The following is a 115,343-nucleotide window of genomic DNA, read 5'->3' on the forward strand; positions in this document are numbered from 1 at the left end:
GCTGAACACCGGAGAGAACCTCGCCATCGTTGTAACGCCTGGTCGTACCGTCAGTCATATGCCTCACTCTTATCTAAGAGCGGGGCCCTGTCAGGTCCTTTAGGGGGCCACCTCAGTGGGCGGCAGCTACGACAACGCTTTGGCGGAGACGATCAACGGTCTGTACAAAGCCGACGTGGTCCACAGGCGTGGGCCATGGCGCAGCTTCGGAGCCGTCGAATATTTGACACTCGAATAGGTCGACTGGTTCGATTATCGTCGGCTGCTGGAGCTTAACGGCAACATCCCGCCTGCCGAAGCCGACAACGGAAGGCACACCGCTATTGATCTAATGTTGGACCGGCCGATCCGGTCCAGACGGTTTGGGAGTTGGTCAGTGCGGCGGGCGGGAGCCGATGAGGCCATCGCCCAAGGGACCAATTTCATGTTCGGTTTGGTGATGGGCCAACGAACGGTCTCAGCCAACGATTGTACCAGATCGTCATGGCAAGAAGGCCACGGCGTATAGAGTCGACACTTGCTGACCCAGGTTCCGTCAGTGCAAACGCCAGTCTAATAGAAGACGCCCTGACGTATTTATGCGGCGACCATCGGAAAGCTTTGTAGCGCGACCCGTATCAGCGTAGTTAGCGACCACGGGATCAGGCTTGCGCCGCGCGTTTCCCAGAAAAACTCTTACAACAAGCAGCAGTATTAACGCAAGGATGAAGCAGCGGCGTATTTCAAAAGCGCCATTTGAGCGTTGCAACCGCAGCGGGTGTTGCAACCATAGGGTTTCGGCTTTGAGTGACATGCAGCTTTGTTTCCGCGTTTAACGGTCCGGCGAACTCTCCGCGCAGTGGTCTCGGTGCGTAATTTGCCTTATCCTCGTCAGAAATCCAGATATTCATGTTTTTGGGAGCGCAAACAATTATTTCATCCGACGTGCTGCGGTCTGCGCAAGTCGCTTCTTTAGTGTGAACCGTTTCAAGATCGAATTCGGCCATTCGCGGAGTGACGGTAGTCTGACCATCAGATGATACAAAAAAGGCAGCCACGGTTGCGGCGATCACGTTAATGACCATGAAGCATTCCCCTAGCAATTATTCGGCCGGCTAGCGAAGGTCGAGTTTCAGAATTTATCAAGCTGCGCTTCTATCGCCGCGTTGTCGACCACGGACCAGACGATCGCAGCCTCCATTGGCGGGAAGGCAAGCCCCGTGATAGAGCTTGCGCATCATCTTAGCGGTCCCGCCGCCTTAAAGACCGCGTCGGCGAAGCGCTGACCGATGAGCCTATGCGTGTCATCATCTGGATGCAGCCGGTCCGGCAGCGGCCGTTGCAAGTGGTCGTCTTCCCCGTACAAGGTCCGCCCGTCCAGATAGTGGATGTTGAGGTCTGCTCTTCGCCGCTGTGCCACGACCGCCTGCAACGCATCGCGAATGACGCTGAGCGTCAGGCGCCCTGCGGCGACTTCTGCCGGGTCACCCGTCGCCCTGAACTTCATCTCGCCGTCTGCGAAGTCGGGGGCGCTCGGTCCCGGCACATGTTCGTGCATGGGGCACAGGATTGGCGACACGATCAGCAGGGGCGTGTCCGCATGGCCTTCGCGGATAGTGTCGAGAAAGCCGTGGACGGCCGGACCGAAGCCACGCAGGCGCATCAGGTCCATGTTGACGATGTTGATGCCGAGCTTGAGGCTGATGCGATCCGCTGAAATGTCCCTGATGGTTCGAGCGACGAACGGATCCAGCAGCGCGCTGCCACCGAAGCTCAGGTTCAGCAGGTCGACATCGGCGATGGTGGCGGCCACTGAGGGCCAGATGCTCGTTGGGCTAGCCGCGTTCGATCCCTGACTGATCGAGCTCCCGTGATGAAGCCACACAAGGCGATCCGAACGCTTGGCCGGAAACACTGGGGCGTCGCTGTACAATGCGACCAGCCGGGTCGCCTCGTTGTGGGGCAACCATATCTCAATTTGCTTGTCACTGGCAGCAAGTCCAGCGAAGCGCACGCTGCCAGGCGCGCCGGGTATGATCTCCACACCCGAACCAGACGACGCTCCGCCGGAAAGATCGATTCGAATGACATCGCCGGTCGGGATGCTCGCTTGTTGCGAAGGAACGCCATCGATCACCAGAGCGTACACTCCCTCTGGACGAGGGGGCATACCGGCGTAAACACGCTTCGTCGGCAGTGCTTCGACCTCCACGATCGTCGCCGCCGTGCGGAGACGGATGCAAACGCCAGAGGGCTGGCTTTCGGACATCGCCAGCTGTTGGTCCGGCCACTGCCTGCGCGCCCAGCTTGGAAGCCGATGCGGGATGATGCCCGACTCGGTCTCCTCCAGATCAACCCAGCCGTGCAGCAGCGAGGCGGTGATCGGCGTCCTCATCAGGCGTGATGGAATATAGCTCATGGTCGGCTGCCTATGGGGATGGATGGAACCGCGTTCCGGAGCGGTGGGTATTGGATCGCTCAGAACATGCCGTTCGGATTGGCCGCCTCAGGCGGGATCGCCTGCAGCACGTCCCAATGCTCGACAATCTGTCCAGCCGTATCGAGGCGAAAGATGTCGATGCCGGCATAGTCGTCGCTTCCTGGCCAGTGCTGAAAGCAATGCAGGACGACCAGATCGCCTTCCGCGACCGCGCGCTTCACCTCGACCCTCTTGCCGGGGAACTCGCGCGCCATCCGTTCGAAATAGTCGACGAAGCCGCGCTTCCCTGTCGGGACACTTGGATTGTGCTGGATGTAGTCGTCGCCTACGTAGCGCTCCACCGCTTCGCGAGGTCTGCCGGCGTTGAACATCAACTCGTAGAACGCGATCACGTTCGCTTTGTTAATCTCGAGATCGTATGTCAACTTGGTATCCTGTATCATCCGATCCGCCGTCGCTGGCCTAGTCCGAGCGCCACCCGTTCCACGTCGTCCCGGGCGCCGAGAAAGAACGCAGAGCGGCCGTTAACGATCTAGTATTAGCCGCAAGCAATCGTTGCCATTCTTAACGACGGCACTCGCGCCGGTCCGGATTCCGGTCGCAACGTTGACGACGGGCGCGTTCTGCCATGATCTGGCCGTCCTTGGCAATCTGCGACGTCAGCGCCATCTTCTCCAGTGTATCCTGCTCTTTCAGATCGCGTCGGCGTTGCTGTTCCATCATGCAATTGCTGAAAGCGGGCGTACCGTAGCTCGCTCCGAAGCTTTTGCAGGTCCGTGCGTCCTTGCGTTGCTTGCTGCCTTGGGCGTTGACCGGCGTTGTGACTGCGGCAAGGGCGAAGACGGCGATAAGGCCCAGCGACAATTGCGCTCGAACCAAGTGAGCGAGACGGTTGGTTAGCATATCGGCGTTCCTTTCATGGCTCCGGGAGGCGACCGTCCGCGAAGCGAGCGGTCGCCGGGGAAATGACCCGCATCAACAAGCACCCGTAGGTTGCGCGAACATGGCCTGGTGGCGAAGGCGATCGTCTTCGCATCGAAATCCTTGACCGCTTCTCCGGCTCGGGAAGCGCCCGTGAGCACCATCACCGGACCGTCGGAGGATTACAAAATCATGTGAACGATGGCCGCGGGCCAGAGCGATCGAGCACGGCGATACAACCAGCCCGCACCCAATCCCTGCAGCACCGCTACGGGAAAGCCGATGCTGATCCCAGGAAGCGCTGCGAACAGCAACGCGCCGCCCCCAACGCCGACGGCCGCGCAGTAGCGGAGGAGGACGATCGTAACGAAGCCGCCGAAAAGCGATTCCTCGCCGATCGGGGCCAAGACGCCGTCAGCAGTGATGAGGCGACCAGCGACTGGACGCCGCCGCCGCTGCCCATCCCATAGATGCCCTGCGGACTGTCACCGATCCCGGTCAGAGCGGTGAAGCCGATGACGACGATCCCCTTGGCGGCAAAGATCGCGACGCCGGCGCCGAGCCCGATGAGCAGCCAACATTGGGACGTCGCCCGTACGACGAATGCGGCGATCGGTGTCGGCAAAGCCGATCAGACATGCGATGCCGGACCATGCTGCCAGCGTGAGACCGTAGAGCATCGGCTCAAGTCCCAGACACTGTATCTGCGATCCGGCGCGGGCTCTCGGCAACCGCTTCACGGCCCTAGCCGATCGGCTCGCGGGATTGCAGCCGCTAGGCTATCCTATAGCCTATGAGGCTGGAAAAGTGCTTCCCCCGGCTGCGAAATCCGCGGACGAATACCGTTTTGGTGCGCAATAGGCAGGACAGGGCGCGCCGCTTAACCGGTCGATGTCTGCGAGCGCGCAAGTCCGGACGCTCGAACACGAATACCTGAACCTATTTAAGGTACTTACCGAAGCGTAAGTACTGGACCTTTGATCACACATTCCCATTGTTGGCGAAGTCAAAGGATGAGGTGTCGAATGAACAGCAAGCCCCTGCGCGGCATCAACCACGTGGGCGTCACCGTGCCCGATATAGAAGCGGCGACAGCGTTTCTAATTGGTGGGCTCGGCGCGCAGGTAATCTACGAGTCTCATTCGCCCGCCCAGCCACCCGCTGGCAGTCCCGAGCTGGATCAGGCTCTCAACCTCGCGCCCGGGACCCGGTTGATCGCCGCGCGTATGATCCAGATTGGTACCGGTCCGGAGATCGAGCTGTTCGAGCTAAAGGCCGATGCGCAGCGCGAGGCGTCGCGTCCGAGCGACTTCGGCCTGCAGCACCTCGCGTTCTATGTCGATGACATCGAGGCGGCGATCGAGCGCTTCGAGGCGGCTGGAGGAAAGATGTTCTCGCGACCCAACGAGATCCTGTTTCCCGAAGAGCAGGGGGAAGGGAATCTTTACTGCTACGGCCAGACGCCGTGGGGGATGATGATCGAATTCATCACGTTCCCGTCCGCCATGCCATACGAGCGCGGAACGCCGCTTCGCCGCTGGCACGCGAACAGCTGATCCAGTCACAATTGGAGTTGAAGACGATGCCGACCAACGAAGACATCATCCGACAGGTATATGCTACGGCAGAGGGAAAAGATCTTGATCCCGACCGGTTCGCATCGTTCTTCGCCGACGACGGCTACTTTCTGGACATGGCGTCCGGGGCCAAATGGGTCGGCAAGGAGCTTGCAGAGCCAATCCAGGGTTTCGCCACGATCTTCCCGGACATGCATCGCGAGCTTTTGCGTTTCTACTCGACCTATGATGGCGTCGTGGTCGTTGAGTTGAAGTTGCAGGGCACCCACAAGGGCGACCTTCCAATGCCAGGCGGCGTGCTGCCGGCAACCGGTAGGACGTTCGATGTGCCTTGCTGCGACGTATTTCACCTTTCGAACGGTGAGGTGAGATCCTTCCACTGCTACAACATGAAGTCGATCTGGTTGGACCAGCTCGGTGCCCTCGATAAACTAAGCGCAGCGCTCGAGAAGTAAAAAAGCCGATGGCATTCGATCTCCTGGAAGTTCGGCTTATTCTCGTGGCGATCGCCACGCAACGAAGCGCTAGGGTCCACGCGAGCAAGCGCTTATGGATTCACTAGCTTACCTATACGGGCAGCCCGTGCGTCGGCGATCGCAATGATATCATCCATATTCACCGATCCCCAGTCGCATACTGCCTTCAGCGTACTACACAGTTCACGTCCAAAGGCTGTATCTTCATATTCCACATGCGGCGGCACAGTCTGAAAGTCGATTCTTCGGAGAAGCCCGTCTGCGACCATCTCTTTCAACTGCTGGCTGAGCATTTTCTCGCTGATCTTACCCACCATCCTACGCAGATCACTAAACCTCATTCGCGTTCCGTGGAGATGATAAAGGATCAAAATCTTCCACTTGCCCCCTAGCAGTTCGAGGACAGCTTCCATGCCACACCGATAGCGAGGCTCAGACATATTTCAACTCCAACTGACGCTTACCAAACGGTAGGTACTGGTAAGATTCCGTGGTTCATATCATGTTCGCCCTAGCTAACAATATTGGTGATCAAGGCGAGGCATGGAGATTGGGATCATAGGCGCCGGCACCGTCGCCCAGGCGTTTGCCGGCAAAGCAATCGATGCAGGGCATTTGGTCGCCTTCAGCAACAGTCGCGGACCGCAAAGCCTAACGTCGATCGTAGGCAAGTTCGGACCGAGTGCCTCTGCGGTGACAAGGGCCAAGGCTGCAGAACGGTTGGTGGTCCTGCTCGCGGTCCCATGGCCGCGGCTGCATGCGGCCTTGGAGGATCTACCGGCTTGGAACGGGCGTATCCTGATCGATGCCACCAACGCATTCATCGATGGCACGCCCAAACAGGGCATCGCAGATTTCGCTGACGGTACGTCGAGTGAGTATGTGGCGTCGCTAGCGCCCGGCGCCCGGGTGGTTAAGGCAATGAACTCGCTCTTCATGACCAACTTCGTTTCAGAAGCGTCTACTAGTAGCTATCGCCGAGTAGCCTTTGTTTCGGCCGATGATCGCGTTGCCCGAAGAACCGTCGCCGATCTTTTCGAAAGCCTCGGCTTCGCGCCGGTGGATCTCGGTGGCCTGGCGACCGGGGGGCGCATTCAGGCGGTTGGCGGTCCGATCGCCGGCCACGACTTCTTTTTGCCGTGGCCAGCGGCACGTACCTTCCCGGCCTTCAACGGGCAAGTTGCGGACTCCTCCGCGCGACCCGGCACAACGACTGATATAACAGGAGCAATCCGGTAGATGGCCATGCAATCGAACGTGGATTTGGCGCGCAAGCTGTTGAACCATATGTCCACGCGGGACGATCCGGAAGCGATCGCCAGACTGTTTTCGGAAAATGTGTCATTGGAGATACCGGGCGACGAGGGTGCCCTGCCGTGGATCGGTCGCGCATTTGGGCACCAGGCGATAGCCCGCTGGATGGACGACCTCGGCGCGCTGCTTGAGCCGCAGGCGTTCGATGTCGAAGACATTCTGGCGAGCGAAAGCCGCGCGGCGGCAATTGGATCCTTGCAGGCGCGAATCAAGGCAACAGGTAAAATGACGACCACACCGTTTGTCTTGATCCTGACCGTTACCGACGGTCTCATCAGTCGCCTTCAGATGCTTGAGGACAGCTTCGACGTGTCCAAGGCTGCGCGTCTGTAAAACTAGCACTGCCCGACGAAATTGACCCATCGATCAACAACGAGCATCGGAGGTGCAAATGAGCGTAGTCAGGTTCGAGCAGGTAGGTCTGGTCGGTCACATCGTCCTCTGCGATTCCCCCGAAAACGAGCTCGGCCGCCGATGGGTCGATGATCTGCGCCGCGCGTTGCATCAGGCCAGCGAAGCGCCGATCCGCGCGCTCGTCGTGCGCGCGGACGGTCCGAACTTCGGCACGGGCGGCGCAGTCGCCGAATGGCCGGGCCAAGACGTGCGCTGGTTCCACACCTTCATCGACGAGGTGAACCAAGCATATCGCGCGATCGAAGCGCTTCGCATTCCATCTGTGGCGGCGGTCCGCGGCAAGGCGATCGGCGGCCATTTCGAACTGGTGCTTCACTGCGACCTTATCGTCACGGCCGATGATGCCCTTTTTCACGCGATCGAGAGCCAGACTGGGATGATTCCGCTTGCAGGGGGTCTCCAGCGCCTAGCCGAACGGATTGGCCGCGGGCGTGCGGCGGAGCTGTACCTTCTGTCCGTGCCCCTCCGGGGAAAGCGGGCAGGTGAGATCGGTCTGGCGACCCGCGTGGTCGCGAACGAAGCGGTAGACGCCGAGGCGATCGAACTGGCCGAACGACTGGCGGCCGGTCCAACGCTTGCGTTCGGTGCCGCGCGTGCGCTGTTAAAGGTGTGGTCGTCAGGCGGCGTGGCCGGTGCCGACGAGGTGCACCTCGATCTGAGCATGCGATTGTTCGAGACGCGCGACGCACAGCAGGCATTTGCAGCGCTGAAGAAGGCGCAGGAAGCGGGCGACGACAAGTCGGAGAGCGAAGCCGCCGGCAACGTACGCTTCGCCGGTACCTAAGATGGGCGCGGATTTCTTGATGAAGCTGACGGGCAGTGCCCGAAAGGCATCATCCATTGGAGAGCGGCTGCTGCAACCCGGCGATGATCGTGCGCACAAGGCGCTTGGCGCGATCGGGCCAGTCCGAGGACGGCGATATCGTCGCGATCCCGGCAATGGCGCGTAGGACATCAAATGGGTCGATCGGAACGCAGGAATCATCCGATGTGATGGTCCGATCGAACAGCGCCAGCAAGGCCGCCCGGACATCGGCACCGTCCGTTCCGCCGCTATCTGGGGCAGACGCGGTCAGCACGCTCACCGACTCGATCACGATGTTGCGTTCGGCCACATGGTCGATGAAGGCGTCCAGCCAGTATAGCAGGGCATCGATCGGTTGGTGGTCCTTTCCGAGTTGCGCCGCCGCCTCGATCAGCCCTCGCGCATCGTCATGGCAGACGGCATCGACAAGAGCGTCGCGAGACGGGAAGTGACGATAAAGCGTGCCATTGCCAACCCCGGCCGCACGCGCGATTTCTTCGAGACTGGCGGCAGATCCCTTTTCTCTGAAGATCAGCCGTGCCGTGGTCAGGATGGCCGTACGATTGCGCTGTCCATCGGCGCGAACCTTTTTGGGCTGAGACTGTCGTCCGGGCTTCTGCATCTTCGGCCCTTGCTAAACGGAGTGGAACTCCGCATATAAGCGGAGCGATGCTCTCATATGCGCATGCAATAGCCGCCAGGCAATGGGCCGGCTCCTTCTGACGGAGACAAAAATGACCAAGCAATTCGACGCAACGTCGACGACCAACGAAGTCCTCGATGGGATCGACCTTACCGGACGACGGGTCCTCGTGACCGGCGTATCGGCGGGTCTCGGTATCGAGTCGGCTCGCGTGCTCGCCGCCCACGGCGCACAGGTCGTCGGTACGGCCCGCGACGTGGCGAAGGCGGAGCGCGCGCTGGCCCCCGTTACCGCGGACCTCGACGGGGAAGGCCGCGTCGAAGTTGTCGAACTCGATCTGGCGTCCTTGCGGAGCGTGCGGGCCTGCGCCGACACGCTCCTTGCTGATGGGCGGTCGTTCGATGTCGTCGTCAACAATGCCGGCGTCGCGAGTACGCCGTTCTCCCGAACCGAGGATGGCTTCGAGATCCAGTTCGGCACCAATCACCTTGGCCATTTCGCCTTCACCAACCGGATCGCGCCGCTGATCGCGCCGGGTGGGCGGCTGGTCGTCCTCGGATCGTCCGCGCACCGCTTTGCCGACATCGATCTGAACGATCCGAATTACGATCACACGCCCTACGATACCGGGCTTGCCTATGGCCGCTCCAAGACCGCAACGATCCTGTTCGCGATCGAGTTCGACCGTCGGAATCGGGACCGGGGCGTGCGGGCGGTCGCGGTCAATCCCGGTGTCATTCCGACCGAACTCGACCGCCATATGGACGCCGCGGTCCTCGCCGCAATGTTCGACGATCTGAACAAGGCGCGCGCGGAGAAGGGCGAAGCTTCTTTCGCGTACAAGACGGTCCCGCAGGGCGCGGCAACCACAGTCTGGGCGGGGTTCGTCGCCGATGCCGACGAGGTTGGCGGCCGCTATTGCGAGAACTGTCACGTCGCCCGGCTGATCGAAGAGCCCGTCGATGCCGTCGCTGAGGGGCTTTACGCTTACGCTGTGGATCCCGCACGCGCAAAGGCGCTGTGGGAAAAGAGCCTAGAGCTCGTGAAGGAACGCTGAGAGGGGAGCCGCGCATACAGGCTTGGCTGCTTGCCACTTAAGAATGCCGTTTTCTCGACCCGATAAGACCAGTACGTCGTGCGCATAGCGCCGGCGACCGTTCCAACGGCGACCGTTCCAACGGCGGACGTTCACATCGTGAGAAGCATGCTTTCTCGCGTCGAGCGCCCGCCGTGCGGCCGGACGCGCAATAACCTGTCCATCATCGCGGCCAAGTTGGTCAGTTCGGCGATGGGCAGACCCAGCGCATAGGGATTCGAACCGCCCTGGGTTCGTCGGAGGCTCCAACTCCTGAGAAGGTGAAGCCATGACCAGCAAGATGACTAACAAGTTTGCGCGCGAGGTCGGCGAGCGAGCGGTACGGATGGTTTTCGATCATGAACGGGATTATCGATCGCGATGGGCGACGGCGGTGTCGATCGCGGAGAAAATCGGCTGCGTTCCGCAGATGCTGCCTGAATGGGTCGAGAAGGCCGCCGTCGTGCTCGCTGCCACCGTCATCTTCTGGCTATGACCAATGCGTCCTGACCCTAGGAATGCCATTCCAGTCGTCGCAGAATCTGGCCGCGCGAGAGCTTGCGGCTGAAATAAAAATCGCAGAAATAGGCGGCAATCGCACCATGATGGGTCTCGAGTGCGAAATGATCTATGTTCAGGGGAAGAATCTCCGCGTCGGGCAGGTCCTGCTGGTAAGCCTTCGCTCCGACGAGAGTGAACGCCGGATCGTGACGCCCTCGGGCCGCGAGAAGCTGGGGGCGGTGGCTCTCATGGCCTTAAATGGCGAGGTCAAAGCCCAGCTTGAGCGGCGCAAAGCGCCTCGCTCGCGCAGCTTAAGCAGGGGGCGCCCCCAGGACCCTCTTGGCTCAACCTACCCAGGCGGGGCCGACGCGCTCTGATCGAAGTCAAACGCGGGTTCCGTCCGCTTGCGCCCCGCCTGACCGCCGAGGCTCCAAGTGAGCCCGAAGTGCAGGATCGGCCCCGCCCCCTGCTGGCGAATGCGGTCACGCAGCAACGGGGTGTCGATCACCGTCTCCTGCCGCATGGTATCGAAAATGTTTTGACCCGTGAAGGTCAGGCTCAGACGCTCATCGATCTTGCGGCGATAGCCAACGTTAATCTGTCCGCCGGACCTGCGATATCCCTGCGCGATCAACTGCGGGCCTGAAAAGTTGCCATTCAGCTGCACTAGGTTCTCGGCCGACGGCTGCCATGTCAGGCTTGCCCGCGCCGTGCCTGTCGTGCCCGAACGTCGCTGTGACACGCCCGCCTGGCGCGGATCGATTTGGTTCCACAGGAAGCCGCCGGAGGCATTATAGGTCAGCTTCTTCGCCATCCGCCCGCCCGCTACCACTTCCACTCCGACCCGCTCGCCGTTCGCCAGGTTGGCGCGAGTGTTCAGAAACACGTTATTGCCAATGTCCTGCACTACGTCGGTGACGCCGTCGCGCGATGTACGGAAGAAAGCGGAGAGCGAATAGAAGGTCCCGCCCTTGCGCCGCTGCCACGAGGCCTCAAACGAATCGGTTACTTCGGGCCGCAGGAAGGGGTTGCCGCGGCGCAGATTCAGCGGGTCGTTGTAGATGGTGTAGGGGTTCAGGTCCTGCGCCGAAGGCCGTTGGATGCGTCGGCTGTAGCTCGTCCGAAGCTTATCGGCTGCACTCAGCTCGTAGTCGAGGTGCACGGTCGGATAGGCCCGAAAGTAGTTGCGCTGGATTCGTACCGCGTCGGTTTGCTGATCGATGTCGAGCTCCACCTGCTCGGCGCGCAGCCCAATCTGCGCCTCCCATCTGCCCAGGTCTATTTGGTAGGTGGCGTAAACGGCGTGCACGGTCTGACCAAAGTCGAAGCGGTTGGTAAGCGAGGGCACGGGGGCGAGCGCGTCGAGGCTAGGACCGCGCACGGCCCGAAAGTCGAAGTCGCTCATCGCAAGGTCCCGATCGTAGCCGAGATTGAGCGACCCATCTTTTCCGAACGGGCGCTTGTAGTCGACGCGACCGTGAACGCTGGTTCGCTCAACGTCCGTCGCGATCTCCTCGAAGCTGGCCTGCGCCGGCGCAAACTCGGTCAAGCCGTCGATCCGGCGCCGCTGGCGAGTCTCATCGACGTCCAAGTCCACCGCCAGCTCGTGACCTCGCCCCGGGAGCGTTCGTCGCCAAGAGGTTCGCCCGCCGAGGCTGTGCAGGCTGATGTTCGTCTTGGCCATCCGGTCGAAAGTCGCACCGGGCAGGTTGCTTATCGATCGGACGACGGGCTCGGTACCCTGACTGCCACCACGGTAGCTAAAGTCGCCCGTCAGCTTGCTCTTCGGGCTAATATAGTACTCGGTGCCCAACCGAGCGCTGCGCATCTTCATGGATGTTTCGTCGTCGGTTACTTGGCGCGCGCGGACGGCGGTGCCGGTCGCGAGATCAGTGCGCTCGCGCTCTGTGGTCGCGTCCGCCTCGCCGCGGAAGCGGCGGTAGGAGAGGTCGCCGGTAAGTGTCAGCTTCTTTCCCGAGAGGGAGCCATTGGCCGCCCCGGTGCGGCGGCCGACCTGCCCGGCAGCGGCTTTGACGGTGCCGTAGCGCGCGCCCTGGCGAACCGGCTTGGTGACCAGATTGATGACGCCGCCCGACCCTTCCGGGCTCATCGCGGCGGAGGGGTTGGTGATGATCTCTAACCTCTTGATCTGGCCCGCCGACATCGACTGAAGCGCGTCGCCACGAGCCTCGCCGTTCAGCGCCGCAGAGGGGCGTCCGTCGATCATGATCGTGACGCCGGGGTCCCCGCGCAGGCTGACCCGGCCCTCCATGTCCACGTCGACGCCTGGCGCAGCACGCAGCGCATCGGCGAGCGTCCCGTTCTGCACATTGAGATCGTCCGCGACGTTGAAACTCAGCCGGTCGGTGGAGGCGACCACGTCAGACCGAGCACCGGTCACGACGATCTCGTCCCGCTGCGCCGCTGGGCGTTCATCCGCGGACGGCGGGGTGGGTTGCGGCCGTTGCTGTGGAGCCGACTGAAGTGTTAGCGCCAACGCCGAAGCGGTGGTCGCCAGGATGACGGTCATGATCTATCTTTTCGGCTGTTCTCGCGTCGGCTGACGCGAATTCGACGTGATTGATGGAATGCGGGATACGCTTCGACGTTGCTGCGGTAGTCGACGATCAGATCGAGTTGGATTTCCTCTGTGCAGGTCGCGCCATGTAAGCAAGTCGAGTTCGTGCCCATCTGGCGAAAGCAGGATCAAGTCGGTACCGGCGCAGTATTTGCCACGACAGGATCGTCAAGGAGGACAGCGAGGGGCGGCATGCCTCGCGGTAGGCCGGGCTCGGGTCGCGGCAATAGGTTCGCCACGGGCCCATTCATCGCTGAGCCCCTCCAGATAGGCGTTGCCGTTCTGCGAGATGATGGTGGTGATCCGCTCTGGATGCTTCATGGCAAGGCGCAGTCCGACAGGAGCGCGATAATTGAAGCGGTAAATGGCAAATCGGTCCAACCCGATCCCGTTGACGGAGCCGTCGATCACACCGGCCAGTGCATTGAAGCTCTACGTAAAGTCGCCCCGTGCCGGCGAACGGGTGTGGCCAACGTCGGGCAAGTCGGGTGCGATCACCTGATAACCGTCCGCCAGCGCTGGGATCAGATTGCGGAACATGCGGCTGGCGGACGGGAAGCCATGAAGCAGAATGGTTGGCGCGTCAGGCTGTCTAGTCTTGCGGTAAAAGACATCGACGTTGCTAACCGGCTGACGCTCGTAACGGACGGTGATGACGGATCCTTTCACTCCGCGACCCACGCATCGCTGGCGGTGCTGATTGAACGCGCCAGATTGCGGCAACATGGCGTGCGACCGCACGCGGTTGCTCAATTAGCCCCGGGAATCCTTGCAATCACTTTGGTTTCGAGATTGAAGCCGGCTAACCAATAGACGCCCAGTGCGGTCCAGTTCGGATGAGAGGTTTCCGGGAGATCTCGGCCTGGATGTTCATAGCCGTGCCGAACTGGTTCCCGGGATCGGTACTGAAGGTGGTGACGTCGATAGTAGCGTCGAAACCGCACCCTCTCGCTTCCAGCGTCGCTTTGAGGTTGGCGAACGCCAGCCGGACGTTATCCTCAAACTCGGGTTCGAGTGAACCATCGCTGCGGCTGCCGACCGGTCCGGAGACGAACAAGAGACCGCCGGACCTGATCGCTGTCGAGTATGTCTGGGAGGCGTAGAGATCGTGCTGTCCAGCCGGAGAAACGCCCTCGCGATCCGCCATGACAGTCTTCTTTTGAAGCCGCTTCCGGCTGATGGTTTAAAGGCGCTAACGGCTGAGGGCGAATACATAGGAGGCGTTTGTCAACGGAGGGAAGGGTGCCTGAGTAGGTCCCGCGAAACGCGCTGACGCTAACGAGGCGACCCAAAAAAATTCGCGTGGCTGGACGCAAGGCGTTCGCACGCGACGGCGATCATGCGGCAATGATGGACCAGTTGACGGCCGATGGCGAGCTGACCCGCGGCGGTTTGTATCATCATTTCGACAGCAAACGCGGGCTGATGGAGGCGGTAGTTGAGCAGATCGATACCGAAATGGTTGCGCGGCTTCGCAACGACCTGAAACGCGCAACCGCTGGGCGCCAAGCTCTGCCTGACGAAGGAGTTGCGTACCTGAGGCTTGCGCTCGAGCCTCAATTTCAGCGGATCGTGCTGCTCGACGGGCCAGCGGTGTCCGGTCCACCAATGTACTGGCCAAGCCCGAACACGTGCTTTGCAGGGACGATTGAACGAATCCAACAGGGAACCGTCAGGCAATCCGCGCGAGTGATCGGCATGCGATCGTACCGGCGCACCGCCATCTTGATTGATCCGCCCGCTGGCGAGAATGTCGCGAACTGGCCCATGGTCTGCGACGTGGATGAAGCCTTCTACCTCACACCTGACGCGGGTATGTTGCTGCTGTCGCCTGCCGACGAGGAGGACAGCGAGCCGGGCGACGCGCAGCCTAGAGATCTCGACATCGCGATCGCCGTCGATACGGTCGAGCGGGTGACCACGCTGAAAGTCAAGCGCATCGTCCACCGTTGGGCTGGCCTCAGCTCCTTCGTCCCAGATCGGTCTCCCATCGTCAGATGTGACGGCAACGTGTCGAACTTCTTTTGGGTGGCGGCGCTTGGCGGCTACGGTATTCAGACAGCTCCGGAGCACAGCCGGTTAGCGGCGGCACCTGCACGACCCATAAAGCCCGGCGTCACCGGCTTCGATCTGCAGCACTTGTCACCGGCACGCAATTTTGATCGAGCATTGACGAGACCAGAAGCTCAGACGATTGACGATGACGGGAGCCGCCGGTTCTGGCGCTTTGCCATGATCGGCGAGATTACATGACTGGAGAGTTCGAATATGCGCTGGGAGCATCTGGTGGTCGAAGAGACCCTGAACACGGTGGGGCTAAACGAGCTTGGAGAGATGGGCTGGGAACTTGTGGCCGTGGTCTCGCCCGGTCACTTCGTTCTGCACTACTTCTTCAAACGTGAACTGGCGGATTAATGACGGCAAAGTGCGGGCAGCGGCACATCGCTCGCATTCAGAATGCAGGTCCATCGTGATGGCGAGACTATCCAACATACGACGCAGGCCCTCGTCCTATATCTCCGCGGTTACGGCCTGGCGGGGCATGCGCCATAGGCGCATCGCCTCAATCTCCCCGATACGATCTGTTTCGCGCTGCACCACATCATTGGGAGGAGGGACGGGCCGGGGCCAACGCGGAAGGAAATGAGCGAGTCGGTTGGGAAAACTCATACTACAGACGTTGGACGTTTGTGCGTTGCGGACCTTCGGCCGCTCTCGTGGGGGGGGGCGATCGGCGCGCACCAGCGATGCGTGTCGAGTGAGGTCATTCTGGCGAGGATCGACAGCCCGCGCCCGACGCTCTGGTGCGCGGGAGGCGAGTGTGCTGCTCGATCACGCGGACCGCTGCAGGCGTAATCAGTGTGACGAGCCGTTCGTCTTCGGTGAGCTGTATTATCTGCTTCGCGCCCGATGCAAAGGCCTTCGCCTGTGCGGTCTGGAAGGCGTTCGGCACGTGCCCAGTTTTTCGTATCTGGCCGAAGGCCGGGCTGGAGAGGCCGATCGTCGCCGAGTTCGCTGATCGGTCACGTAGTAGATGTAGGCGTCTAGCCCTCATCGCAGCGCGTCGATCGGTTTGTGGTCCGCCCCGAGTTGCGCCGCCGCCTCGATGAGCGACCGATAATGCGCACGGACCAGAACGTTGACGCCATCGACCTGTAAGCCCCGGGCGTGGGCTCGTCTGCCGCAGCCGCGCGGCATCGATGCTGCGGTCGCGATCACGGCCGTTGAAGCCATGCACCGTGAGCGTGATGCGACACATCTGCGCCTGAGGTATCTCAATCAGGGACGACTGCCGCCGACGTCGCAACGAACGCTCGCAAATCAGCGAGCATATTTCAGGCTGCTCCAGCGCCGCGAAGTGACCCCCGGCCGGCATCTCACTGTAATGGGTCACATTATATGTCTTTTGGGCAAACGAGCGCGGGGTCAAAAGGAACACAGGATCGGGGAACGCAGCAATCCCCATTGGTGTCTTCACGCGCCTGCCTGCCAGGAAGCGATCCGATCCTTCCTCGCGCTGGCCTTGGTATATCTAGGTCGCGGTCACGGCGGCCGACGGCGCGAGATGCAGCATGATGTTCGTCAGCAGCGTTTCCTCGGTGGAATGGGCCCATAGGTCCGGGCTGCCGTCGGTACGCCGAGGCAGGTCCGCCCAGTTGCCGAATTTCTCCAGAATCAGGCTGCTACACCGACCGGACTGTCAGCCATCGCCACGTCCAAAGTCTGCGGTCGCGTCCTTTGCTCGTGGCTATAGCCTGATTCAGTATCCAGAATGGAATCACGGCGCGCAATCGGCTTCTTCTCCTCAGCTGTCGTGGATTCGGCATTCTCGGCGAAGATGCTCACCATGTGGAAACCCATAAAGGCGTCAGGCCGCTCGTAGGCCAACCAGCTCGCGATATGCGCGCCCCAGTCACCGCCTTGGACGATGTAGCGTTCATCCTCGAGCTTTCGCATCAGCCCATGGAGGAGTGTGCCGGCGCGGCGCGGGCCGATGATGCCGGTGATCGGATTGGAGAAGGCAAAACTCGGCAGCGACGGTACGATCACTTCGTGCCGTCAGCCGCTAGTGGGGCGACCAACGCCTCGAACTCGATGAATGACCCCGGCCAGCGGCGGTTCTCGTCCTCCAGCGTCCGCAACCGCGCCGCCTCCGACACGGTCTTACCGCCATATTTCGTCTTCTAGTTGTCGAACGCCGAGTCGTCGATCCCGTGCTTCTGACACAGCTCGCCGGTCTTCACGCCAGCCTCATGCTCGTGCAGCACGCCAATGATCCGATCCTCGGTAAATCGGCCTCGCCGCATCACTCATCTTCATCTGACAAGCTAACTTACCAATGGCATGAAATCTGGTGAGCACGTTAGTTAATCCGCAATCGATGTGCTTAAGCCGCTATCCAGTATTGGCTAGGAGCCGACTCCTTCGCTCAGCATGTCATCGGGATCAGATAGGCATGAACTCAAACGGCACGGTGCAGGGTTTGGGCGAGCAAGCGTTCAGTTCTATAAAAGTTCGACCCGCACGATCGTCCCCCCGCCGTCCGCGCCGACGATCGACACGCGGCCGCCGTGCCGGTCCACAACCTGCTGGACCAAGTTCAAGCCAAGGCCGCTTCCGGTCGAGCGCGGGCGCAATCGGTGGAACGGCTCGAACACGCGTTCGCGCTCTTCAAGTGGTATGCCGGGGCCATTGTCCTGCACCTCGAATGCGGACCCGACCACCCGGACCATGACATGACGTCCGCCGTGCTCGATCGCGTTCTGGATGAGGTTCGTCAGCACACGCTCAATGGCCGCTGCATCTCCGCGACACGGCATCGTGTTTTCGATCTGGACCTCGATGGTCCGCTCAGACGCAATGAGCAAGGGTGCCAGGTCTCCAACGACCTGGCGAACCAAAGCGGTAAGGTTCAACTCCTCATCGTGCCGATCGGTGTCGAGCCGCTGGAGGTCGAGCAGCTGTTCGGCAAGGGTGCCCAGTCGTTGGACATCCCTCCCCAAGCTGCGCGTTACCGGATCAGACGCAGCGTCCACCTTCGCGCGCAGAATGGCGATTGGCGTTCGCAGCTCGTGAGCCGCGGATGCGATGAACCGCCGCTGCCTTTCATAGCCCTCGTCCAAGCGTCGCAGCGCGTCATTCATCGCGCGGACTAGCGGCGCGATCTCCGATGGGACGTGCTCCTCGCTCAGCCGTCGACCTCGTCGATCCGTGTCGATCTCTTCGGCCTCCTTGGCGATGCGCGCGATGCCGATGAGCGACCGCCTGACGATCCATGGCGTGACGATCAGGGAGGTGAGCACGAGCAGCAGGAACATTGGCGCGAGAATGATGTTAGACGCCACTGCAACGAGAAAGCCCGGCTCGGTGAGCCTGCCATGTCCGAGGATCGTCAGCGTGCCCGCCGGCGCGGCCTCCTTCCGGATTACGGCGGCCAAGTCATAAGGTGCCCGGCGATCTCGGAACTGGGCGTAGGAGAAGTCGGGTAGTCTGCCGACGAGCGATGCGAAGTGGCCGGGTATCCGTCCAAGCGAGACGCTTCGACCCGCATCATTTTCGGCGATGAACCAGAAGTCAGGGCTCGCCGCGCGCAGCTTCCCGAGCTCCGGGGTCAGGCGTACGACGAGGCTGCCATCGTCTCGACGAACGATGGCTCTAGCAATAACCGGGGTGATTTGCTCATCGGTATAAGGCCCGCCGCTGTCCACGCGGAGCGCTACCGCCAGCAGGATCGCGAGCGATACCAGCAGCGCCAGGAAGTTGAAGGCGAGCGGAAGAATGATCAACGGCCTCTTGAGAGAGGTTTGCTTGGTCACGACGCTTCGCGCAGCAGGTAGCCAACGCCCCGGATCGCGTGGATCTCGACGCCGGCCTCGGCGTCGGCGAGCTTTCGGCGAAGGCGAGAGACGTGCGAATCCAATGCGTTCGACTGAACCTCGTCGTCAAAACCATAGACCGCCTGCTCGAGCGTCTCTCGCATCATAGTTCTCCCACGACGCTTCAACAACGCCGCGAGGACGCGGAGCTCACGACGGGGAAGCTCCAGTCGCACGCCGCCAACCGCCACCTCGTCGTTCGACAGGTCGTAGACCAGCATGCCCGCACGGATCTCTTCGCCTGCCAGATCGGCAGGTCGCCTCCGCACGGCACGGATGCGCGCGAACATTTCGTCGAGCGCGAACGGCTTGATAAGGTAGTCGTCGGCACCCTCGTCCAAGCCGGCAATGCGATCGGCGACTTCTCCGCGTGCGCTCAGCACGATGATGGCAAGTCCGGGGTTGCTCGCGCGAAGAGCCGGGACGAGCGTCAGTCCGTCCCCGTCCGGGAGGGTTCGGTCCAGCAGGACCAGGTCGAAGGGCGCCTGCAGCGCCGCTTCCCGGGCGACCTCCAGACGGTCGGCATGGTCGACAACGAAGCGCTCGCGCTCCATCGCGCCGCGTAGCGTTTCCGCGAGCTCAGGCTCGTCTTCGATCAGCAGAACTCTCATCGATCCACCTTAAATCAGTAGCGTTAGCGCATCATGTCCAGACCGATCGGATCGGCGAAGGCGTATTTTGGCAACTTGGATCGCGTTTATAACGGTGCCATATTGTGGGAACATTGCGCAGAAGGAAACTAGAAACCCATTGCGGTATCGCGACGAGGCAGTGAAGAACCGAAAGTCCGTTGAGACATGGCCGAGTCGTCCGTAACCTCTGACGCGCCGAACTCAGCTGCCGTTCCGCTGTAACGAAAGGTTATCTTGCAATATATGTTGCAAGTTAAAGAACCATAGTTGCTAGAAGAAATACGCAATCTTTTTATGGATTGGTATTGTCTCGATGAGATGACAAGCGTCGTCCGCGAGATTTGACGATACAGCAACATGAGAAAGCTATTTTGCTAGCCGTCCTTCATGTCACATATCCTCCGCGATAATTCGTATTATTACCAGCGCGAGGACCATTACTACGTACGAATGATGATTTACGCTGACTTTAAGGGATAATGATTTCGTTGGGGTGATGCTTGGCTAACGCTGTGCCGACCGCCTTGAAAAGCGCGTCCATCGCAACAGGCTTAAATATCACATCGTCCGCACCAGCTGCCAAACATCGCTCCCGTAAAGTCGGCGCGAAGTCCGCCGTAACGACGATGATCGGGACGGCCGCCTTAGCGTCACAACGAGCGCGAATGAACTTTATTGCTGTTAAGCCGTCCACGCCAGGCATTCGCAAACCAATAAGGAGAATTGCGAAATCTTGGTGATCAAGAATGGTAAGGCCTTGCTCAGCGCCTTCCGCTTCTACCATAGTTGCACCTGCGACATTGAGCAGGTCCTTGACAACCCGCCTGTTCATTGCGTCGTCTTCGATAAACAGGACGTTCACTCCGGCTTGCCCGACAGCTGGATAGACGGATGGTTTGAGGCGACGGCATGATTTTCATCGAACATTATCTGACGTCCTCGGATGCTTAAATAGCGGTGCATCATTGGTCCGCACCACTCGATCCAACTTGACGATGCGCCCTGATCGTAGACGTAACCATGTGGGCGTAGCCTTACGTTCAGCCGAGAAGATCACCCGACCTATCAATGAATTCGCAGAAATCGCTGATCGTCAATCTGACACTCGTTTCTGGACTGCGCGTACGTACCCCCGGCAATGCCAGACCGGGCCCCATCGATATTGCGACCATCTGGCGACGTGAACGGCCTCCCACAGCATTGCAGATGCGCCTTGTCATAATGGACAATGGAGCATGGCGATTGTTCATAACCGGTCTAGGATGACATGCTCCCCGTTTTCAGGCCGCTAATAATCTGGCTTCGGTGTCTGTATGCGCCTAGCGGCGGCGGTTCGTAAACTCGACAGGTGCCAACCCGCCAAGGCTGCGGTGCGGGCGAACGGTGTTGCAGTCCGTCCACCATGCCTTAATGATCCGTCTTGCTGCGGCCCGCGTTGGGAACAGGTGTTCGTTCAGACTCGCGTCGCGCAAGCTACCGCTGAAGCTTTCGACGAAACCGTTCTGTTGCGGCCCGCCCAGCGCGATGCGATGCCACTCAATCCCAGTGTCCTTGCACCACGCGAGCACGGCGTGAGTGTTCAGCGCGGCGCCATTGTCGCTGACCACCATGCGCTGCAGCCTGCGACGTTTGGTGATGGCGCTCAGCTCAAGAACGACCCGCCGACACACAGCAAGATATCGACTATGCGCCTCAGACAATTCGGCTCCAGTAGTAGATAACGTCCGGCATACGAAACGACGGCAGCAGGCAAATCAGGCCGATACGAAATAGAGTGACTAACGCTGGTTGAGTTCCTGCGGGATCGCCATCGGCGCCCTTGTCCCTAGCGCTTGCGCCCTTTGCGTTCGCTCACCGTCAGTTTTGCCTCGCGATACGGCCGGTACACCTTCGTCAGGTTTATGCCCTTGCCCCCACGTCCGCACCAGGATCCCCAGCCGCCGGTAGCCGACGCGGGCGCACGGCGCACCCGATCAACGTGTCAGGCCTGGGGTGGTCTCAGGGCTGCGTCGGCATCGCGGCCGACGAGCGTGGCACCGTCGAAGGACACCAGCGTTGAGCCGGCCGGGCCGGCCGGGCCGGTCGGGCCGGTCGTGCCGGACACCGAGTCGGTGTCGGGCGCACCCATGTGGTGGGCGTGGCAACTGCCATGGTAGTGCCGATAGCCCTTGTCGGCGTCGGCAGCGACCTGATCGCCGTCGCCGTCGCCGTCGCCATCGAACTGCGACGCGGCTTCGTACTGGCTCGTCTCGATGCACCCACCGATTTCAGCCGGATGCGCTACCCCGACCCAAACGGTCAGGACGAGCATCAGACAGGCAAGGAAGGCAAGAGCCTACGCATCGACCGATCCGGTAGCAGAGAATGGGATTGCAGTAGCCGGGTATGGCGGCGCGAGCCGCTCACGTCGGGTTTGAGAATTAACGAGAGACCGGAGTTGGGGAGCAAAGAGGGCCCTCTCAGCGTCCGATTATGGACGTCTTGTAAGCCCCGCGCTGCCGGCCAAGTCTTGCCCACGCCCGGACATTCAGGCTGGCGATCCGTGCCCCGATAACATCAATTCGCTAAGCGCGATCTTTCCCGTTTCTCCGTTTCCAACACGCCATTCGGGAACGAGCAATCGGCAACAGGTTGTCAGAAAGGGGGTGCCCGGACGGCTATCGGCGCGATCGCCCGGCGACTGTCCCGCTATGGGTTCGTTTATCGGAAAGTCGGTGTGGCAGGCGTACTCATTCGCCATCATTCAAGCAACGCCATCCCTCTCGTGAGACTCGCCGCTCATTATTTGAGAGCTTGTCTGAAAGCGATATGTCACGCGCGTACCGTATAGCTCAGCTTCGCCTTGGCCGTCCGACGTCGTCCAAAGCCTCGCGGAGTTCTCGAGCGCGCTCGTTTGAAATCTGGCACGCGGTCTCGATCTGTTGAGGAACGGCGGAGACGCTATCCCTCAGGACTTCCCCAGCAGGCGTCAAAGTCACGAACACCTTGCGCTCGTCGTGTGTGTCGCGCTGTCTCGCGACAAGACCGGCCTGATCCAGACGTTTGATCAACGGGGTGATCGTCCCGGTATCCATGCCGAGCCTGGCTCCTAGCTCGCCGACTGAACGCGGCGCATGCCCTAACAATTCTAACACGACCAGATATTGCGGGAATGTCAGCCCCAACGGATCGAGGAACGGCTTGTGCATACGAACCAGCCGGTTCGCCGCTCCATAGAGCGCGAACGACAGCAACGTGTTGACCTCAAGTGAACTCATTTCCAAATCTCTCTTGCGCGCATACATCTTGCGAACTAGATATATGCCGCACTGGCTTTCGTTAGTGGTCTCATGACCATGTTGCCATAACCGGAGTTCCACAAGGTGCCTGAATCTCGCTCGTTTCACGAGGTCGTCCGCAATCGTCGGTCGGTCCGTAGTTTCCTTCCCACAGCGTTAAATGCAAATCTGCTCCGAGCGGTGGCCGACGATGCCCGACATACTCCGTCCAATGCCAACATTCAGCCATGGCAGGTCCATATCGTCTCTGGCGAAACCCGAAACAGGCTCAGCAGGGCAATGCTGGAAGCGGAGGCAAAGGGCAGAATGACGCCGGATTTTCCATTTTCCTATGGCGAGTTTTACGGCCCGTACCGCGAAAGGCAAAAAGCGCAGGGAGCGGCATATTATCAGGCGCTCGGTGTCGCCATCGAGGATTTCGACGAACGCCGATCCACCATGCTAAAGAACCTAGAGTTTTTTGGCGCTCCGCATGTATGTCTTCTGTTCATGCCGGCGTTTCACTCCGTGCGCATCGCCGGTGATGTCGGAATGTATGGGCAGACCTTCCTGCTGGCACTTGAAGCCCATGGACTTGGCGGTGTGCCACAAACGTTGTTGGGGTTTTTCGCGGATACGGCACGGGAGGTGCTAGGCATCGATCCGGCAATGAAGATGCTGTTCGGTATTTCTTTCGGCTATCCCGACATGACGTCCGCCGCAAGCAGGTACCGTATCGAAAAAGCGCCTGTCGACGAAACCGTTACATTTCACCACTAGGCCAGAGCCAGCCAACCGGATTCCAATTTTCGGAAACGGTCGAACCGCAATTGCGGCAATTCCGGTCGTAACAATCATGGCGATCGCTTCCTATATCCATGACCACGACGGGTTTCAGGAATGTTTGATCCCACGATTTGACGGTGCGATCCTTTCGTTCGAATGGAAGGAAGCCGTATGGGACAAGTACGACACGGGAGCGCCATGACCACGCACGCCGTCAGAGCAGCAATGCAGCGATCGCAAGCTTCGCTCTCGTCGCTGAGCCGAGAGCTCGGGATCAACCTCAAGACGGTTGCCAAGTGGCGCAAGCGGGCGACGGTCGAGGATCTGAAGACCGAGCGGAAGGCTCCTTACTCCACGACCTTGACCCAAGCCGAGGAGGCAGTCGCGCACCGCTGCCTGCAACGGCACGGCATATCTCGTCTGCCGCGGAGTGCGGGGGACAAGCAGTAGCGACAGAGATTAAAACGCTACCCGATCGGGTTCTTCCCACATGGATATCGCCGAGGTTCATACTGCCGAGGGCAAACTTTACCTGTTCGTCGGCATCGACCGCACGAGTAAGTTCGAGGTCACCCAGCTCGTCGACAACGCTGACAGGCGAACAGCCTGGGAGTTCCTTGGACACCTGCTGGAAGCGGTGCCGTACCGGATCGATACGATCCCGACCGACAACGGCATCCAGTCTGTAGAGCATCCGCTGACGTGACCCCCGTCGTTCATCCAGCGGCAACCAGAGACCGACCGTTGTTGTGAGGGTCCCCCGGTTTCTCATCCAACCTGGAGGGTGAGTTTCCGGCGTTCTGAGGGTCCCGTTGTTGCTGACGATCATCCTGGGCGCGCCACGCTCGGCGATCAGATCGGCCAGTTCACGTACCACCCGCCTGCCCGAGATCGACGTGTAGAGCACCGCTCGCACGGCGCGCTTTCGTCGCTTCCGGCGACGCACCGTCAGACCTTCCTCGCGGTAGAGCCGCTGGATCTTGTTGCGGTTGATCGCGATGCCGTCTCGGCGCAGCAGGATGTTCAACCGCCGATAGCCGAACCGCCGGCGCCGCTGCGCCAACTCGCGCAGACGGGACCGCGGGCGCGATCATCTGATCGGCACGAGCGATACCGCATGCTTTTGCGATCCGCCTCGATGCCACAGCACGTCCGCCGCTCGCTCATCCCAGCGCCCTCTGGATATGTGCGAACGCTTCCCGCTTCGTGGCGGGCGTCACCGTTTTTTTCAGAGCAGGTTCTCCAGACCTGCGTTGTCGAGCATCGCGTCTGTCAGCCGCCGCTTGACCAGGCGTTCTCCTCCTCGAGCGCCCGCAGCCGCCTTCGCATCGGACACCTCCAGGCGGCCGAACTTGGCCTTCCACGTAATAGGTCGCGCTCGACATCCCGTGACGCCGGCAAAGATCCGTCACTACCGCGCCCGCCTCAGCCTCCCTCAGGATGCCGATAATCTGCTCTTCCGAAAACTGCTTCCGCTTCATCTGTCCGTTCCCTCTTCGGGTCGGACTCTAGCTCCAACTGAAAAATGGGGGTCAGGTCAGCAGCTCAGAAGGTTTCCCGTGCCGCCTCCTGCAGAATCAGTTTGTCCGGTGTCAGGTCGAAGATCGCACGCCGCAGCCGCAGCCGCAGGTTCTCCTTCTCCAGGTTCTTCATCCGTTGAGCCTGATCGGTCTGCAGGCCACCATATTCTTTGCACCAGAGTGTAGTAGGTCTGCTCGCTGACCGCGATCCGCCGGCATGCCTTCGCGGTCGTCCAACCCCGGCCCAACACGATCTCAACGTCAGGCAGCTTCCGGATGATCTCCTTGGGCTTGTGCGTCTTCGCAGGCCTTCGTCGTCTCCTCTTTGATCCAGACTCTCATAGTCGATGCACAACTCGAAGGGGGGAGGCTCAGTTTGATTCCCACAGAAGCGCCCTTCCGGCGCTCATGCGAGAGACGGACGGGCGCCAGCTCAGATCTTGATAACGATCTTGCCAAAGTGCGAACCGCTTTCTTGATGCAGGAAGGCTTCGGCGAGCTGCTCGAGCGGGAAGCTTCGATCGATGATCGGACGGATTGCGTGCGTGCTGAGGAACGCGACGAGATCGGCCTGATCCTGCCTGCATCCGTTGAGACAGCCCTGCAGCCGGACTTGTTTGGTCAAGATGGGCACCATCGGTAGCGCGGCCTCCCAGCCACCCAGGATCCCGATCGACGCGATATGCCCGCCGATCTTCACCGCTTCCAGCGATTGGGCCAGCGTGCTCGGCCCGCCCACGTCGATAACGTGGTGCACCCCCTGATCTTCGGTCCACTCCCAAACGCGCCGACCCCATTCCGATTCGTCGCGGTAGTTGATGACATGGTCTGCGCCGAGCGCACGCAGGCGCTGCGCCTTTGCGTCGGAGGACGTCGTCGCGATCACCACTGCTCCCACCGCCTTGGCAATCTGCAGGGCGTAAATTGAAACCCCGCCTGATCCCTGAACCAGCACGGTTTCGCCTGGCTTGAGGGGGCCGTTGACCATCAGCGCGCGCCAGGCGGTCACGCCGGCGGTGGTTATGGTCGCTGATTCTGCCATGGTGTAGCTGGCGGGCGCATGGGTGAAAGCGCTGACCGATGCCGTGATTTCCTCACGCGCGACGCCATCAACGCCATCGCCCGGCGTTTGAGAAAAGTCGCTCACCTGGGGCGCGCCTTTGGACCATTGTGGAAAGATGCAGCTCACGACCGCGTCTCCCGGCGAGAAATCGACGACGTTCTTGCCGATCGCCTCGACGACGCCGGCGCCGTCCGCCAGCAGGATGCGGCCGTCCTCGGTCGGCGCCGTTCCATTGGCCACTCCATAGTCGTGGAAGTTGATACAGCTCGCGGCGAGCCGAACGCGGATTTCATTCGCGCCCGGCGCTCGCGCAGGCTCGAGTTCTGCCAGCTTGATGCGGTCTAGGCCGCCAGGGGCCTGCAATATCATTGCTCTCATGGTGACTGACTTTCGTTTGCGGGATTAGATGTTCAGGACTGGAAATCGAAGCGTTCGCCGACGAGCTCCTCGCTGAGGCACCAAAGGTGTCGCGCGCGATCCCGATCTAGGGCGTAGGACATCACGCCATCCCGGATGCCGGGCACGTCGTCGATCGCAGCAACTGCGCAGTTTTCCAGGTAACGGCCGCCGACTCTGTCTGCGTCGGCGACAAGCGCCCAGACCGACGTTGCCGCCATCTGTTGCGGCGACTTGAGCGCGAGCGGCGCAATCCCGGCGGCTGCGCGGTCGGCGGCGATCTGGCCGAACACCGCGACCACATCGTCCGGCGACAAGTGCCGCAGTAGCGGCGTCTCGCTTGTACCCGGCATCACGGCGCTCGCTCGCACGCCGCGGTCGCGATGTCGCTGGTCGAATTCGACGGCAAAAAGGATGTTCGCAGTCTTGGAACGTCCATAGGCCTGCCACCGGTCATAGGTGGTGCGCTCATAATTGGGGTCTTCGAGATCGACGTCAGCGCCGCGATGTCCGTTCGAAGAAAGGCTGATCATGCGACCCCCACTGGCGATCAGCGCTGCAAGCCGGTTAACCAGCACGAAGTGACCGAGATGATTGGTCCCGAATTGCGTTTCGAAACCTTCGCTCGTCCGGCCGAGGGGTGTAGCCATCACGCCGGCGTTGGCGATCACGGCGTCGAGCGGCAGCCCTTCGGCGAGCAGCCGGTCCGCACACGCGCGAACGCTGGTCAGCGAAGAAAGGTCGAGCTGGGCCACGGTTAGTCCTCCTCCGCCGCGCGCCGCTGCCGCGTGGATCGTCGCCAATGCCTCGCCGCTGCTGGTGAGACTGCGCACCGTTCCCAAGACCGTCACCCCGCGCGCGACGAGCGCCCGCGCGGTTTCCATGCCGACGCCCGAGGACACGCCCGTCACGAGGACGCGCAGGCCCGCCAGATCGACATCGCGCAGGATATCGTCCGCAGTCTTATGGGCGCCGGCGAGCACGGACGGACCTTCCTGCCCGGGATTCGCGGCGATCATGCGGCTTCCCCCACGATGCTCTTCATTAACAGGAAGTCGGCCAGGCCGTATTTCCCGCCTTCATAGCCGTTGCCGGACATTTTGTAGCCGCCGAAGGAACCCCGCGTGCTGCCAAGCCAGCCATTGATCGCGACGAGCCCCGCCCGGTTTCGCGGAACGATCCTGGCAGCCTCGGCCGGATCGCCGGAAATGGTCGCCGAGAGACCGAAGTCACTGTCGTTCGCCAGCGTGATTGCCTCTTCCAGATCGTCGTAGACCGTGAGCGTCGCAACCGGACCGAAGATCTCCTCGCGAAAGATCCGCATCTCAGGCGTGACCCCCGTCAGAATGGTCGGCCGAACGAAATACCCGATTGGTCGACCGTCAGGCCGCCCTGGCCCGCCCGCGACGAGGGTTGCACCCTCATCGATGGCCGATTGGATAAGGCTCTGGATCTTGTCGAACTGGCTCTCGTTGATGACCGGGCCCATATGGTCACCTGGCTTGCCGCCGGCGTCGACCTTCGTCGCGTCAAAAATGGCCTTGAGGATCGTTTCGGTTTCCTCGGTCTGACTTCGGTGGACGAGTAACCGCGTTGGCGCAATGCAGCTTTGACCGGCGTTCTCGAGCACGCCTTCGATGGTGGGAGGCAAGACAGTTGGCAGATCGGCGCCTTGCAGCACGAGGTTTGGCCCCTTGCCGCCAAGTTCCTGATGAACGCGTTTCACGGTGTCGGCCGCCGCTTTCGCGACGGCAATGCCGCCGCCGGTCGAGCCGGTGAAGCTGACCATATCAACATCGGGATGGCGGCTGAGCGCGTCGCCGATGGTGGAACCCTCGCCCTGAACGAGGTTGAATACGCCCGCGGGCACGCCTGCCTTAGCAAGGATCTCGGCGAGGATGACAGCAGCGCCGGGTGCTTGACGCGACGGCTTGAGAACGATCGTGTTACCCGCAGCCAGCGCAGGAACGATCTTCGCGCACATCTGCAGGAGGGGCCAATTCCACGGCGTGATCAAAGCCACCACGCCGATCGGCTCGTGGACAACACGCACGTCCGCCAACTGCTCAGAAAATTCGAATGTGGCGAGGGTGTCGAGCATACCAGTGAAATGCGTTCTGGCGAACGGTGCCTGGCGTTCGCGTACGAAATCGATAGGTGAGCCGACTTCCGCGCTGATTACGGCGGCCAGATCGGGGATGCGAGCCTCAAATTCTGTGATGATGCGGCGGATGAGGGCCAGCCGCTCTTCGATGCTGGTTCGAGAATAACTGGCGAAGGCGTTCCGCGCAGCGGCAACGGCCGCATTTACATCGGTTGGCGTGCCGAGCACGATTTCCGACGCGCGCTGTTCAGTGGACGGATTGATGACGTGGTCAATCGATCCGCCGTCGCTATTGACCCACTCGCCAGCGATGTACTGTTGTAGATAACTGCGCATATGATCCTCCATTTCAGTAGGTACGAGGTGAACCGGCGGGCCGGCCATCTGCTGCCCGGCCGGCCCGCGAACCGCGTTGCCTGTCCCTGAAGGTGGCGGTGAGGCGCAGTTGCTTGAATGTCGGATACGATCAGGTTTTTGCCCAATCCGATCGCAATCTTGCCGTGGGGCATCGGACTGCTCAGATAGCCCTCATGAAAGACCTGCTCGAACAGATGCGAGACCGTGCGCTGCGCCATACGGATCAGTCTCAGATGACTACGGCCGTGCCACGGCTGAGCATCGCCATTTTTCGCGGGGCGCCGGTACCGGAGAACACGATGTGTGGTGTCGGGATCTGTCTGGTCGTCCAGGGCCGGAAACAGTTGTCGCTCGGTGAGGAGTTTCTCATCCAAGGTCGCGGTCGATCATTCGCTTCGCTGGTGGAGTTGCCGGCGACACGTTGTCTCTACGAGACGAGGCTGCGCGAGCCCTATGTGGCCGTGGGTCTTACGATCGACCGGAGCCTCCTTCGGCAATTGCTGGCCGAGACCTCGGGTCCGATTGGCGTTCCCCCCACCGAGAGTTTCAGCCTCGACGACAGCTCGTCTGCGCTGCTCGAGGCTTGGAATCAGCATATGGCGCTGCTCGACGCGCCGGCCGACGTCCCTGCTCTGGCAGTGCCTCGCGAGCGTGAGCTTCTGTATAGGCTCCTTCAGAGCCGCCACGGTGGCCTATTGCGCCAATATGCGCGGGATGACGGCGTCCTTACGCAGATCAACCGGGTGATCGACTGGATGCGAGCACATTTCGATCAACCGCTACCTGCACGTACGCTCGCCGGGCTCGCCGGCATGAGCTTGCCGGCGTTCAATCGGCATTTCCGGCAGGCAACGGCGACCAGTCCGCTGCAGTATCAAAAGGCCCTAAGACTGCAGGCGGCACGACATCTTCTTTCCCGTGACAACGGCGTCTCGCAGGCAGCACGCGCAGTCGGCTACGAAAGTGCGTCTCAATTTAGTCGCGAATATTCGCGCACGTTTCATCGCTCGCCCAAGCAGGATGCCCTCTTCATGCGGGAGGGCGAGAAGGGCCTCCTGAATGTCATGATTTAAGGCTGAAGCCCACCCGCTTAGCTGAGGGGCCCCCGGTTTCTCATCCAACTTGGGACGAGTTTCCGGCATTCATTCGGCGGTTTTCGACGATCGCCCGTCTCCGAAGGCCCTTCTGCGACCGCCACGTTTACCGAAGTAAACCATTCGGTCAGCTTGGCGACAATTGCTCCGGTCGTGCAGACTACCGCAATGCCATCTTCGGAGTTAGGCCAGCGACCACTGCTTGCAAGGTCTGCACCTGGCCCTGCTCGAACAGCGGCACCTGGCTGCGCCCCGTGCCCGCGAGCGTCAACTTGACTTTCATTCCAGCCTGATCGTCTTGCCGGCGCCGTTGGCTAGGCAGTCAACTCGTTGCCGTCGCCAATCCTATTGGAATCAGCATCCGTCATTTTCGTAGCGCGTCCGAACCTCCGGCCTTCCTCACGGAGCCGGGAGGACCTCACGGCGGATGGATATTCGGTGATGATCGACTCGTCGGATGTTCGATCGCTGAAAACGCCCGACATCAACGCAATATCAGGATCACCCCGTGCTTCTCCCCGGATCGCTTTCGGTCAGGATCGCAGCTCGATTGAGATCGCAGAAAGCGAGAGCCAACCTCTATCGATGCCGGTCGTTCGGCATCCGTCGGCGCAGAGGTCCACAGCCGCTCGCTCAACTAGGCCGATCGTCACATTGGGTGATGCCGTCCGAGCCGAGAACATCGCCCGGGACTTCGGCGTCCGTATCGCGCAACGCGAACAGCGCTCGCAGGTCGGCCGGCCGGGTTGACAGGTCCGCGATCGTGTAGCAGTCGAGCGTGTTGAGGAACGCCTGAGTCGCCTCTGCCAGGACGCGGGGCAGGCCACACGCTGGGGCGATCACGCATCCACCACATTCCACCAGACTAAAGCCGCCTTCTGTATGGCGTACCAACTCGCCGACGTTGATATCCGCCGCGGGCCGCGCCAGACGCAAACCGCCGTTCCGCCCGCGGATCGTCTCCACGAAGCCCGCACGGCTTAGGCCCTGGACGACCTTCATCAGGTGGTTCTGCGAGATCAGATAGCGCGACGCGATCCGACCGATCGAGGCCAGTTCGTTCTCGTGCACGGCGAGATGGATCAGCACGCGAAGCGCATAATCGGTGTACCGGGTCAGCTTCATAAGAGTTCGCCAATACAGGTATTTGACTTGCATGTATATGGCGCCCTAATAGAGGTATCACGAATACCCCTTATTGGAGTCGTCCATGTCCGCGTCGCCGTCCCTGCAAACAATCGCCATCGTAAAGGCTACCGTTGTGGCGCTGGAAGAACATGGCGGCGCCATCACGGGCGCGATGTATCGTCGGCTCTTCGAGGACGCAGGCATCGCCGGTTTATTCAACACAGCCAATCAGAAGAACGGCGCACAGGTTCATGCCCTGGCAAGCGCTGTCCTTGCCTACGCCCGCAACATCGAGAATCTTGGCGTCCTCGGGCCTACGGTCGAACGGATCGCCCAAAAGCATATCGGCTACGCCATCAGGACCGAGCATTATCCGTACGTCGCAACGGCCCTGCTTGGCGCGATCGAGGAAGTGCTGGGCGACGCCGCCACTCCGGAGGTCCTCGCCGCATGGGGCGAGGCATATTGGTTTCTCGCCGGTATTCTGACGGGGCGCGAAGAAACGATCCGCACGGAGATCATGACGCATGAGGGCGGGTGGACCGATTGGCGCGGGTTCGTCATCGCCGAACGACGGCCAGAAAGCGAAGGCATCGTGTCCTTCGTTCTCAAGCCCGTAGATGGTCGTCCGGTGCTACGCCATCTTGCGGGTCAGTATCTCACGTTTCGCTTCGACGCTGCGGGCTTGCCCGGACTGAAGCGCAACTTTTCAATCTCGTCCGGCCCCAGCGACGATTATTATCGCATCACCGTCAAGCGGCAGGCGGACGGGGGTGCGTCGGCATTTCTGCACGATCATGGCTTCCCTGGCGCGATCGTCGAGACCACGCCGCCTGCCGGCGACTTCTTTCTCGCCGACGTGCCTGACCGCCCGATCGTACTGCTGTCCGGCGGCGTGGGACTGACGCCGATGGTCAGCATGATGGAGATGATCGCGCACGCGCATTCGTCCGCTCGCGTCTGGTACGTTCACGGCACGGCGAGCCGCGAGGCGCATGCCCTCGATGCGCACATTCGCGAACTGGCGGAGCTGCACGGCGGAACACGGGTCCATACCTTCTACGAACGGCGAGGCGAAGCGGACGATGCGGAAGCCGGGCTGGTCACGATCGAGTGGTTGAAGGCCAACACGCCGTTCGAAGAAGCCGACTTCTACCTCTGCGGTCCGCGTCCCTTTCTGCGCTCCTTCGTTCCCGGTCTGATCGAAGCGGGCATACCATCGGACCAGGTCCACTACGAACTGTTCGGTCCGACTGATGAAGCGTTTGCGGCATAGGAGGAAAGAATGCTCAACCGGCTCAACATGACGTTGCCAATCGTTCAGGCTCCTATGGCTGGCGTCTCGACACCGACACTGGCAGCAACGGTCTCGAATGCCGGCGGGCTTGGATCGATTGGGGTCGGCGCGACCGACGCCGACGGTGCCCGCGCGATGATCGAAGAAACTCGAGCGCGCATCGATCGCATCGACGGCGCCTTCAACGTCAATGTGTTCGTCCACGCCAGCCCCACGGCTGATTCGGAGCGCGAACGCGCATGGCTGGAATGGCTTGCGCCGTTGTTCGCCGAATTCGACGCCGAGCCGCCCAAGGCGCTCCGTACGATCTATAGGAGCTTTGCCGACGATGCCGACATGCTGGAGACGCTGCTCGCGTTGAAGCCTCCCGTCGTCAGCTTCCATTTTGGCTTACCGCCCGCAGATGCGCTCTCCGCCCTTCGCGCGCGCGGCATCTACCTGATGGCGACAGCCACCAGCTTGGAGGAAGCGCACGAGATCGAAGCGGCGAGGATCGACGCTATCGTGGCGCAGGGCATCGAGGCGGGCGGACACCGAGGCGTCTTCGATCCGGCAAAGCCCGACGATGCTCTCGGTACGCTGGCGCTAACGCGCCTGCTGGTGCGGAAGACGAAACTGCCTGTCATCGCTGCGGGCGGGATCATGGATGGGGCAGGCATCGCGGCGGCCCTAGACCTCGGCGCGGTCGCAGCGCAACTCGGTACTGCGTTCGTAGCCTGTCCGGAGTCCGCCGCCGATGATGCCTACCGCGCGGCATTGAACGGTCCGGGAGCGTATCGCACAACCCTGACGTCGTTGATCTCCGGACGCCCTGCGCGGGCGATCGCCAATCGTTTCACGGCGTTGATCGAACAACTGTCCGAGCGGCGGCCGCCCGACTACCCCATTGCATACGACGCCGGCAAAGCCCTGCACACTGTTGCACGAGCGCGCGATGAACACGGCTTCGGGGCGCAATGGGCGGGGCAGGGGGCACCGCTTGCGCGCGCCATGCCTGCTGCCACTCTCGTTGAAACACTTAAGGACGAGCTGTACGCCGTCCGCACTCGGAAGGACCGGTAATGCCGCTGCTCAACATCCATATCGTGAAGGGCCGTCCGGCAGAGGCCGTCGCCGAACTACAGCAGGTGATTCATGAAGCGATGATAGAAGCGTTCCAGGTGCCGGTCCGTGACCGCTATCAGATCGTCATCGAGCATGAAGCCTCCCACCTGATCATGGAGGATACTGGGCTTGGCTTCGAGCGTACCGGGCAGCGTGTTCTGATTCAGATGACGACGCGTCCGCGCTCGCAGGAGATGAAGCAGGCATTCTATGGGGCGGTGACGCGGGGCCTTGCCGAACGCTGCGACGTTGCGCCGCAGGACGTGATGTTCTCCGTGCTCGAGAACAGCGACGCGGACTGGAGCTTCGGATTCGGGAAGGCGCAGTTTCTCACTGGCGACCTGTGAATGCGGGAGGGCCCATCCTACCGATCGTGTCGATGCTGCTACTGGCGGGAAACCGTTCGGTTTCGTCGATCAACGACCACTGGCGCTGCGCGGGGGGCGTCGCTGGGAAACCTGGTTCTACACCCCGTGCGCGCTTGATCCCCATCGTGCTGTTCCGGGCCGATCCATCTCAAGCTTTGTGAGTCCTAAGCCCCCTTTCAAAGTACCAGGCTCCCTTCTTCGCAAGCCGTTGCATAGTCAGCGACGCCTTGCACACCGATCGTGTGAGCGTTGAAATCGTGATGGAAGTCGGAGAAGCACCGTTCGTAGCTTCGGGTCGATTACCGCCTGCGGAACGATGCAAAGCAATGCCATGACATCCGAAACTTCTAGCACTATGCGACCGCTTCGTAGACGGGCGGAAAACGATCTCGAACTGCTATGCCGAAGTCGATAACAGGATTGCCTCAACAAGGATTGTGGCACGGCGGCGTGGCATCGGTCACGGCGTGCGGATCTTGGATCGCGCGCTTCGGGACTTCTCCTCCGTGAAATGGCGTACACCGCCATTTCACGCCTGTGCGCAACGAACGTCACTCCTCAGACCGCTAGCGTGTTTGTCTACGCTTCTGCCGCTATCTGCTTCCTCGGAGCGAGTGCCGGCGGCGTGCTGACGATGCTCGGCCACCATCTGCTCGATGGCATCGAGGTCGGCGAGCGCTGGTGGCCCCGAACTCGTGACACCTTCCTGTCCCCGGAGAACTCGAAGTCATGAATACGATGGAGCCCGCAATGCCGGTCGTCGGACGCGATGCCGACGGCAGCCGGACCGTACGCGAGAGTGCGGGAGCGATGCTGGGACGTTTCGCCTCGACCCAAGCTGCACAGCGCTTTGCGCAAGGGGAGCGACGCGACCGTACCGCCAACGAGATCGCCACGTCCGCAGGGTTTCGGCCGCGGATCTCCGGCCGTCTGAGCCTACGCAACGCCGCGACGTTGAGAACGAGAAAGCAGCCGAGGGCTTTCAGCGCGATCGGCTTCGCGACTGTCTCCCTCGGATTCCTGATCGGGACAGCCGGAACAGCGATAGAGGACGTCGGGGCAACGTCGATCGCTCCCCGACGCGGTAATTTATTAGCGCGAGAGTAGATAGAGCTTCTTCTGACGAAAATCCCAGACTGTTTTATACTGTTTTAGGAAGGCGTAACCGAGCTCAAGTTCGGTGTTTTCGGTCACGCCAATTGATTTCGATGCTGGTGACGGCCCTTTCTGAACCTCGAGTGACTGCAGCGTAATATCTACCATGTTGGCAATCCGAACACCGGTTGTATCAAACGCATCGGGTTCTGACGTCGGCTTGAGATGGCCATTCGCAAGTAGGCCGGTTCTATCCGCGTTCGAAATGTAAAGCGCCCCGTTCATGCCGGTATCGAGACTGACAATTGCATCCAACCCGCCGATTTGGGCCATTAATAGTGGATGATTGGGTAGCTTGCGTGTCTGGAAAGGCAGAACGACAACGACCTTTTCTCCGCGAAGATACTGCTGCGGCCCCTTTTTATAGAACGTCGCCCTTGATCGCCTGTAATCCAATTTCAAGGCATGATCCCTGAAAAAGTTGTAACCGATCCAGCCAAGGAAGTCTGGCGTGATCCCTTCCAGCATCCGCGCATCTTGGCTTCTCACGCTGGTCACGCGGGGAAAGCGCATGTTGGCAATACGAATATCGTCTACGGCTGCATGCAGGCGGATGTCGAAGGTCTGTCCACTACCGAAGAAGCCGCTGCCGATCCGGGTTCCGCCGCTCAGCTGCACCCGATGATCATTGATAACAAGGGCGTCTCGCATGCCCGTGTCGAGCATGAACTTGCCCTTGATACCGGCGATTTCCCCCTGCACGAACGGAAATTCTCGCACCATAACGATCGGCAGGGTCACGGTAGCGCTGGTAAGCTGCGCCTCTGGCGCTCGGTTCGATACTGAAGGTGTGACCTGGCCCGAAGCAGCAGATATCGGCGAGTTGAGGTTCACAACGAAAGTGGCCGAGGTAAGCGCGGCAGCTGCACAAGCCAACCTGCTTCCCGCAGTCACGCCGCCCGCTAACTTTATTTTGCTCATATGGCTCTGTTGCAAGATCGATGGCTCCAAGGCGAATAGCCTACGCGTCACCGCGCCGAATGCATACCTATTCTCATCGCGCTGTATTTGATGGCGGTTTTTCGTCAACGTCGGCCATTCTTGAAATGGTGTCTTTTTGCCGGAATGCTTGGCATGTATCGTGGACACCTCGCTGTTAGGGCGCCGGGTCATCCGCGAACTGAGCACCTGCGTCGAACGGCACGGGCTACCCATGGTGGCATGGACGTGTCGCAGTCGCGCAAGCTAAAGGTCCGTGAACGCGAGCGCACGACTGAAGGGGCATTTGACTAATGCTATGCTCGGCAATGCAGTGCGGAACGAGGTTGCGTAAATAAAAGGTGAGGCCCGCTTGCCGAAGGGCTGTCGAAAATGTTCGGCAGACCTTCTGCATTAGCGAAGGTCGGGCCTGCGCCATTCCTGGCGTGGATCGATCGTCGATGCGCTATGCGCATCGGCGCGGTGATGACCGCGACCTGCGATCGTGTATTCGAGAGATCGCGCTTGAGCGGTCCCGGTTCAATTGTTGGCAGCTGCGATCATGGCGGCGCCCGAGGGCAGCCCGATGGACCTTCGAGAAGCAGGCTGGATGTAGCCTGACTTGGGTTCCATGGGCCCGGCAGCAGCTAAGGTCGCCGCAATCTCCACGCAATGAAACTCGTTTAAACGCGTTGTTCTAATTGGAGAAAAAACATGGGTTATCAGGGCAGCTGTCATTGCGGCGCCATTGTGTTCGAGGTCGATGCGGAACAGCCGACCGAGGCTTTGGCCTGCAACTGTTCGTATTGCCGTCGCAAAGGCTTTATACTTGCTCTCGTGCCGGCCGATGCGGTCACGATCGTCAAAGGCGAAAGCTCATTGACAAAATATCACTTTAATAAACATATCATCGAGCATCCGTTCTGTTCGGTATGCGGATGCCAACCTTTTGGAAAGCGTCTCGCACCGGGGCCGGGTGGCAACACCATGACAGTCGTCAATTTGCGTCTGGTCGCTTCGATTGATCTTGATGCCTTGAACGTTACGACGATGGATGGGGCGAGCCAGTAAGGAACGCGGCAGAACAATCCGAGCCGACTAAAGTCTAGCAGTTCAGACCGAGTTCCGGGTTCGTCACGGAGCTCGGAAGCAGCATCGACGTTTATTTCATCTTAGTGCGCTAATTGAAGAGCTCCTCGACGAGGAAGCTCCGGACCCCGCCGGCTCACGACCGGCGCGTAAGCATGGCGCTAGTCAACGCGGATTGCCTATGCACCGGCCGAGCCCGTTCGATCGCGGGCTGTTAAGTGGGAGGGGGCAGCAGGTGGTGTCTCCCCCGTGCAACTTCCCACGTCATTCGAGCGAACGGAATTGGATTGGGATCAGGCAGGCAGCACCACGCTCTTCCCGCCGTCAGCCATTGCGATCGATCCAACCATGAAGCTCGCTTGGTCGGATGCCAGGAAGGCAATCACGTTTGCGATCTCCTCGGGTTGAGCCGCCCGTCCGATCGGGGCGCTTCTGCCGTAGTCAGCAAGTGCAGAAGGACCGTTCTCGTGGATGTGATTCAGGATATTGGTCACGGTATCCCCCGAGCCGACCGCATTCACGCGGATGCCATGCTCGATCGCTTCCACGGCGAGCGTCCGCGTGAACTGTGCAAGCGCACCCTTCGACGATGCATAGGCTGCGATCGAGGGAAACGTCTGAAAGCAGGCATAGGACCCCACGTTGACGATAGCGCCGCGCCGGTTGGGGATCATCGCGCGTATTGCCTCGCGCGAGTGAAGGAACACACCGCGGATGTTGACCGCGAAGATGCGGTCCCAGTCGTCGAGCGTCATGTCGACTACCAGCTTGTTGATGATGATGCCTGCGTTGTTGACGAGCACGTCCAACTGCCCGAACTGCTCGATCGCGGCCGCCACGGCCGTTCGAGCGGAACTTTCCTCCGCCACATCCGCAACGAGCGGAAAGATGCCTGGTTGGGCGAGGCCGTTGACTTCGGGATCGCTGTCCTCGGCGATGATCGATGCACCGCGCGCGTGAAGCACATCGACCGTCGCGCGACCGATGCCGCTTGCGGCTCCAGTAACGATCGCGACCCTGCCTGCGAAAACCCCCGGAATGTTGTTCATATGCATCGTCGGCGTCCTAATGATGTTGAGGACACCATCTGGAGTTACCGCTTGACGATCTTAATACCGTGTTTTCCGTAAGGGTCATCCGGCCTTACGTGCACAATCTCTCACGGCGTCCACTTGCCACGCACCGCATCGATGAACGTCGTGGCCGCCGTCGAGCGATACCTATGAGGAGGATAAAAGATCGAAAAGCCTGGAAAGGATGCGGAATAGCGCGTCAGCATGGGTATGAGACGTCCGTTCGCGACCAGTGGCTGAACCTCGCTCTCGATCCAGAATGCGATGCCCGCCCCGGCCACCGCGGCGTCGAGTGCGGCTCGCTGATCGTTGAAGGTCAGCGGACCGGAAACGGGCACGGAGAACCAAACGCCATCCTCGCAAAACTCCCAATTGTACAAGGCCGCATGGCCGGGCCAACGGAAGCCGATACACAGGTGGTCTTTGAGTTCACGAGGATGAAGCGGCATGCCATGGCGATCGAGATAGGCCGGAGCGGCAACAGCGACCTGTCGCACCGGCCGATGAAGCGTAAATGCGATCACGTCCTGATCAAGAAGCTCACCGAGCCGTATTCCTACATCAAACCGTTCCGAGACGATGTCGACGCCGGCATCGTCGATCTCGACCTCTACGCTGATCCGCGGATAACGGCGAACGAACTTTGGCAGAAGAGAACGTAGGAAGAGGTCATATCCAAGGCGTTGTGCATGGACCCGCACCGTTCCGGCGACTTCGCCGCTGGTCGCCGTGGCTTCGCGCAGGGCAGCTTGAATCTCCTCGAACGCCGAACCGAAACGCAAGGCAAGCCGCTCACCCGCGGGCGTGGGGCTCACGCTTCGCGTGGTCCGATTCAGCAGCTGGACGCCGACGTCGCCTTCGAGGCGCCGGATCGTCTCGCTGAGCGAAGAACGCGACATGCGCAACTCTCTGGCAGCTGCCACGAAACTGCCTCTGTCGATGATGCAGCGTAGCGCGCGGAGATAGGAATAATAGCGGTCGGACATAGCCTTAGCTAAGCATCGCACGGCTGAAGCCGTTCGACGGCTCACGACGTTCCAGCGGGCGCTCGTCGGAAATGCGGCACGCATTTCCGATCTCTCGCGGAACAACGAAGACGTCGACACTCAAGACATGTCCTTCGGTTTTCGAAGTCGCGAAGACCATGTGCTCGCAGCGTGTGTCTCGCAGCCACACGCGTCTGATGCGGCCGCGCCTCCTATGCCGCCCATACGGAGCCAGATCGGAGCCACCAGCGCTCCGACATGAAACAACAACACGCCGCAGCCCTACCGCGTCATCCGTTGGCGCAACTTCCACCGCTTGCTCCTCGTCTCTGCTGTACGCCGTCATCTGGCCGAGTGACAGGTAAGTTCCCGTTTCATCGCATGCGCCTGCAAGACGACGGTCTCAGGCGAGCCTAGCACTCTGGTTCTCCTACTGTCTGTACGTATTCGTGGTCCCGATAGCTCCTGACCTATCGACGACGGCTAGGTCCGCGCCATCGAACCGCCGCTTAAAGCCCCCTTCCACGCGTTGTCATGGATCTGGCTTGTGGATCAGAGCATGCCGTTCGGATTGACCGACTTCCTAGGTATCGGCTGAAGTACGTCCCAATGTTCAACGATCTTCCCGGCTTCATCAAGCCAGAATATGTCTATTCAAGTATAGTCCTAACTGCGCAGTCAATGTTGACTGCAGTGGATAACTACCCAAATAATTTAGGAGATTACCTTAAGTGCTTTCACCTCTTTAATAAGGGGTTCCTCAGCCATCCGTTCGAGATATTCAAAGAATGCGTCCTTTCCCGTCGCCGCCCCCAAATTACGCTGTATATATTCAGATCCCATGTATAGAGCGACCGCCCGACGCGGATGGCATGCATTGCACATCGTCTCGTAGAAGGAGGCCACGTTCGTCTTGTTGCTTTCTGAATGTTGCACCGACCGTATCTCCCAATCGAAAACGGACGAGGACAGTTCAAACGCTTCTTTGACAAGAATGCTAAATACCCAGTGGACTACGACTGGACTCAGAATCTAACCTGCGATCAAACCCTTCGCCAAACGAACGAACGCAACAGTCGCTCTTTCCGCCACCGCCGACGGATCATCCGAGGCCGCGATCCACATGGCGGCGTCCAGCACCGCGCCGTCGAGAAGCCTAGCGGCCGCTTCCACGTCGAGCGGCGCGATCTGCCCGTCGTCCACCAGGAACTGAATCCTCTCCATAGTGCCCGCAAGGCACGCGTTCTGGCTCGGCCAGTGCATCGGCGCCCCCAGAACCGCAGGCCCGTCGCGCAGAACTATTCGCTGGAAGTCATGATCCAACGCGAGTTGGATATAGGCGATTCCCTCGTCCAACAACGCCTGCTTCCGATCGGTCGAATGCTCCAGGGTTTCACGCAGGCGTTCTGCCATCTCCGTGTCGATCTGCTCGACCACGGCCTCGAAGAGGCCCCTCTTGCTACCGAAATGATGGTAGAGGGCCCCACGCGTCAGGCCCGCGTCCGCCGTCAGTTGGTCCATCGACGCGGAGTGATAGCCGTACCGCGCGAACGCCTTGCGTCCAGCGTTCAACAACCTTTCCCGCGTTTGCTCAATTATCTCTGCTCGCTTCATTGGACCCATATAATGCCTGAGCCAAGCATTGACATACGGCTCGTATGGCATATTTACATACGAGCCGTATGTATCACGTGTCTGTGAGTGGGACGGCGTTTCTATCAGAGGATTACAACATGGCTAAGCGCACCGCCGTCTTTCCAGCTGGTCGACAGGACCTCTACACATCCCAAACCTATTCGGCCGCGATCCGGTCAGGAGATCTGCTGTTCGTGTCGGGTCAGGTCGGCAGTCGCAGCGATGGTACGCCCGAACCGGACTTCGAGGCGCAGGTCCGTCTGGCGTTCGCCAATCTGGAAGCGACGCTGAAGGCCGGCGGGTGCGGCTTTGACGACATCGTCGACGTGACCACGTTCAATACCGATCCCGAAAACCAGTTCGCTACCGTGATGACCGTGAAGGCGGAGACCTTTCCGGAAGCGCCATATCCGAACTGGACGGCTGTCGGTGTAAACTGGCTGGGTGGGTACGAATTCGAGATCAAGGTCATCGCTCGTATTCCGACGGTGAACTGAAAGTCGGTTGGCGGCGATGTCATGTCGCCGCCACTTACCCCCCGACCTGGAATCCCGGACGATGCTTAGGCCGCTGAGGCTGAAGGAGAAGTCGTGATCCGCATTCGGTACCGCACGCAGCAAGCCGCAGGCCTGATCGAAGCAAAGGACATAACGGATGCAGCGCGGACCGAGCGGCTGCGACCGGCAGTGGCGATCTACGCAGGAGATGCAGATGCGCTCGCCTCATCGGTCGCCGAGCATGCCTTGATCGAGAAGCAAGTACCTAGGAAAACCAGTCCCGACTACGACTAACGCCTCGTGGCCTCGCCTCGCGCAACGGACGTGCCGATCTCGTCCGGTCGTTGCTCGACGCCTGGGCCGATCTCCGTCGCACAGTCGGACTGTTGAGGGGCATGTCGCTCCATCAGCAGGCTACCACGGCCACGCCGACATGATCCGGGTGCTACTGGGGCGACGCGACGGTGAGGGCCCGCTGGAGGTCGAGCTTGATTTCCAGGAGCCCTACAACTGGCTCCGGGAATACCCGCTGAGGAGCGTGAGCGCGTGTTCGAACCGTTCCACTAGCTGCGCCCGCGTGCGACAGGAAGTGCCCCTGGCTTCAACCTGGTCCAGCAGGTCGTGGAGCGGCATGACGGACGCGTCTCGATACTCGGTGAGCCCGGAGGGGGCACGATCGTGTGGGTTGAACTTCCATCGGGCTGATGCCCAAACGAGCCCATGTTCACGCAATGTTGACCTGCTCTCTAGCGGGTGCCCCGTCAGGGACGTCACGAAGGATCGATCATGCGGAGGGAATGCACACACGCAGGGTCCGCAGACCGATACTCCGGCGACCGCACGTCTATCGATCCGGCCTCCCGACGCAGACGGTCGCTCGGGCGCGCTCGGCGTGAATTCCCGGAGCCGCGTCCCGCAGGGATGGAGCAGCTTCTATGGAGCTCGGTACGTGCAGTCGTAAAACCATTCCTGAAGGTGACGGCGTATGGCGCGATGTCGCTGTTCGGGTGCGCCGACGCGGCTCGACGGTTCGACCGAAAACGCTACTGGTCCGCTGCCCTGGTCGCGTGCATGTTGATGGTCGGGGCCTACGCCATGGACTGGTTCCTGTTCGGCACCGTGCAGGTTGCAGCGCCCCACTTTTTCCCGATCGTTGTCGCTGGAGCACTTGCCTACCGACTGCCGGTTCTGGGCATTCGCCGTCTGCGGGACACGGGTCGTAGCGGCTGGCTGATGCTCGGACTGCTTGTGCCCGTCGCCGGTTGGCTGATGCTGGTGCGGTGGTGGTGCGCACCGAGCGTCGATGAATGCACTGTCGTCCGTTGCATCCGCTGCTCAACCAACCTGCCGTATCCCGCCGACGGAAACCTGCCGATGTCGTGGCCGTCATGCAAGTGCTCGCGCCGGTCGAACGTGAAAGGCTGAACAATGACGAACCAACGACCTTGCCCCGCGCGACGTGAGCCGGATGCACGACCGGAGCGAGTACCGACCCGCGTTGCCGAGTCATCACCTGAACATGCTGCCGTCCTGGCCGGAGTGGAGGCCGGAGATGCCGCGCTGGTCCGATCCAGATCATCCGGGGCTCTCCATTTGTTTGTAGGCGTCCGGCGATCGGACACGACGACACGAAGGCTGATGGCGCTTCGGACCTACGCCGAACTACGGCGCGTCCTGCTTGCCGAAGGATACGACGTCCCCGTTTCGAGCCTCGTCGCTGAAGGCTTCACCGCTACCGAAATAGCTCGTTTCGACAGGACGATCGCGACCAGCCCGTCGAGCATGAGAACAATATCTGCGGCAAACTTATGCCCCGCCCAGACGGAGATCTTCGAATGAGAACCGAGGCAGCGCAGCCGGAACCTCTCAACCCATCCTGGCGCCCTGGCTGGACCGAAGTAGCGGTTGGTTTGATCGTCACGGCGATCATCGGCTTCGGTCTAGGGTCTCAGATCCAGCGGCTAGGGTTGAACAGGGTGACATATGGCCTCGTCCTTGCCGGATGGTCTGGCCTTTCATGCCTTGTTGGATTCGCCGCTGCGTGGTGGGTCCGAAAGCGCCCCCTCGCAGAGTTCGGCGTCTGTTCTACCTCCAGGCGCTGGCTGCTCGTCGGCATCGCTGCAGGCGTAGTCGCGTTCATCCTCAAGGGCGTGGCCGTGCTGGCCTTCACAGCGCTGACCGGTATCAGCTCGAGTCCACAAGGCGTCTACGCGGCGGGTGGCAGCGGTGGAGCGATGTCGCTGCTGACGGCAACGCTACTGATCGGCATCCTCGTCCCGATTGGTGAGGAACTGCTGTTCAGAGGAGTAGTTACCACCGTGTTGCTCCGCTACGGCCCGTTCGTCGGCGTGGTTGGCGGGGCTCTCTTGTTCGCTCTGCTGCACGGCATCAGCATAGTGTTTCCAGCGGCAGTCATCGCAGGTCTCGTCGCAGGTGAGATATACCGCCGGTCGGCATCAGTCTGGCCGGCCGTGGTAGTGCACGTCGTTTACAATCTACCGACGATACCGGTAATGGTTCTCACAGGCGCCGTATGAACTCCTCCCATAGGGTTGGACGACGAGGCGGACGTGACACGCTAGAATTCACGGATCCTCGGGAACCAGCGCGTGGCTCCCGTCGGCTTGAAGGCGCATTGGGAATACCGCGTGCCGTCACTTCAAGCCGCCGTGCCTCCTACGGCCGTACCCGCAGCATTGACGACCGACTATACGGGTCATATACAGATCATATACCGCGTTTGCGAAGGCGATCCCATGGGCATTGTTAAAATCGACGACGATCTGCACGAAGAAGCCCGCAGGGTCAGTGCCGTAATGTGCAGATCCATCAATGCGCAGGCCGAATTCTGGATGAGGATCGGTATGCTAGCAGAAGCGAGCCCGACGCTGTCCTTCAACGACATCGTCAGTGCGCAGGTCTCCGCCGCATCTGAACGCCTTGTGGAAGCGGTAGCCGCCTAAGATGGTGAAGACCTCCGACGAACTGGCGCTGATGCGTATCTCCGGAAGGCTGCTGGCGTCCGTCTTCGAGATGTTGGACGAGCAGGATCTGAAGGGCATGTCGACGATGAAGGTCAACGACATGGTCGAACGCTTCATCACCCTGGATCTTGCTGCGCGTCCAGCCAGCAAAGGACAGTACGGCTTCGCATTCGTCCTGAACTGCTCGATCAATCACGTGGTATGTCATGGTGTGCCGCATGCCGACGAGATCATCGGGGACGGCGATATCATCAACCTCGACATCACACTCGAAAAGAACGGCTATATAGCCGATTCGAGCAAGACTTATCTGATCGGCGACGTCCCACCTGCCGCCAAGCGGCTGGTGCGGGTCGCCCACGACGCGATGTGGAAAGGTATAGGGCAGGTCAGGCCAGGTGCCCATACCGGCGACATCGGCTTCGCGATCGAGCGTCATGCGAAGAAGAACGGCTATTCCATCGTACGGGAATATTGTGGACACGGCATTGGTCGAGAGATGCACGAAGAGCCGCAGGTCATGAATTTCGGGCGACCAGGAACCGGCGTCCGTTTGAGCGAAGGCATGGTCTTCACAATCGAGCCGATGGTCAACCAAGGAACGCGCAGGGTCGCCACCGGCGAGGATGGATGGACGGTCTTCACGAGCGACCGGAAACTCTCGGCTCAGTTCGAGCACACGGTCGCGGTAACGGAAGATGGTGTAGAAGTTCTGACATTACGCCGCGACGAGACGCTGGCGCGTATGTCTTAGCGTTGTACCAAGCCCAGGTGTCGCCGCATGACGAATGCGAACGTAGGAACGATGCAGCCGAGTGAGATCGTATTCAACCTTCGTACTCGACCTGATCCGCTAATCGAGGACAGCTACATGAGCAAACCGCAGTTTTTCGTCTCGCCGGGCTATGGTCAACGCTTTCTGGACGAGCTTCACTTTTCGCAGGCCGTACGCATCGGCGATCGGGTGGAAATCTCCGGCCAGGGTGGCTGGACCGACGAACTGGACATTCCGAATCAGGTTGAGGAGGAGATTGCCCAGGCTTTCCGCAACGTCGAGCGAGCGCTGGCACTGGCGGGTGCGAATTGGAGCCATGTCTATCATGTCAACTCCTACCACGTCGGTGGATTCCCGCCCGAAGTGAATACGACGATGACTACGCTCTTTCGAGAGAACATGCCTGACAATGCTCCGATCTGGACACAGATCGGCGTCGACGCCCTGGGTCTGCCGAAGATGCGGGTCGAAATCAGGGTGACGGCCCACGTGGGATGAATCCGGGCGAAATGAGTACGTCCGCCTTCCACTACGCCCGGATGACCGGTGGCTTTCCCGCCGGCGTCCAAACAGATCCGGGCTGACCATTTTCGCTGCGCCCCTGGTGCCAAACCCCCCGTGGCATCATGCAGGTTGGGAGCTTCCCCTTGAGCCGGGGCTAGGTCTTTCGCAAGACAAGGCGGTTCTTAGTTAGGCTCGGATCGGGCGACGCGGAGCCGCTGCCGCAACTCTTCCAGCAACCAGCGGCCAGCCGGTCCCGGAACTTGGTCTCGCCTGTGCGCCGCGTAGATCGTGAGGCCGTCAGGCGGCGTGCTGTCGTCCGAGATTGCCAACGGTACAAGTCTAGCATCGGCGATGAGCGGTGCGACGACGTGCTCCGGCATCCGGCACCAGCCGAAGCCGGCGAGCACGAAGTCCAGGCGACGACCAAGGTCGACGAAGCGCCATAGGCGCGCGCTTGCCAGTCCATAGGCGGCACCGCAGGGATTCACGGGGTCCGAGAGCACGAGTTGGACATAAGACTCAAGGTCGCGGCGTGTCGCGGGCCGCTGAAGCGATGCCAGGGCATGGTCCGGTGCCACGACCGGCAGCATCGCGACGCGCAGCAGCGGGTAGGCCGTGATATCCTCGGGAACGTCGGGCAACAGCAGGCAGATGGCGAGCGCGGCGGAGCCGCTTCGCAGCCGTCGCAACGAGCCGCCAAGGCCTTCCGTCGAGAAACTCACCGGAAGGTCCCGGAAGGTATCGCTCAGCATGCGAAGGCTGTCGATGAACGGCGCGGTCGGCACAAGCGGATCGATGGCGATTGTCAGTTCAGGCTCCAGCCCTGCACGCGTGCCAGCAGCCACGGCCTCGAAGCGCGCGGCGCTGGCGAGCACCAGGCGAGCCTGCTCGACAAGCACGCGTCCGACCTCGGTAAGCCGGGGCCGGTGGCCGGCACGATCGAACAGCACCACGCCCTGCATAGTCTCAAGCGCCACGACAGCTTGGCTGATCGCCGACTGGGCACGGGCCAGCTTCCGCCCGGTGGCGGAGAAGCTGCCGGTTTCGGCGATCGTGACTAGCACGCGAAGGTGGTCGAGACTCAGGTTGCCAATCATATCCATCACTTTCGCAGATGGAGATGATCGTAATTTGATCGCTCCTGCTAATCGGCTGTGCGTCGTAGATCAGCGCCATGCAAGCGAGTTGCTGCTTCACTGAAAGGGGCACCGCCTGCTTTAGACACGGCCTCCGGCACGGCGGAGACCAACTTTGACGTCGATCTCGTCGTCAGACCGTCCCCGTCTCCCCGCTTCGAACGATCTACAAGGAACATGATATGCCCAAGCTTCTGATCGTAGAGACCAGCCCGCGCGGCGACCAATCCATCTCGCGTAACATGACCGACCGGTTCATCGCCCGCTGGCGGACCGCTCACCCGGACGACGGCATCGTACGCCGGGATCTGACAACGACCGATCTGCCGTTCGTGACCGCGCCCTGGCTACAAGCCTACTTCACACCGGCAGAACAGCATTCGCCCGAAATGAAGGCGGCACTCCACCTGTCGGACGAACTCGTCGACGAGATCCTCTCCGCCGATCACATCGTCATCGCAACCCCAGTCTACAACTACAACGTGCCTGCGGCGCTGAAGGCATGGGTCGATCATATCGTCCGCAAAGGCGTCACGCTCGGACTGGATGGCAAAGGTCTGGTCGTCGGTAGGAAAGCGACCGTACTGCTCGCCTCGGGAGGCGTCTACACCGAGGGGTCGCCTATCCAGGACAGGGATATAGCCACTCAGTACCTTCGCCTGATCCTCGGTGTGATCGGAATCACGGACGTCACCGTCGTCGCTGCCGGCAACGCAAAGGCGGTCGACCTGCGCGAGCAGACGATGGAGGCCTTCATCACATCGATCGAGCCCGACATCGCACGTGCCGCCGCTATTTGAACTTCGTTGGCAGCATTGAACCGGAGCGTACCGATGCCGCCTTGTCTGGTCGCCACCAGTCGCGATCGGCATAGTCGCGGCCGGTATGGCAGGCTGACAACCCGTCAGCCTGCATTCGTGCGACTCTCCGTGCCCATTCCAAGCAGCCTCTCGCGCAGGCGTTCGCTCGCTACGTCCAGAAAACGGCGGATTTTCTGAGGCAGTTGCGGCAAAGGCGCGTGGAGCAGATGGACCGGTGAGGGGACGTCCTCCAGGTGTTCGAGCACGAGCCTCAACCGACCCGCCTCGACCGCGTCGGCGACCTGATAGTGCAGAAGGCGGACGTAGCCGATGCCGGCCTCCGCTGCGTCTACCGCAGCCTCGGCACCCGAGACGACCAGACGGACCTGGCCGTGAGGCTTCACCCCGGCGCCTTGTGGCAACGGAATGTCGAGCAGAATCGACGGGATCATCGCAAGATCATCGATACGATGCGGCGTCCCGTGAAGATCGAGCAGTAGCGGACTGACGGCGATCACGGAGCGCATCTGACCCACCGTGGTCGCTATCAGGCCGCTGTCCGGCAGCGTCCCGATCCGGACAGCGACATCGGCGGCGCCCGCGGCAAGGTCGACGTTGCCATCGAAGAGCTGCAGATCGACCGTGATCCCAGGATGCTGTTCAAGAAATGCGCCGACGATGGGAAGGACGTGCAAGCGGCCGAACATCCGCGGTGCACTCACCAAAAGGCGGCCGGTCGGTTCCACGAACTCGCCCGCCGCGTCGCGTTCGATCTCATCCACCTGCGACAAGACCCGACGCGCACCCTCAACGTAGCGCCGTCCAGTGTCGGTAAGGGTCAGCCGACGTGTCGAGCGTAGCAGGAGGACGACGCCAAGATGAGCCTCCAACTGTCCGACCCGCCGCGTCAGCGTCGCCACTGGAATGTCGAGACGCCTGGCGGCGGCCGAGAAGCTTCCCGCGTCGAGAGTGTCGAGCAGCAGCGACATTGCGTCCAGTCGGTCCACCTGCCTTCTCACTTTCCGAACAGATGTTCGCCAGATACGGCTGATTGTGAACGGTGGATGGGTCCTCCATTTCGTTAATGAAGCAGATCGCGACGTCAAGCTTCAACGGAGGTGACAATGGGCTTTGGATTTCTCGACATTGCCGTGACACCGGCTGTTCGCGCTGTGCAGCAGGAGCTCGGCGTCGCCGATATGTGGGACGACTTCAAGGGCAACCGTGATTTCGGCCGTTTCACCGAGCGTGAGGCGCAATTCATCGCCGAGCGGGACAGCTTCTACATGGCGACTACATCCGAGACCGGATGGCCATACGTGCAGCATCGGGGTGGTTCGAAGGGCTTCCTCAAGATGCTCGACGATAGCACGCTGGCCTTCGCCGACTATTGGGCAACTTCCAGTATCTCAGCATCGGCAACCTGTCGGCGAGCGACAAGGCCTGCCTGTTCATCATGGACTACCCTCGACGGACTAGACTCAAGCTCTACGTCCATGCCGAGACCATGTCCCTCGACGCAGATCCGGACCTTACCGCAACGGTGATCCGAGGTGCGACGGGACGGGTCGAACGGATCATCCGGATGACGTTGCAGACCTTCGACTGGAACTGCCCGCAACACATCGTCCCCCGCTACACCGAAGACGAGCTTGCCGACACGCTTCAGCCTGTCCGAGAGCGGCTTGCCCGACTGGAGGCTGAGAACGCCGCCCTCCGGGCACGGATCGAAGCCTCGCAGCCGAAGCGTCGACCGAGCCCACGCCTCCCATTCATACTTCTGGAGATCACGAGATGATGACGCTCTACTATTCCCCGTACGCCTGCTCGATGGCGTCCCATGTCGCCTTGGAGGAAGCCGGCGCGACGTTCGAAGCGAAGAACGTCAACATCTTCCGTGGCGAACAGTTCAAGCCCAAGTATCAGGCGATCAATCCACGCGCAAAGGTGCCGGCGCTCCGCTTCCAGGACGGCCGAGTGCTTCTTGAGACGACGGCGATCCTCGGGTGGGTGGGCAACGAACATCTCGACGGCGTGCTGCTGGGCGTCGAGCCGATCGAACGTGCGCGAACGATCGCCGCCTGCGCCTGGCTCTCCGGCACCGTACACGCGACCTTCAAGCACTTCATCCATCCAGAACACCTGACGTCCGATGCGGCAGCACACGCCGCGATCAAGGCGCAGGCCAAAGAGACCTACTGGGCACATCTGCTCGAGATGGACGCCATCCTCGCGGACCGCCCGTGGCTCATGGGTGAGAGCTTCACGCTCGCCGATCCATACGCACTGGTCTTCTTTCCATGGGGACGGGAGCTGGGACTCCCGATTGCCGACCTGACCAACCTGACGGCTCTGAAGGATCGTCTGATCATGCGCCCGGCGGCACGACGTGCACTCGAGCGCGAGAAAAGCGTTCTCCTCAAGATCTGACCCCTCTGCGATACGACGACCATCAATGCCCTCGTTGCGAAGGGAAGGCGCCCTCGTCCGATAGGTCACTGGCTTGATATATGGATGCGCCGACGGCGCCCAAAGCCATGTTGGCGCAACGTTCAGGCGCTTTAACGCTGATCGGTGTCGCGACCCTGACGGCAGCGGAACGCCCGCTCGCCTCAACGACAGGGCGGTCACACCGCTGAAGAAGGAAAGCAAGATATGACCAAGGGCCATTTTTCACCATTCCGCCAAGCCCTCCTTTTGATCGGCTTCGTCGCTACTGCCACCGTCGGCATCGCCGAGAGTCCGGCAGGCGCTCAGAGCCGCAAGCAGCGTGATGACGCCCGCACCTGCGCCAATTTTGGAACGGAGTTCGGCACGCCCGCCTACAGCGACTGCATGCTCGGGCAGCAGCAGCGGCGAGACACGAAGCAGCGCGACACGCTGGAAAAGATGGCTTTGACCTCGCAGATTGCCAAGGACGGCCAGATAATGGCTGAACGAGCCCGTAGGCAACGGTGCGATCGAAACCCGGACCGCCGTGAATGCAGGCGCTAGACGTAGTGGCTCGCTATAGTCATCGCTCGGAAGCACTATAGCGGTCAATGAAGGCCTCGATGTTGTTTTTCAGCGTTGTTTGTGAGCGTCGATCTGCTCTATGCCGCCGGTGCCGATCTGCGCGATCCGTATCTGTCACCGCTCTTCGACGATCTTGCCGGCTTTCCGCCGACATTAGTGCTGACCGGCACGCGGCACCGGTTCGTCGCTATACCGGCCGTATGCACGGGAGGCTTCGAGATGCCGGCGTGAACGCGGAATTGCATGTCTTTGAGGCGTTGCGCGCATCGCGAGTTCATTGGAGAGCCCGAGGACCAGCAAGCTGCGGTTGAGGTCTCCCGGTTCGTCGAACTCCATTGGAGGCAAATATGACCGCCGGAATGAAACAATCGCTGATCGTCGCGGCAATCGGGCTCCTCTACTGGTCGGCGTTCACTATCGCGTCTGGCGCGCAGGAGCCATGGGACGGTCGCTACTACTGGTCTGCGGTCTATCCGCTTTCCATGGTACTGTCCGCGGCGCTCGGATCGATCTTTCGTAAGCACGCGTGGATTACCGGAATTTCGCTGACGCTTGCACAGTGGCCGGTCATGGCCATCAATACCGGGATTGGTCCCCTGTCGTTATTTGCTGTGGCGTTTCTCGGAGTTCTATCCCTCCCAGCAATCCTGAGTGCCTGGGTCGCCTCGTAGTGTTGACGGGTTAGTATATAAAAATCGGACGAATGCCGCGATGATCTTACACAATATTGATCGACGGGGATTTGGTGCCGCAGCGCTCGGTTGCGTGGCCGCCAGCGTATCGGTAGCGCAAGCTGCGCCTCCGGACCCAAGCCGATTGCAAACGCCCAGCGCATCGGCGGTGATCCGGGAAGTAAAAGCGTTGGAGATGCGGGGTGTTGGACGCATCGGAGTCGTGGCGATCGATACGGGAACGGGCGCGGTGGTCGCGTACCGTGCCGATGAACGCTTCCCGATGTGCAGTACGCACAAAATTCTGGTCGGAGCCGCGATCCTTTCCATGATTTCGGCAGGGCGCCTAAAGGCCGATCAGCGTATCGCCTATGGCCACGCCGACCTCCTTGAATATGCGCCTTTAACGACGAAAAACGTCGAAGCGGGCTTCATGACGGTCGAAGCCCTTGGCGAGGCCGCCGTTCGCTGGAGCGACAACACTGCCGACAACCTATTGCTGACGCTACTTGGCGGTCCCAAGGGCTGGACGCAATTTGCCCGATCGATGGGCGATAGGGTTTCAAGGCTCGATAGGTTCGAACCGGACCTGAACTCGGGGACGCCGGGCGACGTCCGCGATACGTCTAGCCCGCGTGCGATGACCGGTATGTTGGCCGCACTGCTGCTCGGTCGCGCGCTCGATGCAGGGCCTCGCTCTAAGCTGGAGAGCTGGATGTATGAGAGCCCCATCACCGGAGCACTATTCCGCAAGAGGTTGCCGGCTGGTTGGCACGTGTCCGACAAGTCTGGATCCGGATCGAACGGGACACGCAACGATGTGGGAATTATCTACCCCCCCCGATCCGCTCCGATCATCCTGACAGTATTCCATACTGGTTCGAATGGCTCGACTACTGAACGGGACGAGATCATTGCCGAATGTGCCAGTGTTGTAGCGCAGCATTTCCGGCCTGTCGAAGCGGCATCCGCCGATTGAGCGATAGGGAGGATTCGTAGATCGAGCCAACCATCTCGCTATTTCGCCGCCTGCAAGCGATCTCCCAAACCTTGCGAAAAAGGAACTCGACGGTGTCAATCAAGCCTTTCGCAGTATTCGCGGTATTTCTATCTTCCGCTTCCTATGCGTCCGCTCCCGAGGCGTGGGCGGCGCTCAACGCCAAAGTTGCCAGGGCGTGCACTGCATCCAGCGAATTAAGACAGGCTCGTAATGGAAAAGTCGTAGCATTCGACGATACGCTCGGCAAAGTCGTCACGTTGGTGACAGGTACTGACCCGCGGCCGCGACAGAGGTCGAAGATCGTGAGGAAGTTGTGCGTTTACGATCAACGCTCAGGTCGGACTTGGATTTCCGAAGCGAAAGGCTGGACCTCGCCCGGTCGGTAGCAGAATGTCAACATTGCTTACTTGCGACATATCGCGACGCATGCATTCTTTCGCCAAATTGAGCCGAGTCATACCGAGACAACCGTCCTTAGCCAGGGGAGCATCAATTTTCACATGAGCGTGGTTCTTATTGCCGCCACGCCGGTATTGGAGAGCTTTGCCAAGGGCATTTGTTGTCCGATCGTCTTTGGATCTGACAAATATACCGCCCCGTCATGATGCAGTTCTGCGGGAAATTTCGAGAAGCCTTCAACGAGCAAATCTTCTACGCAAGCAAATCGGTTTGTTCGTCGACGGTGATCCTTCGACCGGCATCCCCGGTCGCCCCCCCGGACCCCCAATACCAGTTCCACTTCACGCAAATTTTTCAAACGACATCTGAGATTTCAACAATCTTGCCAAGCGTTCGTCGTCTCGTCTTAGGCTTAGGTCTCTCATGGTAGAAGGTCCGATCCACGGACGGGCAGCTCGGCCGGCGGAAAATTTCCCCGGCCGCCATGTTCCTGCAATGCGGGCCCCTAAATACGCAAAACCGAGGTTTGGTCGAACAATTAAACTTTGGGATTAGTTATGCGACGATCTGTGTCCAATTTTTAAAAACAGGCTTATCGGAATGCGATGTCGTAACATAAACATGGGGCGTATGCTTTTCTTTCGAACCATTCGGGCGATCTTATCTTTTGTCTTCTTCGCGGCAGGCATCGCTAAGTTAGTTGGTCTTCCCTTGGCCGTGATCCCATTTGACGTCATCGGCGCAGGTCAGTGGTTTCGATATTTGACCGGTTTAATTGAATTCGGAGGGGCGTTGCTTTTATTGACGAGCCGCTTCGTCGGCGTCGGAGGATTGATGCTTGCGGTCACAATGATCGGAGCTGTAGCTGCGCATCTAACCGTGGTTCCGGGTACGCCACTGCCGGCGGCCGTGTTTCTGGTGGTCAACCTGTCCATCGTTTGGAATTACCGAACTCGGTTCTTCAAGAAGTCACGGGGCAGTCAAGTATTCGACGCTACCATATGACGCAGAACTCTATACGGTATGGGCCCGCACGATCGTGCAGACGGGCCGGTGACCTTGGTTTCGAGAAGACAGGAGACAAGGCTAATGAACAGCGTGCGGCAGCAACTGTGGCGCACACGGGATCGGCGTTGCTGCCTCTTAAAGTACTGACAGGGTCCCGCCGGTTTGCGCGACGAACTCGCGGGGTCTTCGATTGCGCAAGCGCAGTTCGGATGCACCTTGCCATGATGGTCGAACCAGCAGGCAGTTGGTCGATAACGCTCTGGCGTTCGTCTTGGGGTTCGCATGGCCATATTCGCGTTTAAGGATATGAACCAACGCTTCAGCCCTGCCATTCTATTGAGGACCGGCGACTGGGGTCGTGTGCGGGAATAACCCAATGCCCTAGCGAACGCACCCGCGGTGCAAGCGGCGTAGTAGCTGCCGTTTCGCTGAGCCACTCGATCAGTTCGGGCACGGGTTAAGCTGTCGTAGCAATGCTCGACGGTGGCGCCTGGGCGGTGATGGCGGGCGCGGCCAATTATCGGCCTACATGTTTCGAGCGTTAGCGCCGGCGGGATGAACGCCGAAGATCACGTCAAGGACACCCGCCAGCCGTCGCTCCGGCGCAGAATGTAAGCATGCTCCCACCCGGCGACGAGCTCGTTACCTTCGCCGTCCATTCGGTATGCCATGCGAGCTTGGGTGACGTTCGGGGAAAGCCCGGTTGCTGAAAGCAGCTCCACCTCGGGCCGAACCATCCCCTGCTGGCGGTAGAAATCCATCAGCGTCACGCAATGGGTCGCGAAATGCCTGCCGCTCCATGACGCAGTTCTGGGTTGGTAACGGGAGCAGTCCAACCGTCTCCCACAGTTCGCTAAGTGCGAGGTCATCATTGCGGGAACGCATCGACGTATTTGACAAAAAGGGCTACGATGTCATCGTCAAGCGGTCCTACATCCCAGTAAACGAACGTCGATCCAGGAGGCCGGCGCGTTCTAGAAAGGGTCGTGTTCGGGAAGAGGCAGCTATGCTGGTCTCGACTCGTAGTCGGCGCGCTGAACGTGCTCCTAGAGGCGTGGCCGAAGTAAGTGCGGTCTGAAGGCCGCGGGCGGCGGTCGAGCGTTACGAGAATGGCAGCGGCGCGATCTACGCCTGGCGGTGCCAAGCGATGTCGGGTGCACTTGGCGCAGTGCCCGCCCGGCTCGAGACCGCATTTTTCAAAGTCGGGATCAGCGAGCGCCCCTGACGCTGTCGGTACCGCACGTCGGGATTCTTGCGGACGCCCGGACCGCAGAGTAGATCGGCATCGAACTGCCTTCGAGTGTACGACTCACCGTCGGCGGCAAAGTCGACGCCGAGGCGTCGTCGCCCTTGATCGGCGTGCCGACCCGATGATCCTTTAGGCGTCCTGAGCCTAGCTCGAGCGTCGGCGCTCACTTGAATTGGAACATTTGACCTCTGCGATATTTCCATATAAGCAATATTTGCTGAAACAGAAAATCTGGCGGGGGGGGGGGTGGTAAGTTGACATCCAATGCGTCCATCCTCGAGGGCAACGTGGTTTCGGCACGTACCGGCACAGCACTCGGACTTGTAATCAACCCCTTCGCGGGCATGGGGGGCAGTGTTGGACTCAAGGGCACCGACGGAAAGGAGATACTCCGGCAGGCGGTTCGTCGCGGCGCAAGTCCACACGCCAACGACAAGGCGGCTGATGCCCTGAGCCTTCTATCGACAGTCCTGCCAGAAGTCGGGATTTTCACCGCGTCGGGGGTCATGGGTGAGGATGCGGCTTGCAACGCCGGCTTTAGGCCCATCGTGCTCCATCGCCCACGACGGGGTGAGTCCACCGGGGCTGACACAATAGCTGCCGCATGCGCCATGGTTCATCGGGGCGTCGATCTTCTGCTCTTTGTCGGAGGAGACGGAACTGCACGGGATGTACTGACTGCCGTTAACGACCGGATCCCCATCCTTGGGGTCCCTGCCGGCGTGAAGATGCATTCGGCTGTATTCGCTACCAATCCGAACAACGCCGGCCTTTTGGCGGCGTTTTATCTTGCCCGCGATCCAACCGTTTTAATCCGAGACGCCGAGGTGATGGATCTGGACGAGGAGGCTTTCCGAAACGACCGACTGTCCGCCCAATTGTTCGGCTATGCCAGAAGCCCATTCGAGCGGCGCTTGTCCCAGAACGCTAAGGCTGGAGGTCGCCCTGGAGAAGACGCCGCGCTCGACGCCGTCGCAAGGCAGGTCGCCGCTTCGATGCAGCCCGGCCGCCTGTATATTCTAGGTCCCGGAACAACCACACGCCGGGTCTCCAATGCCCTCGGCTTGCCATCGACCCTCCTTGGTGTGGACGCGGTGCTCGACGGCAAGGCGATCGGGCTGGACTTGGATGAACGCTCCCTCCTTAAACTCATGCGGCATCGGGAGGCGCAAATTGTCGTGGGGGTGCTCGGCGGCCAAGGCAGCCTGTTTGGCCGTGGCAATCAACAAATAAGCGCAGAAGTCATTCGCCGGACCGGTCGGGACCGGATTACCGTCATTGCGAGCATCGAGAAGCTGATCGCTCTCGGCGGTACGCCTCTCCATGTCGATACAGGCAACGAAGACGTCGACGCCCTCCTCTCAGGCCACATCCGGGTTGAAACCGCCCCGGGTCAAAGCACCCCATTCAGGGTCACAACATAGTGCCATCTTAACAGAAAGAAGGTTCCCCGATGCGACCTCCTACCGCCCATCCGTATATGGCTAATTCGGTCTCAGCCATTCAGAAGGAAATGCTGGAATCTATCGGCGTCAAGACGATTGAGGAACTGTTCGTTCAGATCCCCAAGGACCACCGCCTAACCCGTCCGCTCAACCTTCCTCCCGCCTTAAGCGAGCGAGAGCTGCGGCGCCACCTCATCGAGACGCTTTCCAAAAACAGCACCACCGAGGACAATCTAAGCTTCCTCGGCGCCGGCATTTGGCAACATCACGTTCCGGCTGCCGTGGACGAGATCGTCCGACGTAACGAATGGCTTACCTCCATCTATGGCGAACCCAGTTCCGACCATGGCCTCTATCAGGCCTGGTTCGAGTTCTGCAGTCAGCTTGGCGAGTTGCTGAACCTCGACCTGGTCGGCATGCCGGTGCGTAGTTGGGGTACCGCCGCCGGACACGCCCTTCGCATGGCGGCCCGGCTTACCGGCCGTAACGAAGTGGTCGTCGTTCGCGCGATCGATCCGGAGCGGCTTTCGATCATCCGCAACTATTGCGAACCGCCGGAGATGGCAAACCATCTCTCCATCCGCCTCGTAGACTACGATCCAGCGACGGGGTTGATCGACCTCGCAGATCTGCGGGCCGCAGTCGGCGAGCAGACAGCGGCCGTCTATTTCGAAGTGCCGTCCTACCTCGGCGTGATCGACCACCAGGCCGCCGAGATCGCCGCCATCGCCCGGGCAGCCGGCGCCGAGACCATCGTGGGTGTCGACCCCATCTCTTTGGGCGTGCTGTCCGCGCCGCCATCCTATGGCGCCGACATCGTCGTCGGCACCATTCAGCCCCTGGGCGTCCACCTCCATGCCGGCGGCGGGGTCGGCGGTTTCATCGCGACGCGCGACGAACCTCGTTACGCCGGGGAGTATCCGACGCTGTTCATCAGTATCGCCGAGACCATTAAGCCAGGCGAGTACGGGTTCGGACGCGCCCTGCTCGAGCAGTCGTCCTACGACCTACGTGAAAAAGGCAAGGACTGGATCGGTCACTCCGTCTACATGTGGTCGGTCGCCGCGACCGCCTACATGGCGATGATGGGGCCGCAGGGCTTCGTCGAGATCGGCGAGATCATCCTGCAGCGCGCCAACCATGCCGCCAGCCGCATTAGCGTTCTCGAAGGCGTCCGGATCACCTTCCCCTCGGGCTTCTTCAAGGAATTCGTCGTCAACTTCGACGACGCCGGAAAGAGCGTCTCCGAGATCAATGCAGCGCTGCGCGCCGAAGGCATTTTCGGCGGTCACGACCTTTCCTCCGACTTCCCCGAACTTGGCGAGAGCGCACTCTACTGCGTCACCGAGGTCCACACTCATTCCGATATCGAGCGCCTAGTCGGCGCCCTTAACAAGGTGATCGCACGATGAGCATCGAAATCAAAGAATACCACGCACCTGTCTGGAACGAGCCTGTTATCCTCGATATGGGGTATCCCGGCCGCCGCGGCGTGCTCTTCCCGCCGACGGAACCCGAGATCCGGCAGCATGTCGGCGACGTGTCGGACCTTATCCCCTCCGGCATGCGCAGGCGGGACAGACCGGCCCTGCCCGAGCTGTCGGAACCAGAAGTTCTCTACCACTACCTGCGACTCTCTCAGCAGACGCTCGGCATGATGGGCATAAGCCTCTTCGGCACCTGCACCATGAAGTACAACCCCCAGATCAATGAGCAGATGGCCTGGCGCCCCGAAATCACAGAGCTCCATCCGCTGCAGCATGAGGAGACCATGCAAGGCGCACTCGAGATCGTGCACAACATGGATCTGATGCTGCGCGAACTGTCGGGCATGGACCAGTTCGTGTTTCAGGCCGGGGGCGGATCCGAGGCGGCGTTCACGAACTGCGCGGTGACGCGCGCCTATCATGCTTCAAAGGGTGAGCTGGAACAGCGTGACGAGATCATCGTGACGATCCAGACCCACCCCTGCAATCCAGCCACGGCCGCAGCGGCCGGTTTCAAGGTCATTACCCTGATGCTCGACGAGAACGGCTACCCGTCGCTCGACGCGCTCAAAGCCGTGGTCTCCAACCGTACCGCTGCAATCATGGTCAACAACCCCGATGACATGGGCGTCTACAATCCGGAGATGAAGGAATGGGTGCGCATCGTTCACGAAGCGGGCGGTCTGGCCTTCTACGACGCCGCCAACTTCAACGGCACCATGTCGAAACTCCGTGCTCGCGAGATCGGCTTCGACGCCTGCATGTTCATGCTGCACAAGACGTTCGGCGCGCCAAAGAGCGGCGTCGGGGGACCTGCGACCGGCGCCTATGGGTGCTCCGCCGAACTGGCGCCGTTTCTGCCCTCGCCGTTGGTCGTGCGTGACGGCGACCGCTATCGCCTCGACGCCGACCGGCCCCAGAGCGTCGGCAAGATCCGGGAGTTCCTGGGCAACGTTCAGGTCGTCCTGAAGGCTTACGCATGGATCCGCTCCATGGGCGCCGACGGTATTTCGCAAGCCTCCGACATCTCGGTCATGTCCAACAACTACATGGAGAAGGGCCTGCTCGCGATAAGGGGCGTGACCCGCTCCCATCCTGAGGCGACGACCCCCAGAATGGAGATGACGCGTTACTCGTTCCAGACGATGAAGGAGGAGACGGGCGTCGACATCCATGACGTCCAGAACCGGATGTCGGACTTTGGCATCGACCCTTTGTGGGCAAGCCACGAACCTTGGCTCGTGCCCGAACCTTTCACGCCGGAAGCCGGCGAGATGTACGGCAAGGAGGCGCTCGATCAATGGATCGCCGTAATTGCTCGCATCTCCGACGAGGCCTACTCCGATCCGGAGCTCGTCAAAACCTCGCCCCATAACCAAGCGGTTCATCGTCTCAAGCCTGGCGTGAAGGACGATCCAAACACTCGAGCCATGACCTGGCGTGCCTTCCTGAAGAAGCGCGCAGCAGTCACCCAAACGTGAGGCTTGAACGAGCGTGGGGGTGCCAGTTTGTCCCCGCAGACTGCCGCATTCACCCGTACTCAATTCACCGGGTCGATTGGCTCTCGGCTGAAAAGATGGGTTTCTGGCGCATCTTGGACAAGGGGATCTCGGTCCCTCCAGTCCATCTCAGCAAATGCGGAGCCTTCCCGAAAGGAACTGACCATGTCAAAACCAACCTACGTCGACGACTACGCCTTGATCGCAACTACGTTGAAAAAATATACCGAGGGCTTGGTCGCGGCTTCCGGCTCGGACATGAGGCCTGCTTTCGCTAAGGAAGCTACAGTCTTTAGCGTCGAGAACGGCATCCTCTCGGGCGGGCCGGCTGAAGGCCTCTTCGCAAATATCGACGAAGACTTCGAGGCCTCGCTTGAGGCTCGAGTTGCGATCACTCGCGTCGAGATTGTCGGTAGCGCGGCCAGCGCTCGCATAGACATAAACGATGTCAATGGATTTTACTTTTCCGACTTCATTCACTTGTTGAAAGTGGAGGGTGCTTGGACCATTGTCGGCAAGATATTCTATACCCACGCCTAGCAGATCAAAGGCGCACGGAGAGCGGCGGATAGATCCCTTGTTCTCCGTGCGTGCTTTCGCTCTGTCGCTGAATTCCATTCTCAAGGTGCTAACCGCCACCGCGGCAAGTCAGCGTTCTGCGGCTCCACAAACGCGTTCATGTCCTCTAACAGTCGGTCCGTCCTTTTCGATTTACGTCTTGATAGGCCCGAGTCTGCAATGCACGACGGGGTCGAGTTCGCCTAACTGAGACAGATTATGGGAACCTGTCGGTACGTCGTAGTCGTAGACGGATGTAACGATGACGATATGGTGGGCAGCCAGGATGCCCCCTACCAGCCATCTGAAAGGCGGCGCACCTCCGTCTTTTCGGAAGATTGCTGCTCTGCCGGGGTGAAATAGGCCTGAAGCCAAGGCGCATTCACGAACTTTAGATCGGATAAGGCGGGGTCACGAACGACCGCGTTGCCGTCCGGGCGAGACTCCTACCAGGGGGCGACGAAACGGCGGGTCATGCTGCACGACTGAATGGTCGCCACCGCGCGCTTGTTCTTCTGATTAGATGGTGGACATCGGCCATCGCCTTGCTTCTCATTGAAGCCGATGGCGAGCCTCCGGCGTTCGATCGGCTTAGGCAACCACGGCAACGGCAGCGGCATATTAGATCACGTGATCCTGCCAAGCGACGTGTCAGGACGGCCCTCGTGATAGTCCTGTCGTCAAGCCTCGATCCTGATCCCGGCACCAACCAGGGAACCGGACCAAGTCTTGTCTCTCTGCCATCGTCTGCAATCGGTGAAATGCCATAGTTGGCTCTGTATTCACGGCTCAACTCCGACGGGCTGAAGTCGCCTACCGCATAGGCAGTCGCCGCGACATTGCTACCTCCGGCCATTCCTTCCCGGGTGAATCCATGCAGCTTTGCCGCTCGCGGTTGGCCGCACCGACGTTGCGTCATAGCATCTCGAGCTGGCGGCTAAGTCCGTCATTCCGCTATAATCGACAAGCGTGTTTGTAAATCACGACCCATTCTTCCCTTCGCAGCGGATTGTAGACCCGGAAACAGCTATAGCGCGTCCACGTCGCCGCCAGATCAAGGATGCGCATTACCTGCTCTGCCTGGTTCTGCTTCTGCGAGACGTAGCGCGCCAACGACCGCTCGGTGCCCAGGTCAAAGCAACTGCGCCGTTCGCTAACAGCATAGAACGCCTGCATGTGGGAGACAGTTGGCTCCGAGTTGGTCCATCCACGCTCGCAAGGCAAACGTGGACCGCGGCATCAGGAATCGAAGCTTTCCCAACCCTGTAGTACGATCTTGCCCCGTGTGGTGGAACTTTCGATCTGCCGATGCGCGTCCATCAGGGTGGCTGCGTTGATTGGTGAGAGCGTCTTGGTCAGGGTTGTGCGGATCGCACCGGAATCGACCAGCCTTGCGACCTCGTTAAGCAGGCGGCCCTGCTCCGCGACGTCGGACGTGCCGAATAGTGAGCGGGTGAACATGAGCTCCCAGTGGACGGCGACCGCCTTCCGCTTGAACGGCAGGATGTCGAGGCTCGAAGGATCGTCGATGAGTGCAAGATGGCCTTGAGGCGCGATCAACTCTGCGATGTCGGCGAGATGGCGGTGGGTGTGCGTGGTGGAGAAGACGAAACCGGGCGCTGCGACGCCCAGAGCGCCGATCTGCTGCGCGAGTGGCATCGTGTGATCGACGACGTGGTGTGCGCCAAGATCGCGAACCCAGTCATGCGTCTCCGACCTAGAGGCGGTCGCGATTACCGTCATATCGGTGAGGGCGCGGGCGAGCTGGATGGCGATCGAGCCGACACCGCCGGCACCGCCGATGATCAGGAGGATGCCGGGCGTACCTTCGCTACGATCTCGCACGCGAAGCCGGTCGAACAGCGTCTCCCAGGCGGTGATGGCGGTGAGGGGTAGGGCGGCGGCTTCGACGGTGCTGAGCGTCTTGGGCCGGTGCCCCACGATGCGCTCGTCCACGACCTGATACTGTGCGTTGCTGCCGTCGCGCGCGATGCTTCCGGCATAAAATACGGCGTCCCCGACCTTGAACAGGGTGACGTCCGGTCCGACCGCTTCCACGACGCCCGACGCGTCCCAGCCCAGGACTCGCTCTGAGCGCCCGTTGAATGGCGGCGAGGCGGCACGGACCTTCGTGTCAACGGGGTTCACGGAGACTGCCTCGACGGCGACGAGTACGTCGCGGCCGGTCGCCTTCGGACGCGGCAGCTCGACGTCGATCAATGCGTCGATCCGATCGATCGAACCGGGCTGGCGGTAGGCTATGGCTTTCATGATGTGCTCCTTCGGCGCCTGAAATGGTTGAATGGGCAGATGGCATGACACGCACAACAACCCGTCACGGTCTCGAAAAAGACACCTCCGGAGTGCAACGGTCTGTCACGTGCATCTCGACTCCAAGCCAGCGCCGCGAATGCGGCGGTTTGTCTGATTGGCGGCAAGCGTACGATTGTGTTCCGCTATTAGCTGCATCAGGGAAGCAACGTGCTGCGTATCGTCGACGCGCCCTTGGGGCTCGATCGGCTCCACCAGCCGTTCGCAATCTCGCCGGTAGATGCGCGCGTCCTAACGTCGGAGCCGACGGCGGGCTCGAACAGCTTGTCGCCATAGAGCACTAGCAGAATGCCGGCGGTGGTCAGTACGAACGTTAACATGGCGAGTGCGAATTCCGCGAGTTGCGGTGGGCCCTGTTTGGCCGCGTCGTAAGCCGCGCGATGTGCGAGGGTCGATGCTCCCGATGCCGCGACAAACGCCAAGCCGACGATATGGCGTAGTATCCTAAGCATCGGCGATTCCCGGCGCCCCGATAGGGCAGCCGAAACCCGCGAATAGAAGACACCTGTGAAAAGCGCCGCTCATGAGGCACGTCCAATGCCGAAATGCGGGATGACTTCGTGGCCGATCTCGTCGATGATATCGGCTACCGGTCTACGGCTGAGCTTGAGGTTCAAAGCGACGTGGTTGACCCCAGTCGAACGCAATGAATCCAGCAAATCGGCCAGTCGCCGTCGCCCCAGCCGGTATCCGAGATGGATGGGGCTGGGAGGCGTATCTGGATCCTCGGTCAGGTCGAGGTACAGGGATTGAGCGAACGGCTTGAACCCGGCCCCGACGCGGTCGAGCGCTTCGCGCCAGCCCGAGGCGACCTGCGCCTGCTGGAGCACATCGCGCGGGTAGGTGAGCCAGCCGTCGCCATGGTGCGCGATCCAGTCCAGCGACTGCCCGCTCTGCCCCGTGACGATGATGGGCAGTCGGGGAGAAAAGGGCTTGGGCACGAGGTCGCCGCCGCCCGCGAGCCGGCCATAGTGCGCAGACACATGGATCGGAAAAGGCGCCGTGAGCACCGCTGTCGCGTAATCGAACGCGTCGCGGAAGAGTTCGGCGCGCAGTTCCGGGTCACGGCCGTAGGCCGGGTATTCGACCGGACGGTCGCCCGAAGCGACGCCAAGCACGAAGCGCCCGCCCGACAGGCGGTCGAGCGAGGCGCCTGCCTTGGCGACATCGATCGGGTGATGGAGCGGCAGGATGACAGCACCCGTGGCAAGCGCGATGCCGGTCGTGTGCGCCGCGATCGTCGCGAGCCAGACGAACGGGTCGTAGAGCTGGCCGAGATCGCCGAAGTTGGGGTCGTTCAATGGCACGTCGCGTGCCCAGAGCGCGGCAAAGCCAAGACGCTCGGCTTTCCGGGCAAGATCGACCTGCTCGAGCATCGCCGGCTCGGGGCCATCGAAGGCCTCGATCGGAAAGTACAGACCGACGGTCAGTTTGTCGGGCGCGAACATGGACGCGTAGCCGGGGCCGAAAGGTCTGGGACTGGCGTTCTCGGGTGGCAACTGGTTGATGGCGACGGCTTTCATGACCGCTCTCCCGCCGGCACGTGCACGACGATGGGGTCGTCCGAGAGCATCGGCTCGAGCGGCGCCATGAAGCGCGCATGCGCGTCGCTCGGCTCGAAACCCTGCGTGTGCGCTGCGAGGTCACGCCAGACCACCTCGAGCAGGTAGACGTCGGGGCGGTCGAGCGTTGGCACGAGCCGGTGCCGCAGGCAGCCGTCCGCTTCCGCGAGCAGCGGTGCGACGCTGGCGAAGGCACGTTCGAAGGCTGGCGCAGAGCCAGGCAGGAGGCGCAGGAGCGCCAGTTCGGTGATCATCTGTTCTATCCTTCAAAGCGGACGGCCGGATTGGTCTTCCCGACCGTCCACGAAAGGGTCAGGCTGCTTGTTCGGCGGTCGGTAGGGCGCCCGCCTCGCCCGACACGTCGATCACGACCTTGCCGCGCAGTCCCCGTGCGGAGCCGTTCTCCAGCAGTTCGTGCGCGTCACCCATGCGGGCCAGCGGCAGTGTGGCACCGATCACGGGCTTGACGAGGCCGCGCTCGACGAGGCGCGTAAGCGCGTCGAGCTTGCCTCGGTTCTGACGGGTGAACACGAAATGGTAGGCGGCGTTCTTGCCCCAAGCCTCGACCAGGTTCTGCGGCTGGGCGATGTCGACCAGGCTGACGACTCGCCCGGCATCCGCGAGGGCAAGCGGGCTTCTCGTCAGGGTGTCGCCACCAATCGTGTCGAACACGACGTTCACGCCCTCCCCCCCGGTGATCCGGGCAACGCCCTCGACATAGTCTTCGGCGGTGTAGTCGATTGCCTCGTCGGCACCGAGCGAGCGTACGAAGTCGTGCTCGCGGCCCTGCGCCGTCGTGATGACCCGGGCGCCGATCGCCTTCGCCACTTGGATCGCGATCGTGCCGACACCGCCTGCGCCGCCGTGGATGAGGATCGTCTCACCGGCCTGCAACTGCGCGCGCTGGACAAACGCCTCCCAGACCGTGCCGCCAACGAGCGTCAAGCTCGCCGCCTCAAGGTGCGAGATATTCCGGGGCTTGCGACCGACGAGCTCGACGTCGGCGACGTGCTGCTCGGCGTAGGAACCGGCGCCGCCAAAAATCTTCGGCGTGTAATACACCTCATCGCCGACTGCGAACTCGGAAACGTGCGAGCCCAGCTCCTCGACGACGCCCGAGATGTCATGGCCGATGATTGCAGGCAACGGCACGTAGTCGGCGTAGTCGCCGCGGCGGATCTGGTAGTCGAGCGGATTGACGGCCGTGGCGTGAACCCGCACCCGCACCTGGCGCGGACCGACCTCCGGCACCGGCACGTCGCGCAGTTCGAATGCGTCCGGTCCGCCGAAACGGGTGAGCACAGCTGCCTTCATGGTTAAGGTCATTTCGATCTCCTTTAAGAGTTAGACGCACTGGCGAGCTCCGCGGCCCGCGGTCCGTTCTGGACAGCGCCTATTTGGCTTGTCCTGATTGCGCGCGGTAGCGGGCATGATTTAGGATCAGTTTCAAAGAAGTCTTGAAAGCTGTGCGATGGACGTAAATGACTTGAACCTGTTCGTGCGGATTGCTCAGCTTGGGAGCATCAGCTCCGCAGCCCGCGACTTAGGCCTAACGCCGGCGGGAGCGAGTGCCAGACTAGCGGCACTGGAAAAGAAGCTCGGGGCCAGGCTTCTCCACCGGACAACGCGGCAGGCGACGTTGACCGAAGACGGCCTCGCCTTCCTGCCGCATGCTGAGAACGTCGTAATAGCAGCAGAATCCGCTCGAGCGGCGCTTGGGCGGGAGCAGGCCGCACCGCGGGGCACCCTGCGGCTGGCAGCCCCAGCTTCGTTCGCGCGCATGCATATCGTGCCCGGTCTGCCAGACTTCTGCAGAAAGTATCCTGACTTAGCCCTCGACCTGCGCATCTCGGACAGCGTCGTCGATCTGGTGGAAGGTGCCTTCGATGTGGCGGTTCGCTATGCTGAGCTCAGTGATTCGTCCTTTGTCGCACGGCGGCTCGCTCCAGATAAGCGAATGCTGGTCGCGTCGCCCGCCTACATCGACCGGTGCGGTCGACCGAAAACGCCCGACGACCTCGCGGAACACGCGTGTTTGGTCGTCGGCACGCTCGATCTCTGGACCTTCGAAGGTAAGGGTGGAGAGCGCATCGAGCGCCGTATCACTCCAAGTCTGCGGATCAATGACGGCGGCGCCGTGTGCGACGCGGCATGTTCAGGGCTGGGCATTGCTTTGATGGCCACTTGGTGCGCCGAGCAGGAGCTTCGATCTGGCGCCCTCGTACCGGCCCTTCCCGAATACCCGCTCATCTCGACACAGACGCTGTGGGCACTTTACCCGAGTTCGCGCGAACTGGCACCGAAGGTTAGGGTCTTCGTAGACTGGCTCGTCAATCGATTTGGACCGCAGCCATACTGGGATCGAGGCTTAGACACGATCTTGGATAGCAGTCTATGACGCTCTTTTTTGCAGGCCGCCCCGCCGACAACGTTGCCGGGCTATCAACTTTGAAGGCCTTCGCGTTGTCTGAACTGGCCAGCAGACGGGGTGGGACGAAGGTTCACATTCCCTATGAGTGGCGCGACGAAGCAGACGATGCCGACGCGGGGTTTCGTGAGGATCGATTGGCTGAAGGCGAATATGCCGTTCGCGCATTTTTGACACCAGGTCTTTCAGACCCGCGTTGTTGATGACGTGTTCCCCATTTTTAGGCCGCTGACAACTTAGCTTCGGTGTCCATATGCCCTTGGCGGGGGCGGTTCGTAAACTCGGCGGGTGCCACCCCGCCAAGACTGCCGTGCGGACGCACGGTGTTGTAGTCCGTCTGCCATGCCTCGATGATCCGTCTAGCCGCGGCCAGCGAGGGGAAACGGTGTTCGTTCAGACACTCGTCGCGCAAGCGACCATTGAACGATTCCACCAAGCCATTCTGCTGCGGCTTCCCCGGGGCGATGTAGTGCCACTCGACGCCGGTGTCCTGACACCAGGCGAGGACGGCATGACTGGTCAGCTCGGTGCCGTGCTCGCTGACAATGCACGGCAGCTCGCGACGGTCGGCGATGGCGCTCAGCTCGCGAACAACCCGCGGACTCGACAGCAAGGTGTCGACGATGCATCCCAGGCTTTCCCGGCTGTAGTCGTCGATGACGTTAAGCATACGGAACCGCCGGCCGCGGGCCAACGAGTCTGATACGAAGTCGAGAGACCAGCGCTGATTGGGTTCCTGCGGGATCGCCTTCAGCGCCGCGTTCCCAGCGCGCGCTTGCGGCCACCACGCTTGCGCACCGTCAGTCGCTCCTCGCGATACAGCCGATACACCTTCTTCAGGTTCATGCCTTTCCCCTCGTGCCTGAGCAGGATCGCCAGTCGCCGGTAGCCGAACCGGCGGCGCTCGTCGGCCATCTCACGCATCCGCTCACGGACAGCATAGTCCTTCCCGCGAAGCGGCTCATATTGCGATGCGGACCGGTTGACCCCGATCAGCTTGCAGGCGCGACGCTAACCTGCTTGCGCGGTCGAGCAGGGCCGGAGCCGAATAAAGCATTGGGCGAGAGCGATATGCTCTTGTCGCAGATGTCCTAAGTTTCGAACTGAACCGCGCCGGGTTTACCGGGGGCGTTGGGTTGTGAGTCACGCCGCCATATTGATGTTGTCCGCGGCAGCGTAATATTGATCTTCGGCTTCGGCAGGCGGGATGTTGCCGATGGGCTCCAGCAGCCGGCGATGGTTGAACCAGTCGACCCATTCGAGGGTCGCGTATTTTACCGCTTCGATGGATCGCCAGGGTCCACTGCGATGGATGAACTCGGACTTGGAGAGACCGTTGATCGTCTCGGCCGAAACGTTGTCGTAGCTGTCGCCGACGCTGCCAACCGAGGGCTCGATCCCGGCCTCGGCAAGGCGCTCGGTGTACTTGATGGACACATATTGCGACCTGCGGCGCTATGATGGATGAGGCCGCCCTGATGAGCCGGTCGACGATCGTGAAGCGCCTGTTCCCAGGCATTTAGGACGAAGCTGGCATGAGCCGCCCTGCTGGCCCGTCAGCCGACGATCCGCCGATCATAGGTATCGATGAAGAATGCTAAGTAGACGAACCCCGCCCAGGTCGCGACGTAGGTGAAGTCCGAGACCCACAGCATGTCGGCGCTGACGCGTAGAACTAGCGATTGACGTGATCGAGCAGGCACGGCGCCGCCTTGCCGCTGATCGTGGTGCGCACCGGCTTGCTCCGGATCACGCCTGCCAGGCACATCTCGCGCATCAGTCGCGCGACCGTACAGCGGGCGACGGGCACGTCCTCCCGTATCATCTGCCGCCAGATCTTGCGCACGCCGTAGACCGCGAAGCTCTGGGCGAACACGCGCGCGATCTCGGGCTCAAGGGCCACGTCCTGCCGTGCCCGCGCCGACAGGCGTGTCGGATCCTATCGCTGCGCGACACGCTCGTGGTAGGTGGATGGGGCGATCGACAGGACACGGCAGATCGGCTCGACCCCATAGACATTGCGGTGATCGTCAATGAACGCGATCATCGGCGGAACGGGCGGTCGAGCCTCCGCCTGCGCAAAATATGCGGACGCCTTGCGCAGAATCGCGTTGGCCTGCCGCAGCTCACGGACCTAGCGCTCGAGCGCCTTCACCTTGTCGGCAACCTCGGTCGGGACACCGGCACGCTTGCCGCTGTTGACCTCAGCCTTCATCACCCACTCATGCAGCGTCTGCGGAACGCAGCCGATCTTCTCCGCGATCGAAACCACCGCTGCCCATCGCGAGGGGTGATCCCGCTCGTGGTCGCAAACCATCCGTACCGAGCGTTCCCGGACTTCCGGCGCAAACTTGTTCGTCGTCTTGCTCAAATCGGCTGCACCTTCTCAGGAGTTGGAGCTTCCGGCAAACCCGGCGCGGTTCAAATCCGGTACGCTTCAATGCCCTCAGTCTTCCGCTGCCTCATCGACTCCATTTCAAAGCTGAGGACGATGGGCTGTCGTGAGGATCCGGAGGAAACAGTGCCGAGCCATGTTGGTCGGTAGCTGCCTACGGCAACAAGCTGTCTCATTAGGCCGTAGCGCTTAACAATACACGAAGCCTCGTCCGCAGGAGTACATCTTCGGCTATGACGATCAACGATGTACAGTTCTACAGCCGGCCGGCGGCGGGTAGGCTTGGCCAACATCCGCGTCGACCGCAGCGCGAGGCGCGACGTTTTCGGGCGACACGCAGAAAGTGTTTCGGCCACTACCCTTCGCACAATAAAGTGCCTTGTCGGCATCGCGGAGTAGGCTTTCCGAGTCGCTTAAGACTTGAAAAATGCCAACCCCGACCGAGCCGCCCGATTGAACCGTGGCGACCGAAAGCGTCACGGGGCGCGACAGGCTTTCCAGCACATGCCTAGCCATCTGCTTCGCGTCGGCGATATCGCAGTTTTGGGCGAGGATGACGAACTCATCACCTCCAAGGCGGGCGCACAAATCGTTCGCGTCGCGACATACTGACCTGAGTCTTCGTGCCGTCTCCTGAATGAGTTCGTCACCGCATTGATGGCCATATGTATCGTTGACGAGCTTGAAGCGATCGAGGTCGATGAGGAGCAAGGCCAGATCGCAGCCACCGTATCTCGCCTTCTCGGTCGCTCGCCCCAGAGCGTCGATCAGGTAACGGCGATTAGCCAAGTCGGTCAATTGGTCGTGGAATGCGATGTAGTTTGCACGCGCCTCGCTCGCGATCAATTCGCGCTGTCCATCTGCGGCGCGCCGGTACGCAAAGATCAACAAGATGATGAACGCTATGCTGAGCGCCAGCATCGGCCAGAGAATGGTGCGGAGCAGATCAGCACCTGGACGTTCCGTTTTCCAAACGATCCACGCGACCGTTCGGCCTTGCGCATTCTTGATGGGTTGCGCGGCGGCGCTAGTAGGCCTGTTGGAAACGTCAACGCCCTCCAGGCCCATACCTGCGAGGTCGGCGTGGAGGGAAACCTTGTACGGGATCAGGGCCGCCAGAACTGGCGGAGCGGCATGTCGCATCCGTACCGCCTTTGACGCTGGCGAGAAGGGAGCCATTAAAAAGATGTAGAGCGTGCCGTCAGACCAGAAGAAATCCACCCGCGTCTTCGGTCCGGAAAAGCCCTCAGCAGGTAAATGGTTGCGCAACGCACCTATCCGCCTCGGCAGCCCTGACTCGATCCGACGCAGCGTTCGGGTTCCCGGGCGCGTCGCCGCCCCGGAAATGATCCGGTCGCTGAAATCGAATGTATAGATCCTCGTACTCATTCTTGAAGGATTTCGGAATGTCGATGCCGCCCATTCTCCGTCACGGGCGTTGTCCAGCCGGAGCACCGCTTCGTCGTCCTTCGCCCACGCTGCCAGGCTTGTCCTCATCGACTGAACGTCGGCATCAACGCGAATGGCTAGTAGCCTTCGCACGCGATCCGCTTCACGGTTGTCCATCTGCCTTGTCATGACCACGACACAGACAAGCAACGTCAGGGCTGAGAGTAGGCCCAGCAGCGCGATGAGGTTGTACGATCCGGTACGTTTCAAGCGCATGGGTGCCTAGTTACATGAGCCCAAACAGTGCCCGGAGAGTGCGAACATACGATTAAATTGTCGGGTTAAGATTCTCATTCTAGTCGATTAACGGTATCTACTTAACTGCCATCCGGCCGCTTTCGATTTCGTGATTCTCAGCCCCGAACCGAATAATCCCGCTAGGAAGCATCGCGCGGGGTCGCCAGCTTCAGCGGCGCCCCCGGTCCAACGAGCTCGAAGATGTCAACGACCCCTTGAGCCGGCCACCTGCGGGACGGCCCGAAGGCCGCTTTGGGTCAGGCCTTCGTAAAGACCGCGATCCCGCCCCTCAGGCCGATGTTCGATGATCGCGTCGATCGCAGCGATGTTCCTCGTGACGTCGGATTAGCAACCGAGTCCTGACAGACGCCCTTCGCGGATGAACGCCAGCAGACCTGCACGCGTCGGATTGGTATGTTCGATGGACGGCCGACCGGCGAACTGGCCGAGTGCTTCGGGGATTCTGATCGCGCATCGTCGTTTCTTTTCTTACTTGATCGGACATGAGCTCAGGGCCGCTGGACGCGCTAGCGGCGTACCCGTTAGAGATTGATGAAAGGCGGTTGGTTCTCGCCCACGGCGTCCGTACGGTGCGCAACTACTGCATCGCCGCTTGCCTGCTCGGCAAAAATCATCTCTCGAAGCTTTTGGGCGGACGCCAAGACCAGTGCTCGCGTCAAGTCCGCACGAGCGGGACGGTTGCGTACCGAACGTAGTGGATCGCTGCGGCGCGATACTGATCAGCCGTAAGAAGCTGCTGCCCTACGCAGTGGTGGACAGCTGTTCCGCGTCCGACTCGTTATCCATCGACGACCTTTTCGCCTGCATGGCATACACCGCTATGCGGAATGTAAGGCTAGGCAGAGGCGCAGCTACCTCGCGGGCGCAGGCCGGCCAAGACGATCGCCGCGGAAATTCGGGCGTGCAACACACGGGCTGAGGTAAGGCAACTGCAGACCTGCTAACTAATGTGTCCTCCGTTCTCAATGTCGCGGGCGAGGACTGTGCCCATCGCACCAAACAGTTCGTCCATCGCGATAGGTTTAAAGATCACGTCGTCCGCACCGGCTGCCAAACAGCGTTCTCGTAGGTCTGGCGCGATATCCGCGGTGACAATGATGATCGGAACGGTCGCCTTTGCGTCACTACGCGCGCGGATATGTCTGAGCGCGGTCATGCCGTCCATGCCTGGCATCCGCAGGTCGATAAGTAGAACCGCGAAGTCCCGTTGATCCAGCAGATCGAGACCATGCTCGGCGCTTTCAGCCTCGATCATTGTTACCCCGGCGACATTGAGCATGTCCTTGACGACCCGCCGATTCATCGGATCATCCTCGATGAACAAGACCTTCACGGCCGTCTGCGCGGTAGTTGGGCTAGCGGATGACGGGTCGACATGCCGCAGTGCCTACCGAGCATCATTTTTCCGTCCTCCGAATTCCGGCAAGATCAGGTTCACCGCGTAATACTGACCGCTCGACCTGGAATCGGGCGTTCGCAGTTTCAAAGTCAGCGCGTCTGAAACGACTGCGTTTTGTCGCTCGACCGTTTTACGTGCCTGCCTCGCTTCGTTGTCGATGCAGGACTGGGCTACGATGTAGCGACTTCGGACGATTGATAGGATCCGTTCATGGCATGCGCGTGTATGCGCGGTGCTGAGATCGCAGCCGTCACACCGGTGGGCGACGGCGTTCGGTACCGAAGTCCATCTCCCGTTGATCGGAGCATAGGCGTCCGGCTTTAGCCAAGAAACGCGTCCGGGCTTCGGCGGCGTGCCCACAGTGGAGGACGCTGGATCCGTGACCGTCGCGGTCATGGCCGCAGTGACGGCCAGCTACGGAGACCCCAACACATCGTTAACCTAACCGAATAGGGGACAGCTCATCAGTGTCGTAGCCAAGGGTCGTGACGTCCTCTTTGCGCGCCAGTGCCGCCGCCACCCGGCTGAGTTCGGGTGCAGTCTGGATGCCGTAGCCGCCGAGCGCTGCCATCCAGAAGAAATCCGGCACTTGCCCATCATAGCCGACGACAGGTGAGCGATCCTCGACGAAGGAGCGGAGGCCAGCCCAACGGTGCGGAATCCGCTTCACTTCCAGGGTGGTCGTCCGCTCGATCTTGTCCACGGCGATGGCGATGTCGAGGTCCTCGGGCTGCGCATCGCACGGATCGCTTATTCCCTCGTCTGCCGGCGACAGCAGGAGCATGCCTGCGTCCGGCTTGAGGTAGAACGCTTCGTTCACGTCGAACAGCACTGGCCACTCACCGATGGCCGAACCAGCGGGCGGGTCGATCAGCAACGCGGTTCGCCGATAGGACTGCAAGCCAATCCGTTGCGCTCCCGCCATGGCGCCGACCTCGTCTGCCCAGGCGCCCGCGGCGTTGACGACGACGGTGCAATCGATCCCGCCGTTACTCGTCGTGAGACGCCAGCCGTTGCCGATCCGTTGCAGCGCGCTGACCTGCGCCGACTGCTGTATCACGCCGCCTCTGGAACGGAACAGGCGAAGATATCCCTGCTGGAGCTCATGGACCTCGATGTCAGCGATCGTCGTAACCAGTGCGGCACTGCCGAGTTGATCGCGGCGCAGTATCGGGCAAAGTTCAATGGCGCGCTCGACGCTGATCGCGTTCCCGCTTCCTTCGGGCAGCGCCGCAACGAAGGATTGCAGCGTCGCCTCATCGCCTGGTGCCGCTATCATCAACAGGAGTCTCGGGTTGACGAGCTGACCGGCGGTGAACCCGGAAGGAGGGGCAAGGAAGAAGGGCCGGCTTGCCCGCGTGATGGCTTGGATCACCGCATTGCCGTAGAAATCGGCGAGGACCGCGGCAGACCGCCCGGTGGCATGATATCCAGGCTGATCCTCGGTCTCGAGCAAGACCACCGAAGACTGTTCGGCAAGGTGCGCGGCAATGGCGCTGCCCGCCATTCCAGCGCCGATGACCGCATAATCGAAATGTTCGTTCATTGACTCACCGAAGCCGTGTTGGGACCAACGCTCTGCTCGAGACGGTCCAGGAGTGCGGTCGCAGAAGCGTTCTTGACGTGTCCGAAGCCGCGCACGTCGAGCGGCGCCTTTGCAAGGGCGATCGCATCCTTGAGACGTTGGGCGGTAAGATTCGCGGCGCTGGTACGCATCGCGGCTTCGAAGGTATCGCGCAGCGTCCGCTCCAGCCGACGCTCCTTCGTGCGACCGAAGGGGTCGAACGGTCCTTCGCGAAGGTGCTTCAGTGCGCTGAGGATGCCGAACAGGTGCAGGATCCACCCCCCGAAGGCGATCTTGCGGGGATGACCAGTCCGGGGATCGGTTCTGGCCATAAGCGGCGGCGCCAGATGAACTCGGATCTTCGGAGCCCGCGCGAAGGTATCCTCGATAGCGGCTCGGAAGCGTCCGTCGGAATACAGGCGCGCGACCTCGTATTCATCCTTGTAGGCCATCAACTTGTAGGCGGAGCGCGCGACCGCCCAAGCTAAATCGTTTTCTCGATCGAAGCGTTCGGCGTGGCCGCGAACCATGGCGATCAGATCGACGTAACGCTTGGAATATGCGCCATTCCAGTATCTGCCGAGGTCAGCGGCGCGCGCGGTAACGAAGTCGTCCAGCGTCTGCGGTTCCGATTCCGCGGTGATGACCCCTTCGACGGCAGCCCGCCGTCCAGCATCGAATGCCGCCCGATTGGCAGTCGCCGCTCGCCCGCTTCGTTCGATCCCCTTGGCAATGGACTCCAAGGCGAGCGGGACGGTTCCAAGCTGCCAAGCATAGCCGAGCAGCAGCATGTTTGCCGCGATGGCATCGCCCACCGTCTCTAACGCCAGTCGGCTAGCAGGTATCAGGTCAGGCACACGCCCCGCCATTGCGGCTAGGCGTACCGTGATCGCCTCCTCGGGTATCTGGAGATCACGATCCAGCTGGAAGCCCGCCGTCGCCACCGTCTGGTCGCTTCCGACGATCCGCGTACCCGCATCGATGGTCGCCAGCACATCGGGTTGCGCCGCCGCAACGAGGTCTGAAGCGAGCACAAGCTGCGCCTCTCCCGCTCCCACCTTCGCCGCAGGGACGGCCGACCCCCAAGGCCGGATACGAACATGGCTGGTCACGGCGCCGCCCTTTTGGCTCAATCCCGTCATGTCGAAGAGATGAACGTCGTATCCTTCGATGCGCGCAGCCCGGCCGATCAGCGCGCCGACCGTCACCACGCCGGTCCCGCCAATTCCGGCGATGACGAGATCAAAACCGCGCCCGAAGGGAGGGAGGATCGGGTCGGGAAGTGGCCCGGAAGCTGTGGTCCCCTTGCTGGCGACCTTGTCCGACTGCTTGCGCAGAACGGCGCCCTCGATCGTGACGAAGGACGGGCAGAAGCCCGCCGTGCACGAGAAGTCCTTGTTGCAGGCCGACTGGTCGATGACTCGCTTTCGCCCGACCTCGGTTTCCAGCGGCTGTATCGCGAGGCAGTTCGACGTAGCGGAACAGTCGCCGCACCCCTCACAGACCAGCGCGTTGATGAAGGTCCGCTGATCGGGATCCGCAAGGACCCCGATCTTGCGACGACGCCGCTTCTCCGCCGCACAGATCTGATCGTAGATCAGCACGGTCACGCCATAAGCTTCGCGTAGCTCCGCCTGGACTCTGGCAAGTTGATCACGTGAGTAGAGCTCGGTTCCCGCCGGAAGCGGTTCATCGCGAAACCGTTCCGGGTACTCGGACAGCACGACGATGCGTCCGACGCCCTCGGCCCGCACCTGCGCGACGATCGCCGCGACGGTGAGTCCTCCCTCGACCGCCTGTCCGCCGGTCATGGCGACAGCGTCGTTGAACAGGATCTTGTACGTGATCGTCGTGCCGGTCATCACAGCTGCACGAATGGCGAGCGATCCCGAGTGATTGTAGGTTCCATCGCCCAGATTCTGAAAGATGTGGGGCGTTGCCGTAAAGGCGGAGAGGCCGATCCAGTTGGCGCCTTCCGCTCCCATGTGCCCCATGGGAATGGGGTTTCGCTCCGGATGGAAGCTCGCCATGCCGTGGCACCCTATTCCGGTGCCGCCAGAAGAGCCTGCTGGGACCTTCGTAGACAGATTGTGCGGGCATCCAGGGCAGAAGGCGGGGCGGCGGACGGCGAGGGGCAATGGACCGCTTCCGCGAGCGCTGCGGGCTTCAACGACCGCGCGTGCGGCCCTGAATCCCGGCATCGCGTCGGTCATTCCGGGAAACGCCGCCCCGATCCGTGCCGCCAACGCCAAGGCGACGGACGTCGGATCCAACGGGAGGTCCGAGGGCAGGAGGGGATGCCCATCGCCATCCGTCTTGCCGGTGATGCGCGGGCGATGCTCCGATCCGTACAGGAGCGTCGCGGCCTGTGCCTCCATATGCGGTCGCTTCTCCTCGACGAACAGTAGTTCCTCCGCCTCAGCCGAGACGTCGGCCAGTGCCGAAGGATCGAGCGGATAGATCATCGCGACCTTGAACACCGCAATGCCGGCGTCCACCGCCACGGTCTCGTCGATGCCGAGGATGCTCAGCGCGGCCAGCACATCAGGATAGGCCTTGCCCGCCGTCACGATCACCAAGCGGCCACGTCCCGCTCCGAAAGTAATGGCATCAAGGCGGTTTGATCGTGCGAAGGCGCTCGCGCGAGGCAGCTTGTGGCGCGTCAACCGAACGTCCTGCACCTGAGTCGCCAGGATCTCGGGGCGGATGTGAACGCCACCTTCTACAGGCGGAAGGTCAGGCACGACGAACTCGCTGCGGATCGCCGCGCTGACCGCCTCGGTTGCTTCCGCCGTTTCATTCACAAGCTTCAGGCCAACGAGCAGCCCCGAGTATCGAGACATGGCCATCGCGGCGAGCGACATTTCCATGATCTCCGACACCGAACTCGGATACAGCGTGGGGACGCCCCAGCTGGCGAGCGTCAGGTCGCTCTGGTGCGCGGTGGTCGAGGACTTGCCAGTGTGATCGTCGCCATAGATAAGGACGATGCCGCCATTGGGCGCCACACCCTGCAGATTGGCATGCTTGATCGCATCTCCCGAACGGTCGACACCCGGCCCCTTGCCGTACCATATGCCGAACACCCCATCGAATTTCGGGTCCGGCAGGAAAGCCAGTTGCTGCGTTCCCGCGACCGCCGTCAGAGCCAGATCCTCGTTGATCCCCGGGTGGAAGATCACGTTCGCCTTACCCAGCCGCGCCGCGGCCGCCCAAAGCGCATCGTCGTAGCCGCCGAGCGGCGAACCTCGGTAACCACTGATGTATCCGGCAGTGTGCAGGCCCCGGCGCTGGTCGAGTTCGCTCTGGACCAGAGGAAAGCGAACAAGAGCTTCGCGCCCGCTCAGCAGGACGCGCTCGTCTCCGGGTCGCGATGCTTCATCAGCTTGCAATAGGACTGTATCTGACATGATCCCTCTCGCGATCACGATGCACGCTGAGGACGTACTTGAAAAGGGAATTTTCTAAAAAAGAAAACTAAGGGCTTGGTCGCGATCCCTAAGGTCCAATATTCTCTTGTAATGTTATGGGGCTTCGTCATTTAGTTTGCGATAAACGCAAAAATGTCTAGGCTCGTGAAAAGGGGGGGGTGATGATCGAGCAACGGCGACGACACCTGTTCAATCGGTTCTTCCTCCCTGGTTTCGCGTTCAAGGCGGTCGTCATCGGCGGTGGTTATGCGACAGGACGCGAGCTCGCGACGTTCTTCGTACCGGCAGGGCCGATGGGAGGGATCTATGGCATTCTGCTCGCAACCGTGATCTGGAGTGGGCTCTGCGTGCTCACCTTCCTCTTCGCTCGGCAGACCGCGAGTCTCGACTACCGGGCCTTCTTCCAGCACCTGCTCGGTCCGGGATGGTTGCTGTTCGAGATCGCGTTCCTGCTCGCTCTCGTCGTCATCCTTGCCGTCTTCGCCGCTGCCGCAGGGTCGATCGGCAGTGCGCTGTTCGACGCGCCTCACGTAGTGGGTTCGCTGGCGCTCGTTCTCGGAATCGCGCTATTTGCCGCCTTCGGCAACAAGGCGGTCGAGTGGCTGTTCAAATACGTCACCTACTTCCTCTATGCGACCTATCTTATCTTCGCCTGCCTCACCTTCACTCGCTATGGCGACCGCATCATGTCGTCCTTCGCCAACGCGCCCGCAGCGAGCGGGTGGATGGCCGGCGGCACGACCTATGCCGCATACAACGTCATCGGGGCGATCGTGATCCTACCGGTGACCCGGCACCTGACCTCAAGACGGGACGCGGTCATCGCGGGAGCGCTGTGCGGGCCGCTCGCCATGCTGCCCGCACTCGTGTTCTTCCTATGCATGATGGCGTTCTATCCGGCGATCGGAAGCGTGGAACTGCCCTCGGACTATATACTCGCGCGTCTTGATGCGCCGGCTTTCCGAATGATCTTTCAAGCCATGATCTTTGCCGCACTGCTGGAGAGCGGTGTCGGGAGCGCGCATGCGATCAACGAACGGATCATCCATGTCTATCATCGCCATTTCGATCGGCCGTTCACCGTGGTCCAACGCCTGGGCGTCACGTTGACGGTGCTCTTCGGCGCCGCGATCGTCGCCGACCGTGTCGGTCTGGTGACGCTGATCGCGCAGGGCTATACCTGGCTCGCCTACACCTTTATCGCCGTGTACGCGCTGCCGCTCGTCACCTACGGCGCGTGGTGCATCCTGAAACACCACCGTACGCACGTAGCGGCGGCATGAGTTCCTCACAAACACAGCGTCGGCGTTCCCGACCGGTCCTGATCGACCCTTTCCACGCCATCGACATCAGCCGGCTTGCGCATGAGCTCGAGGCCGCCGGCCAGAACGTGATCCACATGGAGTTCGGCCAGCCATCGACGGGCGCCCCCCGCAGCGCGATCGAAGCGGCACACCGTGTGCTCGACACCGACGGGATGGGGTATTGGGAAAGCCCCGCACTGCGCCATCGGATCGCGCGGCATTACGGCGAGACCCAGGGCATAGAAGTCGACCCGGCCAACATTCTACTGACGAGCGGTGCCTCACCCGCACTCGTCCTCGCACTTCTCACCGCCTTCGAGCCGGGCAGCCGGGTGGCGTTCGCCCGTCCGGGCTATGTCGCCTATCGCAACAGCCTGAGGGCTTTGCACATGAACCCGGTGGAGATCGAGTGCGGCGCCGACACCCGCTTCCAGCTGACCGCAGCGGCGCTGGATGCCATCGACGACTTCGATGGCACGATCATCGCCAGCCCAGCCAATCCGACCGGTACCATCCTCTCTCCCGAAGAACTGGCATCCATTGTGGCGTGCTGCGCCGCAAGGGACGCGACGATCGTTTCCGACGAGATCTATCACGGCCTCACCTATGCCGCGCCGGCGACGTCCGTGTTGCGCTACACTCGCGAAGCGTTCGTCGTGAACAGCTTCTCCAAGTACTTCAGCATGGCCGGGTGGCGCCTCGGGTGGCTCGTCGTTCCAGACAGGTATCTCGCGGCAGCTCGTGCGAGGATCGGTAACTTGTTCCTTTCGCCGCCTTCGCTAGCGCAGCACGCCGCCTTGGCGGCGTTCGACAGCACCGGTGAACTCGAGGCGCACGTAGCCACCTATCGGCGAAATCGGGAACTTCTTCTCGACGCACTGCCGCGACTGGGTCTGGACATGATGGCACCGCCGGACGGTGCCTTCTACCTCTACATCAGCGTGGCGCACCTTACCGACGACTGCGTCGAGTTCTGCCGCCGGATGCTGGAAGCCACGGGCATCGCCGTCGCACCGGGCATAGACTTCGATCCTCAGGGCGGGCGACAGTTCATCCGGCTGAGCTTCGCCGTTTCGAGCGAACTCGTCGTCGACGCGATCGAGCGGCTCGGCGCCTGGTTGCCGATCATCGCACGTTCGCTGGTTTCGCCGCCCCATGACCACGAAACGTCGGCTCGGACCTCTTAGCCGGCAGGCGACTATCCGAGCTCACTACCCTCCTGCCTCGCCATATCGAAGGACACTTCCATGAAGCCGCCGCACCTCGCACCTTACACCCAGGCCGGTGATCTCTTCTACCTGTCGGGACAATTGCCGTTCGACCAGACAGGGAAGATCATCAGCGACGATCTGGGCGAGCAGACGATGCAGACCTTGCGCAACATCGAAGGGTTATTGGCAACGATGGGTCTGTCGAGGAACGACATCGTGAAGACGACGATCTGGCTGGTGCCGGGTACGGATTTTGCGACATTCAACGACCGCTATGCCGACTTCTTCGGCGACCATAAGCCGGCACGCTCCACGGTATTCAGCCAACTCGCCCTTCCGACCGCGAAGATCGAGATCGAGGTGATCGCACACCGCTCGTGACCAAGCGTCTGTGACCGCGCATCATTGACTACGTCCTCGTGACCGGCCCGGCTCGCAATCCGCGCGACTTCGTATTACGAGCGTGGACAACGTTTGTCGGCAGGGAGGTCGAGTTGGATGATCGTGTCGATCACTACTGATCATGGGCGCGTCCCCTGTGCCGGAAGGCTCGCTTGCGCCGACGCTTCGCCTGGACCTCGGATAGGGGCCCCAGGGCCGCTGCTGAGCAGCCGAGCGTGACGTTGCGCATCATTTCGGCAGAGGAGGTCTCCGAAAGGCTGACTTACGATGTGGCGATCACGTTGGTGCGTGACGCGATGGTCGCACTGTCCGCCGGACGGACGCGCCAGCTCCTGCGAGGAATTATCGATCTGGGAGCGGGTAGGATGTTCGGCGTGATGCCCGGATCGCTCGACAAGGGCCCGTTCGGTGCCAAGTTGGTCAGCGTCTTTCCCGGCAGCGCGGGAGACGGCAGAAATGCACATCAGGGGCTGGTCGTCATCTTCGATCCCGAGACCGGCGCACCGGCGGCTGCGGTCGACGCGGGTGAACTGACTGCGATCCGTACCGCAGCCGCTTCGGCCGCTGCGACCCTGGCCTTGGCCAAGGCCGACGCGGTTCGGGTTGCCATACTCGGCACGGGTGAGCAGGCGCGGCGCCATATCGAGGCTCTCCAAAGCGTCCGCCCGCTCGTGCAGGTGACGATATGGGGCCGGGATGGATCTCGCGCTCGCGCCGTCGCCGACGAGTTCGGAGCCGTTGCGGCGGCGTCGGTGCAAGACGCGACCGCAGAGGCGGATGTCATCTGTACGGTATCGGCCGCTGTCGAACCCATTCTGTACGCCGCCGATGTCCGGGAGGGCACTCACGTGAATGCCGTCGGTTCGAGCCGCGCCGGGCCGGCGGAGATCGCGGTAGATCTGGTCGCCCGGTCATGCTTCTACGCCGATCACCGCGACAGCGTCTTGAGCCAAGGCGCCGAATTCCTACGAGCGAAGGCGGCGGGGCAGATCGACGACGACCATGTTCTCGGCGAAATCGGCGAAGTGTTTGCCGGAACGCTCCGCGGGCGCACCTCCGACCGGAGCGTTACGCTCTACAAGTCGCTTGGCCACGTGGTTCAGGACCTCGCTTGCGCCGCATGGCTGTGTCGCGACGGGAGCTGACCGTGGGGCTGTATGTCGGTTTGGGCGTATCAAGGAAAAGCCATACCGGAGTGACAGAGCGGCAGACCCAACTGGCGTGGAAAAGTCCAGATCAGTGAGTTTCAGGACGTCTGCTGTGCGAACGTGCGCCGGCCAACAGGAGGTCTTTTTCGACCGATTGATCCTCAAAGCCGCCACAAAGCGATCTCAGGGTGCGGCTAGCTTCCCACGATGATTTGCGCCGTCGAGTGCAGCGATGGCCTCGGACGTGTAAGCCGCAGCGACATGCTCGCTGTGGTCATCCAAAATATCGAGCGCCTGCTGGAGGAGTTTAATTGCATCACTCGCGGTCGTCGGGTTTGCCATGTGCGGTCTCCATCAGAAAGAAACGCCGCATGGCTTCATCCTTCATGGGACACGAAGCGCACGCGACCAAAATGCATCGGTAGAAGGATCAGTCTGGCTCCTAGACGAGCGCTACACCCCTCACTATGCGGTAATTGCGCTGACGCGAGCGGCGAGATCGGCGTGCCGGATCGCTGTGGTTCACGATAAGACCATCGACCAGCACATCGCAACCCGACGATGGGTCAGCTTGTACTTAATGTCATCCTATTGATCAGCTCCCCGGTGAGACATCAACCGCCCCAGGTCGCGGCGAGCAGCCGCTGAAAATTACCGCCGAGCACAGCCTGGATGTCGGTCCGCGCCCATTTGCGTCTTAACAATTCCTCGGTCAGATCGTAAATCTTGCGGGGGTGATCGAAGCCATCGACGTCGATCTTGTCCCGTAGCTGGTAGCTGTCCTTGTAGGCCGCGCGCATCTGCCTGTTCATCTCGGCAGGTAGGTCGTCGTAGCCGTTCAGGTCGGAATCGGTCCCGATGCCGACATGCTCGATTCCGGTGATCTTTGCCACATGTTCGACATGATCAGCGACGTTGCGGATGGTGGTCGGCTCGGTGCTGCTGACGAAGCTGCGTACGCCGGTGATGCCCATCACGCCGCCCTTCTTCGCCAGGGCCCGGATCGCCTCATCAGTCTTCAGGCGGGGGTGGTCGACGATCGCGCGGCAGTTGCTGTGGGTGATGGCGATCGGTTTGGGCGACAGTTCGATCGCGTCGAGCGTGGTTCGGTCGCCACAATGGGAGACGTCGATCAGCATGCCGACCCTGTTCATCTCCCTAATGATCTGTACGCCGAAATCGCTTACGCCGCCATCGACGCGGTCGGTAGATCCCGAACCGAGCCGGTTCTGCGAATTATAGGTCAGCTGGGATACGCGTTGCCCGATCCCGTAGAAGTATTCCACGTCGGACGGGTTCTGGAAGTGGTCGCTGTTCTGCAAGCCCATTATCACGGCGCACTTGCCGTCCTTCTTGGCCCGCGAAAGATCGGCGGCCTTGTCTATCGCACAGAGCAGATGCCCGTTGCGGGCGACAAAGTTTCCCCAGCTCGCGAAGAAGGCCAGCGCTCCCTCGTGCGCGTCCGGTCCGCCGATCCCGGCCGAGTGATGGAAGCCGGTGATGCCGCTTGCCCGGAAATCGGCTTCATCGCGCGCGCTCAACCGCGTCGAGTAGGATTTCGGATTCAGGTTCAGCTTCAGTGGGCCGAGCATGTCTATGACCATGCTTTCGTGCACGATATCGATGGTCCGGGAGGAGTACCGTCGTCCTGCGTCCGTCGCGGCAGCATCGCCGCGTGTGGCAAGGGACATCGCAAGCATCGCGCCGCCGCCGATCATCGCCGTCCTGCGTGAAATCTCGGTCACTTCACGGTCTCCTCTACCTTGGTCAAATGGCCGCCGATCCGAAGAAAGTCGCAGGTCGTAGATCGAGTCCAGCCTCTGGAATCGACGCCAGAAAGGGCGCGAGAGCGGTCACAAAGGGGGGGATGGTCGCGGCGGTCAAGCCGGCAACGTTGATACGACCGGAATCCGCCATGTAGATGGCATGTTCGCGCCGCAAGGTCGCAACCGCGGTGCTGTCGATCGGCAGCAGCGCGAACATGCCCTGCTGAAAGGCGATAGGCGCGAGTCGAGGGTGGGACGTTCCAAGAGCGACGCGCAACGCTGCGATGCGTCCTCGCATGCCTTCGAGCTCGGTACGCCACTCGGCAGTGAGCTTGGGATCATCCAGAATGATGCGGACGGCTGCTGCGCCGTGGTCGGGTGGCATGGACCACAGACTTCGCGCGAGCAGCAGCAGCGTATCGCGTACCGGATCCGTCGTGGCCGCGACGGACGACTGCACCCAGAGGGCGCCGACACGATCACGGTACAGCCCGAAATTCTTATCGCAGCTATAGGCGATCAGCGCCTCGGGGACGGCGGCGAGCATGGCCCGCGTTCCCGCCGCATCCTCCTCCAGTCCCGTACCCAGTCCCTGATAGGCGAGGTCGATCAGCGGTACGAGACCGTGCCTTTCGAAGAGCTCGACGAGTTCACGCCATTGTGCCGTCGAAAAGGCGGCGCCGGTGGGATTGTGGCAGCATCCATGAAGAAGAACCACGTCCCCAGGTGCTACTTCAGAGAGCGCTGAATAGAACGCGTCGAAATCGAGGTCGGCACGTCTCTGATCGAAGAAGGGCAGGGTGCGTACCGTCAGTCCCGCCGCCTCGAAGATCGGCGCATGGTTCGGCCAGGTGGGTGCACCCGTCCATACGACCGGCGGCCGATGGCTGCGTGCGAGAAGGGCGGCCGCCAGCCGGAGGGCGCCCGTGCCGCCCGGAGTCTGTACACCGGTGATGCGCGGGTCGCCGGAAAGGGGCCATCCGAACGCTACGCCAGCCAACAGGTCGGTGAAGCGCTGGTCGCCCTCCGAGCCGAGATAGCCTTTGCTCCGTTGCTCGGCGAGCAGTTGGGTTTCCGCGGTCTTCACGGCGCTCATGATCGGAGTCACGCCCTGCTCGTTCCGATAGACGCCAACGCCGAGATCGATCTTGAAGCCGCGCGTATCCGCGCGGTGCATCGCGATCACGGACAGCAAAGCGTCCGGGGACTGCCGGTCCAGAGTGGCGAACAGTCGGGAAGGTTGGTGCGGGATCACGGTCAGGCCGCCATTCTGCCGGAGGCATAGGCCTGCGTGCCGCGCGTAACGACCTCGTCGCTCGACAGTAAGGTTCCAACCGGAATGGACGGCTCCTTCGTCGCCTCGGCGTAGAGCGGCGCGAAGTCCGTGTTGAGCGTCTGGTCGAGAAGATCCTCGAAGCTGTCGATGACGAAATAGTTCTGTTGGAAATCGTCGACGCGATATTCGGAACGCATCACGCGCTGAAGATCGAATGCCAGCCGGTGGGGGGAGGGATCCTCAAGCGCGAAGACCGACTCGGTATAGGATGAGACGATGCCGGCGCCATACAGTTTGAGCGAGTCACCCGAGCGAACGAGCCCGAACTCGACCGTGTACCAGTAGAGGCGTGACAGACGCTGGATCGCGCCCAAGGCAGCGGCTCTCTGACCGCCTCGACCATAGGCCTGCATGTAATCAGCGAACACAGGATCGGTCAGAAGAGGAACGTGGCCGAACACGTCATGGAAGATGTCGGGTTCCTGAAGATAGTCGAGCTGGTCCGGGCGACGAATGAAGTTACCCGCGACGAAGCGCCGATTGGCGAGATGGTCGAAGAACACCTCGTCAGGCACCAGACCCGGAACAGCGACGATCTGCCATCCGGTCGCCTTCATCAGCCGCTCGGACAGCTCGTCGAAGTTCGGGATGCCAGGCCGCGTCATGCGCAACATGTCGAGCCCGTCAATGAATTCGGGCGTCGCTCGGCCGGGCAGCATCCGCACCTGTCGATCGAACAGCTGGTCCCATATGGCATGCTCTTCCGCCGTGTAGGATGACCACTCCTGGGGGATCGTCCAGTCAGCCGCTGCTGCTTGGGGGGGGATGAGATTGGCGTCTGACATTCTCTTGTTCTTCCTGACCTGTGTTTCGTCATCGAGAGGGGGCGCCTGAAGCGACGCGGAGGCAAAGGCTCCGCGTCGTCTTCGGCGCCCCCGCATCTCTAGAGGTACCGCTTGATGCGTTCAGAACTTCACGCGCGCGCCTGCAGTGAAGTAGGTTCCAATCTGATCGTAAGTCCCGGACTGCAGTGTCTCCAAAGGCGCAGTACGGTTGAACAAATTGTTGACGTTGCCGAACAGGGTGAAACGATCGGCCACCCGGAACTGAACGCCAAGATCGAAATAGGCGTAGGAGCCCAGCCTGTTGTTGATCACGCCGCTCGTCACACCCGTCGTCGGATTGGTGACCACGTCCCGCTGCGTGTCGATCGGCCCGCCCGACAGATATCGGACGCGGGTGTCGATGCCGAAGTTGTCGTTCTGGTAGGAGATGCTGATCCGACCACGCCAGCGCACGGCATTCGGGGCGCTGTCAACCGACACGAGGCCGTTGTTCGTGATGTTGCGAAGGGTATAATTCGCCAGGCCGCGAATGCGCAACGTGCCCGGAAGGCTGCTCCCAAGTTGAGACAGCGGCACCACGTAGGACGCTTCAATGTCATAACCCCTCACCAGCAGCGATGCGAGGTTCCGGAAGTTGATGAACGCCGTCGTCACGGTTCCCGTAGCATCGCGAACGACGCTGCCGCATGCGGCGCTGTTGCCAAGACTGCATGCCTGCGTGAGCTGCGACGCGTTCAGTGTTCCGATCGCATCTGCCAGTTTGATGTCGTAGTAGTCGATCGATAGCGCCAAGCCCTTTGCAAAGCTGGGCGAATAGGTACCGCCGACGGTGAATGTCTTCGCGACCTCGGGACGCAGTTGGGGATTGCCGCCCGTGAAGGTCGTGATCGACGGATTAGGGTTGTAGCCGGGCGTTCCAGCGTATTGCGCAGCCTGGAAGTCCTGACTGAGATTGAGGATGTTGATCGACTGAGGCGTGAAGAGTTCGGGGTCGATCGATGGCGATCGAATATCGCGCGATCGAACGCCGCGGATCAGCAGATCGTTGAACAGCCGCACGGTCGCGCCTGCCTTCCATGACCAGATGCCGCCCGTGTTGCTGTAGTCGGAATAGCGTCCAGCTCCGTTCAGATCGACCTTGAGCAGGTCGGAGGCGTCGATGATCGGAAGCGCGATCTCACCGAACGCCTCCTTGACGTTGAAGCCCCCATTCAGGCCGAAGCCGAAGACAGGGACGGCGAACTGGTTGAGCTGCGGTGTCGACGAAACGCTCTGGTCCTGTCGCTCCTTGCGATACTCGCCGCCGATCACCGCCGTTGCGGGACCGGCCGGCAGAATGAAGAGATCGCCTTGGACCTGAACGGCGGCGGCATCGAGCTGATTGCGCGAATGCCGGAACTGCGTCCCGGTGGTGTAGGCCTTCGCCGCTGCCGAGAGGTTGCTATAGCCGAAGGGGTTTATCGGAGCGCATGCCGCATCGTCGTTTGCCGTTGAGGCGTCTGCGTTAATTGCGCAGACCGGCGTTCCACCGATCAGGACGGAGTTGAGCGCGTTGGCATACTGCGACGCGAGGCGCATGTTCTGGAGCGCCTCGTCCCGGATCGTCTCGCCGTGGCTGTAGTGAGCACGATACTTGAACGCGCCGACACTGCCGTCGATGCCGATCGCTCCTTCGTACGTCTGTCGCTTCGATTGCAGTCCGATGGTGTAGGCGTCGACGAAATAGCGGCCGAGAGTGAAGTTCGACTGCCCGGCCGCAAGCAGCTGGTTGCGAACCGCGCCGGGCAGGAATCCGTTGTTCACGGAGACGTTGATCGGCGGGATCGTCGGATCGTAGAGGAACGGGTAGTTCGACTTCACGCGACCATAGGAGCCATCGGCCCATATGGTCGCATTGCCGACATCGAAGCTCGCGCGCGCATAGGATGTGATCCGCTCGAACGGGGTCGACAGATAGACGTTGTCGGTCTGACTGGTTCCGTCCTCGCCTCCGATCATCTGACCCTGGAAGCGGGCTGCCGGATTGGCGAGGATCTGCGTGCCGCCGCGGAACGGCCGCAAGGTACCATCGGAGTTGAAGACCTGCCCCGCGAGCACCCCGCTGGTAATCAACCCGGGAATCGCGGTGTTGCCAAAATTCACGTTCGGCACGATCTGCGTGCGCTGGTCGAGCGCGCCCGGAGCCGGATTGATCCGTACGATCCCAGCTCCCAGGAAGGGCCGCGAGGTGCGACCGTCAGGTCCAATGCCTTGGTCGTCGACATATTCGACACCCGCTATGAAGTGGCCCCTGCCATCTGCAAACGACGTTCCGAAGGTGCCGTCGAAGCCATAACGGCGGCCGTCTCCCCGTGAGGAGATACTGCTCTGCCCCCCCAGAGACAGACCATCCAGCTTGTCGTTCAGAACGATGTTGACGACGCCGGCGACGGCGCCCGACCCATAGGCCGCCGATGCACCGCCCGTAACGACGTCGATCCGGCTCACGAGGTTGAACGGCACTACGTTTAGATTGTTGTCGCCGATGAAACGGCGGCCGTTGAGCAGCGTCAGGGTGCGCAGCGGACCCAGACCCCGAAGGTCGGCGGGCGCCGCGCCGCTGTTGCTGACGTTCCCGTTGGAATTCTGCGGTACGACCGTCGGTCGGAACTGGGGCAGGTCGTTCAGGACCTGCTGAACGTTGGTGCGAGCGCCCTCGCGCAGCTCCGTCGCACCGATGACCGTCGTCGGGGTGGGTTGATCGAAACCGTTGCGTTCGATGCGCGATCCCGTCACGATGATCTCGCCTGCCCCCTGCTCGTCCGGACGCAACTCCTGCGCGACTTGCGGGTCGAATGACGTTGCAGACTGGGCCATCGCCGAGGTGCTCGACAGATATCCCAGCGTCGCCGCGATCAGACTCGCACCGGATGCCAGCCGACAAAGCATTGTCATCGAAGACGTGTTCATTGCTTACCCCCTAGTTTGCCGAATGCCGCCGGATCCCTTTGGGCACCCCCGTACGGAAATGTTGCCGCAGTTTTCAGAAATGGCAAGAAGATTGTTAATTTAGAAAACATAGTGGTGGATTCTTGCGATTGGCTAGCGCATAAATGACTGATCGTTAGGTTCCGGACCTTAAGAGTTACGCCATATGATTCGTCGCGAGTGTGAGAGAATTTTCCGATTGAGAAAATAGTTCGGTTCGCCTCGGCGATAGGGCCGAATGGCGAGGAATCGGTCCGCTGCACGCAGGGGTAGCATTAGGGGGAGACGTTTTGGTGAGACGCGGTATAATTTTGGCCTGGGCGATGCTGGCTGCCTTGACGGGCGATATAGCCGCGGCACAGCTTCCGGCCTTACGCTCAGACCGGGCGCCGGCATCACCACTGGCCACGGCCCGGCCCTTACTTGCACACGATCTCACCAAACTGGACGCAGATGCTTGGCTTGAGGGTTTCATGCCGTACGCGCTGCGAACGGGCGACATCGCGGGAGCCGTGGTCGTTATCGTTAAGGACGGAGCCGTCCTGACCCAACGTGGTTTCGGCTTGGCGGACCTCAAATCTCGCACGCTCGTCGACCCCGACCGAACGTTGTTCCGATCGGGATCGGTTGGAAAGCTGTTCACTTGGACCGCGGTCATGCAGCAGGTCGAAGCGGGCCGCATCGATCTCGACGCCGACATCAATACCTATCTGGACTTCAAGATCCCGCTCTTCGAGGGTCGTCCGATCACGATGCGTCAAATCATGACGCATACTGCAGGATTCGAGGAGCGTAACAAGGACCTCATCACCTCCGACAAGTCGCGCCTGACCTCCATCGAACGCTATCTTAAATCCTGGACGCCGCGCCGGATCTATGCGCCGGGCACGACCCCTGCGTACTCGAACTATGCGGCTGCGCTTGCGGGCTACATCGTTCAGCGCGTGTCGGGGGTTCCGTTCGATCGCTATGTCGAGCAACGGATCTTCCAGCCGCTCGACATGCGGCATTCGACGTTCAGGCAACCCGTTCCCGCATCTCTGAATGCGCTGATGGCGACGGGCTATCCGCGGGCGTCCGAAGAACCCGGCAAGTTCGAGTACGCCTCCGCGGCACCGGCGGGCAGCCTTTCGCTGAGCGGCGCGGACATGGGACGTTTCATGATCGCCCACCTGAATGGCGGTGCGGGACTCATGCGCGCGGACACCGCGCGCACTATGCATGACACGCCCACCACGATCCTTCCCCACGTGAACCGGATGGAGCTCGGGTTCTTCGAAACGAACATGAACGGTCGCCAGATCATTGGGCATCTGGGCGACACGGCATTGTTCCACGGGGCGGTTCATCTCTTCATGAACGAGGGCGTCGGCCTCTACATCGCCATGAACAGCACGGGCCGGAACGGCGCTTCGACCCCATTGAGGCTCGGACTGTTCGAAGATTTCGCCAATCGATATTTTCCGAGCCTCCGTCCGGAGGAACTCCAGGGCGTCGATGCGAAGACCGCAGCCGAGCACGCACGAATGATGGTCGGTCAGTGGCGGAGCAGTCGCCGCAGCGAAGCCGGCGTGATGCGGATGGTCGGTGTGCTGGGTCAGATCACCGTTTCGACGAACGCGCGTGGCGAACTGGTCGTCAACGTACTGCGAACGCCGGGCGGTGCCCCCAGGACTTGGGTCGAGGTCTCGCCGTTCCTGTGGCGGGAGAAGTACGGTCATGAGCGGCTTTCGGCCAAGGTCGAGAACGGGAGGATCGTTCGCTGGAGCAGCGACTTCTTCTCGCCGTTCATGGTCTTCGATCGCGTTCCCGCCAAAGCCTCCGCGACCTGGGTGCTGCCCGCCTTCTATGCCGCGCTCAGCGTCCTGCTGCTCACCCTTCTGCAATGGCCCGCCGCAGCGCTCGTGCGGCGACGTTACAAGGCGTCTTTGCCGCTTACGGGGCGGGCTCGCGCCACGTACCACGGCATACGGGCGACAGCCGGGTTGGCGCTCGGCGTCATGGTGTCATGGATGCTGATCCTGTCAGATCCGATGAACATATCCGACACCGCCCTCTGGCTCGTCCAGGTCGTCGGCGCGATCGTCTTCGCGGTGCTCGCAGCGCTGGCCGTCTCTAATCTCCTCTTCGCATTCCGTCAGCGTCGCAGCTGGCCTGACAAGGCCGCAGCGGTCGTGATCGTGCTGGCGGTGGGAATGGTGGCTTATGTCGCGACCACCTTCGGGCTCGTCGACATGACCGTTCATTACTGATCGTCCGACAGCGACGTAGACGAGGGCGACGAAGTGACAGTCGGCAATCCGAACACGACATCAGTGGATGAGTTCAGCCTGAACCATCGCAGGTCCCTGGATGCCAGAGCGACCGGCGCCATGGTTCTGCTCAGCGCGGTCTGGGGGCTTCAGCAGGTCGCCGTCAAAGGCGCGGTGCCCTTCATGGCGCCGGTTTATCAGATCGCGATCCGTTCGGCGGTGGCGGCGGTGGCTGTCGGTGCGCTCGTCGTGATCCGCCGCGAGACCGGGGCACTTCGATCGGGAACCTGGAAACCCGGAACGTTGGTGGGCCTGCTGTTTGCGCTCGAGTTCCTTCTCGTCGCCGAAGGGCTTCGCTTCACCAGCGCTTCGCACATGTCGATCTTCCTCTACACCGCTCCGATCTTCGCCGCCTTGGGACTGCACTTCCGATCGCACGAGGAGCGCCTGACCGTCGTCCAGTGGATGGGCGTCGGTCTGGCCTTCGTCGGCGTCGTCGTCTCATTCCTCGGTCGTGGCGCGGCGAATGACGGCCAGTTCGGTTGGTTGGGCGATCTGATGGGCATCGCCGCGGGAGCGTCCTATGGCGCCACGACGATATCCATACGCTTTTCGCGCCTGTCGAACGCGCCAGCGACCGTCACGCTGTTCTACCAGCTCGCAGGTGCTGCCATCGTTCTTCTGACCGCATCCGTTCTCACGGACCAGACAGGCATGACGCCAAGCTGGACGCTCGCATTCAGTCTCGTCTACCAGATCGTGATCGTATCGACCCTCAGCTTCCTAGCCTGGTTCGCGCTGCTTAAGGTCTACCTTGCGTCGCGGTTGAGCATCCTCTCGCTGATGACTCCGATCTTCGGCGTCGCGTTCGGGATCCTGGCTCTCGGAGAACGCCTTGATCCGCGGTTCGTAGCAGGCGCGGTCTTGGTGCTGGCGGGCATTCTGCTCGTGGGCGCGCGCGATGTTCTGCGCACCGCCCCCATGGCGCGCCTACATGGCTGGGTCACGCTTCGAGAGCGGTCTGCCGATCACACCGGAGGCTCGGCGTGATCGACTGCACCAAACGGACCGCGAAGCGCCGTCCGCACAAACGGTCGGTGCTCGTGGTGTCGCGCCGTCACGATGCGCGAGAGTTCGTAGGCCCGAACGCCCCCGAGACGACAACGGCAAAGGCGCTAAACCGATGACGCTGCGGCTAACCTACGCAATGGAGACGCTGCGGCTAGCGCAGCCGTTCCGGATCTCGGGTCTGGTGTTCGAAACCGCCGACGTGCTCGTCGTCACGCTCGACGACGGTACGCACGAAGGACGCGGCGAAGCGGCAGGAGTATATTACCTGGGCGACGATGTCGCGCACATGCGAGACGTGCTCGAAGCCGCCCGCGACGCCATCGAGGCTCAACCGAGCCGCGAAACATTACGTACCATCCTACCGCCTGGTGGAGCCCGCAATGCGGTCGATGCCGCACTGTGGGAACTGGAAGCGAGTCGCACGGGACAGCCGGTGTGGGAGCTCGCCGGCATCGGCGAGCCACGCCCCCTGCGCACGACCTTCACGCTCGGCGCCGATGTGCCCGACGCGATGGCCGCCGCCGCATGCCGCCATTCGAAGGCGCTGTCCATCAAGGCGAAACTCACCGGCGACGTGAGGCTCGACCTGGAGCGCGTCGCTGCCATTCGTGATGCCCGTCCAGACGTCTGGCTTGGCGTCGATGGCAATCAGGGATTCTCGATGAGCGATCTCGATGAACTTATCGCAGGCTTGGTGAGGCTGGACGTGGCGTTGCTCGAACAGCCCTTGGCGCGCGGATGCGAGGCGGACCTCGACGGCTATCACGCGGAGATCCCCATCGCGGGCGACGAGAGTCTCCTTTCTCTTGAAGATGTCGCGTCGGCGAAGGGCCGCTTCGACGTCGTCAACATCAAGCTCGACAAGTGCGGAGGGCTGACCGAGGGGCTGCTGATCGCTGCCGAGGCACGTCGTCTTGGATTGGGCGTGATGGTGGGGACGATGATCGGAACCAGTCTCGCCACCGCGCCCGGCTTCGTCCTTGGCCAGATCGCCGATCTCGTCGATCTGGACGGCCCGACCTTCCTCGACGGCGACCGAACTCCGAGCGTCAGCTATGCGGACGGTCATCTTTTCGCCGGTCCCGAGGTCTGGGGCGCTGGTAGGCGGATGCCCTCGTGAAGGCTGAGCAAACCTGGTTCGGGCAGCCGCGTGGTCTGACGATCCTGTTCCTGACGAACATGTGGGAGCAGTTCTCCTACTACGGAATGCGTGCGCTGCTGGTCTACTACATGACGAAGCAGCTGCTGATCGCCCAGGGCGAGGCGTCGGTGATCTACGGCGCCTACACAGCGTGCGCCTATTTCACCCCGATCGTGGGCGGAGTGATCGCCGACCGTCTGCTGGGCAAGCGTCGCGCGATCATCGTCGGTGGTACGATAATGGCGATCGGCCATTTCCTGATGACGTTCGAGTCGCTCCTCTACCTGGCGCTCGCCACCATTGCCTTGGGCAACGGCCTGTTCCTGCCCAGCCTGCCGAGCCAGATCGACGATCTGTACGAGCCGGGTGATCCCCGGGTCGGCTGGGCCTACAACGTGTATTACGTCGGCGTGAACATCGGCGGATTCCTGGCGCCGCTGATCTGCGGGACGCTGGGCGAGCTCTACGGCTGGCATTGGGGCTTCGGCGCGGCGGGCATCGGCATGCTGGTCGGCCTATCGATATATGTCTGGGGAGAGCGCTATCTGCCCGTGCAGGCGGGCAGACCGGCCATCAAGCGCGACGCCGTCCCGCCCGCGCCGTTTCCGCGACAGACTGCGCTTCTTCTGGTTTCCGTCGCCTTGTCGGTGACGGTGTTCCGCGGCGCCTACGAGCAGGTCGGCAACACCGTCGCGCTTTGGGCGGACAGCGGTGTCGACCGACGCGCGGGAGGGTTCGTCATCCCGACGACGTGGTTCCAGTCTCTCAATCCGCTACTGGTGATGGCGATGACGCCTGCGCTGCTCGTGCTTTGGCGGCGCGGCGCCTCTGCTGGACACATCGAGCGGCCAACCCGCAAGATGGCTCTGGGCGCTCTCATCGTGGGAGCAGCCTATGGGCTGCTTGCCGCGCTCGAGGCGGCGGGCGGTCCGACGTCCTGGCTTTGGCTGGTGCTGTTCTTCGCGATCTTCACCTTTGGTGAAATCTACATCCTGCCAACGGGTCTCGGCCTATTCGCGCGGATGGCACCCAAGGGTCTCGGCGCGACGACGGTCGCCGCATGGTACCTTGCCATCTTCACCGGTAGCCTTTCCGCAGGGTTCGTTGGCACCTTGTGGGGTCGCATGAGCCATGCCTCCTACTTCCTGCTTCTCGCAGCGATCGCGTCGTTCGCTGCTCTGCTGCTGCGGTTCATCGGAGTCCTGGAAGAACGCATCGAACGCAGTCCGCCATGACCGTCCTTTCGCGCAGGGCGATACCGACGTTCAAATCGACGCCAACCAGCCGACGGACGCCGCATCGCGATGTTCGGGTGACTTCAACGGAGATGCCATGACCAAGTTTCCCGCGCTTGCCGCCCTGTCGCTGATCGCCTTGGCCACGCCCGCGTTCGCTGACCCGCCGAAGGGGCTGGACGCCCGTATCGAAGCGTTGCGGACTCGTTCCGGCACACCCGGCATGGCGGTGGCCATCGTGGAGAACGGCAAGGTGGTGCTCGCCAAGGGCTACGGCGTGCGCAAGCTCGGTTCTAATGCGAAGGTCGACGCGAACACGCTCTTCATGATCGGTTCGACGGGGAAGGCCTTCACCGTCGCCGCACTCGCCACGCTCGTCGATGCGGGCAAGATCGGCTGGGAAGACAAGGTGATCGACCACCTTCCGGATTTTCGGATGTACGATCCCTGGGTCACTCGCGAGATGACGATCCGCGACCTGCTGGTTCATCGCAGCGGCCTTGGTCTCGGCGCCGGCGACCTGCTCATGGCACCACGCGGCAGCCTTTCGCGCTCGGAAATCATGAAACGACTGCGCTTCATCAAACCCGCGACCAGCTTCCGCAGCGCCTATGCCTATGACAACCTGCTCTACATCGTAGCGGGCGCCGTGATCGAGGTGGTCAGCGGCCAGCCATGGGAGGACTTCATGCGGGAGCATGTGTTCAAACCGGGCGGTTTCCCGGACGCCACCGCCGAGGAGAAGCGGCAGCTTGCGACTGTCGATCGCGCCTATCCGCATGGACGCATAGGCGGACCGGTGCGCGGCGTCGGACAGATGCAGTTGCTCGACGAGCGCAGCCGCCTGGGTCAGGCGGCTGCGCCTGCCGGGTTGATTGCCGCCAGCGCCAACGACCTCGGACGCTGGCTGCAAATCCAGCTCGGAGCGGGTGAATTGCCAGACGGGAAGGGCCGCCTGTTCAGCGCAGCCGCCGCCCGCGACATGTGGACCCCCGTCACGCCGATACCGATCGTCCCGCTCCCCGAGCCGGTCAACGGTGCGACACCCGACTTCCAGAGCTACGCGCTCGGGTGGGAGGTACGCACATACAAGGGCGCGAAGATCGTATGGCATGCCGGCGGTCTGTTCGGGTTCACGACCGTGGTGGTGATGATTCCTCAGAAAAACGTCGGTTTCGCCATCGCGATCAACAGCGAGGAAGTCGAACCGCGTACGGGGCTGATGTACGAGCTCATCGATCACTATCTCGGCCTGCCCCGGCAGGACTGGCCGACGCGGTTCGCGACGTTCCAACGCAGCCGCCTCGATGCCGCTCAGGCGGTCGTTAAGCAGAAAGCCGCTGCGCCAGCCGACGTCGGTCCCTCGCTGCCCGTGACGCGCTACGCCGGTCGCTACGTTGACGCTTGGTACGGCGCACTGGTCGTCGGACAGGACGCGAAGGGGCTGACGGTCGATTTCACCACAACGCCGCAGATGACGGGCCGACTGAGCCATTATCAGTACGACACGTTCCTCGCCACGTTCGACGATCCGAATACCGAGCCGGCATATCTGACGTTCGGCCTCGATCGCACCGGCAAGGTGACCCGGATCACCGCCGCGCCAGTGTCGCCCGTAGCCGACTTCAGCTTTGACTATCAGGACCTCCTCTTTGAGCCGGAGAATTCGAAATGAGAGGATTTGGGTCTATCAGGCGGTCGATCCTGCTCGCTGGGCTCGTGCCTGCGGCTCTGCTGTCAGCGTCAGCCGGCGCTGAACCCGAACCAACCTATGACGTCGTGATACGCAATGGGCGCGTCCTCGACGGGGCCGGCAATCCTTGGGTTCGCGCCGATGTGGCGATCAGCAACGGGCGAGTGGCGCGGATCGGGTTGATCCCCGGCCGCGGTCGGCGCGAGATTGACGCGAAGGACCGGTACGTCTCGCCCGGCTGGATCGATATGATGGATCAGTCCGGCAAGGTACTGCGCACCAACGGCGCCGCGGAGAACAAGCTGCGGACGGGCGTGACGACCGTGATCGCCGGCGAGGACGGCACGCCGGTGAAGGTCGAAGCGATCGCCGCCTATTTCGCCGAACTCGAGACGCACGGGATCGCGGTCAACTTCGGCACCTACTATTCCGCCACGCAGGCTCGCGAAGAGGTGATCGGAGACACCGCCAGGGCGCCGACCGCCAGTGAGTTGGACACGATCCGCGCCAATGTCCGGACCGCAATGAATGCGGGGGCGCTGGGCGTGTCCACTGCGCTGATCTATCCCCCTGGCACCTTCCAGACGACCGACGAGCTGATCGAGATCGTCAAGGCTGCGGCCCCCTGCCGACCGATCTACGCTACCCATATGCGCGACGAGAATGCCGGATTGCTCGATGGTCTGCGCGAGGCGATCGAGATCGGCGAACGTGCGGGGGTCAAGGTAGAGGTCTTCCATCTCAAGGCAGCCTACGCTCCGGGGTTCGGCAAACTGATGCCCGAGGCGGTCAAGCTGATCGACGCGGCGCGGGCACGCGGCGTCGATATCGCGGCCGACATGTACGTATATCCGTTCGCTGGCACGGGGTTGGAGATCACGGCGCCCAACTGGATCTACGAGAAGGGCTTCGAAGCTGGCGTGAAGCTGCTGCGCGATCCTACCGTGCGCGCTCGCTTGAAGCGAGAGGTCGCAGCCGGGCCGCAGCCAGGCTGGACAAACTACGTCTATGCCGCCGGAGGATGGGACAAGGTCGTCCTTGGCGCGGCTTTCAGCCCGCGTTGGCAGAAGTACCAGTTTCGCTCGATCGCGGCGATCGCGTCCGAACTCGGCCGCGATCCCGCCGACGTCGCCTGGGACATCATGGTCGATGCACTGCCCAAGCGCGCGATGGCCCTCTATTTCATGATGGACGAGCGCGACATCGAAACGGCCCTGAGGCGCCCGTGGGTCTCGATCGGCAGCGACTCCGGTGCGTCGGCGGTCTATGGCGAGACCGACGCGCTCGGCGTGCCTCACCCCCGCGCCTACGGCAATGCCGCGCGGGTGATCGCCGAATATGCGAAGCGCCGTCCGGTGCTGTCGCTGGAGGACGCGGTACGCAAGATGACCTCCTGGCCGGCCGCGCGAATGGGCCTTTCCGATCGAGGTGTGCTGCGCGAGGGACTGCGAGCCGACGTCACGATCTTCGATTACGACAAGATCGACGACCGGGCATCGTTCGAGCAACCGAACATCTCGCCCATCGGCATCGACTACGTACTCGTGAACGGGCAGGTCGTGCTTGACCAGGGCAAGCTGACCTCGGCCCGCCCCGGCCAAGTGCTCAAAGGGGCTTGCGCGACGCCGTCAGGTCCGACCTGACGCAGGACGGGGCAGAAGACGCCCGGGTCGCCACGACCTGGACGAACCTAGAAGCTGGTTTCCACAAGGTCGACGACACGGCGCTCGTCATCGACGACAAACAGCGTCCGCCATTTGTCAAAGGTCGTGCATGGGTGCGAGATCCCGAACGACACCATGTCCCCCGGGCGCAGCGGCGAGTGCGCGGGCACGTCCAGATAGGCATGCTGGTCGTCGAGCCGCACCACCAGATGGTCGGCGCCCATCGGGTGCACGGCATCGTCCTCCGCCGGTCGGCACCACCCTGTCGGGATCGGTGGGGCCACGTCGTTGCCGACATCGCGCTTGCCGAGTCCCGCTATCAGCCGGGTCGCTTCCGGACGCGACTGGACATATGCCCATACTTCAAGCGCCGGACGCAGTCCCTCGCCAAGGTTCGCGACCTCAGGCATGCGCGCTTCAAGACGTTCGACCAGCTTCTTGTAGAACTGGCTGTCGTGGACGATGTAGCAGCCGCTCCGCAGAACCGTCTCGAACCCGGATACGCGAGCGAACCCTTCCGCCACCATGTCGAAGAAAGCCGAGCCGCCGGCGGAGAGGATCGGCGTGCCGTCGAACCATCCCTCCGACGCGATCTCATCGGCCAGCGTGGTGATACGGCCGATCAGGTCGCGAACAGAGTCCTCGTCACCCTTCTGCCCTTGGACGATCCCCTCGAACGCCTCGACTCCTCGCAAGGTCAGACGGGGAGACTCCGCAATTCGCCGGGCGACCCGCAACGCCTCCGCGCCGTCGCGCAAGCCGGCCCGACCGCCTGGACTACCGAGCTCGATCAAAATCTGAACCGGCCGCCCAGGATCAAACGCCGCCAGGCCTGCTTCGAGCAGTTCCACGCCGGCGATCGAATCTATCAGGCAGTAAAAGTCGAACTCGGCATCTCGCGCGAGTTCACTGGCGACGTAGGCGATTGATTGGCGCCCGACGAGTTGGTTAGCCAGAATGATACGGCTGATGCCGAACTCACGATAGATGCGGATATGACCCGGCGTGGCCGCGGTCATGCCCCAAGCGCCATCCGCCATCTGCATCGCGATGATGTCGCGGCTCATCGTCGTCTTACCGTGCGGGGCGAGGCTTGCCCCCACCAGCGACGTGAAGCGCTTCATCCATCTGCTGTTGTGCACGATCGCCGACCTAAGAAGCACCGCTGCGGGAAGCATCAGGTCTTCGTGCGTGATCCGCCAGTTTCGCTCGTCGATCCGCTCGCGCGACACCGTCGTCTCTGTCGCAGGGAAACCTTTGTTCCGCCAATCGAGTGTCACGTCGCTCATCATGCATTCCCGCCAGTCTCGTCACCGGCAGACTAAAGACGCTTGACCAATTTTCCAATATGGAAAACCATGAAACATTCGTGGGGGGTGGCGTGACGGAGGCACTTGTGATTCGAATGCACGTCGCGCGAGTTGGAGAGGTTGCTGACGGCGACGCTAGCCCGGATCGTTCTCGCGCGACTTCTTCACCATGTCGCCCAGCACTCCCCGATCTTCGACGAAATCGATCGTTTGCTCTTCCGTGGTCGAAAATACCGACAGTATCCGGCACGGCTGATCGCCGACCGCGATGTAGGCGTGCCCCATCGTGCTGTCGAAGTAGATGGAGTCGCCGACCTTCAGATGTGCGGGTGTATACGTATCCGTGTAGAGCGCTAGTTCGCCTTCCAGCACGTAGACATACTCCTCGCCCTCGTGGCGATGAAAGTCGCCGAACTCTTTCATGCTTCGAGCCGTGATGCTTGCGACGATCGGTGTCATGCCCTTGTTGAGGAGATCATATGCCTGATATTCGTACGCTCCGCTGTTGGACTGAACGGTCTTCCCTTCTCCCGTGCGGGATATGATGCGCCGCTTGCTGCCGTCGCCGGGCAAGAACTGGGTGGATGGCGTTCCGAATAGGTCGGCGACGTTGATTTCGAGCGCCAGCGATATGCGCAGAAGCTTGTCGATGGTGAGCTCCATCTTCTCATTCTCGATCTTCGACAGAGTCGAGATCGGGAGACCGGTCCGCTCGCTGACTTCGGCGAGCGTCCATCCTCGCTCCGTGCGAAACCCCTTCAGCGCGGCACCGGCTCGGACGATGGTCGTATCGGACGTTTGTTCAGTCATGAGCGCTCCATACCTCCGAATATCCGAGCGGCCCAGCCGGCAACCGTGCGGCTTCGGCGTGGCATCAAGTCACCCGGATGTCTTCAAATCGCTGAGGTTCGTGCTGCGAAGCAAGTCATTTGATTTTCACGAGCGTTCCGGACCAGAGAAGCGGCTTGGCGCGAGAAAAGTCGTTCGCACGGTCGCACACGAGTTTGAAGCTGAACCCAATCGAACCAAAACAAGGGGAGCACTATGCCGCTTCGTCTGATGCTCACCGTCTTGTGCCTGTGCGCTGCTCTGCCACATCCGGCTCATGGACGGCGCGGGCCATCGTCCACCGATGCGATATTCGCCCCCCTGGGGTCCGAAACGCCGGGACTGAGCGTGCTCGTAGCCCGTGGCGGCAAGGTGATCTTCGAACGCTCCGCCGGCGCTGCCGACATCGAGCAGCATACGGCGGTGACGCCTAGAACGCGTTTCCACGTCGCATCCGTTTCCAAGCAGTTCACTGCCGCCGCCGTGCTCATCCTCGCGCGCGAGGGAAAGCTGCAGTTGGACGCACCGGCCCGCCGCTATCTGACGTCTCTGCCCGAGGCCTATGCCGCCGTCACCATCCGACAACTGCTCAACCATACGGGCGGCCTGCGCGACCAGTGGGATCTTGCTCTCGCATCCGGTGCCTCCATTTCCGATCTGTTGCGGCAGGATAGGCTGCTAGCATTGATCCAAGCGCAGAACTCGCTGAACTTCGCTCCCGGGTCGGAATTCCGCTACTCGAACTCTGGCTATCTGATCGCCGCCGAGATCGTCGCGCGGGTGTCCGGAATGCCCTTCGCTCGATTCGTGCAGGAGCGGATACTCGTGCCGCTCAGAATGGACGACACGCTCGTCTACGACGATGCGACTATCCCGATCGCGCATCGAGCGCAGTCCTATTCGATCGACGGCCACGGTCGCGTGCGGCTCAGCCGTCTGAACTTCAGCAACTACGGCGCGACGAGCCTCTTCACGACGGCGACGGACCTCTATCGTTGGTCACGCGAACTGCTTCATCCGCGGCTGCTCGATCCCTCGCTCTCGAGGGAAATGGAGCAAACGACACGCCTTAGGGACGGCAGGGTGTCGCCTTATGGCCTAGGCCTAAACCATCTGACCGTTCGCGGCCACGAAGCCGTTACCCACACGGGGTCGGATGCAGGCTTTCGCGCTCTGATCGCGATCTACCCTCGAGAGGATGCGACCATCGTGATCCTGTCGAACGGATCCGACGACGTCTCGGCGCTTCATGAAGCACTGGTCGACGCTTTTCTGAACAATCGGAGAGGCGTCAATCGAATTTCATCTCCGCCCGCTTCCGAACTGGCTCGGCTTACCGGGTACTACGTTTCGGGCTGGGGACCGGGATTCGAGTTGCAGGTGGAAGCGGACAAGCTGGTACGGCGAATGAGCGGTGAAACCCCACGAAATGCAACGTTCCATGCCGACGGTACCATCCGGTTCTCAGGCCCTTCGATGCGCCTGAAGCCAGCCGGATCCGAACAGTTGGAGGACAATCCAGTGATCGGTCCGCCTTTGACCTATCGTCGCGTGGAGCGGACGACGCCTACGCCTGCGCTTCTTGCAGCGGCGGTAGGACGCTATCGAAGCGATGAACTCGATATCACGATATCGGTGACTCTCGACCAAGGGCGCCTCTCGATGTCGAGTCAGCGCGATCCCGCACCGAGTCCGCTGACACCAGTAGACGACGGAGCATTCGACACCGGTGACGCAAGGATCCGGTTCGAACCCGGCAGCCGAGCCGGCGCCGCGAGTCTGCTCATGACCATGGGGCGCTCGCGGAACCTCCGTTTCGTTCGGGTCCCCTGAAGCTCCCGATACGGGCTTGATCCCTGTGGAACTCGACGTTGAGGCCAGGGTCTGCCCTGGCGGATCCGTTCGTCACCTTCGGTTTCCGTGCTTAAGGTCGGCGGGCAGCTTGCGATCGAGGAAATCGCGCATCAATCCCGCAATCTCGCGATGATGCGTCTCGAGCGCGAAATGCCCTGCATCGATCAGATGGATTTCGGCATCGGGATTGTCGCGACCGTACGCGCGCGCGCCGGCCGGGATGAAGAACGGGTCGTTCTTTCCCCAGACGGCCAGCGTAGGAGGACGATGCTTCCGGAAGTAGGCTTGGAATTCAGGATAAAGCGCGACGTTGGTCCTGTAGCTGAGGATCAGGTCGAGTTGGATGTCGTAGGCGCCGGGCCGATGCATGTAGAACGTGTCCAGCATATGGCCGTCGGGCGAGACCAAGTCAGGCGGTGCGCCATGTTCATACTGGAAGCGGATCGCTTCATCGGACAGGGACGCCCGCGTCGCCTCGCGATGCTCAGCAGTCGGCTCGCGCCAATACGTCTGCCACGGACCCCATTCCTTGCTCAGCCCCTCGAGATAGGCGTTGCCGTTCTGCGTTATGATCGCCGTCACCCGCTCCGGATGTCGCAGCGCCAACCGCAAGCCCGTCGGTGCTCCATAGTCGAAGACGTAGAGCGCATAACGCGTCAATCCAATTGCGTCGACGAACCCGGCGATCACCTCGGCGAGGTTGTCGAAGCTGTACTCGAAGCTCCCCCGCGGGGGCACCTTGGTCAAGCCGAAACCCGGCAGATCGGGCGCGATGACGCGAAAGCGATCCGACATTTCCGGGATCAGGTCGCGAAACATGTGGCTGGCGGTTGGGAAACCATGCAGCAGCAGAATCACAGGAGCGTCCGCGGGGCCGGACTCGCGATAGAAGACGTCTACGTCACCGACCTTCTGCGTGCGGTAGCGAACGTTCGATGTTGTAGCGGCCTTGGCGTTCGACGTCCGCGGATGCGCGTCCGCGGACCTTGACAGTGCAGCAAACGCAACGCCTGCGGGTACCGCCGCAAGCAACGAGCGCCGAGTTGGGTTGATGGGTGATAAGCTCATGGCGAAACCTCCTGGCCCTCCAACATAGCAATTGTGCGATACGAGATAATATCGGACATACGACGGTCTCGGTTGCAGGATTTGAAACGATGGATCGTCTTGACGCGATGAGCCTGTTCGTGGCGGCCATCGAAGAAGGATCGTTGGCCGCCGCCGCACGCCGCCGTGGACGCTCCCCCGCCGCCGCAACGCGCGCTGTGACCTTTCTGGAGGGTCTTGCGGGGGAGATCCTACTGCTGCGGTCGACCAGGCGTCTGCGCCTCACGCCTGCCGGCGAACGCCATGTGGCGATCTGGAAGGAGGTGCTGGCGAAGCTCAGCGAAGTCGATCCCGGCGCGCCGGAAGGACCGGTCGGCGGAAGCATCGTCGTCACCGCGCCCGAACTGTTCGGACGATCGACGGTGTTGCCGGTCATTGAGTCCTTTCTGGAATCACATCCCCAGGTTGGGGCGCGTCTGCTGATGCTCAATCGAGTCGTCGATTTGGTCGGCGAGGGCGTAAATCTGGCTGTACGTCTCGCACCCCTGCCGGATTCGATGTTTACGGCTATAAGACTGGGCGAACTGCGAAGGCTCGTTTGCGCTTCGCCCGAATATCTTGCACGTTCGGGAGAACCGGAAACCCCTAATGCGCTCGAAGAGCATCAGTGCATCGGCCTGAACGCGCAGGGTGACCAGGAGCAATGGGCCTTCCGCATGCCCCAGACTGACCGGGTCAGATCAGTGCGCGTCGCCACGCGGCTCAGCCTCAACAGCGCCGGGGCGGCGATAGACGCCGCAGTTCGCGGCCGTGGGATCATCCGTCCGATGTCCTATCAGGTTGCCGACGATCTGGCGTCCGGTCGCCTGGTACGCCTTCTCATCGACTTCGAGCCGTCGCCAACGCCTGTTCAACTGGTATTCCGGCCCGAGCAGGCCCAGCGCGGGGCAATGCGGCTCTTCATCGACCATAGCGTGCCTCTGCTGCGCGGCGAACTGGCACGAATGTCCCAAGCAATACTAACAGCTACGATGCCGTGAGCCTGTAGCATTAATACGACAGGGATACGGGTTGAATGCCTTTCGTGTGCAAGCCATCCCCCATCGACTCGACATTGTCGCCGAGCAGTTGCCGCACCCCCGGCGGATCGTCCACCGAACCGCGCCAGGTCGCGGGACCGATCTGTAAAGGACTCAATACGGGAAAGACGATCGGCGCGAAGGCACGGGTCTCAACGAGAATGAGGCTGGTAAACGGTCCGGGGAAGGGGCGTTCTCAACGCGCTGCGATCATTACCCGCTCTCCTGGTATGCTTCGGCTGAACATCAGCGCCGAGCCAATGCAGACTCGGGCGACGTTTCGGATGGACGGTTTCAATATCGCCGCTGTCCTGTCGCAGCAGCGCGCGCACTACGCTGAGATCGACCCGGTTATGCAACGCCGCGTGTTTCTGCTCCCCAACAAAAAAGCGCTTGCGGCGAGCCGTCGGCGGAACTGGAACGGAGCCTTCGTTACCGTTTTGCCGTCTAGGGGCTGTCCCCGCAACCGGGCGTCGTCTTTGGGGCGGTGGAAGCAACGACTGACGTCCATGGGTCGGTAGACGGCACGTTCATCTTGACAGGAGCGGACGCGATCTGCCCCGGCGACCGTGGACCGCGTCGGCGCGACACTGTTTAGTAGCTCGCCCCCCGCCCCATTGACCGGTGAACATGTCCGCACCTGCTCCCCCGCGGCGCGGCGCATGTGCCCTACGGCCACCACCCGGGCGGCAGCTACCAGGCTTCCCTATCGCGGCGCAGGAAGGCGCGAGCCGCCGAATGGTTCATTGCGTCGACACGCTCCCATTCGTCGAGGCGCAGAACCAACGTACGACCCAGATACTCGTCAGCGTTTGCCGAAGGCAACACGCGGGTCTTCCTCACGGCCGCGAAGTCGATCCAGCGACGCTCGCAATTCCTCGTCATGGGGAGCCAGGCTCAGTAGGGCGCCGATGATCCGAGGCATGAACATCCTGGCGTCGAGGACTATCAAGGCGGGAGCGGATATAGCCGCAGCGAGACCGGCGACTTCTTCGAACAGAAGGACCGGAGCAAGGTCCAGCGCCGAGGCGCCGTCCCGAACCCCTCGGCTTCCGAGCGACGAGATCGCGTTTCCTGCCACTATGGCGATCGGTCCGGTGTCCTTCGACGCTGGATACTCGCTGGAGATCCGATTCGGCAAGGCGCTTCTCAGCCCTTCGAAGGCGAAGTCTCGAAATCTGTCCCAGGCCTCGGTGACGTAGCGAGCCGCCAGTGTCGGCGGCATATGCGCGTCCATCAGGGCGAACGCTACGGCTAGTTCCGAGACGTCCCGGAGGTCGTACTTGAAATGGACGTTCGGGTCGGTCCGGGGCTTGCTCGGCACCCCTAGGGTCGAGAGGACCCGAACCCTCGGCGTCATCGCCTTCAGCCCGTCCTGGGGAATGCGGAACGCGAACGACAGCATGTTGAACGCCGTGGCACGCGAGAACAGGAATTCCGGCACGGGATCTCCCAAGTTGACCAATCAAGCGCTTTCGCTTGACGCAAAAGGAAACGAATGACAATAGCAGGAAAGATGCTTGATCGGTCAACTTAGAGTGGGGGCGCGTGAATGATTCGTGGAACGTCCATCAGCGAGCGGCCGGTGCCGCAAGCGAGCGCGCCTCCTCCATCGCCGAACCGCGGCGAGGACCGGGAGGTCGAGCGCTTGCTGACGTCCGCCGAAGGCAATGTCTTCCTCAAACGCGCGCCGGGCTTCCTCGAGAAACGTCGGTCGTCGGGCATTGACTCCCCGCGATACATTCAACGGATCAAGTTCGGCAGCGTGAGATACCGCGTCGCCGATCTGCTGGAATGGGAAGAGAAGCACACGCATCTGGCCACGAGCGACTTCGGATGATCGACGGCTGAGCGCCTGATGGCCCTACCGCCGATCAAAGAATTCAAAACAGATCCAGTCGGCCGCGGTCGCAGCATCCTGCCTTAGTGACACATTCGCGCCGCCGGGCGGGTCCAAAAGCTCCGTACGGAGCGGAGGGGGCATCAGCGAACGTGGAGCTTGCATTCCCGGACACACCGGCATGCCACTGTTCGGGTTTCTTAATGACTTTGCTTCAAGTCGCCGAGCGTGGCGTTTTTCTTGGATCACGCAATGGAGCGGAAAAAAGATCCTGCGCCCACCAAGCTGGGCCGGAAAGGTGAAGTCTCATGATGCACAAAACGATCGATACGCCGGACGTCCAACTCGCCAAGCTCCTGATCGCCCGGAAGCTGAAAGATGAGGGGATCGACATGGCCCCGGAGAAGATCGTCGTCACACTCAAGAGCGAGGCCGGCCGAAACACCAAGATTCGATTTCGGTATCCCGCTGCGAAAGTGAGGGTCACCATCCAGTCCGTGGTTGGTGACAGTGACGAGCTCACGTTCGGAGACATCGTAGAGATGGTTGAGGAGCAGGCGTATGACTATCAACGCATGCTTGACTACCACGACGGGGCCGAAGAACTCATCGCCGAAGCGAAGGTCACTGCAAGGCGGGAGATCGCGAAGGCGAAGCGACGCGGCCTCGCCTGGAAGCTACTCGACGTCCAACCCTCGACGGTCGAAGCAGGATCAAATGAACTCCCGAGTGCCGAAGTGACCATCGAGATGCTCAGCGCGGCGCTCGTTCCCAAGCCCTACGGCGTCGTCGCCCAATATTCCGAGGAGATCGTCCGTGATCTGACGGAGGAACGGGTCGTGCTCAACCAGACCCTTCGCAGCGTTCGCAAGAAATGGCTCGACGGCGTCGGAGCAGGCGGCGCGATCGACGCCGTGGCCCTGGCTGCTCTTCGCAGCAGCGGGCAGGACGTTCCCGCGGTGATAAGGCGCATGCGAGAAAGCGATAATGGCTTCGTTGTGTGGTGCGGCGACCTGGCACTGTCCCTCCGGTGGGCGGACGGGCTCATCAAAGCGAACTTCGGGATCACCAAAGAGATATCTTACGCGAACTCAAGCCTCTCGCTTGAGGGGCCTGAGAAGCTGGCTTCCACGCATGGCCTCTCCGGCAAGCCGGCGGGCGTCGTAGTTGAAAGCCCCCTGCTGGAGGGGGCGGTGATCATGACCGCGGCAGACTGGGGGGGCACCACCATAGTGACCCTCGAGCCCCGCTTTCACGTGTTCGATGCTGAAACGCTTGAACCGCGGGACCAGCTCTTTCTGTTGTGATGACCCTGGGCGTGCGTCGGCGGCAGCGCCCGAGACGCACGCCCGGTGGTAGCTAGCTGCCGGTGCGTTGCGGAAACAGGCTCAAAAGGATCTACCTGGCCGCACGGTGATACCCAGCATACTGCATCGGGGTTACGCCGTTCGCACCAGCAGGTGCCGGTCATCCATCATGATCGCAGCGCCACAGCCCACGCGCGGCCATACGGTATCAACGTTCATTGTTGGCGATCCACTTGGTTTCGGCCGGCACCTCATAGCCAGCGATCAGATCGAGCAGCGCGTCGGGATCAGGCGACGCCAGCAACATTCCACGATGCACGGGCTTGAGGAACGCTTCACCGACGACATGATCGAGGAATCCGAGAAGCTTGTCATAGAAGCCATGCACGTTGAGGACAGCACACGGCTTTGCGTGTGTGCCGAGTTGGGTCCAGGTCCAGACCTCGAAGATTTCCTCAAACGTCCCTATCCCACCGGGAAGGGCGATGAATGCATCGGACAACTCGGCCATCAATGCCTTGCGTTCGTGCATCGATCCCACGACCCGTAGGTCGGACAAACCGGTATGGGCGACCTCACGTTCGACCAGCGCGCGCGGGATCACGCCGGTGACACTACCCCCAGCAGCAATCGTTGCATCGGCAACCGCTCCCATCAGCCCAACGGCAGCGCCACCATAGACGAGTCCGATGTTCCGCTCTGCCAGCAGGGTTCCCAGCTCGACCGCGACATCCCGATAGTCGCTGATGCGCCCCGAGCTTGAACCCGAAATACGCAAATCTTCTGCATGACCGGCAGTCCCTAGGTAAGCCCAATGGAAGGATGGACGCATGTGAGCCAGCGCAATGTCCGCTAACCGACGCAATCGCAACCGCAGAAAACGGTGTTAAAGGGCGGCAAATCTCAATCCGTTGTATCGAGATAGGAAATTTCGGCAGTATAATCAGATAGCATCATTCCGCCTTTTTCGCATGGGCGGAGGCTAGCGTACCTGCGTCCGGTATACGATCGGCCAGGAAATTCAGAACACCTCAGCCAGATCGCTGATTGAATAGTCGTCCGTGTCATACATGCGTCGCTGCTCCTTCTGCTGACGATCCGACAGCTTGCACTCTTCGCAGACGGCGTCTCAGAAGCTGTCTCCCCGTGTTCGCGAAGCATGCAGAGCGCGTTGACGAGCATCATTTCCGGAACAGTCCGGCACTGAATCTCAAGAAGAAGCGGGCTCGCGAACACGACAGCCGAGACCTGCGCACGCGAAACCGCCACGTTGATCCGGTTCAACGAGAACAGGAAGGCGATGTCGCGTGGCAGTTCCTCGCCGCTCGACGTCGTCATCGAGACGAGGCAAACGGGGGCCTCCTGACCCTGGAAGCGGTCGACGGTGCCTACGCGAACGGCGGCGGGAAGTGCGGTCCGCAGCGCGTTCACCTGCGCGTTGTACGGCGCGACCACGAGGATGTCGCCGTGGCCGACCACGCGCTCCACACCGTCGCGTGCCCGGTAGGTCGACCCGACGACCTTGGCGATCTGGGCCCTGATTGCCTCTATCTCCTCGGGACTGACCTGCGAACGACCGAGATGCGGGACCGGGCGCACGCCCGCGCCGACGAGGGAGACGCCGTCCACAGTGCGCAGATCCTGCCCGGACGCCGCATCGTCTGACAGCAGACGGTCCTCGTACACCGCGCGGGAGACGAAGCTGCAGATGGCAGGGTGCATCCGGCGGCTCACCGGCATGAAGATGCCGCGGTCGCCCGGCACCACGCGATGCCCGTCGATGAGATACTCGAGGCAGGACTCGCCGCTTCGTCCGGGGTGCGTTCCTTGAAGTGGCTGCGGCAGCTGCATCGGATCGCCGACGAGCACGAGGTTACGCGTGGAGCGGGACATCGCGAGGATGTTCGCGAGCGACACCTGTCCCGCCTCGTCGACGAAAAGGTAGTCGAACGCCGGCGCGGCATAGCGCGCGAAGTGCCAGGCTGTCGCGCCGACGACATGGGCGGCAGCGATCTCCGGGGCGTCGTTGTCGGAGACGAGGTCGATGCCGGGATGGCCGTCGTCATCGCCGTCGTCGGCCGCCTTCCGCACGACGCGGCAGTGCACTCTCTCGCTGGCGGCGCGGGTCGCGACCGCCTCGAGCAGGTTGCCGATCGCGCTGTGGCTGTTCGACGAGACGGCGACCCGCTTGCCCGCCCGCACCAGGTCGATGATCGACAGGGCACTGACGTAGGTCTTGCCGGTGCCCGGCGGTCCCTGGATCGCCAGCGTCGTCCGATCCATCGCGGCGATCGCCGCGCTGGTCTGCGTCGGCAGATCGCCACGTGGATCGACGATGCCTCCGGGCCTCGGGCCGTCATCGAATGACGGCGCCTGCCGCGTCAGCAGCTGTTCGACGGCGCGTGCCAGCCCGGTGTCGCCGATTATCTCGTCGGTCACCGCGGCGATCGCGGTGCGCAACGCTCCGTTGGCGATGGGTTTGGACGGGATCAGGTCCAGCGTGTCGGGGAGGGGACCCTTGGCGGTGGACCGGCGGAGGACGAGCACGCCCGCCTCAGCGTCCATCTGACGCAGGTCGACGTCCTCGGGCATCGCCGCCGGCTTGACGCACGGCTTCTTGCCGGCGCGAAGCTTCGTCTCCTGCACCGGAAAGCTGTAGGTCCGTTCGAACGACTTCGCCGTCACCTTCACCGGCGCCCCGACCGCCACGAGCCCCTGGATGCAATCGAGGTCGTCGACCAGCTCCTCGCTCTCCTGCGCCAGCCGGTCGAAGATCGCCCACCACGCCGGCTTGTCCTCGCGCTTGTGGAAGAAGGCGAGGTCCAGGAGCAGGTCGGCCACATCGTCGCCCAGGCGCAGGCGGACGGGTTGGAGGCGCTGACGCAGCGTCTCCACCTCCGCGTCCTCGACATCGACGTTCGACAGCGCGCCGGCGTCCGGAACCTCGCCGAGCTGCGGCCACGGCATGCCACCGGGACGCACGTCGCGGACGAGCCAGTCGCGCAGCAGCTGGGTCGAGATGCAGTCGGTCCGGTTGTAGTCGTAGATCTTGGCGAGCAGTTCGTCGTCGCCGGCCTCCCGCCAGTTCTCGTAGAACACCACGCTGGCGCCGGCGGAGGCGACGTCCGCGTCTCGCTTCTCCATGTAGAATGCCTCGAGATCCTTGATCGAATAGCCCTTCTCGGACGCGATCAGCGAACCCGCCACCACCTTGAACAGATCGACGAAGCGGCGTTCCCGCTGGAGCTGATCCATCGCGGCCTCGCCGACGCGGTGCTCGGCGGTCAGACGGCGCAGCGCCGCGATCTCGTAGTTGGCGTAGTGGTAGACCCGCGCCCTGGGGTGGCGTCGGAGGTGCTCGACGAAGAAGTCGAGGAGGTCCGCGACCGATCGACCCTCCGCATCGCGGTCGTGCGCCCAGAAGGCGCGGAAGGTCCAATCGCCGTCCTGTCGGAACCATACCCCGTGCAGATACTCGAGACCGCCCTCGTAGTAGGGGTCGCCCTCGATGTCGTAGAACAGGTCGCCATCGTCGGGCTCGGGCAGCAGGCCGAAGCCCTTGCCTGGCTGGTAGTCGCGCAGTTCGAAGCCCGGCAGTCCACCGGCCCGGCGTGCCATTTGCAACCTCGCCTGGGTGCGCAGCCGGTCCTGCGTGTCCGCCGACAGCTTGGGTACGCGCCCGTCGATCGTCGCCAGCCCGGTCAGCGTGGTGACTCCGGCCGCCTCGAACTTGCCGCGCTGCGACTTCGTGATGCCCGCCACCAGCGACAGGCTGTCGGTCCGTTCCCACTCCCCGCGACAATGGTCGTTCCAGCGACACAGTGCGCATGAGGACACCGGGTCTGCTCGCGTCTCGGGCCGCTCCTCCAGGAATTTGCCGAAGACGACGCGGGCATGACGCGCGTAGGACGCCACATCGGCCAATCGCACCGTGAAGCGGCTGCCATCACCCAGCTGGAGGTGAGCCGCTTCCGGCCTCACACCCTGAACGTCGGCCAGCAGGTCGGAGTAGAGAGCCAGCTGGAGGACGTGCTTGGGATCGGGCTTGCGCTTCAGCTTGGTGTCGACAACTTCGTAGGACCATGCGCCGAGCGAGGACGGGCGATCAACGCGTTCGAGGAAGTCCGAGTAGCCGCCCCATGGGCCGCCGAGCATCGCGCCCTGGAATATCACGTCCGGCCCTGCCAGCATCGCCTCGCGGGTCAACTCGACCGACCTCTCCACGGATAGGCCGTCCCTGGGGATCTCGACGATGGAGCGTCCCGACGCCCGGAGCCCATCGAGAAACGCCAGCTCGTGGGCGTCGCCCTGCCGCTGAAGCAGGGCGGCTTCGTCCCTGTCCGCGGCCGGGACGATGTCGCCGACTTCCATCAGGCGCAGATCGAGCGTCGTCGCGTGGCGACACCCCTTGAACCGCATCAGGTCGGAGGCCGATAGCCGCAACTGTCCGTCGAGTAGGCGCATTTTACAGTCCTCTTCGGCTTTCCGATATCGTATATGGGTGACAAATTCTGTCGGGGAAGAGTCGTGTCGTTCGCGAAGGCGCAGGAACTGCTGAGGCTGGCGATGATGTCGACTGGTCGGCGAGGCGTGACGCTCGACGACATCGTCGCGGAGTTCGGGTGCTCTGAGCGGACGGCCCAGCGCATGACCGCTGCGGTGCAGTCGGCCTTCGCGCAGACGGACTATTGGATCGGCGAGGACCGGCGCGCCCGGTGGCGGATACCCGCCCGGCACATAGCGCACCTGCTGACGCCGTCCTCCGACGAACTCGTCGCCCTAGCCGAAGCGATTTCGCTGCTCGACCACGCCGGCATGAAGCAGGAGGCGGCCCGCGCCCGCAGTCTTGAGCGGAAGGTGCGGGCGCTTATCCCGCCTGAGCAGGGAACGCGTCTCGACGTCGACAAGGAGGCCGTGCTCGAGGCGCTCGGTCACGCCGCGCGCCTTGGACCCCAACCGGCCGCCGACGAAGAGGTCGTCGAAGCGATATACGACGCCTTGAAGGGGCCGTGCCTGCTTCGCATCCTGTACCGCAAGCGCGACGAGGACGATCCCAGCGAACGCGTGGTCGCGCCGCACGGTCTGCTGCTCGGCGTCCGTCGCTATCTTGTCGCGCGCGACACGGCGAAGGGTCCGAACGCGAAGCTGCAGCACTACCGCGTCGAGGAGATCTACCACGCGGAGGCGCTCGATCAGACGTTCGAGATCGATCCCGCCTTCGATCTGAAGCGCCATGCCGAGAAGGGCTTCAGTTCCTACGAGAGCGAGAAGGAATATGGCGAAGTCGTCTGGCGATTCCGACCGGACGCCGCGGCCCATGCCCGCCGCTACGTCTTCCATCCCACGCAGAAGACCGAGGAGGCCGACGATGGTTCGCTCATCGTGCGGTTCAAGGCCTCCGGACATCTTGAGATGACGTGGCACCTCTACGCATGGGGCGACGCCGTGGAGGTACTGTCTCCCGAACCCCTCCGGAAGATGGTCAGCGGCTTCCGTCGTGCCTTCCCGGCTTTGCCGTAGCGGATCGGTCCGCGACGATCGCGGCGACATTTTCCGAGCATGACAGAATTTGACACCCATATGTGCGACGACGCTTGATCGACACGGAACGGATTGGTGAACCATGAAGATGATCCACACGGCCGATTGGCAACTCGGTAAGCCCTTCGCCCGCTTTCCGTCGGACGTTCGGAGCGCCCTGACCGAAGCCCGGCTCGATGCGATAGATCGGATCGCGGGCGTCGCCGCGGGCACCGGGTCCAATCATGTCGTCGTCGCCGGCGACGTGTTCGACAACGTGGATCCGGGCGACCGGATCGTCGGGCAGGCCGTGTCCCGCATGGAGCGTGCCGCCGTTACGTGGTGGCTCATGCCGGGTAACCACGACCATTCACGCGCCGGCGGTCTGTGGAGCAGGGTCCGACGCTTGGCGCCCGCCAACGTCCGCATCGTCGACACGCCCGAGCCGGTGGAGATGGAGGAGGGTGCCTGGCTGCTGCCGGCACCGCTCGAACACCGGAAGACGGTCCTCGACCCCACCGCCGCCATGGTTGACATGGCGACTCCGCCCGGGTCGCTCCGTATCGGCCTGGCGCACGGCTCGATCACCGAGTTCGGCGCGACCGGCGAGAGCTCCAACATCATACCGCCGGATCGGGCGCGCTCGGCCGGTCTCGACTATCTGGCCCTTGGCGATTGGCACGGCTTCCTCGCGGTCGGGAATCGCACCGCGTACAGCGGTACCCCCGAGACCGACCGGTTCGGACGGGACGAGCCCGGCGCCTGCGTCGCCGTGGACGCACGTGCTGGAGACGCGCCCGTGTTCGAACGCGTCGAGACCGGCCGCTTTCGCTGGCTTTCACGACGCTGGGAACTGGCGACGGTAGAGGATCTGGAGCGTGAACTGGGAGCGCTCCGCGACGAGGAGCGCCTCTCGGACGTGCTCCTTTCGCTCAGGCTTGGCGGCGTCGCCAGTCTGGCCCAGCGCGTCGATATCATGTCGATCGTCGAAAGCCACGTCGCGCACGAACTCCGACACCTCGACCTCGATGCGGAGGGCTTCATCGCGAAACCCACCGTCGAGGACGTCGCCCGGATAGACGTGCAGGGGGCGCTAGCCGCAGCGTCCACGATGCTCCAGGAATTGGCTGACGGTGGTGGGGCGAACTCCCATGTCGCCTCCGCCGCGCTTGAGAGGCTCTACGTCGAGGCGATGCGGTACGACGCGGAGGCTGCGGGATGATCATCCGGTCGCTCGAACTGGCCAACTTCCGCAAGTTTCGCGATCCGCTGCGGATCGAGGGCTTCACCGATGGTCTGAACATCGTCGTCGAGCCCAACGAGATGGGCAAGTCCACGCTTCTCGAGGCACTGCGCGCGGTGTTCTTCATCCGCTATTCGACGAAGAACGACCTGACCCGATCCTTCCTGCCGAAGGGGGACGACGTCGCCCCACGCGTCGCCGTCGGCTTCGAAGTGAAGGGGCAGGCCTGGACGCTCGAAAAGCAGTTCATCCGGTCGCCGAGCGTGCGGCTCACCGGAGCGGGCGGCCGCCGCGACAGCGAGGCGGCCGAGGACGCCCTGCAGGAGCTCCTCGGCTTCGAGCGTGGAAACAATCGGAGCAGCGACCACGAGACGCGAGGCCCGCTCGGCATGCTCTGGGTCGAGCAGGCCAGCGCGTTCTCGGTCGAAAGCCCGAACCGCCTGGTGCGCGACACGGTGCGCGGCGTGCTGGAAGCCGAGGTGGGCGCGGTTACGGGAGGACGGCGGTTCGACGCCATTCGCGCCAGCGTCGATACGGCGTACCTGGCATTGCGCACGGCGGGGAACGGTAAGTCGAAGGGAGAACTGGCGGCGGCCGAAGCCCTGGTGACGTCGACCGCCGAAGCGCGCCGACAGGCGGAGACCGTCTTTCGCGAGTACGAGCAGTCTCTGACCGAACTCGATACCGCCAGGGCGCGGCTGAAGATCGTTCAGCGCGATCTCGTCGATCCGGAAACGGTCGAGGAGCGACGCAAACTCGTGGCGGACCAGAAGGTCGCGGAAACGGCCGCCCTGCGATCCACGGCCGCGGAGGCGGAGCACGGGCGGGCTGACGAGGTCGCGAAGACGGCGGCGGCGAGGATCGAGCGCCTCGACCTGGTCGAGCGTCGCGTGGGCGAGGCCGGTATAGCCTTGGACCTCAAACAGATCGCGAAAGACGAGGCGCAGTCGGCCTTGGACAAGGCGAGCGACGACGAGAAGTCCCGCAGGTCGACGCTCGACGACGCCCGCGCCGCACGACGGATCGCGGACGACGCGGTCACCGGCGCCAACGAGCGCGTCCGCGAGTTCTCGACCGCCGCGGCGGCGCGGCGTGCGATCGATGCGCGCAACGCCCTCACCGGTCTGGAAGAGCGCGAGCGCGATCTCGCCGTCGAGTCCGAGGGGGCGGTCGACAAAGGCGAGCTCGGGAAACTGGCGGCTCTGGAACGGGCCGCGATCGAGGCGCGGGCCCGGTTCGATGCCGGGACGGTCAAGGTCGAGATCGATCTGGCCGACGGTGTGGATCTCAGGATCGACGGCAAGCCGAGCGATATCTCGAGCGCCGACGTTCTGACCGTCACCCGCTTCGAGATCGTCGGAGCCGGAACCATGACGGTGACGCCGCCGCAGGGATCGGGGCGGTCTATCGACGTCGAACTGGCAGCAGCCCGTGACGAAGTCGCCGCAGCCCGCCAAACGCTCGGGGTGGATTCGCACCCCGCAGGCGTCGCCCGGAACGAGCGGGCCGCCGCCGCGACGCGCGAGCTGAAGGCTCTTCGGGCCCAGATCGCTGCGGCCTGTCCGGGTGACCAGACCATAGGCCTCGGTCCGGGAGCCGATGCGCTGCGCGCCTTCGTTGCCGAACTCGGCGACGGAGTCGGCGGCGGAAGCGCACCGGTGGACGACGTCTCGGGACTCGAGAGGGGATCGGCGGAGGCCAAACTCGCGGAGGCGACCGCGATGGGACGGCACGAGGAGGCGCGCTCGGCGCTGTCCAAGGCCGAGACCGCGATGGCGACCGCGGCCGCCGAGCTCGCGTCGGCGATACGAGATTCCGAGGCGGCTTCCGAGGATGTCCGGGTCGCCCGCGAGATCGGAGACCGGGCGACGTTGGACGCCGCGCTCGCCGAAGCGCAGCGCGAACGCGCCACGAAGCTGGAGGGATGGGAGAAGGCCCGCGAGGGGTCGCAGGCGTTCAACCTCGAAGCGATCGCGCGACGCATCGAGAACATCGACCGCTCGACCGCTCGGGCCGGACAGGAACAGCTCGATCTGACGGCGAAGATCGCATCGCTGGAGTCGTCCGTGGCACGCGAGGGGACCTCCGGGCCGGCCGGTCGCGTCGCCGAGACCCGGGAGCAGGAAAAGGCCGCGACCGCGAGATGCGAACGGCTGCGGGGCGAGGCGGACAAGCTGGAGCTGCTGCGTTCCACTCTCACGCAGGCCGCGAACGACGCGTCCAAGACGTTCCTCGGCCCCGTGACCAGGCGGGCGGCGGGATACATCGGGCAATTGCTGCCCGGTTGCCAACTGTCGTTCGACGACGGGCTTGGACTGGCGGGCGTGACCCGGGCGGGCATCGAGGAGACGTGTGGCGACCTCAGCAAGGGCACGCAGGAACAGCTCGCCATCCTGACGCGCCTGGCGTTCGCGGACATGCTGCTGGACGACGGGGCGCCGATCTCGCTGATCCTCGACGATCCGCTCGTGTATTCGGACGATGCGCGCTTGGAGACGATGACCGACATACTGCAGGAGGCATCGAAGCGCATGCAGGTCATTCTGCTGACCTGCCGCTCGAAGGCGTTCCGCCACGTCGACGCCAATCGGATCACCCTGCCGTGAGCGAAGTCACACGCCTTCGCGTCCAATACGGACAAGCAGGGTTCGGCGCTTCCAAAATTGCATGGCGATAACTCCGGCTGATCCAGAAAACGGAGCCGATCAATTCAAATGCAATACGTAGCGAGGTACGTGGCATGTCATCGAGGAATGAACCGACGCCAGCCAGGACGTACATGGTCCGCTTCGAGCAGCAGGACATCGATCCGGAACTCAAGTCCGAGATAGGCGCCATATTGTCGTGTGCCAACGACATCTGGAAAGGTCTGGATCTGCTTGGCGACTTCTCGCTGGCGCCCGCAAGGCACGGCTCCGATCGCGGCAATTTCGTG

At 61.8% G+C, this 115,343-nt stretch carries 105 protein-coding genes, 8 pseudogenes and 1 other annotated feature (1 of these 114 running past the window's edge); of the genes and pseudogenes, 59 read left to right on the forward strand and 54 right to left on the reverse strand.

All coding sequences use genetic code 11. The annotated features are described in order from the left end of the window. Positions 1–112: 112 nt before the first annotated feature. Positions 113–508, forward strand: a pseudogene (locus EQZ23_RS20200) (hypothetical protein); the annotation flags it as partial. A gap of 214 nt (positions 509–722) precedes the next feature. Here the strand turns inward: EQZ23_RS20200 and EQZ23_RS06255 are convergent. The 5 genes from EQZ23_RS06255 to EQZ23_RS06275 form a co-directional block, all read right to left on the reverse strand. Continuing rightward, on the reverse strand, positions 723–1,064 hold the full coding sequence (locus tag EQZ23_RS06255) for a hypothetical protein (protein ID WP_128453645.1): 342 nt from the start codon (positions 1,062–1,064) through the stop codon (positions 723–725). 152 nt (positions 1,065–1,216) lie between these two features. Then, positions 1,217–2,398 carry an SGNH/GDSL hydrolase family protein gene (locus EQZ23_RS06260; protein WP_128453646.1) on the reverse strand — a complete coding sequence of 394 codons (1,182 nt, stop codon included), beginning with the start codon at positions 2,396–2,398 and terminating at the stop codon, positions 1,217–1,219. A 59-nt stretch (positions 2,399–2,457) separates the two neighbouring features. Beyond that, entirely contained in the window at positions 2,458–2,844 is a 387-nt protein-coding gene (locus EQZ23_RS06265; RefSeq protein WP_240663365.1) for a nuclear transport factor 2 family protein, read from the reverse strand. A 139-nt stretch (positions 2,845–2,983) separates the two neighbouring features. After that, on the reverse strand, positions 2,984–3,322 hold the full coding sequence (locus EQZ23_RS06270) for a hypothetical protein (protein WP_128453648.1): 339 nt from the start codon (positions 3,320–3,322) through the stop codon (positions 2,984–2,986). A gap of 200 nt (positions 3,323–3,522) precedes the next feature. Beyond that, positions 3,523–3,765 (reverse strand): CPBP family intramembrane glutamic endopeptidase, encoded by a 243-nt coding sequence (locus EQZ23_RS06275; protein WP_128453649.1) that lies wholly within the window; start codon positions 3,763–3,765, stop codon positions 3,523–3,525. A gap of 600 nt (positions 3,766–4,365) precedes the next feature. Between EQZ23_RS06275 and EQZ23_RS06280 the strand changes: the two genes are divergently transcribed. Both EQZ23_RS06280 and EQZ23_RS06285 read left to right on the forward strand, forming a co-directional pair. Beyond that, complete coding sequence (locus EQZ23_RS06280) at positions 4,366–4,896, forward strand: VOC family protein (RefSeq protein ID WP_128453650.1); 531 nt, start codon at positions 4,366–4,368, stop codon at positions 4,894–4,896. 26 nt (positions 4,897–4,922) lie between these two features. Beyond that, a complete protein-coding gene (locus EQZ23_RS06285; RefSeq protein WP_128453651.1) occupies positions 4,923–5,372 on the forward strand; it encodes a nuclear transport factor 2 family protein in 450 nt (149 codons plus the stop codon). Positions 5,373–5,464: 92 nt separating this feature from the next. On the opposite strand, the gene EQZ23_RS06290 is transcribed toward EQZ23_RS06285, so the two are convergent. Further along, positions 5,465–5,806 (reverse strand): helix-turn-helix domain-containing protein, encoded by a 342-nt coding sequence (locus EQZ23_RS06290; protein WP_206364188.1) that lies wholly within the window; start codon positions 5,804–5,806, stop codon positions 5,465–5,467. Positions 5,807–5,936: 130 nt separating this feature from the next. On the opposite strand from EQZ23_RS06290, the gene EQZ23_RS06295 reads away from it, so the two are divergent. Genes EQZ23_RS06295 through EQZ23_RS06305 form a run of 3 tightly spaced genes read left to right on the forward strand, consistent with a single transcriptional unit; the run spans position 5,937 to position 7,905 of the window. Then, complete coding sequence (locus EQZ23_RS06295; protein ID WP_128453653.1) at positions 5,937–6,632, forward strand: NAD(P)-binding domain-containing protein; 696 nt, start codon at positions 5,937–5,939, stop codon at positions 6,630–6,632. After that, complete coding sequence (locus EQZ23_RS06300) at positions 6,633–7,040, forward strand: nuclear transport factor 2 family protein (RefSeq protein WP_240663367.1); 408 nt, start codon at positions 6,633–6,635, stop codon at positions 7,038–7,040. Positions 7,041–7,098: 58 nt separating this feature from the next. Continuing rightward, entirely contained in the window at positions 7,099–7,905 is an 807-nt protein-coding gene (locus tag EQZ23_RS06305; protein ID WP_128453654.1) for an enoyl-CoA hydratase/isomerase family protein, read from the forward strand. Positions 7,906–7,954: 49 nt separating this feature from the next. Here EQZ23_RS06305 and EQZ23_RS06310 read toward each other — a convergent pair whose 3' ends face one another. Then, positions 7,955–8,548: a TetR/AcrR family transcriptional regulator gene (locus EQZ23_RS06310; protein WP_128453655.1), complete on the reverse strand. Its 594-nt coding sequence runs from the start codon at positions 8,546–8,548 to the stop codon at positions 7,955–7,957. A 112-nt stretch (positions 8,549–8,660) separates the two neighbouring features. Between EQZ23_RS06310 and EQZ23_RS06315 the strand changes: the two genes are divergently transcribed. From EQZ23_RS06315 to EQZ23_RS06325, 3 genes and pseudogenes are all read left to right on the forward strand, one after another. Then, the gene (locus EQZ23_RS06315) at positions 8,661–9,626 is read left to right on the forward strand and encodes an SDR family NAD(P)-dependent oxidoreductase (protein ID WP_128453656.1); all 966 of its coding nucleotides are present in this window, start codon (positions 8,661–8,663) and stop codon (positions 9,624–9,626) included. A 307-nt stretch (positions 9,627–9,933) separates the two neighbouring features. Next, positions 9,934–10,107: pseudogene (locus EQZ23_RS06320) on the forward strand (IS3 family transposase); the annotation flags it as partial. A gap of 55 nt (positions 10,108–10,162) precedes the next feature. Next, a complete protein-coding gene (locus tag EQZ23_RS06325) occupies positions 10,163–10,522 on the forward strand; it encodes a hypothetical protein (RefSeq protein WP_128453658.1) in 360 nt (119 codons plus the stop codon). On the opposite strand, the gene EQZ23_RS06330 is transcribed toward EQZ23_RS06325, so the two are convergent. Further along, on the reverse strand, positions 10,495–12,675 hold the full coding sequence (locus EQZ23_RS06330) for an outer membrane beta-barrel family protein (RefSeq protein WP_128453659.1): 2,181 nt from the start codon (positions 12,673–12,675) through the stop codon (positions 10,495–10,497). The two genes, EQZ23_RS06325 and EQZ23_RS06330, sit on opposite strands and share 28 nt — an antisense overlap. Before the next feature lie 360 nt (positions 12,676–13,035). Between EQZ23_RS06330 and EQZ23_RS20210 the strand changes: the two genes are divergently transcribed. Continuing rightward, positions 13,036–13,536 carry a hypothetical protein gene (locus tag EQZ23_RS20210; protein WP_240663369.1) on the forward strand — a complete coding sequence of 167 codons (501 nt, stop codon included), beginning with the start codon at positions 13,036–13,038 and terminating at the stop codon, positions 13,534–13,536. Here the strand turns inward: EQZ23_RS20210 and EQZ23_RS06340 are convergent. Further along, positions 13,526–13,870 (reverse strand): Rid family hydrolase, encoded by a 345-nt coding sequence (locus EQZ23_RS06340; protein ID WP_240663371.1) that lies wholly within the window; start codon positions 13,868–13,870, stop codon positions 13,526–13,528. The two genes, EQZ23_RS20210 and EQZ23_RS06340, sit on opposite strands and share 11 nt — an antisense overlap. Positions 13,871–14,025: 155 nt before the next feature. Here EQZ23_RS06340 and EQZ23_RS06345 point away from each other — a divergent pair, with 155 nt between their 5' ends. Next, entirely contained in the window at positions 14,026–14,976 is a 951-nt protein-coding gene (locus EQZ23_RS06345; RefSeq protein WP_128453660.1) for an FAD-dependent oxidoreductase, read from the forward strand. A 15-nt stretch (positions 14,977–14,991) separates the two neighbouring features. Further along, complete coding sequence (locus EQZ23_RS19765) at positions 14,992–15,138, forward strand: hypothetical protein (RefSeq protein ID WP_164913397.1); 147 nt, start codon at positions 14,992–14,994, stop codon at positions 15,136–15,138. Between the two features lie 1,260 nt (positions 15,139–16,398). Here the strand turns inward: EQZ23_RS19765 and EQZ23_RS06355 are convergent. The 8 genes and pseudogenes from EQZ23_RS06355 to EQZ23_RS06390 all read right to left on the reverse strand — a co-directional run bounded on the left by EQZ23_RS06355 (position 16,399) and on the right by EQZ23_RS06390 (position 22,515). Continuing rightward, positions 16,399–16,773 (reverse strand): alpha/beta hydrolase, encoded by a 375-nt coding sequence (locus EQZ23_RS06355; RefSeq protein WP_128453661.1) that lies wholly within the window; start codon positions 16,771–16,773, stop codon positions 16,399–16,401. Positions 16,774–16,835: 62 nt separating this feature from the next. Next, positions 16,836–17,030, reverse strand: a pseudogene (locus tag EQZ23_RS20215) (transposase); the annotation flags it as partial. A gap of 198 nt (positions 17,031–17,228) precedes the next feature. Next, positions 17,229–18,539 (reverse strand): HAMP domain-containing sensor histidine kinase, encoded by a 1,311-nt coding sequence (locus EQZ23_RS06365; RefSeq protein ID WP_128453663.1) that lies wholly within the window; start codon positions 18,537–18,539, stop codon positions 17,229–17,231. After that, the gene (locus tag EQZ23_RS06370) at positions 18,536–19,210 is read right to left on the reverse strand and encodes a response regulator transcription factor (RefSeq protein WP_128453664.1); all 675 of its coding nucleotides are present in this window, start codon (positions 19,208–19,210) and stop codon (positions 18,536–18,538) included. Before EQZ23_RS06370 ends, EQZ23_RS06365 begins: the two co-directional genes overlap by 4 nt. A 490-nt stretch (positions 19,211–19,700) precedes the next feature. Next, positions 19,701–20,093: a response regulator gene (locus EQZ23_RS06375; protein ID WP_128453665.1), complete on the reverse strand. Its 393-nt coding sequence runs from the start codon at positions 20,091–20,093 to the stop codon at positions 19,701–19,703. A gap of 457 nt (positions 20,094–20,550) precedes the next feature. After that, on the reverse strand, positions 20,551–20,841 hold the full coding sequence (locus EQZ23_RS06380; RefSeq protein ID WP_128453666.1) for an integrase core domain-containing protein: 291 nt from the start codon (positions 20,839–20,841) through the stop codon (positions 20,551–20,553). A gap of 371 nt (positions 20,842–21,212) precedes the next feature. Continuing rightward, the gene (locus EQZ23_RS06385; protein WP_128453667.1) at positions 21,213–21,542 is read right to left on the reverse strand and encodes a hypothetical protein; all 330 of its coding nucleotides are present in this window, start codon (positions 21,540–21,542) and stop codon (positions 21,213–21,215) included. A gap of 520 nt (positions 21,543–22,062) precedes the next feature. Then, positions 22,063–22,515, reverse strand: coding sequence for a MarR family transcriptional regulator (locus EQZ23_RS06390; protein ID WP_240663376.1), 453 nt, complete (start codon positions 22,513–22,515; stop codon positions 22,063–22,065). A gap of 78 nt (positions 22,516–22,593) precedes the next feature. On the opposite strand from EQZ23_RS06390, the gene EQZ23_RS06395 reads away from it, so the two are divergent. Continuing rightward, positions 22,594–23,268, forward strand: a complete 675-nt coding sequence (locus tag EQZ23_RS06395) for a nitroreductase (RefSeq protein WP_128453668.1) — start codon at positions 22,594–22,596, stop codon at positions 23,266–23,268. A 177-nt stretch (positions 23,269–23,445) separates the two neighbouring features. Next, positions 23,446–23,956 (forward strand): annotated as a pseudogene (locus tag EQZ23_RS06400) (IS481 family transposase); the annotation flags it as partial. A 123-nt stretch (positions 23,957–24,079) separates the two neighbouring features. Here EQZ23_RS06400 and EQZ23_RS20220 read toward each other — a convergent pair. The 5 genes and pseudogenes from EQZ23_RS20220 to EQZ23_RS06430 all read right to left on the reverse strand — a co-directional run. Then, positions 24,080–24,755 (reverse strand): annotated as a pseudogene (locus EQZ23_RS20220) (transposase); the annotation flags it as partial. Positions 24,756–24,831: 76 nt separating this feature from the next. Further along, positions 24,832–25,075: pseudogene (locus EQZ23_RS06415) on the reverse strand (transposase); the annotation flags it as partial. Positions 25,076–25,227: 152 nt separating this feature from the next. After that, positions 25,228–26,226, reverse strand: coding sequence for an NAD(P)-dependent alcohol dehydrogenase (locus tag EQZ23_RS06420; protein ID WP_346427812.1), 999 nt, complete (start codon positions 26,224–26,226; stop codon positions 25,228–25,230). 41 nt (positions 26,227–26,267) lie between these two features. Further along, positions 26,268–27,236, reverse strand: a complete 969-nt coding sequence (locus EQZ23_RS06425; RefSeq protein ID WP_240663377.1) for an SDR family NAD(P)-dependent oxidoreductase — start codon at positions 27,234–27,236, stop codon at positions 26,268–26,270. Between the two features lie 32 nt (positions 27,237–27,268). Further along, positions 27,269–28,693 carry an aldehyde dehydrogenase family protein gene (locus tag EQZ23_RS06430; protein WP_128453672.1) on the reverse strand — a complete coding sequence of 475 codons (1,425 nt, stop codon included), beginning with the start codon at positions 28,691–28,693 and terminating at the stop codon, positions 27,269–27,271. A gap of 194 nt (positions 28,694–28,887) precedes the next feature. Between EQZ23_RS06430 and EQZ23_RS06435 the strand changes: the two genes are divergently transcribed. Beyond that, positions 28,888–29,787, forward strand: coding sequence for an AraC family transcriptional regulator (locus EQZ23_RS06435; protein WP_128453673.1), 900 nt, complete (start codon positions 28,888–28,890; stop codon positions 29,785–29,787). Positions 29,788–29,968: 181 nt separating this feature from the next. Here the strand turns inward: EQZ23_RS06435 and EQZ23_RS20450 are convergent, their stop codons facing one another. Beyond that, the gene (locus tag EQZ23_RS20450) at positions 29,969–30,091 is read right to left on the reverse strand and encodes a hypothetical protein (protein WP_276318456.1); all 123 of its coding nucleotides are present in this window, start codon (positions 30,089–30,091) and stop codon (positions 29,969–29,971) included. Positions 30,092–30,441: 350 nt separating this feature from the next. Then, the gene (locus tag EQZ23_RS06440) at positions 30,442–30,933 is read right to left on the reverse strand and encodes an Rrf2 family transcriptional regulator (RefSeq protein ID WP_128453674.1); all 492 of its coding nucleotides are present in this window, start codon (positions 30,931–30,933) and stop codon (positions 30,442–30,444) included. A gap of 85 nt (positions 30,934–31,018) precedes the next feature. Here EQZ23_RS06440 and hmpA point away from each other — a divergent pair, with 85 nt between their 5' ends. The 4 genes from hmpA (at position 31,019) to EQZ23_RS06460 (ending at position 34,438) form a co-directional block, all read left to right on the forward strand. Further along, positions 31,019–32,212: an NO-inducible flavohemoprotein gene (gene hmpA / locus EQZ23_RS06445; RefSeq protein WP_128453675.1), complete on the forward strand. Its 1,194-nt coding sequence runs from the start codon at positions 31,019–31,021 to the stop codon at positions 32,210–32,212. Between the two features lie 9 nt (positions 32,213–32,221). Continuing rightward, positions 32,222–33,295, forward strand: a complete 1,074-nt coding sequence (locus EQZ23_RS06450; protein WP_128453676.1) for a nitronate monooxygenase — start codon at positions 32,222–32,224, stop codon at positions 33,293–33,295. Next, positions 33,295–33,684 carry a tautomerase family protein gene (locus tag EQZ23_RS06455; protein ID WP_128453677.1) on the forward strand — a complete coding sequence of 130 codons (390 nt, stop codon included), beginning with the start codon at positions 33,295–33,297 and terminating at the stop codon, positions 33,682–33,684. The genes EQZ23_RS06450 and EQZ23_RS06455 overlap by 1 nt, the downstream gene beginning before the upstream one ends. 532 nt (positions 33,685–34,216) lie before the next feature. Then, positions 34,217–34,438, forward strand: a complete 222-nt coding sequence (locus EQZ23_RS06460) for a hypothetical protein (RefSeq protein ID WP_128453678.1) — start codon at positions 34,217–34,219, stop codon at positions 34,436–34,438. A 359-nt stretch (positions 34,439–34,797) separates the two neighbouring features. Here EQZ23_RS06460 and EQZ23_RS06465 read toward each other — a convergent pair whose 3' ends face one another. Beyond that, a complete protein-coding gene (locus EQZ23_RS06465) occupies positions 34,798–35,949 on the reverse strand; it encodes a hypothetical protein (RefSeq protein WP_128453679.1) in 1,152 nt (383 codons plus the stop codon). Between the two features lie 543 nt (positions 35,950–36,492). Here EQZ23_RS06465 and EQZ23_RS06470 point away from each other — a divergent pair. Next, complete coding sequence (locus EQZ23_RS06470; RefSeq protein ID WP_128453680.1) at positions 36,493–36,849, forward strand: GFA family protein; 357 nt, start codon at positions 36,493–36,495, stop codon at positions 36,847–36,849. 311 nt (positions 36,850–37,160) lie between these two features. Here EQZ23_RS06470 and EQZ23_RS06475 read toward each other — a convergent pair whose 3' ends face one another. The 3 genes from EQZ23_RS06475 to EQZ23_RS06490 form a co-directional block, all read right to left on the reverse strand. Beyond that, a complete protein-coding gene (locus EQZ23_RS06475; RefSeq protein WP_128453681.1) occupies positions 37,161–37,922 on the reverse strand; it encodes an SDR family oxidoreductase in 762 nt (253 codons plus the stop codon). A gap of 104 nt (positions 37,923–38,026) precedes the next feature. Continuing rightward, positions 38,027–38,926, reverse strand: a complete 900-nt coding sequence (locus tag EQZ23_RS06480) for a LysR family transcriptional regulator (RefSeq protein WP_164913398.1) — start codon at positions 38,924–38,926, stop codon at positions 38,027–38,029. Between the two features lie 1,032 nt (positions 38,927–39,958). Beyond that, the gene (locus tag EQZ23_RS06490; protein WP_240663378.1) at positions 39,959–40,498 is read right to left on the reverse strand and encodes a TetR/AcrR family transcriptional regulator; all 540 of its coding nucleotides are present in this window, start codon (positions 40,496–40,498) and stop codon (positions 39,959–39,961) included. 161 nt (positions 40,499–40,659) lie between these two features. Between EQZ23_RS06490 and EQZ23_RS06495 the strand changes: the two genes are divergently transcribed. The 7 genes from EQZ23_RS06495 to EQZ23_RS06530 all read left to right on the forward strand — a co-directional run bounded on the left by EQZ23_RS06495 (position 40,660) and on the right by EQZ23_RS06530 (position 45,315). After that, positions 40,660–41,058, forward strand: a complete 399-nt coding sequence (locus tag EQZ23_RS06495; protein WP_128453684.1) for a RidA family protein — start codon at positions 40,660–40,662, stop codon at positions 41,056–41,058. Between the two features lie 93 nt (positions 41,059–41,151). Continuing rightward, positions 41,152–41,352 (forward strand): hypothetical protein, encoded by a 201-nt coding sequence (locus EQZ23_RS06500; RefSeq protein ID WP_128453685.1) that lies wholly within the window; start codon positions 41,152–41,154, stop codon positions 41,350–41,352. Between the two features lie 627 nt (positions 41,353–41,979). Then, positions 41,980–42,483, forward strand: coding sequence for a DUF805 domain-containing protein (locus tag EQZ23_RS06510; RefSeq protein WP_164913399.1), 504 nt, complete (start codon positions 41,980–41,982; stop codon positions 42,481–42,483). A gap of 485 nt (positions 42,484–42,968) precedes the next feature. Next, entirely contained in the window at positions 42,969–43,595 is a 627-nt protein-coding gene (locus tag EQZ23_RS06515) for a type II CAAX endopeptidase family protein (protein ID WP_206364191.1), read from the forward strand. Positions 43,596–43,814: 219 nt separating this feature from the next. Continuing rightward, positions 43,815–44,021, forward strand: coding sequence for a ParD-like family protein (locus tag EQZ23_RS06520; protein WP_128454653.1), 207 nt, complete (start codon positions 43,815–43,817; stop codon positions 44,019–44,021). A gap of 1 nt (position 44,022) precedes the next feature. Beyond that, a complete protein-coding gene (map, locus tag EQZ23_RS06525; RefSeq protein WP_128453688.1) occupies positions 44,023–44,796 on the forward strand; it encodes a type I methionyl aminopeptidase in 774 nt (257 codons plus the stop codon). 27 nt (positions 44,797–44,823) lie between these two features. Next, the gene (locus tag EQZ23_RS06530; protein WP_240663379.1) at positions 44,824–45,315 is read left to right on the forward strand and encodes a RidA family protein; all 492 of its coding nucleotides are present in this window, start codon (positions 44,824–44,826) and stop codon (positions 45,313–45,315) included. 188 nt (positions 45,316–45,503) lie between these two features. Here the strand turns inward: EQZ23_RS06530 and EQZ23_RS06535 are convergent, their stop codons facing one another. Beyond that, positions 45,504–46,418, reverse strand: coding sequence for a LysR family transcriptional regulator (locus EQZ23_RS06535; RefSeq protein ID WP_128453689.1), 915 nt, complete (start codon positions 46,416–46,418; stop codon positions 45,504–45,506). Positions 46,419–46,639: 221 nt separating this feature from the next. Between EQZ23_RS06535 and EQZ23_RS06540 the strand changes: the two genes are divergently transcribed. Continuing rightward, a complete protein-coding gene (locus EQZ23_RS06540) occupies positions 46,640–47,257 on the forward strand; it encodes an NAD(P)H-dependent oxidoreductase (protein WP_128453690.1) in 618 nt (205 codons plus the stop codon). A 104-nt stretch (positions 47,258–47,361) separates the two neighbouring features. On the opposite strand, the gene EQZ23_RS06545 is transcribed toward EQZ23_RS06540, so the two are convergent. Further along, positions 47,362–48,246 (reverse strand): LysR family transcriptional regulator, encoded by an 885-nt coding sequence (locus EQZ23_RS06545; protein WP_206364192.1) that lies wholly within the window; start codon positions 48,244–48,246, stop codon positions 47,362–47,364. Between the two features lie 401 nt (positions 48,247–48,647). On the opposite strand from EQZ23_RS06545, the gene EQZ23_RS20550 reads away from it, so the two are divergent. The 7 genes from EQZ23_RS20550 (at position 48,648) to EQZ23_RS06580 (ending at position 53,347) form a co-directional block, all read left to right on the forward strand. After that, entirely contained in the window at positions 48,648–49,055 is a 408-nt protein-coding gene (locus EQZ23_RS20550) for a hypothetical protein (RefSeq protein WP_346427813.1), read from the forward strand. Beyond that, positions 49,052–49,687 (forward strand): glutathione S-transferase family protein, encoded by a 636-nt coding sequence (locus EQZ23_RS06555; protein ID WP_128453692.1) that lies wholly within the window; start codon positions 49,052–49,054, stop codon positions 49,685–49,687. The genes EQZ23_RS20550 and EQZ23_RS06555 overlap by 4 nt, the downstream gene beginning before the upstream one ends. A 225-nt stretch (positions 49,688–49,912) precedes the next feature. Then, on the forward strand, positions 49,913–50,251 hold the full coding sequence (locus EQZ23_RS06560; RefSeq protein ID WP_128453693.1) for a hypothetical protein: 339 nt from the start codon (positions 49,913–49,915) through the stop codon (positions 50,249–50,251). An 81-nt stretch (positions 50,252–50,332) separates the two neighbouring features. Continuing rightward, positions 50,333–50,503 (forward strand): alpha/beta hydrolase fold domain-containing protein, encoded by a 171-nt coding sequence (locus EQZ23_RS20040; RefSeq protein WP_206364193.1) that lies wholly within the window; start codon positions 50,333–50,335, stop codon positions 50,501–50,503. 116 nt (positions 50,504–50,619) lie between these two features. Next, entirely contained in the window at positions 50,620–50,943 is a 324-nt protein-coding gene (locus tag EQZ23_RS06570; RefSeq protein WP_128453694.1) for a hypothetical protein, read from the forward strand. Positions 50,944–50,983: 40 nt separating this feature from the next. Then, the gene (bla, locus tag EQZ23_RS06575; protein ID WP_128453695.1) at positions 50,984–51,922 is read left to right on the forward strand and encodes a class A beta-lactamase; all 939 of its coding nucleotides are present in this window, start codon (positions 50,984–50,986) and stop codon (positions 51,920–51,922) included. A gap of 1,041 nt (positions 51,923–52,963) precedes the next feature. Continuing rightward, on the forward strand, positions 52,964–53,347 hold the full coding sequence (locus EQZ23_RS06580) for a DoxX family protein (RefSeq protein WP_206364194.1): 384 nt from the start codon (positions 52,964–52,966) through the stop codon (positions 53,345–53,347). A 572-nt stretch (positions 53,348–53,919) separates the two neighbouring features. Here EQZ23_RS06580 and EQZ23_RS20225 read toward each other — a convergent pair. Next, complete coding sequence (locus EQZ23_RS20225; RefSeq protein WP_240663381.1) at positions 53,920–54,120, reverse strand: hypothetical protein; 201 nt, start codon at positions 54,118–54,120, stop codon at positions 53,920–53,922. Positions 54,121–54,853: 733 nt separating this feature from the next. Here EQZ23_RS20225 and EQZ23_RS06595 point away from each other — a divergent pair. The 4 genes from EQZ23_RS06595 (at position 54,854) to EQZ23_RS06610 (ending at position 59,570) form a co-directional block, all read left to right on the forward strand. Next, positions 54,854–56,023, forward strand: coding sequence for an ATP-NAD kinase family protein (locus tag EQZ23_RS06595; RefSeq protein WP_206364195.1), 1,170 nt, complete (start codon positions 54,854–54,856; stop codon positions 56,021–56,023). A gap of 56 nt (positions 56,024–56,079) precedes the next feature. Beyond that, on the forward strand, positions 56,080–57,456 hold the full coding sequence (gene gcvPA / locus EQZ23_RS06600) for an aminomethyl-transferring glycine dehydrogenase subunit GcvPA (RefSeq protein ID WP_206364196.1): 1,377 nt from the start codon (positions 56,080–56,082) through the stop codon (positions 57,454–57,456). Next, the gene (gcvPB, locus tag EQZ23_RS06605) at positions 57,453–59,012 is read left to right on the forward strand and encodes an aminomethyl-transferring glycine dehydrogenase subunit GcvPB (RefSeq protein ID WP_128453698.1); all 1,560 of its coding nucleotides are present in this window, start codon (positions 57,453–57,455) and stop codon (positions 59,010–59,012) included. The genes gcvPA and gcvPB overlap by 4 nt, the downstream gene beginning before the upstream one ends. 183 nt (positions 59,013–59,195) lie before the next feature. Beyond that, positions 59,196–59,570: a nuclear transport factor 2 family protein gene (locus EQZ23_RS06610; protein WP_128453699.1), complete on the forward strand. Its 375-nt coding sequence runs from the start codon at positions 59,196–59,198 to the stop codon at positions 59,568–59,570. 972 nt (positions 59,571–60,542) lie between these two features. On the opposite strand, the gene EQZ23_RS06615 is transcribed toward EQZ23_RS06610, so the two are convergent. The 6 genes from EQZ23_RS06615 to EQZ23_RS06640 all read right to left on the reverse strand — a co-directional run bounded on the left by EQZ23_RS06615 (position 60,543) and on the right by EQZ23_RS06640 (position 64,807). After that, complete coding sequence (locus tag EQZ23_RS06615) at positions 60,543–60,764, reverse strand: hypothetical protein (protein WP_128453700.1); 222 nt, start codon at positions 60,762–60,764, stop codon at positions 60,543–60,545. A 63-nt stretch (positions 60,765–60,827) separates the two neighbouring features. Beyond that, entirely contained in the window at positions 60,828–61,859 is a 1,032-nt protein-coding gene (locus EQZ23_RS06620; RefSeq protein ID WP_128454656.1) for a zinc-binding alcohol dehydrogenase family protein, read from the reverse strand. Between the two features lie 197 nt (positions 61,860–62,056). Beyond that, on the reverse strand, positions 62,057–62,239 hold the full coding sequence (locus EQZ23_RS06625; protein ID WP_128453701.1) for a hypothetical protein: 183 nt from the start codon (positions 62,237–62,239) through the stop codon (positions 62,057–62,059). A gap of 201 nt (positions 62,240–62,440) precedes the next feature. Next, on the reverse strand, positions 62,441–63,442 hold the full coding sequence (locus tag EQZ23_RS06630) for an LLM class oxidoreductase (protein WP_128453702.1): 1,002 nt from the start codon (positions 63,440–63,442) through the stop codon (positions 62,441–62,443). Beyond that, positions 63,439–63,735 (reverse strand): antibiotic biosynthesis monooxygenase, encoded by a 297-nt coding sequence (locus EQZ23_RS06635; protein WP_128453703.1) that lies wholly within the window; start codon positions 63,733–63,735, stop codon positions 63,439–63,441. Before EQZ23_RS06635 ends, EQZ23_RS06630 begins: the two co-directional genes overlap by 4 nt. 58 nt (positions 63,736–63,793) lie before the next feature. Next, positions 63,794–64,807, reverse strand: a complete 1,014-nt coding sequence (locus tag EQZ23_RS06640) for a zinc-dependent alcohol dehydrogenase family protein (RefSeq protein WP_128453704.1) — start codon at positions 64,805–64,807, stop codon at positions 63,794–63,796. 160 nt (positions 64,808–64,967) lie between these two features. Here EQZ23_RS06640 and EQZ23_RS06645 point away from each other — a divergent pair, with 160 nt between their 5' ends. Together EQZ23_RS06645 and EQZ23_RS06650 are read left to right on the forward strand one after the other, a co-directional pair. Beyond that, a complete protein-coding gene (locus EQZ23_RS06645; protein ID WP_206364197.1) occupies positions 64,968–65,879 on the forward strand; it encodes a LysR family transcriptional regulator in 912 nt (303 codons plus the stop codon). Further along, entirely contained in the window at positions 65,876–66,112 is a 237-nt protein-coding gene (locus EQZ23_RS06650; protein WP_128453706.1) for a hypothetical protein, read from the forward strand. The genes EQZ23_RS06645 and EQZ23_RS06650 overlap by 4 nt, the downstream gene beginning before the upstream one ends. 17 nt (positions 66,113–66,129) lie before the next feature. Here EQZ23_RS06650 and EQZ23_RS06655 read toward each other — a convergent pair. From EQZ23_RS06655 to EQZ23_RS06685, 6 genes and pseudogenes are all read right to left on the reverse strand, one after another. Next, positions 66,130–66,920 (reverse strand): annotated as a pseudogene (locus tag EQZ23_RS06655) (IS3 family transposase); the annotation flags it as partial. A gap of 132 nt (positions 66,921–67,052) precedes the next feature. After that, a pseudogene (locus EQZ23_RS06665) lies at positions 67,053–68,280 on the reverse strand (IS3 family transposase). Then, positions 67,882–67,999: a sequence feature (AL1L pseudoknot), on the reverse strand. (Overlaps the previous pseudogene by 118 nt.) Before the next feature lie 264 nt (positions 68,281–68,544). After that, positions 68,545–69,969: a GGDEF domain-containing protein gene (locus EQZ23_RS06670; protein ID WP_128453709.1), complete on the reverse strand. Its 1,425-nt coding sequence runs from the start codon at positions 69,967–69,969 to the stop codon at positions 68,545–68,547. A 982-nt stretch (positions 69,970–70,951) separates the two neighbouring features. Further along, positions 70,952–71,344: a response regulator gene (locus EQZ23_RS06675; protein WP_128453710.1), complete on the reverse strand. Its 393-nt coding sequence runs from the start codon at positions 71,342–71,344 to the stop codon at positions 70,952–70,954. A gap of 502 nt (positions 71,345–71,846) precedes the next feature. After that, positions 71,847–72,956 (reverse strand): FAD-binding oxidoreductase, encoded by a 1,110-nt coding sequence (locus EQZ23_RS06680; protein WP_128453711.1) that lies wholly within the window; start codon positions 72,954–72,956, stop codon positions 71,847–71,849. Then, positions 72,953–76,384 carry an indolepyruvate ferredoxin oxidoreductase family protein gene (locus tag EQZ23_RS06685; protein ID WP_128453712.1) on the reverse strand — a complete coding sequence of 1,144 codons (3,432 nt, stop codon included), beginning with the start codon at positions 76,382–76,384 and terminating at the stop codon, positions 72,953–72,955. The genes EQZ23_RS06680 and EQZ23_RS06685 overlap by 4 nt, the downstream gene beginning before the upstream one ends. Before the next feature lie 182 nt (positions 76,385–76,566). Between EQZ23_RS06685 and EQZ23_RS06690 the strand changes: the two genes are divergently transcribed. The 4 genes from EQZ23_RS06690 (at position 76,567) to EQZ23_RS06705 (ending at position 80,467) form a co-directional block, all read left to right on the forward strand. Next, positions 76,567–77,688: a hypothetical protein gene (locus tag EQZ23_RS06690; RefSeq protein WP_128453713.1), complete on the forward strand. Its 1,122-nt coding sequence runs from the start codon at positions 76,567–76,569 to the stop codon at positions 77,686–77,688. Further along, entirely contained in the window at positions 77,685–78,896 is a 1,212-nt protein-coding gene (locus EQZ23_RS06695) for an aminotransferase class I/II-fold pyridoxal phosphate-dependent enzyme (RefSeq protein WP_128454657.1), read from the forward strand. Before EQZ23_RS06690 ends, EQZ23_RS06695 begins: the two co-directional genes overlap by 4 nt. A gap of 60 nt (positions 78,897–78,956) precedes the next feature. After that, positions 78,957–79,301 (forward strand): RidA family protein, encoded by a 345-nt coding sequence (locus EQZ23_RS06700; protein WP_128453714.1) that lies wholly within the window; start codon positions 78,957–78,959, stop codon positions 79,299–79,301. A 236-nt stretch (positions 79,302–79,537) separates the two neighbouring features. Then, complete coding sequence (locus tag EQZ23_RS06705) at positions 79,538–80,467, forward strand: ornithine cyclodeaminase family protein (protein WP_276318458.1); 930 nt, start codon at positions 79,538–79,540, stop codon at positions 80,465–80,467. A 186-nt stretch (positions 80,468–80,653) separates the two neighbouring features. On the opposite strand, the gene EQZ23_RS19770 is transcribed toward EQZ23_RS06705, so the two are convergent. The 5 genes from EQZ23_RS19770 to EQZ23_RS06725 all read right to left on the reverse strand — a co-directional run bounded on the left by EQZ23_RS19770 (position 80,654) and on the right by EQZ23_RS06725 (position 87,291). Beyond that, positions 80,654–80,812 carry a hypothetical protein gene (locus EQZ23_RS19770; protein ID WP_164913400.1) on the reverse strand — a complete coding sequence of 53 codons (159 nt, stop codon included), beginning with the start codon at positions 80,810–80,812 and terminating at the stop codon, positions 80,654–80,656. Between the two features lie 272 nt (positions 80,813–81,084). Further along, complete coding sequence (locus EQZ23_RS06710; RefSeq protein WP_240663385.1) at positions 81,085–82,215, reverse strand: membrane dipeptidase; 1,131 nt, start codon at positions 82,213–82,215, stop codon at positions 81,085–81,087. A gap of 22 nt (positions 82,216–82,237) precedes the next feature. Next, positions 82,238–83,491 carry an aromatic amino acid transaminase gene (locus EQZ23_RS06715; RefSeq protein WP_276318459.1) on the reverse strand — a complete coding sequence of 418 codons (1,254 nt, stop codon included), beginning with the start codon at positions 83,489–83,491 and terminating at the stop codon, positions 82,238–82,240. Positions 83,492–83,493: 2 nt separating this feature from the next. Continuing rightward, a complete protein-coding gene (gene phhA / locus EQZ23_RS06720) occupies positions 83,494–84,357 on the reverse strand; it encodes a phenylalanine 4-monooxygenase (protein WP_128453715.1) in 864 nt (287 codons plus the stop codon). A 120-nt stretch (positions 84,358–84,477) separates the two neighbouring features. Further along, positions 84,478–87,291 carry a TonB-dependent receptor gene (locus EQZ23_RS06725; protein ID WP_164913401.1) on the reverse strand — a complete coding sequence of 938 codons (2,814 nt, stop codon included), beginning with the start codon at positions 87,289–87,291 and terminating at the stop codon, positions 84,478–84,480. 344 nt (positions 87,292–87,635) lie between these two features. Here EQZ23_RS06725 and EQZ23_RS06730 point away from each other — a divergent pair, with 344 nt between their 5' ends. The 6 genes from EQZ23_RS06730 to EQZ23_RS06755 all read left to right on the forward strand — a co-directional run bounded on the left by EQZ23_RS06730 (position 87,636) and on the right by EQZ23_RS06755 (position 96,359). Beyond that, a complete protein-coding gene (locus tag EQZ23_RS06730) occupies positions 87,636–89,576 on the forward strand; it encodes a beta-lactamase family protein (protein WP_240663386.1) in 1,941 nt (646 codons plus the stop codon). A 33-nt stretch (positions 89,577–89,609) separates the two neighbouring features. Continuing rightward, complete coding sequence (locus tag EQZ23_RS06735) at positions 89,610–90,626, forward strand: DMT family transporter (protein ID WP_206364198.1); 1,017 nt, start codon at positions 89,610–89,612, stop codon at positions 90,624–90,626. A gap of 133 nt (positions 90,627–90,759) precedes the next feature. Further along, the gene (locus EQZ23_RS06740) at positions 90,760–91,767 is read left to right on the forward strand and encodes a dipeptide epimerase (protein WP_128453717.1); all 1,008 of its coding nucleotides are present in this window, start codon (positions 90,760–90,762) and stop codon (positions 91,765–91,767) included. Next, complete coding sequence (locus EQZ23_RS06745; RefSeq protein WP_128453718.1) at positions 91,764–93,023, forward strand: peptide MFS transporter; 1,260 nt, start codon at positions 91,764–91,766, stop codon at positions 93,021–93,023. Before EQZ23_RS06740 ends, EQZ23_RS06745 begins: the two co-directional genes overlap by 4 nt. A 139-nt stretch (positions 93,024–93,162) precedes the next feature. Then, positions 93,163–94,698, forward strand: a complete 1,536-nt coding sequence (locus tag EQZ23_RS06750) for a serine hydrolase (RefSeq protein WP_346427814.1) — start codon at positions 93,163–93,165, stop codon at positions 94,696–94,698. A 104-nt stretch (positions 94,699–94,802) separates the two neighbouring features. Then, positions 94,803–96,359 carry an amidohydrolase family protein gene (locus EQZ23_RS06755; RefSeq protein ID WP_206364199.1) on the forward strand — a complete coding sequence of 519 codons (1,557 nt, stop codon included), beginning with the start codon at positions 94,803–94,805 and terminating at the stop codon, positions 96,357–96,359. Between the two features lie 47 nt (positions 96,360–96,406). On the opposite strand, the gene EQZ23_RS06760 is transcribed toward EQZ23_RS06755, so the two are convergent. Further along, positions 96,407–97,672 carry an alanine racemase gene (locus EQZ23_RS06760; protein ID WP_128453721.1) on the reverse strand — a complete coding sequence of 422 codons (1,266 nt, stop codon included), beginning with the start codon at positions 97,670–97,672 and terminating at the stop codon, positions 96,407–96,409. Between the two features lie 153 nt (positions 97,673–97,825). After that, positions 97,826–98,500, reverse strand: coding sequence for an XRE family transcriptional regulator (locus EQZ23_RS06765; RefSeq protein WP_128453722.1), 675 nt, complete (start codon positions 98,498–98,500; stop codon positions 97,826–97,828). A 234-nt stretch (positions 98,501–98,734) separates the two neighbouring features. On the opposite strand from EQZ23_RS06765, the gene EQZ23_RS06770 reads away from it, so the two are divergent. Then, positions 98,735–100,351 (forward strand): serine hydrolase domain-containing protein, encoded by a 1,617-nt coding sequence (locus tag EQZ23_RS06770; protein ID WP_128453723.1) that lies wholly within the window; start codon positions 98,735–98,737, stop codon positions 100,349–100,351. A 72-nt stretch (positions 100,352–100,423) separates the two neighbouring features. On the opposite strand, the gene EQZ23_RS06775 is transcribed toward EQZ23_RS06770, so the two are convergent. Next, positions 100,424–101,230, reverse strand: a complete 807-nt coding sequence (locus tag EQZ23_RS06775; protein WP_240663388.1) for an alpha/beta hydrolase — start codon at positions 101,228–101,230, stop codon at positions 100,424–100,426. Between the two features lie 299 nt (positions 101,231–101,529). On the opposite strand from EQZ23_RS06775, the gene EQZ23_RS06780 reads away from it, so the two are divergent. After that, a complete protein-coding gene (locus EQZ23_RS06780) occupies positions 101,530–102,459 on the forward strand; it encodes a LysR substrate-binding domain-containing protein (RefSeq protein ID WP_128453725.1) in 930 nt (309 codons plus the stop codon). An 844-nt stretch (positions 102,460–103,303) separates the two neighbouring features. On the opposite strand, the gene EQZ23_RS06785 is transcribed toward EQZ23_RS06780, so the two are convergent. Continuing rightward, positions 103,304–103,942 carry a hypothetical protein gene (locus tag EQZ23_RS06785; protein ID WP_128453726.1) on the reverse strand — a complete coding sequence of 213 codons (639 nt, stop codon included), beginning with the start codon at positions 103,940–103,942 and terminating at the stop codon, positions 103,304–103,306. 108 nt (positions 103,943–104,050) lie between these two features. Here EQZ23_RS06785 and EQZ23_RS06790 point away from each other — a divergent pair, with 108 nt between their 5' ends. Together EQZ23_RS06790 and EQZ23_RS06795 are read left to right on the forward strand one after the other, a co-directional pair. Continuing rightward, a complete protein-coding gene (locus tag EQZ23_RS06790) occupies positions 104,051–104,338 on the forward strand; it encodes a hypothetical protein (protein WP_128453727.1) in 288 nt (95 codons plus the stop codon). Between the two features lie 308 nt (positions 104,339–104,646). Beyond that, positions 104,647–105,645, forward strand: coding sequence for a hypothetical protein (locus EQZ23_RS06795; protein ID WP_128453728.1), 999 nt, complete (start codon positions 104,647–104,649; stop codon positions 105,643–105,645). 208 nt (positions 105,646–105,853) lie between these two features. Here EQZ23_RS06795 and EQZ23_RS06800 read toward each other — a convergent pair whose 3' ends face one another. Both EQZ23_RS06800 and EQZ23_RS06810 read right to left on the reverse strand, forming a co-directional pair. Beyond that, entirely contained in the window at positions 105,854–106,477 is a 624-nt protein-coding gene (locus EQZ23_RS06800; protein WP_128453729.1) for a TIGR00730 family Rossman fold protein, read from the reverse strand. 71 nt (positions 106,478–106,548) lie between these two features. After that, a complete protein-coding gene (locus EQZ23_RS06810) occupies positions 106,549–110,109 on the reverse strand; it encodes a TM0106 family RecB-like putative nuclease (RefSeq protein WP_240663390.1) in 3,561 nt (1,186 codons plus the stop codon). A 63-nt stretch (positions 110,110–110,172) separates the two neighbouring features. Here EQZ23_RS06810 and EQZ23_RS06815 point away from each other — a divergent pair, with 63 nt between their 5' ends. The 4 genes from EQZ23_RS06815 to EQZ23_RS06830 all read left to right on the forward strand — a co-directional run. After that, positions 110,173–111,165: a WYL domain-containing protein gene (locus EQZ23_RS06815; RefSeq protein WP_128453730.1), complete on the forward strand. Its 993-nt coding sequence runs from the start codon at positions 110,173–110,175 to the stop codon at positions 111,163–111,165. Between the two features lie 103 nt (positions 111,166–111,268). Beyond that, positions 111,269–112,387 (forward strand): metallophosphoesterase, encoded by a 1,119-nt coding sequence (locus EQZ23_RS06820; protein WP_128453731.1) that lies wholly within the window; start codon positions 111,269–111,271, stop codon positions 112,385–112,387. Further along, positions 112,384–115,014 (forward strand): AAA family ATPase, encoded by a 2,631-nt coding sequence (locus tag EQZ23_RS06825; protein WP_128453732.1) that lies wholly within the window; start codon positions 112,384–112,386, stop codon positions 115,012–115,014. The genes EQZ23_RS06820 and EQZ23_RS06825 overlap by 4 nt, the downstream gene beginning before the upstream one ends. Positions 115,015–115,187: 173 nt before the next feature. Then, positions 115,188–115,343, forward strand: partial view of a hypothetical protein gene (locus EQZ23_RS06830; protein ID WP_128453733.1) — the 5' end (the start) only. Its footprint extends 825 nt past the window's final position; only the first 156 of its 981 coding nucleotides appear in the window; it begins with the start codon at positions 115,188–115,190; the stop codon falls past the right edge of the window.

This window comes from Sphingomonas sp. UV9 (genome assembly GCF_004101245.1).
In the GTDB taxonomy this organism is placed as follows: domain Bacteria; phylum Pseudomonadota; class Alphaproteobacteria; order Sphingomonadales; family Sphingomonadaceae; genus Sphingomonas.

Coding starts and splice junctions, on each gene's coding strand:
- EQZ23_RS06630 (WP_128453702.1), bottom strand. CDS start 63,442: ATGAAAGCCGTCGCCATCAACCAGTTGCCACCCGAGAACGCCAGTCCC.
- EQZ23_RS06300 (WP_240663367.1), top strand. CDS start 6,633: ATGGCCATGCAATCGAACGTGGATTTGGCGCGCAAGCTGTTGAACCAT.
- EQZ23_RS06650 (WP_128453706.1), top strand. CDS start 65,876: ATGACGCTCTTTTTTGCAGGCCGCCCCGCCGACAACGTTGCCGGGCTA.
- EQZ23_RS06790 (WP_128453727.1), top strand. CDS start 104,051: ATGATTCGTGGAACGTCCATCAGCGAGCGGCCGGTGCCGCAAGCGAGC.
- EQZ23_RS06450 (WP_128453676.1), top strand. CDS start 32,222: ATGCTCAACCGGCTCAACATGACGTTGCCAATCGTTCAGGCTCCTATG.
- gcvPB (WP_128453698.1), top strand. CDS start 57,453: ATGAGCATCGAAATCAAAGAATACCACGCACCTGTCTGGAACGAGCCT.
- EQZ23_RS06760 (WP_128453721.1), bottom strand. CDS start 97,672: ATGATGAGCGACGTGACACTCGATTGGCGGAACAAAGGTTTCCCTGCG.
- EQZ23_RS06520 (WP_128454653.1), top strand. CDS start 43,815: ATGGGCATTGTTAAAATCGACGACGATCTGCACGAAGAAGCCCGCAGG.
- EQZ23_RS06570 (WP_128453694.1), top strand. CDS start 50,620: ATGACCGCCGGAATGAAACAATCGCTGATCGTCGCGGCAATCGGGCTC.
- EQZ23_RS06640 (WP_128453704.1), bottom strand. CDS start 64,807: ATGACCTTAACCATGAAGGCAGCTGTGCTCACCCGTTTCGGCGGACCG.
- EQZ23_RS06820 (WP_128453731.1), top strand. CDS start 111,269: ATGAAGATGATCCACACGGCCGATTGGCAACTCGGTAAGCCCTTCGCC.
- EQZ23_RS06430 (WP_128453672.1), bottom strand. CDS start 28,693: ATGCGCAGTTATCTACAACAGTACATCGCTGGCGAGTGGGTCAATAGC.
- map (WP_128453688.1), top strand. CDS start 44,023: ATGGTGAAGACCTCCGACGAACTGGCGCTGATGCGTATCTCCGGAAGG.
- EQZ23_RS06690 (WP_128453713.1), top strand. CDS start 76,567: ATGATCGAGCAACGGCGACGACACCTGTTCAATCGGTTCTTCCTCCCT.
- EQZ23_RS06695 (WP_128454657.1), top strand. CDS start 77,685: ATGAGTTCCTCACAAACACAGCGTCGGCGTTCCCGACCGGTCCTGATC.
- EQZ23_RS06810 (WP_240663390.1), bottom strand. CDS start 110,109: ATGCGCCTACTCGACGGACAGTTGCGGCTATCGGCCTCCGACCTGATG.
- EQZ23_RS06295 (WP_128453653.1), top strand. CDS start 5,937: ATGGAGATTGGGATCATAGGCGCCGGCACCGTCGCCCAGGCGTTTGCC.
- gcvPA (WP_206364196.1), top strand. CDS start 56,080: ATGGCTAATTCGGTCTCAGCCATTCAGAAGGAAATGCTGGAATCTATC.
- EQZ23_RS06625 (WP_128453701.1), bottom strand. CDS start 62,239: ATGTTAACGTTCGTACTGACCACCGCCGGCATTCTGCTAGTGCTCTAT.
- EQZ23_RS06680 (WP_128453711.1), bottom strand. CDS start 72,956: ATGAACGAACATTTCGATTATGCGGTCATCGGCGCTGGAATGGCGGGC.
- EQZ23_RS06685 (WP_128453712.1), bottom strand. CDS start 76,384: ATGTCAGATACAGTCCTATTGCAAGCTGATGAAGCATCGCGACCCGGA.
- EQZ23_RS06825 (WP_128453732.1), top strand. CDS start 112,384: ATGATCATCCGGTCGCTCGAACTGGCCAACTTCCGCAAGTTTCGCGAT.
- EQZ23_RS06495 (WP_128453684.1), top strand. CDS start 40,660: ATGGCTAAGCGCACCGCCGTCTTTCCAGCTGGTCGACAGGACCTCTAC.
- EQZ23_RS06770 (WP_128453723.1), top strand. CDS start 98,735: ATGCCGCTTCGTCTGATGCTCACCGTCTTGTGCCTGTGCGCTGCTCTG.
- EQZ23_RS06325 (WP_128453658.1), top strand. CDS start 10,163: ATGCCATTCCAGTCGTCGCAGAATCTGGCCGCGCGAGAGCTTGCGGCT.
- EQZ23_RS06670 (WP_128453709.1), bottom strand. CDS start 69,969: ATGCGCTTGAAACGTACCGGATCGTACAACCTCATCGCGCTGCTGGGC.
- EQZ23_RS06610 (WP_128453699.1), top strand. CDS start 59,196: ATGTCAAAACCAACCTACGTCGACGACTACGCCTTGATCGCAACTACG.
- EQZ23_RS06290 (WP_206364188.1), bottom strand. CDS start 5,806: ATGGAAGCTGTCCTCGAACTGCTAGGGGGCAAGTGGAAGATTTTGATC.
- EQZ23_RS06615 (WP_128453700.1), bottom strand. CDS start 60,764: ATGCAGGCGTTCTATGCTGTTAGCGAACGGCGCAGTTGCTTTGACCTG.
- EQZ23_RS06435 (WP_128453673.1), top strand. CDS start 28,888: ATGAAAGACCTGCTCGAACAGATGCGAGACCGTGCGCTGCGCCATACG.
- EQZ23_RS06510 (WP_164913399.1), top strand. CDS start 41,980: ATGGAGCAGCTTCTATGGAGCTCGGTACGTGCAGTCGTAAAACCATTC.
- bla (WP_128453695.1), top strand. CDS start 50,984: ATGATCTTACACAATATTGATCGACGGGGATTTGGTGCCGCAGCGCTC.
- EQZ23_RS06260 (WP_128453646.1), bottom strand. CDS start 2,398: ATGAGCTATATTCCATCACGCCTGATGAGGACGCCGATCACCGCCTCG.
- EQZ23_RS06765 (WP_128453722.1), bottom strand. CDS start 98,500: ATGACTGAACAAACGTCCGATACGACCATCGTCCGAGCCGGTGCCGCG.
- EQZ23_RS06800 (WP_128453729.1), bottom strand. CDS start 106,477: ATGCGTCCATCCTTCCATTGGGCTTACCTAGGGACTGCCGGTCATGCA.
- EQZ23_RS06380 (WP_128453666.1), bottom strand. CDS start 20,841: ATGGTGGTCAGCGACAATGGCGCCGCGCTGAACACTCACGCCGTGCTC.
- EQZ23_RS19770 (WP_164913400.1), bottom strand. CDS start 80,812: ATGGCAAACCCGACGACCGCGAGTGATGCAATTAAACTCCTCCAGCAG.
- EQZ23_RS06270 (WP_128453648.1), bottom strand. CDS start 3,322: ATGCTAACCAACCGTCTCGCTCACTTGGTTCGAGCGCAATTGTCGCTG.
- EQZ23_RS06480 (WP_164913398.1), bottom strand. CDS start 38,926: ATGTCCGACCGCTATTATTCCTATCTCCGCGCGCTACGCTGCATCATC.
- EQZ23_RS06740 (WP_128453717.1), top strand. CDS start 90,760: ATGACGCTGCGGCTAACCTACGCAATGGAGACGCTGCGGCTAGCGCAG.
- EQZ23_RS06470 (WP_128453680.1), top strand. CDS start 36,493: ATGGGTTATCAGGGCAGCTGTCATTGCGGCGCCATTGTGTTCGAGGTC.
- EQZ23_RS06310 (WP_128453655.1), bottom strand. CDS start 8,548: ATGCAGAAGCCCGGACGACAGTCTCAGCCCAAAAAGGTTCGCGCCGAT.
- EQZ23_RS06280 (WP_128453650.1), top strand. CDS start 4,366: ATGAACAGCAAGCCCCTGCGCGGCATCAACCACGTGGGCGTCACCGTG.
- EQZ23_RS06560 (WP_128453693.1), top strand. CDS start 49,913: ATGACCAAGGGCCATTTTTCACCATTCCGCCAAGCCCTCCTTTTGATC.
- EQZ23_RS06635 (WP_128453703.1), bottom strand. CDS start 63,735: ATGATCACCGAACTGGCGCTCCTGCGCCTCCTGCCTGGCTCTGCGCCA.
- EQZ23_RS06370 (WP_128453664.1), bottom strand. CDS start 19,210: ATGAGAGTTCTGCTGATCGAAGACGAGCCTGAGCTCGCGGAAACGCTA.
- EQZ23_RS06285 (WP_128453651.1), top strand. CDS start 4,923: ATGCCGACCAACGAAGACATCATCCGACAGGTATATGCTACGGCAGAG.
- EQZ23_RS06420 (WP_346427812.1), bottom strand. CDS start 26,226: ATGATATTGCAGGCCCCTGGCGGCCTAGACCGCATCAAGCTGGCAGAA.
- EQZ23_RS06315 (WP_128453656.1), top strand. CDS start 8,661: ATGACCAAGCAATTCGACGCAACGTCGACGACCAACGAAGTCCTCGAT.
- EQZ23_RS06580 (WP_206364194.1), top strand. CDS start 52,964: ATGGGGCGTATGCTTTTCTTTCGAACCATTCGGGCGATCTTATCTTTT.
- EQZ23_RS06530 (WP_240663379.1), top strand. CDS start 44,824: ATGACGAATGCGAACGTAGGAACGATGCAGCCGAGTGAGATCGTATTC.
- EQZ23_RS06385 (WP_128453667.1), bottom strand. CDS start 21,542: ATGCTCGTCCTGACCGTTTGGGTCGGGGTAGCGCATCCGGCTGAAATC.
- EQZ23_RS06620 (WP_128454656.1), bottom strand. CDS start 61,859: ATGAAAGCCATAGCCTACCGCCAGCCCGGTTCGATCGATCGGATCGAC.
- EQZ23_RS19765 (WP_164913397.1), top strand. CDS start 14,992: ATGCGCTGGGAGCATCTGGTGGTCGAAGAGACCCTGAACACGGTGGGG.
- EQZ23_RS06440 (WP_128453674.1), bottom strand. CDS start 30,933: ATGAAGCTGACCCGGTACACCGATTATGCGCTTCGCGTGCTGATCCAT.
- hmpA (WP_128453675.1), top strand. CDS start 31,019: ATGTCCGCGTCGCCGTCCCTGCAAACAATCGCCATCGTAAAGGCTACC.
- EQZ23_RS20210 (WP_240663369.1), top strand. CDS start 13,036: ATGCTTCATGGCAAGGCGCAGTCCGACAGGAGCGCGATAATTGAAGCG.
- EQZ23_RS06555 (WP_128453692.1), top strand. CDS start 49,052: ATGATGACGCTCTACTATTCCCCGTACGCCTGCTCGATGGCGTCCCAT.
- EQZ23_RS06475 (WP_128453681.1), bottom strand. CDS start 37,922: ATGCATATGAACAACATTCCGGGGGTTTTCGCAGGCAGGGTCGCGATC.
- EQZ23_RS06545 (WP_206364192.1), bottom strand. CDS start 48,246: ATGTCGCTGCTGCTCGACACTCTCGACGCGGGAAGCTTCTCGGCCGCC.
- EQZ23_RS06455 (WP_128453677.1), top strand. CDS start 33,295: ATGCCGCTGCTCAACATCCATATCGTGAAGGGCCGTCCGGCAGAGGCC.
- EQZ23_RS06340 (WP_240663371.1), bottom strand. CDS start 13,870: ATGGCGGATCGCGAGGGCGTTTCTCCGGCTGGACAGCACGATCTCTAC.
- EQZ23_RS06305 (WP_128453654.1), top strand. CDS start 7,099: ATGAGCGTAGTCAGGTTCGAGCAGGTAGGTCTGGTCGGTCACATCGTC.
- EQZ23_RS06795 (WP_128453728.1), top strand. CDS start 104,647: ATGATGCACAAAACGATCGATACGCCGGACGTCCAACTCGCCAAGCTC.
- EQZ23_RS20450 (WP_276318456.1), bottom strand. CDS start 30,091: ATGAAAGTCAAGTTGACGCTCGCGGGCACGGGGCGCAGCCAGGTGCCG.
- EQZ23_RS06255 (WP_128453645.1), bottom strand. CDS start 1,064: ATGGTCATTAACGTGATCGCCGCAACCGTGGCTGCCTTTTTTGTATCA.
- phhA (WP_128453715.1), bottom strand. CDS start 84,357: ATGTCAGACGCCAATCTCATCCCCCCCCAAGCAGCAGCGGCTGACTGG.
- EQZ23_RS06725 (WP_164913401.1), bottom strand. CDS start 87,291: ATGACAATGCTTTGTCGGCTGGCATCCGGTGCGAGTCTGATCGCGGCG.
- EQZ23_RS06540 (WP_128453690.1), top strand. CDS start 46,640: ATGCCCAAGCTTCTGATCGTAGAGACCAGCCCGCGCGGCGACCAATCC.
- EQZ23_RS06535 (WP_128453689.1), bottom strand. CDS start 46,418: ATGATTGGCAACCTGAGTCTCGACCACCTTCGCGTGCTAGTCACGATC.
- EQZ23_RS06780 (WP_128453725.1), top strand. CDS start 101,530: ATGGATCGTCTTGACGCGATGAGCCTGTTCGTGGCGGCCATCGAAGAA.
- EQZ23_RS06700 (WP_128453714.1), top strand. CDS start 78,957: ATGAAGCCGCCGCACCTCGCACCTTACACCCAGGCCGGTGATCTCTTC.
- EQZ23_RS06390 (WP_240663376.1), bottom strand. CDS start 22,515: ATGTATGCGCGCAAGAGAGATTTGGAAATGAGTTCACTTGAGGTCAAC.
- EQZ23_RS06330 (WP_128453659.1), bottom strand. CDS start 12,675: ATGACCGTCATCCTGGCGACCACCGCTTCGGCGTTGGCGCTAACACTT.
- EQZ23_RS06460 (WP_128453678.1), top strand. CDS start 34,217: ATGGCGTACACCGCCATTTCACGCCTGTGCGCAACGAACGTCACTCCT.